The sequence below is a fragment of the Ferruginivarius sediminum genome (genome assembly GCF_003344765.1).
Taxonomy (GTDB): Bacteria; Pseudomonadota; Alphaproteobacteria; order Kiloniellales; family Rhodovibrionaceae; genus Ferruginivarius; species Ferruginivarius sediminum.
This window is the reverse complement of sequence record NZ_QPMH01000009.1, coordinates 1-112775: the sequence shown is the minus strand read 5'-3', so window position 1 is coordinate 112775 and position 112775 is coordinate 1. Positions and strand designations below refer to the sequence as shown.

Sequence of the window (112775 nt, the reverse complement as noted above, 5' to 3'; positions counted from 1 at the left end):
CGGCAGTACGCGGACGTCGGCGTGATCCCGACGCCGGCGTTCTTCTACAGCCCGAATCCAGGCGAGGAGATCAACATCGAGATCGAACCCGGCAAGCGCCTCATCGTCACCTATCAGGCGCTAAGCGAGCCGGACGACGAGGGTCGCCGCACCATCTTCTTCGAGCTGAACGGCCAGCCGCGCACCGTCACCGTGCAGGATCATGCCCTGGCCGTGAAGGGCAAGGCGCACCGCAAGGCCGACGAGGTCGATCCCGGCCAGATCGGCGCGCCGATGCCGGGCATGATCGTCGGCGTCGCCGTGCAGCCCGGCGATACCGTAAAGCCGGGCGACCGCCTGTTCACCATCGAGGCGATGAAGATGGAAACCGCCGTCTACGCCCAGACCGCCGGCAAGGTGCAAGATATCGTCCTCCACCCCGGCACGCGGGTGGAGCAGCACGACCTCGTCATCGAGATGGAGGCGGCGGAGGAAGCTGTCGCCTGAACCACGCCGGACAAAGCGCCGCCGCCGTCTCACCCTCCCGGCGTCGAGACACGGCGGCTCCAGTCCTCGACGGCGTGGCGTTCCAGGCGGCGAGCGGCCAGGGTTCGCCAGGACTCGGCCAGTTCGGGAAGCGCGCTCATCGCGGCCAGCGCCTCGCGGTTCAGCGTATCGCGGTAGAGCACGTCCACAATGCGGCTGAGCGGCCATTCCGGGCAAGGCCGCTCACTCAGCCTGAGAAAGTCGCCGGCAACGACCTCCCCTGCCTCCAGCACGCGGTAGTACCAGCCGGTGCGGCCGCTCTGCTGCACCCAGCGCGCCATCTTGGGCGCCTCGAAACGGACGTTGAGCCGCCAGCACGGCTGGCGCCCCTGGGAGACCTGCACAAGCGCGGTGCCCAGGCGGAACACGTCGCCGACACAGACGTCCGCCTCGCCGACGCCCTCCGTCGAGATGTTCTCGCCGAACGCACCCGGCGCCGAAAGGCGCGGTGCAAGCTGTGGATATTCCGCCCGCCATAGTGGATAATGGTCGCGCGGATAGTGGTGGACGGCCTTCTCCGGCCCGCCGTGATGCTTCGTATCGCCCTGCGCGTCGCCGGCAAGACCATCCGGCATAAGGCTGACGGGACCGTCCGCGCACTGCTTGTCGATACCGCTGGGCTCGCCGTTGGGGCCGAAGGGAATGGTACGTCCGGTCAGGACGTGGTCGACGCGCACCTGGATCATCGCCGCTGAATGCTCTCCTGAAAACATGGGCCGGGCGAACTCCTTGTCCCGGATGGCAAGGGAGTGGGGTGAGCCATCCAGGGACAAGGAGCCGGCCCTATGCGCCGCAGCCTACTCCACCTTGCCCGGCAGGCTAAGGTCGCCCGAGGCCACGTCGAAGACGTTCTCCACGCACAGGAGCGGTTCGTGCACGCTCTCGTTGACACGAAGCCCGGAGGTCACGCCGTCAAAGGCCACGCCCTTCAGCTCCGGCGCGTTGCGGAACGGCACCCGCACTTTTACGTCGCCGCCATTCATCAGCGGCGTGTAGCCCGGACTGTCGATCAGCAGCGGCAGCCCCGGCCAGGTCGCGGGCAGGCCGGGCGTCGCTCCCTCGGGGATGTCCCGCACCTTCAAACCGCCGGCGCAGGCGTCTTCCGCCGGGACCAGGACGACCCAATGGCTGTGCCAGAGCCGGCCGTCGTTCTCGGTGTTCCCGTCGCCATCCTCGTCGAACAGCGGCGTATCGTCGAAGTCGGGATGCGCGGTGACGGCAAACGCCAGGATACCCTGGTCGGCGTCGAAACCGACGGCCTCGCTGTTCAGCTTGGTCGGCCAGACATAGGAGAACACCCGCGAGCCGGCCAGCTTCCCGGCGGGCGTCGGCTCGCTGGCCCCGGCCTGGCCGCTGACGCGCATTTGAAAGTTCAGCCAGTTCTTTTCGGCCGTTACCTTGGCCTGCACGACATCGAAGGCCGCGTCGGCGTTGCCGGACTTCGCGGTGACCTCGTGCGCCGACGCCGGTGTCGCGGCAAGTGCACCGACCAGCGTGGCGGCGGAAACGATACTTCCCAGGGCCAGTCTCATTTTTCATTCTCCTGACTGCGGTGGGGGGAGAGGAATTGCCGCCAGTTGGCGGCACTTATCGCGGCATCCGCGGCCTCGAAATCGCCGCAGTCGAGACGCAGATGCCGGTTACCGAACGCCGCGTTCACGAAGGCGCAGTGGTGCGGTGTGTCGGCGTCGTCATGCACATTCGGCCGGAAGTGCCGGCAGCCCGCGCACATCCGCTGCACCGGGATCGCCCCCTGCACCTGCAGGGTCCGGATCATCTTTGTCAGCATCTTCAGAAGAAGCGCCTGCTCGTCCGGCGACAGATCCTCGATCGCGGCGCGCAGCACGTCGGGCCATTCGGTGAGGCCGCTCGCCGCCTCGATCCCCGACGGCGTGAGCGAGATCGCCACGGCCCGGCGGTCCTCCGCCGCGCGCCGCTTCTCCACAAGCGCCTTGCGCCGCAGGGCCGCGACCGCATCGCTGGCCGTGGGCGCGGTGATCGCAAGCTCGTCCGCGATGGCGGAAAGCCGCAGCGCCCCCCGCCCCCGCAGCAGCGTCAGCACCTGCGCCTGCGTGGGCGTCAGGCCGTGCGCCCCGCCCTGGGCCCATGCCTGGTGCCGCATCACCATGGCGATCTTCGCCAGCCCACCGCCAACGCGGCGGGCGAGCGGCTCGCCGATATCGTCAAAGAGCGTGTTCATAATGATAAGGAGTCCTAAATGATTTTCCGGACGTGTCAAGCACGCATTTGCCTTCCCGCGAGAGACAGCCGGACAAGAAATCCCGGCCGCCTGCTCGACCCCTCTCGACGCGGACCGCCAAGGTCATGTACACGCAGAGAATACAGAGACCTCCCGGCAACTTTCGTCCGGGGCAATTCTCCATCGCGTCAGGCAGTGTCCGGGCTGCGGCCTGGTATCGTTGGGAGATTCGGGGATGAACGTCGATTTCGGGCCGCGGCATCGGCGCAAGATCGATCCTACCCGCCGCGCGGCGACGCGGCCCGACGGCACACCGGACGACAACGACCGGGTGGAGATCGGTCCGACCGCGCTGGCGTTTCAGGAATGGGCGGCGCGCGGCCTGACCCCGCCTGACATGGCAAAGCTGCGCGCGTATCGCCTCGGACGTATCCGGGAGCAGCTTTGCGCGCGCGACTACGCCGGCCTGCTGCTGTTCGACCCGCTGAACATCCGCTATGCCACCGATACCTCGAACATGCAGATCTGGGTGACGCACAACGCGGCGCGCGCCTGCTTCATCGCCACCGACGGGCCGGTCATCCTCTTCGACTTCCATAACTGCAACCACCTGTCGGAGCATCTGCCGCTGGTGGACGAGGTGCGGCCCGTCACCTCCTTCTTCTTTTTCGAGGCCGCCGAGCGCAGCGACGAACTCGCCGGGCGATTCGCGGCGGAGATCGATTCTCTGCTGCGCCAGCACGGCGGCGGCAATCGGCGTCTGGCGGTCGACAAGCTTGAACTGCCGGGGGTGCGCGCCTTCGACCGGCTGGGGATCGACCTGTGCAACGGCCAGGAGGTGACGGAGTACGCGCGCGCCAACAAGGACGCGAACGAGGTGAACGCCATGCGCTGCGCCATCGCGGCCTGCGAGGCCTCGGTCGCGGAGATGGAGAAGGCGCTGCGCCCCGGCATGACCGAAGCCGACCTCTGGGCCGTCCTGCACGCCGAGAACATCCGCCGCGGCGGCGAGTGGATCGAGACCCGCCTGCTCGCCTCCGGCCCGCGCACCAATCCCTGGTTCCAGGAGTGCGGCCCCCGGGTGATCCAGGACGGCGACCTTGTCGGCTTCGATACCGATCTGGTCGGCCCCTATGGCTATTGCGCCGACATCTCGCGCACTTGGCTGTGCGGCGACGGCCGGCCCAGCGAGGAGCAGCGGCAGCTCCACCGCATCGCGCGCGAGATGGTGACCCACGACATGGAGATCCTGAAGCCGGGCGTGAGCTTCATGGAGTTGATGGAGCGCGGCTATCGCCTGCCGGAGGAATACCGTGCGCAACGCTATTCGGTGATGTACCACGGCATCGGGCTGTGCGACGAATATCCGGCCATCCGCTATCCCGAGGATTGCGAGCACGTCGGCTACGACGGCGTGCTGATGCCGGGCATGACGCTGTGCGTCGAGGCCTATGTCGGCGCGGTGGGCGGACACGAGGGCGTCAAGCTGGAGGATCAGGTGCTGATCACCGAAACCGGCTACGAGAACCTGACGTCCTATCCCTTCGACGCACGGCTGTCCGAATAACGAGGGATCGCACCCACGTTTCACGCAATCGTGAGCGAATCGGTCGCGGCGCGCGCACTTGCGACTGTGTATGCGCTACCCAATTATACACTTGCGGAAAATGGATTAAATTGAATTGCCCTGCGAGTGTGTGAAATGTCCAAGATCCACGTCCTGCACGAGAACGACGCCTGGACACGGCCGCTGTTCGACGCCCTGAACGTCCGCGGCCTGCGTTACGAATCATGGCATCTTGCCGAGGGCGTGATCGAACCCGCCGGCAGGCCGCCCGAGGGCGTTTTCTATAATCGCATGAGCGCATCGGCCCACACGCGCGGCCATCGCTTCGCGCCGGAACTCACCCGGCACGTGCTGACCTGGCTGGAAACGGCGGGCCGGCGCGTCGTGAACAACAGCAGCGCCCTGTCGCTGGAGGTCAGCAAGCTGGGCCAGTACGCGGCGCTGGAAGCCGCCGGTGTGCGCACGCCCAGGACCATCGGCGCCGTCGGGCGCGAGAGCGTCCTGCACGCCGCCCGGCAGCTTGACGAAGCGCCCTTCATCCTGAAGCCCAACCGTGGCGGCACCGGGGCCGGCGTGCAGTTGATGGAAAACGTCGACCAGCTTGCCGCTATCCTGGACGATCCGGCCACGGAGCAGCCGCTGGACGGAACTTGGCTGGTGCAGCAGTACATCCGCGCGGCGGAGCCGACGATCACCCGCTGCGAATTCATCGGCGGGCAGTTCTTCTATGCCGTTCGCGTCGACACGAGCCAGGGCTTCGACCTCTGCCCCGCCGATGTCTGCGAGGTCCCCGCGCAGCGAGAGAAGTTCGAGATCATCGACGGCTTCGACGATCCGGTGCTGACGAAGTACGCAAGCTTCCTGGCGAACAACGGGATCGAGGTGGCGGGCATCGAATTCATCCGCGACCGCGCGGGCACGGTGTTCACCTACGACGTCAACACGAACACCAATTACAACAGCCGCGCCGAAGCGGTCGCCGGCGTTTCCGGCATGGAAAGGCTGGCGGATTTCCTTGGCCGGGAGCTTGAGCGCGTGCAATCCGCCAGGGCCGCCTAGGCTTCCGTCCAGACCATCGGCCTGGAACCGAACGGCGACAGGACTTCGGTGGCGGATGACCTGCCGGACCACGCGGGCCAGCTTTCCCGACGCCCTATTCCTTATCCACCGCCGTGATGTCCACGCGGTCGTAGGGCTGTTCGTCGGTGGAGCTGCCCAGCGCGCGGACGTCCATCCGCGTCGAGCGAACCCCGCGCGATGCCAGGAACGAGCGGACCTCCAGGGCCCGCTTCAGCGAAAGGCGCCGGGCCGCGCTGCCGCTATCGTCGGTGGGCGCGGCGAAGGCGCGGATCTGCACCCGGCTCTCGGGGTCGGCCGCCAGGCGTTCGGCCAGCCCTGCAAGCTGTTCGCGGGCTTTCGCCGACAATTCGGCGGCATCGCCCTCGAAGCTCACGCGCAGAGCGTCCGCTGTTTCCCCGGCCGGTGGCAAGGCGGCGGTCTGCGTCTCCTCCAGGGTCGACCGAGCGCCGGTATCGGAGGCCTGCGTGTCCGGTTGCGCCGACTCGGCAACGCCAGAGCCGGCCTGTTCGCTCTCGGCAGCTTCCGCGCCGGCATCCGCGCCGTCGTCCGGCTTGCGCGGGGCCGTGCGCGGCTCGGTCGCGGATTGAGCCTTCGTTGACAGTTCCTGGCCCGACGGCGCCTCCGGCATCGGGGGCCCGGCCGGGGCCTCGCTTATGATGACGGGCCGTTCCGGCGGCAATCCCGGCTCGTCCGGTCCAAGCGCGGTCTGCACCTCGCCGGCCGGCCGGGCAGACGTCGCCCGCCCCTCCGCCCGCAGGGGCTCGTCGCTGTAGACGGCGCTGCCGCGATCGGCGATTAGCCCTTCCTTCAGCGCCTCGCGCTCCGCCGAGCGGCTGGGCCTGCGCGGCGGCTCCATGGGGACGCTCGACAAGTTCGGGTATTCGCCATCGCCTTCGGGGGGACTTTCAACCCTTTCCGGCCGGGGCACCTCATCGCCGCCCAGAAGACCGGTCGGGTCCGCTTCCTGCAGACTGGAGCACGCCGGCAGCGTCATCGCCAGCACGACCCCCGTCGCGGCCGCGCGGCGACGGACAAGGCTCAAAAACGCCAATGCAAGATGCTTCATTCGGATGCCGTGTACCCTTCGCGCAGCGTTCAATTCAGTGTCGATCATTGTGAATGAAACGCGTCACGTCCCGTGTCGTTCGCTTGAGCATCGCGTGACGGCGGGTTGCAGACGAGCACGGCGTCGTCCAGCACCGCCGCGACCACGATGCGCTCGCCGAATGCCGCCGCCACGGTCGCCATGTTCAGCTTCCGGCCTTCCGGATCCTCCAGAAGCGGCGCCACCGTCCCGTCGTCCGGATCGATCGCCACCACACGGCTGCCGGCGCGGCGCGCCCCCAGCCAGCGGTTGCGCGCCATTCCTGCCTTCAGCATCGACGGGTGCACGGCGGCCAGCACCTTGCCGCCGGGCGTCCAGCTCAGGTTGTCCGGCCCGCCGTCCAGCCTGACGCTCGACAGCGGCGCCGCCTCGCCGCGCTTCAACGCGGGCACGTCGAAGAAATGCACCCGCCCTTCCCGCGTCGCCGCCACCGCCAGCCGCCGCTTGTCGGGACTCAGCGCAAGGCCGTTGGCGAAGCCGAGACCGTCGACCAGAGTCCTCACCCGCGCAGCACCGCCTTCCTCTAATCTGGCGAGTAACACCTTGGCGTGGCTGAGGCCGAGGGCATCCTCGCTCCATCGCCGCAGGCCGCGGCATGCCCCGTGATCGCGGCTCACCAATACGTCCGACGGTGACAGCGCCACAAGGTCGTTGGCCTGGCACAGCGCCTCGTCGCGCAGGCTGCTCGCCGCTTGCAGGCTATCCCCGGCAAGATCGAAAACATCGATGCGGGTGGCGCGCCGCCGCTCTCCGTCTCGCCGCGAGTACGCGTGGTTGATGGCGAACAGGCGGAGCGGATCGGCCTCCCGATAGAGCGCGATACCGTGGGGATGAAAGTCGCCCGCAACATCCGAGGTCAGCCGCCGCACCGAAAGCCGCGCCTCCGCCGCCGCCACCTCTGACAGGGGTGCCGCGTAAATGCCGCCCTGCGGCAGCCGCTCCGCGTCGGCGGCAAGCGCATCCTCCAGCGCCCAGCGGTCATAAGCCGAGAGGTACAGCCGGCCGCCATCGGCATCGACCGCGATATCCTCGGCCCCACGCACCGGCGCGCCGCTCTCCGCGTCGATCAGGGCCACGCGCTGGCAGTACGCAGCTTCCCGCGCGGGCGCGGCCTGCGATGAAGCTGTCAGGGCGAACAGCGCCAGCATCACCACTCCTCCCGCCCGTCTTGGCGGGCCGGTCCCAACGCGAAAGAACGCGGCGACAAGGCGGGGGATGGCGTGTGCGCGCACGGCTAGGGGCAACGGCCGCCGCCAGCGCTCAGATACACAGGCCGGTGAGGTTCAGGCAAACGCCGACGCCCAAACCCCATTCGGCCCAAAGCGCCCAGCCAAGAACGGAGGCTGCCGCCAGCGCCATCCCGCCCAATGTCTTTCCCAGGAAACCCGCCATTCGCTCCGGCCCTCGGTGCCCGTTGCCCTGCCGGGCACGAATGCCGCACCCGGTTTACGCCGGGCGTCCGCGCGGTTAGACGTTCACCGGCATCTTGCACTTTATCACACGGGACAGCGGAAACGCGATCATGATGGATATGACGCTCGCGCTTGCCTTGCATGCCCTGGCCGCGGTTGTCTGGGTCGGCGGCATGGCCTTCGCCTACTGGTTCGTGCGCCCGGCCGCCGGCGTGCTGGAGGGGCCGGACCGGCAGCGGCTGTGGCGCGGTATCTTCGCGCGCTTCTTTCCGCTGGTCTGGCTGTCGATCCTCATTCTGCTGGCAAGCGGCTACCACATGCTCTTCGCCGGTTATGGCGGCTTCGCCGGCGCCGGTCTGCATATCCATGTCATGCAGGGGCTTGGCATCCTGATGGTGCTGATCTTCGCGCACGTCTACTTCGCGCCCTGGCGCCGGTTCAGGCAGGCGGTGGACGCGGGCGAGCGCGAGACCGGCGCCCGCAACCTGGAGCAAATTCGCCGTTTTGTCGGAATTAACCTTGGACTCGGGCTAGTTTTGGTCGCGATTGCGTCAAGCGGACGGTACTGGCCCTGAAGACTTTGCAAATTTGCCATTAAACAACACGATCAGCGGCATTTTCTCGCCTGGTGATTCGCGATAGCCTTCCCTTTCGGCGCTGTATGCGGGCAGTGCCCAACGAAAACGGTTCGTGGCGGGGGAGGCTGAAGCGATGACCGTAGGTGCGGAACAGCTCAAGAGCGACCTGATAGACCGCGTTGCCGATCGCGTGCGCCAGCGCCTGGAGAGCGGTCGCGCCGATATCGTCGAGGCCTTCGTGCGGCAGTTCTACGCCCACGTCCCGCCCGACGACCTGCTGGGCGACGACCCCGACAACCTCTACGGCGAGGCGCTGGCGATGTTCTGGTTTGCCCAGAAGCGCCAGCCGGACACACCGATGGTCCGGGTCTACAGCCCGCATCTGGAGGAGCACGGCTACCGTTCCTCGCACACCGTCGTCGAGATCGTGAACGACGACATGCCGTTTCTGGTCGACTCGGTCACCGCCAAGCTGACCGCACTGGACGCACAGGTGCTGCTGGTGATCCACCCGATCCTGGAGGTGGAGCGCGACGCCAGCGGTCAACTGGTGACTGCCCAGGCGTGCCGGCGCGAGGGCGGCGGCAAGGGCAAGGCGGCCAAGGGCACGCTGCGCGAATCCTTCATGCACATCGAGATCAGCGAGCAGCCGCGCGACAAGCACGACGAGATCCGCAAGGAGCTTGAGCGGGTGCTGCGCGACGTGCGCTTCGCCGTCAACGACTGGGCCGCGATGCGCGAGAAGGCGCGAGCGATCACCGCCAACCTCGAAAGCTCGCCGCCGCCGCTGGACAAGGCCGAGATCGACGAGGGAATCGCCTTCCTGAAGTGGGTCACCGACGACCACTTCACCTTCCTGGGCTATCGCGAGTACGTCTTCGAGGGCTCGGGCCGGGACGCCGTGGCAAAGGTGCAGGACGAGGCGGGCCTGGGCATCCTGGCCGATCCGGACTACCGCGTGTTCGACGGCCTGCGCAACCTGGGCAAACTGCCCCCGGACGTGCGCGAATTCCTGCAACAGCCCGACCTGCTGCGCATCACCAAGGCGAACCACCGCTCCACCGTGCACCGCGCCGTGCACATGGACACCATCGCCATCAAGTTCTTCGACAAGAAAGGCAACGTCCTGGGCGAGCAGCTCTTCGCCGGGCTGTTCACTTCCGTCGCCTATTCGCGCAGTCCGCGCGACATCCCGCTGCTGCGGCGCAAGGTCGACCGTGTGATGGAGCGCTCGGGCTTCCGCCCCGACAGCCACGACGGCAAGGCGCTGATGCATATTCTGGAAAGCTATCCGCGCGACGAGCTGTTCCAGATATCCGAAGGCGAACTCTACAACATCTCGCTCAGCATCCTGCACCTGCAAGAGCGCCAGCGCATCGCGCTGTTCACCCGCCGCGACCCATTCGAGCGCTTCGTCTCCTGCCTCGTCTACGTGCCGCGCGACCGCTACAACACCGACCTGCGCGAGCGCTTCCAGAAGCTGCTGGCCCAGGCCTTCGACGGCGATGTGACGGCCTTCTACACGCACCTGAGCGAAGCGGCGCTGGCGCGCGTCCACATCATCGTGCGCACCACGCCGGGCAGGATTCCCGAGGTCGACCAGAACGCCGTGGAGCAGCGGCTGGCCGATGCCGCGCGCTCATGGGTGGACCACCTGCAGGAAGCGCTGATCGAGGATCGCGGCGAGGAGCCGGGGCTGGCGGCCACGCGCCGCTTCGGCAAGGCGTTCCCGGCCAGCTACGAGGAGCATTTCCACGCCCACGCCGCCGTCTTCGACATCCACAGGATCGAGCGCGCGCTGGAGACGGGCGAACTGGCAATGAACCTCTACCGCCCGATCGAGGCGGCGGAGGACGAGGTTCGTTTCAAGATCTACCATCCGGGCCGCCCGATCCCGCTGTCGGACATCCTCCCGATGCTGGAGAACATGGGCATCAAGGTGATCTCCGAGCATCCCTACGAAGTCCATCCGCGGGACCTGGAGACCACCGTCTATATCCACGACTTCACCATGCGTGCCTTCGGCGGCCGGGCCATCGACCTGTCCGAGGTAAAGGACAAGTTCCACGAGGCCTTCGCCCGCATCTGGCGCGACGAGATGGAGAACGACGGCTTCAACAGGCTGGTGCTGCTGGGCGGGCTGACGGCGCGCGACATCATCGTCCTGCGCGCCTACTGCAAGTACCTGCGGCAGGCCGCGATCCCGTTCAGCCAGGCGTACATGGAAGACACGCTGGCCGAAAATCCGGGCCTGGCCCGCAATCTGGTGAAGCTGTTCCACCTGCGCTTCGATCCGCATCACAAGGGCAACCGCGACAAGCAGGCCGCGGCGGTCGTCGAGGAGATCAACGCCGGGCTGGAGAACGTGGAGGTGCTGGACCAGGACCGCATCATCCGCCGCTTCCTGAATGCCATTGAATCGACGCTGCGCACCAACTTCTTCCAGGGCGCCGCGGCCGGCCGCGAGAAGTCCTACCTGTCGTTCAAGCTGGACAGCCAGAACATCGACGAGCTGCCGCTGCCCCGGCCGTTCCGGGAAATCTTCGTCTATTCGCCCCGCGTCGAAGGCGTGCACCTCCGCTTCGGCATGGTGGCGCGCGGCGGCCTGCGCTGGTCCGACCGGCGCGAGGACTTCCGCACCGAAGTGCTGGGCCTCGTGAAGGCGCAGCAGGTGAAGAACGCCGTCATCGTCCCGGTCGGCTCGAAGGGCGGTTTCGTCCTGAAGCGCCCGCCGGGTCCCGGCGCCAGCCGCAAGGACGTCCAGGAGGAAGGCGTTGCCTGCTACAAGACCTTCATCCGGGCCATGCTGGACCTGACCGACAACTACGTCGCCGGCGAGGTGCAGCCGCCGCAGGAGGTGGTTCGCTGGGACAGCGACGACCCCTATCTGGTCGTCGCCGCCGACAAGGGCACGGCCACCTTCTCCGACTACGCCAACGGCGTCTCGCAGGAATACGGTTTCTGGCTGGACGACGCCTTCGCCTCCGGCGGCTCGGCGGGCTACGACCACAAGGCGATGGGAATCACCGCGCGCGGCGGCTGGGAATCGGTGAAGCGCCATTTCCGCGAGCTGGGCAAGGACATCCAGAACGAGGACTTCACCGCCATCGGCTGCGGCGACATGTCGGGCGACGTCTTCGGCAACGGCATGCTGCTGTCCAAGCACATCCGGCTGCTGGCGGCGTTCAATCACCTGCACATCTTCATCGACCCCGCCCCTGATTCGGCGAAATCGTGGAAGGAGCGCAAGCGCCTGTTCGACGAGGCGAAGGGCTGGGATGCCTATGACAGCAAGCTGATCTCCAAGGGCGGCGGCGTCTTCGACCGCAAGGCGAAATCGATCAAACTGACGCCGGAGATCAAGAAGCTGGCCAAGCTTGGCAAGGATAGCTGCACGCCGAACGAGTTGATCCACGCGCTGTTGAAGGCGGACACCGAATTGCTGTGGTTCGGTGGCATCGGCACCTATGTCAAGGCCGCCGACGAGAGCCATGCCGAAGTCGGCGACCGGGGCAACGACGGCCTGCGCGTCGATGCGAGGAATGTCGGAGCGAAGGTCATCGGCGAGGGCGCGAACCTCGGCATGACGCAACGCGCGCGCATCGAGTACGCGCTGGCCGGCGGCCACTGCAACACCGATTCCATCGACAACTCGGCGGGCGTCGACTGCTCCGATCACGAGGTCAACATCAAGATCCTCCTGGGCGACGTGGAGCAGTCCGGCGACATGACGCGCAAGCAGCGCAACGAGATGCTGGAGCGCATGACCGACGAGGTCGCGGGCCTGGTGCTGCGGGACAACTACCTGCAAACACAGGCGATCTCGGTGACGGAGCAGCTTGGCGCCCACCTGCTGGACCGCAACGCGCGCTTCATGCGCACGCTGGAACGCGCCGGCAAACTGAACCGGGCCATCGAGTTCCTGCCCGACGACGAGATCATCCTGGAGCGGCGCAAGGCCGGCACCGGCATGACCCGGCCGGAAACCGCCGTCCTGATGAACTACGCCAAGCTGACGCTCTATGAAGAGCTGCTGGCATCGGGGCTGCCGGACGATCCCTACATGGAAGCCGACCTGGAGGCCTATTTCCCGAAGGAACTACAAAAAACCTACGCCAAACGTATCGGCCAGCACCGGCTGCGCCGCGAGATCGTGGCGACGGTGGTCAGCAACTCGGTGATCAACCGCGGCGGCCTCGCCTTCGTCCACGAGGTCCGGGAGAAGACGGGCATGCCGGCGGAGGACATCTGCCGCGCCTACGCCATCGCCCGCGAGGTGTTCGGCCTGCGCAAGCTGTGGGCGGGGATCGAGGCACTGGACACCAAGGTCCCGGCGACGACGCAGTACGCCATGTTGATCGAGTGCGGCCGCCTGATCGAGCGGACCACCACCTGGTTCCTGCGCAACTGCGAGCACCCGATCGACGCCGCCAAGGGCATCGAGACCTATGGCAAGGGTGTCGCCACCGTCTCGGACAAGCTGGACGAGCTGTTGGACAAGGCCGACAGCGACGCGCTGAACAGGCAGGTGAGAAGTTACACCGACAAGGGCGTGCCGAAGGAACTGGCGCGCGGCGTGGTGGCCCTGCGCCTGCTGCCGCCGGCGCTCGACATCGTGCGCATTGCCCAGCGGGTGGGAATGAAGGTGATCGACGTGGCGAAGACCTACTTCACCGTCGGCCACCGCTTCGGCTTCGACTGGCTGCGCTCGGCCGCCGGACAGCTTCCCACCGACGATGCCTGGGACAAGCTGGCGGTGACGGCCATCATCGACGACTTCTACAGCCATCAGACGGCGGTGACGCTCGACGTCCTCGACCGTGGCGACGGCGGCGGTGCCGGCGACGGGGCCATCCAGACCTGGGCCGACAAGCGCCAGGCGATGGTGAACCGGACCGAGCAGCTGCTGACGGAACTGAAATCCGCCGGCACGCCGGACCTGGCAATGCTGGCCGTGGCGAACCGGCAGCTCAAGTCGATGGTCGGCGAGTAGGGCGGCTGGGGTTGGCGAGAAGCCCCGATACCCGCGTACGCCGAGGCGTCGGTCCGCCGTCCAACGGACGCTGGAGCAGGATTCACGGATCAGGTTGAAACATTATGTTTCAACCTGATCCGATTACGCTCTAAAGCTGTGGAGCCGTCCGCTTGGCGCTCTCCCGCTCCGCCAGCTTCGCATGCAGGGCCTTCACGCGCGGCACCTCCGCCAGCAGCTCGCCGCCCTCGGGCGTCATCGACAGATAGTCCAGGACCGGCAGAAGCTGCAGGTCCGCCAGCGAAAGGTGGCTACCCGCGGCATAGGCGTTCTCGCCGATCAGGCGCTCCAGTTCCGCCAGCACCTTACGCGCATCCGGCAGGGCCTCGGCAATGGCCTGCTCGTCCGGCGTCTCGTTCAGCTTCGGCATGACGAGGCGTTGGATCACCAGCTTGCCGACGATCGGCGGATAGGCATAGGCGTTGACGATGCCGATGATCTGGGTCATCCGCGCCTGCCCCCTGGCATCCTGCGGCTGCAGCGAGGGCCCCTCGAACGTCATGTCGACATAGCGGGTGATGGCGTCGGTTTCGTAAAGCTGGAAGCCGTCATGCTCGAATGCCGGGACCTTGCCGAAAGGCTGCCGGGCCAGGAAGTCCGGGTTCTGGTTCTCGCCCGAGAAGATGTCCACTTCGTGCAGCTTGTAGGCGGCGCCCTTCTCTTCCAGCGCCATGCGCACGCTGCGCACGTAGGTGCTGTAGTTCGGTCCAAAAATGATCGGATCGGCCATCGCATTGTCCCCTTGGCTTCGAATTCGAACTTGCCTCGCTTAGACCATCTTCGCCAGCGCGTCGAGGGTTGCGTCCGGGGCCTCGGTCATCATCATGTGGCCGCAGCCGGCAAGTTCCACGACGCGCGCGTCGTCCATCGCCTCGGCCAGCTTCCGGCCCGCCTTCGCCGGGGTCATCCTATCCTCCGCCGCCAACAGCAGAAGTGTCGGACAGCGCACCTGTCCCGCCGCCTCGGCGCCGTGAGTGTAGGCATCGCAGGCCGCCAGATCGGTGTACAGAACACCCGGTTGCGCACGCTCCAGCAGGCGTCGGGCGACGCCCGTGGTCCAGACGCCCGGCACCGCATCGCCGCCAAGCTGCGCCCGCGCGCCGTGGCCCCAGCCCACGATCATCGCCGCCGCGGCGGGATCGTTCGCCTCTGCCGCCTTCAGCAGGTCAGGGTGAACCGGCATCTTCGCCGCGACGCCCATCAGGGCCAGCGCCCGCCAGCGGTCGGGGTGGCGCGCCGCCGATTCCAGCGCGGCAAGCGCCCCCATCGAGTGGCCGGCAAGCGCCGCCTGTTCCACGCCCACGGCATCCAGCAACCGGACCAGCCAGTCGGCGATGGCCTTCGGGCTGTCCAGCGGATCGCCACCGGAGCGGCCGTGCCCCGGAAGGTCGACCGCCAGGACCGCGCGGCCATGATGCGCCAGATAGCGGCTTTGCAGCGCCCAGACGCTGTGATCCATGCCGGCGCCGTGCACCAGCACCACGACCGGCCGCGCCGGGTCGAAGGCCGTCCCGCCGGTTGCGGCGAAGACCGGCGCGCCATCCACCTCCAGCCGCATCAGCCCGACACCTTCGCGGCGGCGCGCAGGCCGCGTTTCAGATCGGCCAGGATGTCGTCGACATCCTCCACGCCCACGGACAGGCGCACCATGTCCTCGCCGATGCCGGCAGCCTCCAGTTCCGCCGCCGACATCTGCTGATGGGTCGTGCTGGCCGGGTGGATCACCAGGGTCTTGGCATCCCCGACGTTTGCAAGGTGAGAGGCAAGCTGGCACCCCTCGATGAACGCCCGGCCCGCCTCGCGTCCGCCACGAATGCCGAAGCTGACGATTGAGCCCGTGCCGCGCGGCAGCAGACGCTTCGCCAGTTCGTGGTCCGGGTGATCGCGAAGGCTGGGATGGCGCACCCAACCCACCTGCTCGTGCGCGGCCAGCATCTCGACCACTCGCTCGGTGTTGGCGACGTGACGTTCCATCCGCAGGCCCAGCGTCTCGATCCCCTGCAATAGATAGAAGGCAACCTGCGCGCTCATCGACGCGCCGAAGTCGCGCAGCCCCTCCATCCTGGCCCGCATCGCAAAGGCCTGCGGGCCGAACTCCTCGGCGAAGACCACGCCGTGGTAGCCGGCGTAAGGCTGGCTCAGCGTGGGAAACTTATCATTCGCGGACCAGTCGAATCGGCCGCCGTCCACCAGCACGCCGCCCACGGCAATCCCGTGCCCGCCCAGCCATTTAGTGACCGAATGGACGACGAGATCCGCCCCCATCTCGATGGGGCGGGCCAGATACGGCGTGGTGAAGGTGCTGTCGATCAGAAGCGGCACGCCGGCGTCGTGCGCGACCTGGGCAACGGCGGGCACGTCCATCACCTCCAGGTTCGGGTTGCCCACCACCTCGCCGAACAGAAGGCGCGTTTCCGGCCGGATGGCCGCACGGAACGCCGGCGGGTCGCGCGGATCGACGAAGGTCGTCTCGATGCCGAAGCGCGGCAGCGTGTGGGTCAGGATATTGATGCTGCCGCCGTAAAGCGCGCGAGAGGCCACGATGTGCCCGCCCTGGCCCATCAGCGTCGTGATCGCCAGATGCAGCGCCGCCTGTCCCGAGGCCGTCGCCACCGCCGCCACGCCGGACTCCAGCGCCGCCATACGCTCTTCCAGCACCGCCACCGTGGGATTGGAAATCCGCGAGTAGACGTGGCCGGCGCGTTCCATGTTGAACAGGGCGGCGGCATGGTCGGTATCCTGAAAGACGTAGGACGTCGTCTGATAGATCGGCACCGCGCGGGCGCCAAACACGGGATCGGGGTGCTGCCCGGCGTGCAAGGCCTGCGTGTCGAGCTTGAAGGTCATGGCTGGCCCCGGGTCATTCCTGAAACATTGAAATGTCCGCCGAACGCCGCGCGACGCGGTAAGGACGGCTGTTATGGGTGCGGTGACGATACTGGCGACAGCACAAAAAAAGAAGGACCTTCGGCCCTGGCCGCGGTCCTTCTTCTTTTTGTTTTCGGAAGCCTACCCTGTCAACTTGCCTTCCGGCGCGTACCTTATGGCCACCTACATCGTTGGTCAAGGCGGCATTCGGTAGCCCCTTTCCTACCCCCTCCGATGGGAGATGTCACAAAAAAGCCGCCGGAGGTGAATCCGGCGGCAAGTCGACAGGGGGCTTCCTCCAGGGATAAAAGCAACCAAACCCCCAGGAGGCCAGCCATTCGGACCAAACACCCCTGAGTCGAGGGGAGGGATAACCCAGGGCTAGTAGGCACACTAAGCGTGACAACTGAATAAATGGTTAACGGAATCGGCAAAATTTGCAAGCATATTAAGAGTTTCGATTTAAATTTATAAGTTACCTTGACATTCGTGTCGGGGGAAGGCGCAGCATGCCTTCGTCCGACCCGATGTCGGACACCGGCCAACAGGAAGGGAGAGACGTCACCCATGCTTCGAATAGCAGCGCTCGCCGCAACGCTCTGGCTCGCCATCGCGGGCTCCGCCGGCGCACATACGCAGCAGCAGGGCGACCTGCAGATCGTCCATCCCTGGGTAACACCCGCGCAAAGCAGTGAAACGGCGACGGCACACCCCACGCTGGCCAATACCGGCGAAGCGCCCATCCTGATCGAACGGGCGGCTTCCCCCGTCGCGGCGTCGGTGCGGATGATATTCAACGGCAAAACCGTCGATGCCGTGGAGATTCCGGTCGGCGCGACCGTGACGCCCGAGGAGTTGAAGCTTGTGTTGACGGATCTCAAGGTCGACTTGCCGGAGGGCAAGGCCGCCCCTGTCGTTCTCCATCTGAAAGGGATGGAGGCGATGGAAGTGCACATGGCCATCGGCCAGGACACCATGAACCCGCAGGAGGTCGTCACCGCTTCCCACGCCAGCGGGCACGGACACTCGGACTGAGATCCGCGACAGTCTATAGCGGCGTTGACGGCTGCCGCTTCGGCTGGGTCGCCGTCACCTGGTCCGACGGCGGCCTGGACGTGGCGATCGCGCGGAGCTGGGCGGAGGTCGATATCGACGCGGCGGGGATCGTAGCAGTCGATATGCCGATAGGGCTCCCCGACAGCGGCCTGCGCGCATGCGATCGGGCCGCCCGTGCGCTGCTTCCAGGGGCGAGGAAATCCAGCGTGTTCTCCGCCCCGCGCCGCTACATGCTGGGCAAGTCGTGGGCGGACGCGAACAGCCTGGGCAAGGCGCGGGAGGGCGTAGGCCTGTCGAAGCAGTCCTGGCAGATCGGCCACAAGATCGCCGAACTGGACGAGGCCCTGTCGCCGGCGGACCAGGACCGCATCCTGGAAGCCCACCCCGAGGTCATCTTCCACCGGCTGAACGGCTGGGCGCCGCTTGCCCGCAAGGTCGGGCGCGACGGCCGCGCGGCGCGTATCGAATTGCTCCGCGCGGCCGGATTGCCCGATCCGACCCCGCTTCTGGACCGCTACCCGCGCAAGGACGTCGAGGCGGACGACATCGTCGATGCCGCCGCCTGCGCCCTGCTGGCGCGAGAAATCGCGGAGGGCCGCGGACGGCGCGTCCCCGACGGCGATATCCCGCGCGACAGCAGGGACCTGCGCATGGAGATCTGGTACTGACGCGCCGAACGTGGCCGCACCGGGCGGCCTACTGCGCCGTCCAGCCGCCGTCGATCTGCACTTGCGCGCCGGTCACGGTGCGTGCCGCGTCGCTACATAGGAAAGCGGCATAGGCACCAAGCTGTTCCGGCGTGACGAACTCCAGCGCCGGCTGCTTCTCGGCCAGAAGCTCGCGCTCGGCCTGCTCGATCGCGATGCCCTTGTCCCTGGCCTTCGCCTCGATCTGCTTGACCACCAGCGGCGTCTTCACCCAGCCGGGACAGATCGCGTTGCAGGTGATGCCGGTTCCCGCCGTGTCCAGTGCCGTCGTCTTTGTCAGCCCGATCACGCCATGCTTCGCGGCCACGTAGCCGGCCTTGCCGGCCGAGGCCACGAGACCGTGGGCGGAGGCGATATTGATGATGCGCCCCCAGCCCCGCTCGCGCATTTTCGGCAGTGCGTGGTGAGTGGTGTAGAAGACGTGGCTGAGGTTGATCGCGATGATCTGCTCCCACTTCTCCGGCGGGAACTCGTCGACCGGGGCGACATGCTGGATGCCGGCGTTGTTCACCAGGATGTCGATGGCGCCGAAGCGGCCTTCCGCCTCGCGGATCATGTCGCGGATCTCGTCCGGCTTCGACATGTCGGCGGCGGAGTAGGCCACCTCCACGCCATTGGCGTCGGCGATGCCCTGCCGCAGCGTTTCGATCTCGTCAGCATCGCCGAAGCCGTTGAGGACGATGTTGCAGCCCTCGGCAGCCAGGCGCTCGGCGATTCCCTGGCCGATGCCGCTGGTCGAGCCGGTGACCAGCGCCGTCTTGCCTTTCAGCATGCTCTTCCTCCGTCAGGAAAAACCAAGGTGATTTCAGCCGTTCCCGCAAGGAAACGGCGGATCGCCGCAGCCGGCTCTTGGCGCGGGCCGGACGCGGCGCCATTGTTGGCGGCATGACACTAGATCAGTGGGTCGCCTGGACGATACTCATTTTGGGATTCCTGTGCCCGCTCGGCCACGTCCTGTGGTCGTCACGCAGCGGGTCCTGGCGACCCCACGCCGGGGGCACCTGCCCGTTCGGGCCGCGCGTGGGCTGGGCCATCATGGTCCTGCTGCTGGGGCCGGTGGGCTGGCTGCTTTACATGCGCGCAAGAAGGCTGCGCACAAGGGAAAGCCGCCGCCGGGCCATCAGCTCTTGAACAGCGACTCCGCCCCGGAAAGGTAGGCGCGCTTACCCTTCAGCGTCGCCCGCACCTGCTCAAGCTCGCGTTCCAGCGCTTCGCCATAGGCTTCCAGCTCCTCGACGGAATACTCCTCCAGCGGCTTGTCGGCCGCCAGGCGCGCCCGGGGCTGCAGGTCCTCGTCCTCCATTGCCGCCTCCGCTCGGATGGCCGAACCCTGGCACCGCCGCCACGGCCGACTTGCTTCCACTGGCCGGATCATACTAGACGAACGGGGTCCTTCGCCACGCCGCAACACCACCAACCCCGGGACGACGGAGCACGCTCATGGCCGACACCGCGCCGCAGACGATGACCGCGATCGAGATCCGTGGAGAGGGCGGGCCCGAGGTCCTGCAGCCGGGCGAGCGGCCGGTGCCACGACCGGGCGCGGGCGAAGTGCTGATCGAGGTGGCCGCCGCCGGCGTCAACCGCCCCGACGTGATGCAGCGCCAGGGCGGCTACCCGCCGCCGCCGGGCGCATCGGACATTCCGGGGCTGGAGATCGCGGGGCGCGTCGTGGCGCTGGGTGAGGGCGTCAGCGAGCCGGCCATCGGGACGGAGGTGACGGCGCTGGTCACCGGCGGCGGCTATGCGCAGTACTGCGTGGCGCCGGCGGCGCAGTGCCTGCCCTACCCCAAGGGCTTCGACGCCGTGCACGCCGCGGCGATTCCCGAAACCTACTTCACGGTCTACTCCAACGTCTTCGACCGCGCCGGCCTGAAGAAAGGGGAGCGCTTCCTGGTGCACGGCGGCTCAAGCGGCATCGGCACCACCGCGATCCAGCTTGCCCGTGCCTTCGGAGCGGAGGTCTACACCACCGCCGGCACGCCGGAGAAATGCCGGACCTGCGAGGAACTGGGCGCGGCGCGGGCCATCAACTACCGCGAAGAGGACTTCGTCGCCGTCGTCAAGGAAGCGACCGGCGACCACGGCGGCGTCGACGTCATCCTCGACATGGTGGGCGGCGACTACATCGCGCGCGACCTGAAGGCGCTGGCCCCTGACGGACGGCTGGTGTTCATCGCCTTCCTCGGCGGCCCGAAGGCCGAGGTGAACTTCCTGCCGGTGATGTTGAAGCGATTGACGATCACGGGCTCGACGCTGCGCGCGCGGGACGTCGCCTTCAAGGCCGATATCGCCGGCAAGCTGCGCCGGCACGTCTGGCCGCTTCTGGAATCGGGCGAGTTGAAGGTGCTGGTTCATCGCACCTTCAAGCTGAGCGAGGCGGCCGACGCCCACGCGCTCATGGAGTCCTCGACACACATCGGCAAGATCGTGCTCGTGCCGTAGGACGGGCTTGAAAAAGTCGGCGAGAATGCGGGGGAAGGGCTTTCGTCACAAGCGTGCGACCCCTATATTGCGCTCGGTACCCGAACAATTCGCAGTCCCCGCGCCCGGCCGGTCGCCGGACCCGCCGCGGCGACGGCGCCGCACTTGCCGGCGCCAGGGAAAGGAGACGTTATGACGAAACCGCTTATGCCGAAGGCCACCGCCGTGTGGCTGGTGGAGAACACCTCGCTCACCTTCGAGCAGATCGCCCGGTTCTGCGAGTTGCACCCGCTTGAGGTGCAGGGCATCGCCGACGGCGAAGTGGCCAGCGGCATGCAGGGAATGGACCCGGTCGCCAACGGACAGCTTACGCAGGAAGAGATCGAGCGCTGCCAGAACAACCCGAAGGCGCGCCTGATGCCGGCCAAGACCGACCTGCCGAAGCCGGTCGAGCGGACCAAGGGCCCCAAGTACACCCCGATCGCCAAGCGCCAGGACAAGCCCGACGGCATCGCCTGGATCCTGCGCAATCATCCGGAAGTGCGGGATTCCCAGATCTGCAAGCTGATCGGAACGACAAAGACCACGATCCAGGCGATCCGCGACCGCACCCACTGGAACACCCAGAATATCCGCCCGCGCGATCCCGTGCTGCTGGGCCTGTGTTCGCAGTCCGAGCTGAACAGCGTCATCGCCGCGGCGGAGAAGCACAAGCCGCGCGAGCCGGAGGCTTCCGAGGGCGAGGACCCGGCGGCGGCCGAGAGCTTCGGTATCGGCGCCGACGCCCCTGCGGACTATCCGGAGGAGCGCTGATACTGGACGCGCACACGACCCTTACCGGGAGCCAAGCTTTTGGCTTAATGCCCCGTCGCGTTGCTTCAGGCGCCGCCAGACATCGCGGCGGCTGAAAGCTGCGGCAAACGTCGGAAATCGTCTCGCCAGCCCGTACCCCACCCCATTCCGATCACATGACCTTGATATTTGGCTCATATGGCCTCATAATTATGGAAAGCCTTGGGAACGGGACCGATGGAAACCGCGCTTCGAGAACGCTCGACAGACGACGTGAAGGCGGTCGCCCTGAAAGCTTTCGCGAACATCGCGGATCGCTGGGACCTCAGCTTGCGCGAAGCCGCGGCTCTGGCCGACATGTCCGAATCCACCTGGAAGCGGGCCCGGAAGCCAGGTTTTTCGGGTCAGTTGACGCACGATCAGTTACTGCGATTGAGCGCGATCACGGGCATCTACAAGGCGCTGGAAATCTATTTCAGTGACCCCATCGCACGGCGTTGGATCAAGCTGCCGAACAAGGGGCCGGAGTTCGAAGGCGCGCGGCCGATAGACGTCATGGTCGAAGGCGGCCTGCCGAAGATTCTGCGCGTGCGCTCCTATCTCGACGCGCTGCGGGGCGGCGCTTGAGGATCACCTCGATCAGCGACCGCGGTCTCATCCGCCTGATTTCGGAAAGCCACCACAAGCCGCCGCTCCTGCGGGGTCTGGTCGATACCGACGACGAGATGGAGATCCTCGCCGAACTGGAGGGAAAGACCAGCGCGCGGCTGATGGCTGAGCGCGAAGGCGCTCCGGGAATCGACCGGCGCGAGCTGGCTTTCGCACGGCGCTACAGCGACCTGCGGGTCTATGGCCGCAGCCACATCAACGCGGCGTTCACGTACACGCGTCCCAGCGGAAACCGCTTCAACGGCGGAGAGCGAGGAGCCTGGTACTGCGCCTACGACCTCTTCACGGCCGCCGAGGAGGTCGGCTACCATCGCACCCGCGAACTCGGCTACATCGGCATCTACGAGGATGAGGCGCGCTACGTCGAGTTGCTCGCGGACTTTATCGGCGACTTCCCCGATCTCGGTGACGAAAGCGGCCATCCGGCGCTCTATCCGGATCCGGAGGTTGGCTATCCCGAAGGCCAGAAACTCGCCCTTCGCCTGCGGCAGAGCGGTCACCAAGGGCTGCTTTATCCCTCCGTACGGCGCCTTGCGGGCCAATGCTTCGCCGCGTTCGATCCCGGCATAGTCCAGAACGTCCGGCCTGGAGCGAGCTGGAAGCTTGTCTGGCAAGGCTCACCGGAATACACGCTGCAGCCACTGTCGGGCTGATTCGTCGAAGGTGCTGTCGCCGAAATACGATACCCTTATCCGCCGCGGCGCGTCGGGATCCCCTATTCCTTCACGGGCACCGTGTAATTCAACGCAAGGCGGCCGCCGTCCGGGTAGATGCACTGGCCGGTGAGGTAGCTGGAATCGTCGCTGGCCAGGAACAGTGCCACCTTCGCGACCTCCTCGGGCTCACCCAGGCGCCCCATGGGCGTGCGGCTCATCAGCGCGCGCCATTTCTGCGGGTCGTCATTCACCTGCCGCACCATCTCCGTGCCGATGGAGCCGGGGCCGATGGCATTGGCACGGATTCCGTGGTCGGCCAGGGCCAGCGCCTCCACCTTGGTGAGCTGGTTGATGCCGCCCTTGGCGACGACGTAGGGCGCGATGGTCGGGATCGCCATGACGGCGTTCACCGAGGACATGTTGATGATCGTCCCGCCGGTGCCCTGCTTCACCATCTGCCGGGCAGCCGCCTGACCGGTCAGGAACACACCCTTCAGGTTGACGCGGATGACCTTGTCGAAGTCCGCCTCGCTCAATTCCAGGAAATCGCTCGCGACAACGATAGCGGCATTGGCCACGACGCAGTCGACGCGGCCATAGGCGGCGACCGCCCGCTCGATCAGCGCGTCGACCTGGGCCTTGTCGCCCACATCGCAGGGGACGAACACCGCCTCGCCGCCGGCGGCCTGGATCTCCTCGACCGCGCGCTCGCCCTGTGTTTCCTCGACATCGGCCAGGACGACCTTGGCGCCCTCGCCCGCGAAGCACTGCGCGATGGCCTGGCCGATTCCCCGCGCGGCGCCCGTGATCACCGCGACCTTGTTCTCCAGGCGCATGAACCCTCCCCTTTCCTTGCCCGATGTAACTGGCGGCAAGCTGCCACGGCCTTTGCGGCGCGGCAAGCAGTCGCTCAGCCGTCCAACGGCGGCACCGTGTAATTGAGCGCCATGCGCCCGCCGTCGATGGTGACGCACTGCCCGGTCATGTAGCTGGAATCGTCGCTGGCCAGGAACAGCGTCGCCGCCGCGATCTCCGCCGGCGTTCCGACCCGGCGCAGCGGCGTGCGAGACAGCATCTCGCCCCAGTTGTCCGGCTGGCCGGAGACATCGTAGACCATGCCCGCATCGACCGAGCCGGGCGCCAGCGCGTTGACCCGGATGCCGCGGTCCGCCAGCGCAAGCCCGGCGGCCTTGGCAAGCTGGTTCATGCCGCCCTTGCTGACGCAGTTCGCCGCGACGTGCGGCATCGCCAGGATACCGTTGATCGACGACATCAGCACGATGGACCCGCCGTCCCGCATGCGCCGCGCGGCGGCCTGGACGGTCAGGAAGGAACCGCGGAGGTTGGTGCGCAGCACGCGGTCGAATTCGGCCTCCTCGAACGCCAGGAAATCGCATGCGACGGCGATTCCGGCGTTCGCGACGGCGCAGTCCAGCCGGCCGAATGTCTCCACCGCCCGCTGGCACAGGGCCGCCACCTCGTCCCCATCGCCGACATCGCAATGCTGAAAGACCGCCTCGCCGCCCGTCGCGCGGATCGCTTCGGCCACGGCCTTCCCATCCTCGTCGCGGATATCGCCGATGACGACGCGCGCGCCCTCGGCGGCGAAGCGTTCAGCCACCGCGCGCCCGATACCGCGCGCAGCGCCCGTGACCACGGTGGTCTTGCCCTGCATTCTGCCATCACTCATCGCCAGCGGGTTCTGGCATGCGCTTCCAGCAACGGCAAGCGCATATTCGCTTGTGTTGGACTTGCTGGTGTTCCAGGCGATACGGCGCTAAGCTTTCCAGCCATTGGGCGTGAATTGGACGGGGGCGTGATGCCGTCGGCGCACGATCGCCTGGAAGCTATGCTGGGTCGGCTGTTCGGCTATGCGCTGGCCCTCACGCAGGACCGCGAGCAGGCGCGGGACCTCGTCCAGGATTGTGTCGTGCGGGCGCTTCAGGCCCGGCGCCTGCCGCAGGACGAGCCGGCGTTCCGGGCGTGGCTGTTCACGATCCTGCGCAACCTGCATATCGACGGCGGCCGCCGCAAAGGCCTCACCCCCGTGGGCACGCCCCAGGATGCCGAGGCGCCGGCGGAAAGCTGGATCGTCTGGCGCGCCGACGAGACCCTTGTGGACCGGGTCACCGTGCGCCTTGCCTTCAGCAAGCTGCCAAGCGAAAAACGGGAGGTCATCGCACTGGTGGATCTGGCCGGTTTCAGCTATGCCGAGGCCGCGACGATCATGCAGGTGCCGCGCGGCACCGTGATGAGCCGGCTGTCGCGGGCGCGGCTGGCCTTGCTGGACGTGCTTCAGGACAGCAACGTGCGCGCGCTGCCGGTACGAAGGAAGCGAGGAACGGCGTGACGGGCCGGGATCCGGACTGGGAACTGCTGAACGCCTACGTTGACGGCGAACTCGACGCCGCCGAGCGCGCGCGTGTGGCGGATGCCGTCGCCCGGGACCAGGAACTGGCCCACGCCGTCGCGGTGCTGAGCCGGCTGAAACAGGCTGCTCAGGACGCGGCATGGGACGAGATCGGCGAGGTGCCGGCCGTCGAGCTGCCACGGAAAGGCCGGCGCCCGGCGTGGGCCGCCGCGGCGGCGGCCTTGCTGCTGGCCGTGGGCCTTGGACTCGCGGCGGGCATCTGGCCGGGCAAGACGGCGCCGCAATGGCTGGATCAGGCGCGCGCCGTGCACGCCCGCTGGGCGCAGGGGGCATCCGGCGAACCGGCGGGCACGGCTTCGACCACCAGCGCCCTCATCCTGGCGGCCGTGGAAGACTTCCGCCGCGTCCCCTTCGTCCCGGACTTCTCGGCCGGAAAGCTGACGCTGACCAGCATAGATGCCGCCCGTATCGCGGAAAGCCCCGCCCTGCGCCTCGGCTATCGCGGCACGCGCGGCTGCCGGGTCAGCCTGCTGATCCTGGCCGATCCGGGCGAACTCTCCGCCGAACTCGCGCAATTCGATACAGAGGCCGGGCCCGCCTATCTGTGGCGCGCCGGTGGGCTGGGCTATGCCATGCTGGCCAGCAGCATGGACCGCGCACGCTTCCAGCTTCTGGCCGAAACGGCGCACCGCACGACGCACGCCCACAGCCAGCCCGACGACCGCACACGCATGGCGCTGGCCGAAAGCCGGGCCAAGAGCGAACCCTGCCGGGCCTGAGCGGAATTTTTCACCCGCCCTGGAATACCCGGCCCCCCTCGTTCGTTTCCTCTATAGCGGCGACGATTTGTCGCGGCCGTAAAACAGGCGAACGGGAGCGAACGTCATGGGTGATAAACGCCACGAACGCGGCATCTGCGAGCTTTATGCCGAGGACCCGGAACGTGCCGACTATCTGATCTTCGGCCGGCGCGCCAACCCCGACCGGCGCGGTTTCATGCAAGGTGCGGGCCTGGCAACAATGGGCGCGCTCCTCGGCGCCGCCATTCCATTCCACCGCAACATGCCCGCCGGGTTGATCCCCGCGGCGCTTGCGGAGGAGACCGACTCTTTCATGCTCGAAGGCAAGGACGGGCTGAGCGTGCTCAACGATCGGCCGGTCAACGCCGAGACGCCGGCGCACCTGCTGGACGACGACGTGACGCCGACGGCCCGTCACTTCATCCGCAACAACGGTATCGCGCCCGAAAGTACGAGCCCGGACGGCTGGACGCTGAAGATCGACGGGCTTGCCGACAACCCGATGGAACTCTCCATCGACGACCTGAAGGACCGCTTCGAGGTGGTCAGCTACAAGCTGCAGCTTGAGTGCGGCGGCAACGGCCGCGCGGCCTTCAACCCACCGGCAAGTGGCAACCAATGGACGGTCGGTGCGGTCGGCAATTCCGAATGGACGGGCGTGCGCTTGGCCGACGTGCTGCAAGCTGCGGGCGTCAAGCCGGAAGCGATCTATACCGCGCACTACGGCGCGGATTCGCACCTTTCCGGCGACCCTGGGAAGGACGCGATCTCGCGCGGCATGCCGATCTGGAAGGCGATGAACCCGCACACCCTGATCGCTTTCGAGCAGAACGGTGCCCCCATCCACCCGATGAACGGCGCGCCGCTGCGCATCGTGGCGCCGGGCTGGCCGGGCTCCACCTCGCAGAAGTGGCTGACCCGGATCTGGCTGCGCGACCGGGTGCACGACGGCCAGAAGATGGGCCCGACCTCCTACCGCGTGCCGCGCTATCCGGTGGCGCCGGGCGAGGAGGTGCCGCACGAGGCGATGCGGATCATCGAGTCGATGCCGGTGAAATCGCTCATCACCTATCCGAAGAGCGGCCACACCTTGCCGGTCGACCACCGCACCGTCGAGGTGCGCGGCCATGCCTGGGCCGGCGACGAGCATGTGATCGCGATGCACGTTTCCACCGATTTTGGCGCGACCTGGCAGCGGGCCGAATTGATGTCCCCGCCGAACCCCTATTCCTGGCAGCGCTGGCGGGCCGAGCTCAACTTCCCGACCAAGGGCTACTACGAAGTCTGGGCGCGGGCGACCGACAGCAAGGGCCGGATGCAGCCCTTCACGGTGAACTGGAACCCAAAGGGCTACTTGAACAACTCGATGCACCGCATCGCCGTGCGCGTCGAGGCATGAGGACCATGCGGCGCAAGCTTTTCCGACTTCTGCTTGCCTGTGCACTGGGCGGGGGCTTCGCAGCCCCCGCCGCCGCGCAGGACAACGCCGACAGCAGCCTGCCGCCCGGCGAGGGGCGGGAACTGGTCGCGGGCCTCTGCGGCGCCTGCCACTCCCTCCGGCTCGTCAAGCAACAGGGGATGAGCCGCGAGCGCTGGGACTACACGCTCGACTGGATGGTCGAAAAGCAGGGCATGCCCGAACTCCAGCCAGAGATGCGGACCACCATCCTGGACTATCTCGCCGAACACTACGGCGAAAAAAGCCGCCAGGACGGCGGCGTCAGCCCGTTCAACCGCGTGCAGCCGCTACAGCCGGTGGAGTGAGGGGGATGCGGGTGGCGCAGAACACCAATCCGCCCGTGGCGTTAGAAATATTTGAAAATAGCGAGAAGCGCGGCCATCGAAGGGATCATGAAGCATACAATCTGTAGCCTTGCGTTCGCGAGCCCCGTCTTCAGCTCGTGGCGCAGCCCTTGCATATCACCCTTAAACTCATGACGCAGGCCGTCGATGTCACTCTTAAACTCATGGCGCAGGCCGTCGATGTCACTCTTAAACTCATGGCGCAGGCCGTCGACATCGCCCTTCAGATCATGGCGCAGGCCATCGATGTCACCCTTCAGCTCATGACGCAGGGCTTCCATCTCACTCCTTAGTTCGTGGCCCAGCCTCTCCGTGTCGCCCTTAAGCTCGTGGCGCAGGCCATCCATATCGGATTTGATCTCCTGACGCAGGCCGACCAGATCGCCCTTCGTCGCCATGTCGGCGGGACGCTGGGCCACGGCATCCGCCAGGGCCTCGGCGGCGGCTTCCGACATGCCGGCGGCCGTCAGTTTCTTGAAGAGCCTGTGCGTGTCCATCGCAGGCTGTGCCATGTCCCTCGCGCTACCCCGATATTGTCGGTCGAAGGGTTACATTGACGCAACCCCCATGTCGGCTATCCGCCCCGAATCAGTGGCGGCGCCGATAGCGCGAGCGTATACACCAAATCGTATGTCGTTTGGAAGACGCTACACCGGATAACTGCATCCATCCGGTCTGCGCCGAGGCGGGCGGGCCCGGCCCGCGTCTCCACGGGCCGGGCACTGCATAAGGCTCACGAAGACGGGACCAGCCCGATCTCCCGCAGCGATTCCTTGATCTCGTCCAGGATCGCCGGGTCGTCGATGGTGGCGGGCGGTTCCCAGGGTTCGCCGTCAGCGATCTTGCGCATGGTGGCGCGCAGGATCTTGCCGGAGCGGGTCTTGGGCAGGCGCTTCACCACCGCGACGTGCTTGAAGGCGGCGACGGGCCCGATCTCCTCGCGCACGCGGGCGATGCACTCCTTCTGCACCTCGCTGCGCGGCCGCTCGACCCCGGCGGCCAGCACGACGAGGCCGACCGGGATCTGGCCCTTCAATTCGTCGTGGATACCCATCACCGCACACTCGGCGACGTCGGGATGCTCGGCCAGCACCTCCTCGATGGCACCCGTCGAAAGCCGGTGCCCGGCGACGTTGATGACATCGTCGGTGCGCGCCATCACGAAGATGTAGCCGTCCTGGTCCATGTAGCCCGCGTCGCCGGTCTTGTAGAAGCCCGGATAGTCCGCGAGGTACGCTTGGTGGTAGCGCTCGTCCGCCTGCCACAAGGTCGGCAGCGTGCCCGGCGGCAGCGGCAGTTTGCACGCGATGGCGCCGATCTGGCCGCGCTCCAGGTCCTTGCCCTCGTTGTCCAGCACGCGGACGTCCCACCCCGGCGCCGGCTTGGTGGGCGAGCCCGGCTTGATCGGCATCGCCTCGATGCCCATCGGGTTGGTGGCAATGGCCCAGCCCGTCTCGGTCTGCCACCAGTGGTCGACCACCGGCACCTTCAGCTTGTCCTGCGCCCAGAGCAGCGTATCGGGGTCGCAGCGCTCGCCCGCCAGGAACAGCGTGCGGAACTGTGGCATGTCGTATTTCGCGATGTGGCTGCCTTCGGGATCCTGCTGGCGGATCGCGCGAAAGGCCGTCGGCGCGGTGAACAGCGCCACCGGCTTGTGTTCCGCGATCACCCGCCAGAAAGCGCCGGCGTCGGGCGTGCCCACCGGCTTGCCCTCGTACATGATGGTGGTGCAGCCATAGAGCAGCGGGGCATAGACGATGTAGCTGTGGCCCACGACCCAGCCCACGTCCGAGGCAGTCCACCACACCTCCCCCGGCTCCAGGCCGTAGACGCCCTTCATGGTCCAGTACAGCGCCACCGCATGGCCGCCGTTGTCGCGAACGATGCCCTTCGGCTGCCCCGTCGTGCCCGAGGTGTAAAGGATATAAAGCGGATCGGTCGCGGCCACCGGCACGCAATCCGCCGGCTCGGCCTTCGCCATCGCCTCGTCCCAGTCGACGTCGCGTCCGGCCACCAGATCGCACCCAGCGGCCTCGCGCTGCTTGACGATGAGGACGTCGGGGGTGTGCGTCGCCTCCTGGAAAGCATGATCGAACAGCGGCTTGTAGGGCACGACGCGGCCCGGCTCGACCCCGCAGGAGGCCGTCACCATCGCCTTCGGCTTGGCGTCGTTCAGGCGCTTGGCCAGCTCGTGCCCGGCGAAGCCGCCGAAAACGACCGAGTGCACCGCGCCGATACGCGCGCAAGCCAGCATGGCGATGGCCGCCTCGGGAATCATTGGCATGTAGACGATGACGCGATCGCCCTTCGCCACGCCCTGCGCGCGCAGCACGCCGGCGAAACGGGCGACCTTGTCGCGCAGCTCGCTGTAGGTGAAGGTCGCCTGGCTGCCGGTCACCGGGCTGTCGTAGATCAGCGCCGCCTGATCGCCGCGTCCGCCGTCGGCATGGCGGTCCAGGCAGTTGTAACAGGTGTTCAGGACGCCGCCGGTGAACCAGCGGTAGTACGGCGCGTTGCTGTCATCCAGGACCTTGTCCCAGCGCGTCTCCCAGTCGATCTTCTCGGCCGCCTCGCCCCAGAAGCCCTCGGGGTCTTCCAGCGAGCGGCGATGGATCTCGTCGTATCGACCCATTTGTTCTTCCTTCCCGATATCCTCGCGGCCACGCCCGAATCCCGCGCGGCCGTTGCTTCGAATCCCACACACACGACAGCATGCGCGAAGCCGTCATCGCCTGCAATCCACGCGCGTTCGCTGCCGAACAAACCGTAGCCAGCGAGGGAAACCGGAACGTTGACGCAGGTCAAGCACCCCTCGCGCGCGGCAATTGCATCAGGGGCGCGGAGTGTGACATATCCTTGCGGCGCAGGAATGGAGAGCCGCCATGACCGCTTCGAACATCTTCGAAGAACATCTGGACAAAAACCCCGCCAATTACGTGCCGCTGACGCCGCTGTCGTTCCTGCGGCGCGCGGCCGTGGTGTATTCCCAACACACGGCGGTGATCCACGGCTCCCGGCGCTACGACTGGGCGGAGTGCTACCGCCGCTGCCGGCGACTGGCCTCGGCGTTGCATCAGCGCGGCATCGGCCCTGGCGACACCGTTGCCGTGATGGCGCCGAACATCCCGCCGACGTACGAGGCGCACTTCGGGGTGCCGATGACCGGCGCCGTGCTGAACGCGCTCAATACCCGGCTGGATGCGGAGACCATCGCCTTCATCCTGCAGCACGGCGAGGCGAAGATCCTGCTGACCGACACTGAGTTCGCGCCCACCATTCGCAGCGCGCTGCAGCGCCTCGACCGCAAGATCCCGGTGGTCGATATCGACGACCCGGAAGGCCCCGGCGGCGAGCGCCTGGGCGAGATCGAGTACGAGGACTTCCTGGCAGGCGGCGACCCTGATTTCGACTGGCGCATGCCGGAGGACGAGTGGGAGGCAATCAGCCTCAACTACACCTCTGGCACGACAGGCAACCCCAAGGGCGTCGTCTACCATCACCGCGGCGCCTACCTGAACGCGGTGGGGGAGATCGTCGTCTGGTCGATGGGCGGGCAGCCGACCTACCTGTGGACGCTGCCGATGTTCCACTGCAACGGCTGGTGCTTCCCCTGGACGCTGGCGGCGATGGCGGGCACCAACGTCTGCCTGCGGCGGATCAGCTCCAAGACGATCTACGACGCCATCGCCGACCACGGCGTGACGCACCTTTCGGGCGCGCCGATCATCATGCAGATGCTGCTGAACGCCACTGACGAGGAGCGGCGCGACTTCCCGCAGACGGTGCAGATGATGACCGCCGCCGCGCCGCCACCGGCCAGCGTGCTCGCCCGGATGCAGGAACAGGGGATCGAGGTGACGCACGTCTACGGCCTCACCGAGGTCTATGGCCCGGCCACCGTCTGCGCCTGGCACGAGGACTGGGACGACCTGCCGATCGAGGAGCAGGCCGAGAAGAAGTCGCGCCAGGGCGTGACCTATCCCGTGCAGGAAGCCGTCACCGTCGTCGATTCCGACACTCTCGCGGAAGTCCCCTGGGATGGCGAGACGCTCGGCGAGGTCGTGATGCGGGGCAACATCACGATGAAGGGCTATCTCAAGAATCCGACCGAAACCGACAAGGCCTTCAGGGGCGGCTGGTACCACACCGGCGACCTGGGCGTGATCCACCCCGACGGCTACATCCAGCTCAAGGACCGCTCGAAGGACATCATCATCTCCGGCGGCGAGAACATCTCGTCCATCGAGATCGAGAACGTCCTCTACCGCCATCCGGCGGTCGCCGCCTGCGGCGTCGTCGCCATTCCCGACGAGAAATGGGGCGAAACGCCGGGCGCCTTCGTGGAACTGAACGCCGGCTACGAAAAGACGACGGCGCAGGACCTGATCCGGCACTGCCGCGAGAGCATGGCGCACTATAAATGCCCGCGGCACATCCTGTTCGAGGCGATCCCCAAGACCTCGACCGGCAAGATCCAGAAGTTCCAGCTCCGCGAGCGGGCGAAGGAGATCGTCCGCGAACAAGGGGCAAAGTAGGCGGCCGATTCACGTTTTTCGTCGACCGCCTAGACACTCCGCGTCAGCAGCGTGCAACCGGATACATGGTTAACATCATGGGCCGGTTGGATGGGTAACAGTGTTCCTGTTTTGGCCTGTTTTGGTCCGCCCGTCTCCGTGGCCGTGCGCGCCAAGGGCTCCCCTCGGTACCTGGAATCCCGTTACCGAAGGGGGGCATGCCGGCTTCGCAGCTTCCCCCTTAGGACATCAGCGCCATCATCCGCCCTGGACCGCCGGTGGCGCCAGCGATCTTCGGGCCGCCGGCGATCAGCGTCGCGCCCTTGGCGGGAAGCTGGTCCAGGTTCGCCAGGCATTCGATACCCCAGCGGTTGGTCGGCAGCCAGGCGTAGTGCGTGGCAAAGTCCTTCGATCGGCCGAAGTCGAGCGACAGCGTGTCGACGGCCATGCCGAGCGCCGAGGTTTCCTCCAGCAGGTACTGCGTCGCCTCGATATGAAAGCCGGGGAAGTGCATCGTGCCCTCATCGTCGGCATTGCGGAACTTCTCGCTGTCCGCGAAGCGCCCCCAGCCGCTGTTCATCGCCACGCAGGCACCGTCCGGAATCGGCCCGTGGTCGGCCACCCAGGCCTTGAGGTCGTCCGGCGTCACCTGGGCATCCGGGTTGCTGTCCGCCTTCTCGCGGATATCGACGACGACAAGCGGCACCACGAGATGCTCGATGGGGACCTCGTCGGCCGTCCGCCCATCCTCGGAGAAGTGGATCGGCGCGTCCATGTGGGTGCCCGTGTGCTCCACCAGACTCCAGCGGTTCATGTTAAAGCCGTCGTCGCCAAGCCGCGCCATGGTATCCAGCCCCAATCCCGGCTTGCCGAAATAGGTCGGAAAATCCGGGTGCAGGGTGTGAGTCATATCGACGACCTTGGTAAAGCTCGCGGGCTCGGCACGCACCGGTCCCGCCGGCGCCATCGCACCGGCCGCACCGGCCAGCGCCGCCGCCCCGGCGCCCCTGAAGAAGTTTCGCCGAGAGAGGCGGTTCATCACGGTTTCACGGCATCCTGGAACGCACATGTTTCGATCCTCCCCAATTCGTGCTTGTTCGCGTCATCCCTTATACGCGCAAAACGGAGGGATGATAATGAGGGGCCTTAACAATCGGCGAAGCCGGTGGAAGTTGCGCACTCCAACTTTATGCCCGCACCACCCGACTAAATTACCGGAATCGCGGAACAGTGCATACAAGCTTCACACAAAGCCGCGCCTCGACCGGCGTCGGGGCGCGGCTGGCGATCCCCAGAAAAACTTAAGGCCGAGAGCCCTTTAGGCCTCGACCCGATGCGTCATGCGTTCGATTTCATCCTTGATCCGCAGCTTCTGGCGCTTAAGCTCGGCAATCCGCCAGTCGTCCGGATGCGGTCGGTTGCTTTCGTCAAAGATTTGAGTTTCCAGGCTCGCGTGGCGCTCCCTCAAAGCACTGATACGGTCCTGAAGGGACATTGGCACCTCCCTCCATCTATAAAGTGCCACGAAAGGGTAACCCCGATGCGATCATCTTGCCAAGGCAAATGGTATCCACAGGCGAGGGAATCGGCGTGAGCCGGAACGGTGGAGAACGCCCCGACCGGCTTGTCGTCGGGATCAGCGGCGCCAGCGGCGCGGTCTATGGCGTCAGGCTGCTTGAAATGCTGCGCGGTCTGCCGGTCGAAAGCCATCTGGTGATGAGCCGCTCGGCCGAGGTGACGCTGGCGCACGAGACGGACCTCAAGGTCGCCGATGTCCAAGCCCTGGCCGATGTGGTCCACGCCGCCGGCGACATTGGCGCGGCGCTGTCCAGCGGCTCGTTCCGCACGCGCGGCATGGTGATCGCCCCCTGCTCGGTGCGTTCGCTGGCGGAGATCGCGAACGGCACCACCTCGTCCCTGCTCACGCGCGCCGCCGATGTGGTGCTGAAGGAGCGCCGCCGTCTTGTCCTGATGGTGCGGGAGACGCCGCTGCATACCGGCCACCTGCGCAATATGCTGGCCGTCTCCGAGATGGGCGCCATCGTGGCGCCGCCGGTGCCGGCGTTCTACGCCCAGCCGCAGGGTATCGAGGAGATGGTGGACCAATCGCTTGGACGGATCCTCGACCTGTTCGACCTGGAGGCGCCGGCCGTGCGCCGCTGGGGCGAGGACACCGGCGACGGCCGCCCGCCCCTGCGCGCCGTTAAGCGCCCGCGCGGATAGCCGGCGCGGCTAACCGGCGAAACGCTCGTCCAGCAGCCGTACCGCGTCCAGCGGGTGCAGCGTGTCCTCGCCGAACATCGCCACCAGCATCGCCGACAGCCCGGCAACCGCCGCCACGCCGGGCGTGCAGCCCATGCGCGTCAGATAGGCGGCCAGGTTCGCCACGGCCGCCGCCGGCGAAGGGTCGCCCGCGTCAAGGGGCAGGGCGTCATGCAGCGCGGCTTGCTCCAGCCGCTCCGCCTCCAGCTCCTGCCGTTTGATCTCTTGCCGCAAGGCTTCGGCCTGGTCCGCTGGCAGCATGTCCTGCGTCTTCATCCAGCAGCGCACGCCGCGAAGCGGGCGCACCACCTCCCGGTGCCAGGGCGCCACGGTAGCGAGTAGCAGATCGACCTGCCCGGGTTGCAGCCGCTGCCCGCGCCAGCCGGCCCAGCAGCAGAATAGCAGCACGTTGACGTCCAGGCCGTGCGCATCCTGCAGCATCAGGCAAGCCTCCGCGACCCCCGGCTTGCCGTAGAGGCCGCAGGAGAAGTCCCAGAAAGGGTTGTCGCCGTCCGCCATCAGCCGTCTCCGAACGAGATGCCCAGCCCGCGCGCCGTGCGCACCAGCGCGCCGTCCGGCTCCACCGCCTTGAAATGCTCGATCGCCTGCTCCAGCGGAACGTCCACCGCCTGCCGGTGCTGCCAGGCGACCATGCGATCGAAGCTTCCCTGTGCGATCAGGTCGACCGCGTGGACACCGAACACCGAGGCCATCAGGCGGTCGCGGGAAACCGGCATGCCGCCGCGCTGGACATGGCCAAGCACGGTGACGCGCACCTCCGATTCCGTGGTGGCCGCGATGCGGTCGCCGATGTAGTGGCCGATCCCGCCATAGGAGGTGCCGCCGCTGGCGTGACGCTGGCGCACCGGCTCGCCGCTTTCGGTCAACACCGCCTCGGCCACGACCACCAGGGCGAAGTTGCGGCCGCCCTGGCGCACGCGCTCGATGTGCCGGGCCACCGCCTCGATCCGGTAGGGTATCTCCGGGATCAGGATCACGTCGGCGCCACCGGCGATGCCGGAGGACAGCGCGATATGGCCGGCGTCGCGGCCCATCACTTCCAGCACCATGACGCGGTTGTGGCTGGCCGCCGTCGGCTGCAGATGGTCCAGCGCGTTCACGGCCACGTTGACGGCACTGGCATGGCCGATGGAGATCTCGGTGCTGCCGACGTCGTTGTCGATGGTCTTGGGAATGCCGACGAAGTTCCAGCCGCCCTTCTTCGCCAGTTTGCGCAGGATGCCCATGCTGCCGTCGCCGCCGATGCCGATCAGGGCGTCCAGCTTCAACTCGCGATAACCGGCCACGACATCGTCCGAGCGGTCGATGGTGCCCCCCGCGCCATCGGGATAGGCGAAGGGATCGTTCTTGTTCGTGGTGCCCAGGATCGTCCCGCCCATGCGCAGGATGGTTCCGTCGAAGATGCCGCTGGACATCTCCTCGGCGCGCACCGGGCGGTCCAGCAGGCCCGCCGTGCCTTCGCGGATGCCGACGACCTGCCAGCCGTAGCCTTCGGCGCGGCGCACCACGGCGCGGATTATGGCATTCAGGCCGGCGCAGTCACCGCCGCTGGTCAGAAGCCCGATCCGCTTGCTCATGTTCACCCTCGCCGGCCGTGCTGACACTTTCAGTGTTGGCCAAACAAGTCAGCTATTCAACGGGCGTGGGAGACTCCCCACATAAAAAAAATCGGCATATACTGCGCTAAAGAGCGTGAAACACGTCACACACGGGACATAATTCGGGCCATGACCGACGAGGAGAAGGAGGAGATCCGCCGGCGTCTCGAACTCATGAAAAGCGAGCACCGCGATCTGGACGATGTGATCGCGCGGATCTCCGACGCCGCGCCCTATGACCAGCTTCAGATGAAACGTTTGAAAAAGCGCAAGCTCGTGCTCAAGGATACGATAGAGCACCTCCAAAGCAAGCTGGTCCCCGACATCATCGCCTGAGTGGCCGTCACTCGCCCGCCCCCTTGCCCGGCACCCGCGCTTTCCCAATAATGCGCGGCTTCTGAGCGGGGCAATCACGGGCTAGGACCGAAAGAGGGGACAGGCGATGGCCAAAGGCAGGCCGGTGGTGGGTATCATCATGGGCAGTCAATCCGACTGGCCCACGATGCGCAACGCGGCGGAAACACTGGAACAACTGGGAATCGCCCACGAAACGCGGATCGTGTCGGCGCACCGCACGCCCGACCGGCTGGTCGATTATGCCAAGACGGCGCGCGAGCGGGGCCTCAAGGTCATCGTTGCAGGGGCCGGCGGGGCCGCGCACCTGCCCGGCATGGTGGCCTCGATGACGCCGGTGCCGGTCTTCGGCGTGCCGATCCGGAGCAAGGCGCTTTCCGGTCTGGACAGCCTGCTGTCCATCGTGCAGATGCCCGGCGGCGTGCCGGTCGGCACGCTGGCCATCGGCCGATCCGGCGCGATCAACGCGGCGCTGCTGGCCGCCGCAGTGGTCGCGAACGGGGACGATGCGGCCGCGCGCGCCCTTGATGAATACCGCGCCCAACAGACGGCCGGCGTGGGCGAAACGCCATTGGACGAGGATTGACGCGGATGGCGGCATCGAACGCCAAGACACAGGCAATTCCACCTAGCGCGACCATCGGCATCCTCGGCGGCGGGCAGCTTGGCCGCATGACGGCGCTGGCGGCCGCGCCGCTGGGCTACCGCGTGCACATCTTCTGCCCCGATGCCGGCAGCCCGGCGACGCAGGTCTGCGACCGCCACACCATCGCCCCCTATGACGATGCCGAGGCGCTGGCCGCCTTCGCCGCATCCGTCGACGTCGTCACCTACGAGTTCGAGAACGTACCCGCCGCCACCGCCGATGCCCTGGCCGGGAAGGTTCCGCTGCGCCCGAAGCCGGAAATCCTGGCGATCTGCCAGGACCGTCTGAAGGAGAAGAATTTCCTCAACGGCATCGGCGTTCCCACGGCCCCCTTTGCCGAGGCGCGCGACGCGGAAGCGCTGGACCGCGCACTGCGCGAGATCGGCCGGCCGGCGGTGCTGAAATCGGTACGCATGGGCTATGACGGCAAGGGACAGGTGGGCATCGCCCCCGACACCGATCCGGCCGCCGCCTGGGCCGAGATGGCCGGATCGATCCCCGATGCGACCGGCGTGGTCGAGGGCTGGGTCGACTTCGACCTGGAAATTTCGGTCATTGTCGCCCGTGGCGTGGACGGCGAGATGGCGACCTACGTTCCCGGCGAGAACCACCACACGAATCATATCCTGCACCGCACCTACGCGCCGGCCCGCGTCGCCGACCCCGTCGCGGAGCATGCGGAGTCGCTGGCCCGCCGGATCGCCGAGCGGATCGACCTCGTCGGCGTGATGGGCGTGGAGATGTTCGTGACGCCGGAAGGCGACGTGCTGGTGAACGAACTGGCGCCGCGGCCGCACAACTCCGGGCACTGGACCATCGACGCCTGCGTCGCCTCTCAGTTCGAGCAGCACGCCCGTTCCGTCGCCGGACTGCCGCTGGCCTCCACCGACCGGCTGGCGAACGCGGTGATGCAGAACCTGTTGGGGGACGAGGTGAATGGCTGGCCCGGGATCGTGCGGGAGCCGCATGCCAAGCTGCACCTCTATGGCAAGGCCGAGGTGAAACCCGGCCGCAAGATGGGGCACGTCACCCGGCTTTACCCGCACGGCCCCTGGTAAGGTCGGAACCCGGCGGGACGATTCAGCGCCGGCGGGCGAACGACCCGCGCGGCCCCCTTGGGCGCAGCCCCTTCACGCCCCGGCGAACCTCGCCCAGCCGGCCGACGGTGCGGCCGAGACGCCCGCCGACGCGCACCACGTCCTCGACCCGGCGGCGCAGGAAGTCCCAGGTGTCCTCGTGTTCCTCCGAGCGGTCCTCCAGCCAGTACAGCAAGGTGGAGGAGTAGACCCCCGCCAGCAGAATGCGCTTGGTATAGAAGTTATAGTCGCTCGAGGCATCGCCCGCCGCCACCCAGACGGCGTCCACCGTACGGTAAAGCAGCTTCGACGCCAGACCGGCATGCTGCGGCATGGCAAGGAACGACAGGCCGCGGCGAATCGCCTCCTGATGCCGCTCGTTCTGCTCAAGGCGGGTGCGCACCGCCAGGACCACGCGCTCGCGCACGCCCATCGAGGCGAGGTCGTGCTCTTCCATCGCGGCCAGCATGGCGTAGTCAGCCTCGGTGCTGAACAGCTCCAGCACCTCCGCCGGTCCGCCGGGGAAGGCGTTCTCCGCGTCCACGCGGTCGAGGCCCAGGTCCTCGGCCGCAAGGTGGATAGCGGCCCACGACCAGCCGTCGAAGGCGACGTGACCCAGCGTCGCCTGCATCAGGTCGCGGCGCAGCGACTCGATGTCCTCATACTCTGCCATCAGGAGGCGGCCCGGGGACGGCTGGCGGCGGCGCGGGCCTCGCCCTCGGCGTAGCGGTCCATCTCGCTGGTGAAGATCAGGGTGCTCATGTCGGTCATACGCTGGGGAAAGAGCACGCCGTCGAGATGGTCGCATTCGTGCTGCACGACGCGGGCGTGGAAGCCCGTCGCCTCGCGCTCGATCGCGTTGCCCTCCAGGTCGGTGCCCCAGTAGCGGATGTGCCAATAGCGCGGCACGCGGCCAGCGAGGCCGGGGATGGAGAGGCAAGCCTCCCACGACTCGTCCTTCTCCTCGCTCAATGCCTCGTAGTCCGGGTTGACCAGGACGGTCAGCGGCGCGCCCTCGCCCTTACCCTCGTCGTCCGGGCCGCCGCCGTGGGCGTGCGCCCGCGCGCGCCCGGCATCGACGAAGAACACGAGCAGCCGTTTCGACTGGTGGACCTGTGGCGCCGCGAGGCCCGTGCCTTCCGCATCGCGCATCGTGGCGATCATATCGTCGGCAAGCTGGCGCAGCGCCGGATCGCGTGGATCCTCCACGGCGGCGGCAGGTCGGCCCAGCACCGGATGGCCCATCCGGGCGATCTTCAAGATGGCCATTTCGGCTCCCATTTCGTCAGGTGACGCTGTTACTATGGCGTCCAGCCGGGCCTCGGACAAGGCGGCGCGGCGAGGTGAAAAATCGGTATTGAATCACGCGCGCCGGCTTCACAGCGCGCGGCGCTTGTGATACCTAGGCTTCCCCGACGCGGCAAGCCGTGCCGCGCGGCAATCGTGTTTATCCAGACGCCGGGTCCTTGTGGCTCGGAACATGCCGTACCCTGAAAGGAGTGTGGTCACACCGTGCAGGTTCACGTTCGCGACAACAACGTCGATCAGGCCCTTCGCGCGCTGAAGAAGAAGATGCAGCGCGAGGGTGTCTTCCGCGAGATGAAGCTTCGCCGTCACTACGAGAAGCCCTCCGAGAAAAAGGCCCGCGAAAAGGCGGAGGCCGTGCGCCGCTGGCGTAAGCTGCAGCGCAAGCGCAAGGAGCGCGAGGGCTTCTAGGCCGGCGTCGGGCACCTGCACCCGGTTTCTCCGCCGGGCTCGACCGCTTTCCGAATTCAGATGCCTTGAAGGGCCGCTGGCATATGTTGCCTGCGGCCTTTTGGCGTGCCGCAGTCAGCTACGCCAGCGTGGCCGGTTGTTGGGAACGGTCAGCCGCGCCAGAACTGCGGCAGGAACAGCACGTAGACGGTGAAGAGCTCCAGGCGGCCGAGCAGCATGGCCGCCGAAAGGATCCATTTGCCGATGTCCGGCAGATTCGCGAAGTTGCCGGACGGGCCGATTTCACTGCCCAGTCCCGGCCCCACGTTCGCCAGGGCGGTCGCCGCACCGCTGACCGCGCTGATGAAGTCCAGCCCCACGGCGCCCAGCAGGATGGCGACCACGCCGAAAGTGGTTACGAACAGCGCAAAGAAGGCCACCACCGAAAGCTGCGCGTCGTCTGCCAGGGGCCGGCCGTTATAGCGGCGCGGAAAGACGCCATTCGGGCTGAAAAGCCGGTTCAACTGCCATCGCAGGATCACCGCCAGAACCTGGAAACGGAAGATCTTGATGGCCCCCGAGGTACTGCCGCTGCATCCGCCAAGGAAGGTGACAATGAGAATCATCATGACGGCGAAACCGCCCCACGCCCCGTAATCGGCGCTTGCATAGCCCGTCGTCGTGACGATGGATACGACGTTGAACGCAGCCAGCCGCAGGGCAGTTGCCGGATCGTACAGTCCCACGCTCCATAGCCAGAGCGTCAACAATCCGACGATTATCAGGAGGCTGGTGAGGAATACCCGCACCTGGCTGTCACCCCAGAACATCCAGACCCGCCCCTGAATGGCCCGGACGTAAAGAACGAACGGCAACGCGCCGGCAATCATGAAGACGGTGCCCACCCACTCGATGCCGGGGCTGTTGAAGTAGCTGATCGACCCATCCTTCGTGCTGTAACCGCCTGTCGCCAGCGTGGTCATGGCATGCGCGAGGGCGTCGAAACCCGTCATTCCGAAAGCGGCGTAAAGGACCGCGCACGCCACCGTCAACGCAATGTAGACGGACAGGATCGCGCTCGCGATCTGTCCCGGGCGCGGCAGGATCTTGTCCGAGCGATCCGACGATTCGGTCTGGAAAAGCTGCATGCCGCCAACGCGCAGGAACGGCAGGATCGCCACCGCCATGACGATGATCCCGATGCCTCCCATCCATTGCAGCAACGCCCGCCAGAGCAGCAGGCCGGGCGGCATCGTGTCGAGCCCGACCAGGACCGTGGAGCCGGTGGTGGTCAGGCCGGATATGGCCTCGAAGAATGCATCCGTATAGTCGATTCCCAGCGTGGAAAAAACGAAAGGCAAAGCCGCGAATGCGGAGAGAGCAACCCACGCCGCCGTCGTCAGCAGGAAGGCCTCCCGCAGGTTCAGTTCGATGTCCCCGCCGATACTCTGCAAGGCCAGCATGCCGCCGATCGCCAGGGTGACACCGGCGGACACCAGGAAAACGAGCCAGTCCGGGTTTCCGGCCAGGCCGTCGGCGAGCGCAGGCAGCAACATCGCGGCGGAAAGTGCGATCAGCAGCAGGCTGATGATGAAGCAGATAGGCCGATATTTGAACACGCCGCGACGAATCCCCCGGCGGCCCCCAAACTTATGTCAAGCCAAGGGGAACGCCTGTGCATACCCAGGGCGCAATAAATCCTGTTCGGGCAGCCACCGCAACAATCCTTGCCGCGGACGTCTCGGCCGTGGCGCGGGTGGCGCGAGCCGCCTTGAGCCGCTTATTGCTCTTCCAGCGCCTTCACGATGCTTTCGCACATCGCCTTGGCATCGCCGAACAGCATCATGGTGTTGTCGCGATAGAACAGCGGGTTGTCGATACCCGCGTAGCCGGGCGACAGCGAGCGCTTGACGAACAGCACCGTCTTCGCATCGTCCACCTTCAACACCGGCATGCCATAGATGGGCGAGGAGGGATCGTCCTCGGCGGAGGGATTGGTGATGTCGTTGGCGCCGATGACGAAGGCGACGTCCGTGGTCTGGAAGTCCCGGTTGATCTCCTCCATCTCCAGGACATCCTCGTAGGGGACGTTCGCCTCGGCCAGCAGCACGTTCATGTGGCCCGGCATGCGCCCGGCGACCGGGTGGATCCCATAGCGCACCTTGACGCCCATCGACTTGAGCTGGTCCGCCATTTCCCGCAGCGCGTGCTGCGCCTGGCCGACGGCCATGCCATAGCCCGGCACGATGATGACCGAGCCGGCATTGCCCAGGATGAAGCCGGCATCCTCCGACGAGCCGCTGTTGACCGACTTGTCGCCCGTCTCCGCCGCGGCCGCGGCCGCCTCGCCACCAAAGCCGCCGAGGATGACGTTGACGAACGAGCGGTTCATCCCCTTGCACATGATGTAGCTGAGGATGGCGCCGGACGAGCCGACCAGCGCGCCGGTGACGATCAGCAGGTTGTTGCCCAGCGTGAAGCCGATGCCGGCCGCCGCCCAGCCGGAGTAGGAGTTGAGCATCGACACCACGACCGGCATGTCCGCACCGCCGATGGGCAGGATCAGCAGCAGGCCGATCAGCAGCGACAGCGCCACGATCAGCCAGAACGCCCAGGCCGGCTGGCCGATGGTGAACCAGACGATCAGCAGCACGATCAGGATGCCGATGCCCAGGTTCAGCATGTGCTGGCCGGGGAACACCAGCGGCTTGCCGGTGACCAGTCCCTGCAGCTTGCCGAACGCCACGACCGAGCCGGTGAAGGTGATGGCGCCGATGCCGGCACCCAGCGACATCTCGATCAGGCTGGATGCCTTGATGTCGCCCGGCATGCCGATGCCGTAATACTGCGGCGCATGGAACGCCGCCGCCGCCACGAACACCGCCGCCAGGCCGACCAGCGAGTGGAACGCGGCGACGAGCTGCGGCAGCGCCGTCATCTGGATCTTGAGCGCGATGCCCGTGCCCACGGCACCGCCGATCAGGATCGCCGCGATGATGGTGGCAAAATTCTCGACGCCCGGCGTGGCGAGCGTGGCCAGGATGGCCAGCGCCATGCCGACCATGCCGAACATGTTGCCCTGCCGGCTGGACCTCGGATGCGACAGGCCGCGCAGGGCCAGGATGAAGCACACCGAGGCGATCAGGTAGACGAACGCCGTCCAGTCCTGCGACATATGCCTCTCGCCCCCTCGGCTACTTTTTCTTGGTGAACATGGACAGCATGCGCTGTGTCACGATGAAACCGCCGAAGATGTTCACCGAGGCCAGCGCGATCGCGATGAGGCCCATCGCCTGCGAAAAGCTGAAATCGCCGGGCCCCGCCGCGATCAGCGCGCCCACGATGATGACCGACGAAACCGCGTTCGTGACCGCCATCAGCGGGGAGTGCAGCGCCGGCGTCACCCGCCAGACCACGTGATACCCGACGAAGATCGCCAGCACGAAGACCGTCAGGCCGATGACGAGGTTGTGCCCGTCGCCCGCCGCCTGACCCGCTTCGGCGGCCCTGGCCGGCAGATCGCCCAGCGAGCGGGCCAGCGCCTCGGCCTGCTCCGCCAGTCCGCGCGCCGAATCGGCAACGTCGCCCGCGCGCTCCTTCAGCGTGTCGACATTTGTCGCCATGCTCTCAGCTCCCGTTGCCTTGACCGCCGGCATCGCTACCGCCGGTATCGCCGCCGGTCTTGCTCCGCGACGTCTTCGCGCCCGATGACTTCGTGGATTTCGTACCTGTCGCCTTGCCCGCCGAGGTCTTGGCCCCCGAGGTCTTGCTCTCCGGGGTTTTGCCGGCCGACGATTTCCGCACTGCCGCACCGGCGTTGGCGGCCTTGGCCGACCCACTGCCGCCCTTGGATGGCGTACTCGCGCTCACACCCTCAAGGTTGGGGTGTACGACCTTGCCCTCGCGCGTCAGGCAGGTGGCCTTCATGATCTCGTCTTCCATGTCGACGGTCAGGGTCTTGTTCTCCTTGTCGACCATCAACTGCAGGAAGTTCAGCAGATTGCGCGCGTACATCTGGCTGGCGCTGACCGCGATGCGGCTGGGCCAGTTCGTGTGCCCGATAATCGTCACACCGCCGTGCTCGACGACCTTGTCGGGCTCCGACAGCTCGACGTTCCCGCCCTGCGTCACGGCCAGATCGACGAGGATCGAGCCCGGTTTCATGGACTTCACCATGTCGGCCGTGACCAGCTTGGGCGCGGGCTTGCCGGGGATGAGCGCCGTCGTGACGACCAGATCCATCTTGGTGATGGTCTCGGCGATCAGCTCGGCCTGCTTCTTCCTGTACGCCTCGCTCATCTCCTTGGCGTAGCCGCCCGCGGCCTCGGCCTCCTTGAACTCCTCGTCCTCGACCGCGACGAAGGAGGCGCCAAGGCTTTCCACCTGCTCCTTCGCGGCCGGGCGTACGTCCGTGGCCGAGACCACCGCGCCCAGCCGCCGGGCCGTCGCGATGGCCTGCAAACCCGCCACGCCGGCACCCATGATCAGCGCCTTGGCCGGCGGGACCGTGCCGGCCGCCGTCATCATCATCGGGAACGCCCGGCGGAACTGCGCAGCCGCGTCGATCACGGCGCGGTAGCCAGCCAAGTTCGCCTGGCTGGACAGAACGTCCATCGCCTGCGCGCGCGTGATGCGCGGCATGAATTCCATCGAGAAGGCGTCGACCCCTGCCCCGGCAAGGGCGCCGATCCCCTCCGTCGCCTGCCAGGGATCCATCAGGGCGATCAGCTTGCAGCCCTTCTTCAGGCCCGCCAGCTCGTCGGTCTTGCCGCCCTCGTCCGAGGTGATCGGCCGGCGCACCTTCAGGACGACGTCGGCATCCTTGACCGTTTCGGCATAATCCTTGGCGATGCTCGCGCCGGCGGCCTTGAATGCGTCGTTGGTCATGGCCGCGCCATCGCCGGCGCCGGATTCCACGACGACCTCGACACTATCGAGAGAAAGCCCCAGCAGCTTCTTAACCGTGTCCGGGGATGCCGCGACACGTGCTTCGTGTTCGCGCCGCTCTTTCGGAATGGCGATTTTCATGTCGGCTTTATGCCCCCAGATTGGCGCCACGGCCCGCCTGTATACCGTGGATTGGTCGCTACCATTGCAATTATCGTCGCATTTGCCAAGGCTTGAAGCGTACGCATACCCACAGCCCGCGTGCGTACGGCATTTTGGCATACGATTCCTCTTATGTGTACGGGGAAGATCGCCAAGGCGGCGACGAATGCTGATTTTGTGTTTCGGGCCGCACTGTTGCAAATCCGCAACAGTTACCTTTCAATTCAACCGGCCCCGTAAATGTGACAGCAACGTCACGCGGTCTGGGGGAAAGTGCAGATTAACGTATGCATCCCGAACCTGGTGAAGGAGTGGGGATGGAGCATGTAAAATCAGCAGGTCCCAGCCGCCCAGCAGCCCGGGCGGTGTGGACGGCCATTGTCGCGGCGGCATTTCTGCTGGTCTCGGCCTATCCCGGCAATGCCGCCTCCCCGGCGCAAGCGCAGGCGGACGAGGCGGCGCAGGCCGTGGAGAAGATCGCGAATCGGACCCTGAAGGTCCTGGAGAACGCCAATCTGGATACGCCTTCCAGGCAAGGGTGCCTGGAGCGGGTGTTGAGCGAAAGCCTCGACCTCAAGGCCATCTCGAACTTTACCCTGGGCCATCACCGAAGCGCCTTGAGCGAGGAGCAGCGCCGGACCTTCGAGGAGACCTTCGGATCCTACGTTGTCGCCAGCTACGCCAGGCGGATCAGCAGGCGCGCGCCGGAATCCGTCGACGTGATCGCATCCCGGCAGGTGACGCCACAGACAGCAGCCGTATCGACACGGGCGAAGAAGGCGGATGGCGGCAACGTGGTGTGGACATGGCGGCTGCTGAAACGCGATGGCCGTTATCGCATCGTCGACCTGCAGATGGCCGGCGTGAGCCTCGCCGTCACCTACCGCTCCAAGATCGGTGCCACGCTTGCCAGCGAAGGATTCGATTCTGTCCTGTCCGAGCTTCGCATGCACCTCGACGACGGTACCGCCATGCGCGTCGAGCAGATCGCGTTGTTCCAGCTTCTTGGCCTCAATCCCGGCACGATCGCCGAACGGGTCGCATTGTCCAAGGACTGAATTGACCTGCGACTGACTGGCGGGCCGGCGTTCCGCTCTTCCCGCAAGCAATGGATTCGCCGCCCGGCTCGCGTGGTGGCGGGTCCACGTTTGTCGCCAAACCGGTCATGTCGAAGGCGGCATGTCTTGTGCGCGCCCTGCCGGTGCGTTCGTTTTCTCCGGTTTTTCCCTGTTTGACGCTCCGGCGTCGGCCGGATCCTATCTCACACGTTGCGCATACATTGTTATATCAATCTATACGGGTATTCTCACTAAAATCTTCTAGAAATTGGATATATTATTTACGGACTAGAAACATTTCCATGCGTATTTGATCCACAAGTCGAAACTTTGATGTGCCAAACGCCGCCGTGCCGCTGCTTCGGGCACGTGCCGGAAAAACCAACGGAGACCCCCGTTATGCCGAAGCTTAGACTGACCATTCGCGCCAGCCTGCTCAGCATCTCCGCCGTGCTCTGCGTGGCCGTCGTCGTCCTGGCCGGCCTCCAGACGCTGGACGCCTGGAACGCCATGACGAAGGCCCAGGAGATCGGCGAAAGCGACACCACCTCCACCCTGCTGCTGGAAAGCGCGGCGGACTGGGCGGTGGAGCGCGGGACGACCGTCGCCGCGCTGGCGTCGCGGGAGCCGATCGATTCCGCAAGGCGCGCCAGGATCTATAAGCAGCGGCAAGCGGCGGACGAGAAATTCGCGGCCGCGCTCGACAGGATCGCGGAGAGGGGCGCCTTCAGGGGTCGCGACAACCTGGTGGCCGACGCGAAGGCCGCGCACGCGGATCTTCAAGAGACGCGCGCGAAGCTGGACCGCGAACTGGCGAAGTCGAAAGCGGCGCGGTCCTACGCCCTGGATAAGGAGTGGGTTCCGGTCGTCACGAAAACCATCCATACATCCCAGCGGCTGCGCCGGGCGGCGGCTTATGTGCCCGAGACGGTCCTGAGCCGGCAGATGCTTCTGCGCGACTTCAAGGACGCAATCTGGGTGATGAGCGAGTACGCCGGCCGCGAGCGCGCGGTCATCGGCGCCGCAATCACTGCGGAAGAACAACTCGATACCGAGAAAATCGGAACGCTGTCGCGCTTCCGCGGCCGGGCGGAGCAGGCCTGGGGGCAGGTCGAGTCCTATCTCGATAAGGATGGGGTCTCGCCGCGCATCCGCGGCGCCGTGGACAAGGTGGAGCAATCCTTCTTCGGCACCTTCGAGGATGCGCGTCAGGAGGTCTATGAGGCCGGCATCGCCGGGGAGCCGTATCCCATCGACACCGAGGAATGGGTCGGCCGCGCCACCCAGGGCATCGACAACCTGCTGGCCCTGGCCGACGCGGCAAGCGGCGTTAGCCAGGAGATTGCGGAAGTTACCGCCGGCGAGGCCCGCAACGCCGTGATCGCGAACGCCATTGTCCTGCTGATCGGGATCGCGCTGGCGGTTCTCGCGGTTTGGGTGGTGCTTGGCCGCGTGGTGCGGCCGATCCGCGGCATCACCGACGGCATGCGCGCGCTGGCCGACGGCAACCTGGAGGTCGAGCTGCCGAACGCCGACCGGGGCGACGAGGTGGCCGAGATGTCGCAGGCGGTCGAGGTGTTCCGCCAGAACGCGCTGGAGGTGCGCCGCCTGGAGGAGGAGCAGAAGGAGCAGGCCAAGCGCGCCGAGGAGGAGAAGCGCCGCGCGATGCACGAACTGGCCGACAGCTTCGAATCAAGCGTGAAGGGTATCGTCGACCACGTCGCCTCCGCCGCGACCGAGATGGAGAGCACGGCTGGCAGCATGTCCACCATCGCCGAGCAGTCGCAGCGTCAGGCGGCGGCCGTCGCCTCCGCCGCCGAGCAGGCCTCGGGCAACGTCCAGACTGTGGCGTCCGCCAGCGAGGAGCTTGGCACCTCCATCGGCGAAATCGGCCGGCAGGCCGGCAACTCCACCAAGGTCGCCAAGGGTGCCGTGGAGAAGGCCGATGCCACCACGCGTCAGGTGGAGAACCTGGTTTCCGCCGCCGGCGAGATCGGCAAGGTGGTGACGCTGATTCAAGATATCGCCGAGCAGACCAACCTGCTGGCCCTCAACGCCACTATCGAGGCGGCGCGTGCCGGCGATGCCGGCAAGGGCTTCGCCGTTGTGGCCAACGAGGTGAAGTCGCTCGCCAATCAGACGGCGAAGGCGACCGAGGAGATCTCCAGCCAGATTTCCACCATCCAGGACGCCACCGGCGAGGCGGCATCCTCCATCAAGGCGATCAGCCAGACGATTCACGAGATCGACGAATCGTCCAGCTCGATCGCTGGCGCGGTGGAGCAGCAGAATGCCGCCACCGGCGAGATCTCCCGCAACGCGCAGGAGGCCGCCACGGGCACCAACGACGTCTCGCAGAACGCGGAGGGTCTGAACGCCGCCTCCCAGGAAACCGGGACCGCCGCCACGCAGGTGCTCAATGCCTCGCGCGACCTGGCCGAGCAGTCGCAGAACCTGGGCAAGGAGGTCGCGAACTTCCTGCAGCGTATCCGGGCGGCTTGAGAAAAAGCCGGCGTGTGTGGGGGAGCTTGCGGCTCCCTCACACCACCTGGAAGCCTTTGACGTAGGGATCGCGCGGGTCCAGGAAGAGCGTGTTGAAGCCGGTGATGACGGCCCAGCCCTCGATCGAGGGCACAATGGCAGGGTGGTTGCCGACCTCGGTACAGGCCTCGACCCGGCCGGTGAAGAGAGAGCCGATAATGCTCTCGTGGACGAAGCTGTCGCCCACCATCAAGTCGCCGCGCGCGGCAAGCTGAGCCATGCGTGCCGAGGTGCCGGTGCCGCACGGGCTGCGGTCGATGGCGCGGTCGCCGTAGAACACGGCGTTGCGGGCATTGACCCCCGGCTGTGTCGGCGTACCGGTCCACATGACGTGGCTACAGCCGCGAATCGTCGGATCCTCCGGGTGCACGAGGTCCACCGCCTCGTTCACGGCGCGGCGCACCAGTGGCGACAGGCGCAGGATATCCCCGGCCGAGATCGACTCCAGGCCGCCGTAGGCCTCCTGCGGTTCGATGATGGCGTAGAAGTTGCCGCCATAGGCGACATCCAGGCGCAGGCGGCCCAGCGTCTCCACTTCCACCTCGACGCCGCTTTCCGCGAGGTAGGCGCCGACGTTGGTGATCTTCACCGCCTCCACCCGGCCCTGGCTGGCGCGGTACTGCGCCGTCACCCGGCCCGCCGGCGTATCGAGGCGCACCTCGCCCTCACGGCGCGGCGCCACCAGCCCGCGCTCCAAGGCGAAGGTGACGGTGCCGATGGTGCCGTGACCGCACATCGGCAGGCAGCCCGATGTCTCGATATAGAGGACCCCGGTATCGCCGTCCTGCGTCGTCGGCGGGTAGAGGATGGCGCCCGACATCATGTCGTGGCCGCGCGGCTCGAACATCAGGCCGGTCCTGATCCAATCGTAGCGCGACAGGAAATCCTGCCGCCGCGCGCTCATCGTTTCCCCCTGAAGCGCCGGCCCGCCACCGGCAACGAGACGCACCGGATTACCGCAGGTGTGGCCGTCGATGCAGAAGAAGGTGTTGGGGGTGATGGTTGTCATGTCCTTTGTCTTTCGCCTTCCTCGCTTCGGGCACCGCCGTGCCCTCAGACCGGCCGAAAGGTTGCACCCGCTTCCCGCCCGGCTATGATCGCGCCGCCATGAACGATGTCAAAACAGCCGCCGGGACGACCGGAACCGGCCTGCTCGCCGCCGACGAGCCGGCACCCTACCACGTCTACAACCCACGGGGCAGCGCCCCGGTGCTGCTGCTGTGCGACCACGCGGACAACTTCATCCCGCGCGCGCTGGACCGGCTGGGGCTGAACGACGAGCATCTGGAGCGGCACATCGCCTATGATATCGGCATCGCGCCGGTGACGGAAATGATGGCCGACGCACTGGATGCACCGGCGGTGTTTTCGCACTTCTCGCGGCTGATCGTCGATCCGAACCGGCAGCTCGACGATCCGACGCTGATGCCGCAGGTCGCGGATGGGACCGTGGTGCCGGGCAACGAGGACCTGGGCGGCGATGCGGTTGAGGCGCGGCTGGCCGCCTTTTTCCGGCCCTATCACGACGCGGTGGAGCGCCAGCTCGATTCCATGCAGACGGCCGCGCGACGGCCCGCCGTGATCTCCATGCACTCCTTCACGCCGGTGATGCGCGGGCGCGAGCGGCCCTGGCACGTCGGCGTGCTGTGGGACAGCGACGAGCGCCTTCCGGTGCCGCTGATGCGGCGGCTGGCGGCGCAAGGCTACTGCGTCGGCGACAACGAGCCGTACTCCGGGCGCGACGGCCACGGCTACACCCAGCACGTCCACGCCGACCGGCGGGGGCTGGCGAACGCGCTGATCGAGCTGCGCCAGGATCTGATCGACACGCGCCACGGCCAGCGCGAATGGGCGGACATCATGATCGACGCCCTTCGCCCGCTTCTCGACGATCCGGCGCTTTACCGCCCGAGCGGTTCCTGATTTCCGCCTTTGCAAGTTTCCCTGGCGAACGGCAAACTCGAAGGAACGGCAACGCACGCGGGACATGCCGGCATGGCGCGAATCACGCCCTCTTTCACCCTCGGCGTGGAGGAGGAATACCTGCTGGTCGAGCAGGAGACGCGCGACCTCGTCACCGAGGTGCCCGACGACCTGATGGAGGCCTGCGAGGCCCGGATGAAGGGCCGCGTCAGCCCCGAATTCCTGCGCAGCCAGATCGAGGTCGGCACCGGCGTCTGCAAGACCGTGCAGGACGTCCGCGCCGAGCTTGCCGGCCTGCGCGGCAACGTGGCGGAGGTGGTGCACGGATATGGCCTGGCGCCCATCGCGGCCTCCACCCATCCCTATGCCGCCTGGACCAGCCAGAAGCACACCGACAAAGCGCGCTATCATATCCTGGCCCGCGACATGCAGGCGGTGGCCCGGCGGCTCATCATCTGCGCCATGCACGTCCACGTCGGCATCGAGGACGACGACCTGCGCATGGACCTGATGAGCCAGGCCGCGTACTTCCTGCCGCACCTGCTGGCACTGTCGACGTCGTCGCCGTTCTGGCGCGGGGAGAGCACGGGGCTGAAGTCCTATCGACTGGCGGTGTTCGACGAACTGCCGCGCACCGGCCTGCCCGAGGATTTCCAGTCCTGGGGCGAATACCAGCGCCATCTCGACATCCTGATCGCCGCCGGCCTGATCGAGGACGGCACGAAGATCTGGTGGGACATCCGCCCTTCCGCGCGCTTTCCGACGCTGGAGATGCGCATCACCGACATCTGCACGCGCCTGGAGGACGGCATCTGCATCGCGGCGATGTTCGCCTGCATTCTGCGCATGCTCCACCGCCTGAAGCGCAATAACCAGCGCTGGCGACGCTATGCCAACATGCTGGTGCAGGAAAACCGCTGGCGCGCGCAGCGCTATGGCTTCGACGAGGGGCTGGTGGATTTCGGGCGCGGCGAGATCCTGCCCTACGGCGAGCTGCTGGAGGAGTTGCTGGAGTTCATCCGCCCGGACGCGGAAGAGATGGGCTGCGTCGCGGAGGTGCTGCACACCCGCGAGATCCTGCGCCGCGGCACCTCAGCCCACCGCCAACTCGCGGTCTATCATGCGGCAATGCAGGACGGCTGCGACAAGGACGAGGCGCTCAAGCGCGTGGTCGACGTGCTGGCGGAGGAAACCGTCGCCGACCTTTAGCCCGCCTGGATGCTCTTCGCCGCGACGGCCTTTTACCAGGGCAGTTAAGCCATTACCCTGCCGGCCAACAGAGACCCCAGAAGGAGGACCGCCGCGATGGCGCAGCTTGAGGTTGAGCTCGTTCCCGCGCTTTCCGACAATTATATCTATCTTGCCCACGAGCCCGAGAGCGGCGAGACCGCCGTGGTCGATCCGGCCGTGGCAGAGCCGGTGCTGAAGGCGGCGGAAAAGAAAGGCTGGACCATCAGCCACATCCTGAACACGCACCACCACGGCGACCATACCGGCGGCAACCTGGAGATCCAGCGGGCCACCGGCGCCCCCATCGTTGGCCCGAAGTACGACGAGGCCCGGATTCCCGGCCTGCAGGTGGCGCTTGAGGAAGGCGACACCTACAAGGTCGGCAACGCCGAGGCGAAGGTCTTCTTCACCCCCGGCCACACGCGCGGACACATCTGCTTCTGGTTCCACAACGCCGATGTGATCTTCACCGGGGATACCCTGTTCGCGCTGGGCTGCGGCCGGCTGTTCGAGGGCGACGCGGCGCAGATGTGGAACTCCCTGCAAAAGCTGCGCGACCTGCCGCCGCAAACGCGAATCTACTGCGGCCACGAGTACACGCAGACCAACGCCCGCTGCGCGCTCAGCGTCGACCCCGACAATGCAAAGCTGAAGGAGCGGGCGAAGCGGATCGACGAGCTGCGCGCCAAGGGTCAGCCAACCATCCCCTCGACCCTGGGCGAAGAACTGGAGACCAATCCTTTCCTGCGCGCCGACGATCCCGGCCTTGCGCAGGCGCTGGGCATGGGCGGCGCCGACCCGGTCGCGGTCTTCGCCGAGGTGCGCCAGCGCCGCAACAACTTCTGACCCGGCTGCGTGCCCGATACAGTCCACAAGGGAGTGCCCTCGTATGCTGCTGCGCCATTCGCCCACCTCGCCCTTCGTGCGGAAGGTCACGGTGACCGCCGCCGAGCTTGGCCTTGCCGAGCGCATCGCCTGGAAGCCCACCAACCCCTGGGACCCGAACGACGACCTGCCGGACGACAATCCGATGGGCAAGGTCCCCGCGCTGGTGCTGGACGACGGCGAAACGCTCTTTGATTCAGGTGTGATCTGCGAATATCTGGACAGCCTGCACGACGGCGAGAAGCTGTTCCCCGCCGAGGGCGAGCGCCGCTGGCAGGCATTGCGCCTGCACGCGCTGGCGGACGGTATACTGGAAGCGGCCGTGGCGCGCCTCGTCGAACGGAGCCGCCGGCCGTCAGAGCTGTACTGGGCCGAGTGGGACACCCGGCAGGCGGAGAAGGTGCGCCGCGCCCTCGACATGCTTGAGCGTAATGAGGGCGTGCTGGAAGAGCGCCTGACCATCGCCCAGATCACGGTCGGCTGCGCGCTTGGCTATCTGGATTTCCGCTTCCCGGACGAGGACTGGCGCGCGGCCCGGCCCAGGCTGGCGGCCTGGTTCGAAACCTTTGCCCAGCGCCCTTCGATGCAGGCGAGCGTTCCGAAAGCGGCCTGAGCGCGACGGCGGCGGGGAGAAAGAAATGCGATTAAGCGAGTTCGACGCCCTGACCTTCGATGTCTACGGCACGCTGATCGACTGGGAGACCGGGATCGCGGAGGCGCTGACGCCCTGGGCCGAATCCGCCGGCCTCGCGGTAACGCGGGCGGATCTCGTGGCGGCTTTCGGCCGCTTCGAATCCAAGCGCCAGCAGGAGAACCCGGAAACCCGCTATCCCGAGGTTCTGGAGCTGGTGTTCGAGGACATTGCCCGCTCCTTCGGCGTCGAGCCGCGCCCCGCCGACGCGGCGGAGTTCGGGGAATCGGTCGGAAACTGGCCGGCGTTCCCGGACAGCGCCGAGGCGCTGGCGTATCTCGCCCGGCACTATCGCCTCGGCGTGATCTCGAACGTGGACCGCGCGTCCTTCGTTGCCTCCAACCGCAAGCTGGGCGTCGATTTCGACATCATCGTCACCGCCGAGGATGCCGGGGCCTACAAGCCGAACCTGAAGCCCTTCCACATGGCCCTGGAACGGCTGAGCGAGATCGGCGTCGGCTTCGACCGGCTGTTGCACACCGCGCAGTCGCTGTTCCACGACCATGCACCGGGCAAGGAATTGGGGCTCACCACCTGCTGGATCGACCGGCAGGGCCAGGCCGGCGGCAATGGCGATTGGGGTGCCACCCCACCGCCGCCGGGTGCCCCGAAACCGGACATCGTTTTCCCCTCGATGGCCGCGCTGGTCGAGGCGCACAAGAAGGAGATGGCCGGCTGACTACAGCCAGCCGCGGCGCTTGAAGAAGACGTACGGCAGGATCGCCGAGATCACCATCGCCAGGAGCGCCAGCGGGTAGCCGAAGGGCCAGTCCAGTTCGGGCATGTAACGGAAGTTCATACCGTAGATGCTGGCGATCAGCGTCGGCGGCAGGAACACCACGGCGACGACCGAGAAGATCTTGATCGTGGCGTTCTGCTCGATGCTGATCATGCCGAGCGTGGCGTCGAGTAGCAGGCTGACCTTGGTGTTCAGGAACGACGCATGATCGGACAGCGAGGAGACGTCCTGCTGCAGCGTCTTGATCTGCGCCTGCGTCGTCTTGTGCCGACGCAGGCTTTCCAGCGGCTGCGCGAAGGCGCCGATTCGCGCGATGCTCACCAGGCTCTCGCGCGCTTTCGAAATCAGGTCGCCGTTGCGGCCGATACGCTTCAGCACGTCTTGGTAGTCCGGCTTGGCCTTGCCCTGCCTGTTCGCGAAGATCTCGCGCGAAATGTCGTCGAGCTGCGCCTGCGCCGACTCCAGGATATCGGCAAGCCGGTCCACCACGGCCTCCAGCAGGCCCAGGAGAACCGCATCGTGGCGGGTATATTCGTCGGGATGGCGCTGGGCGTGCGCGGTGAACGTGCGGAACGGCAGCGGGTCGGCGTCGCGCACCGTGATCAGCAGCGACTCGGTCACGATGAAGGTGACGACGCTGCTTTCCGGGTTCGTCGTGTCCGCGTTGGTCACCAGCGTCGCCGTCATGAAACTGGCGTTCGTCGTGTGATAGAGGCGACTGGAGGCCTCGATTTCCGCCATCTCCTCCCGCGTCGGGATATCCAAACCGAAGTGCTGTTCGACGGCCTTTTCCTCTGCCGTATCCAGCTGCAGCAGGTCGATCCACACCAGATCCGCCGGCCACGGGCCCCCGACGGCGACCTCGCGCACGGAAATTCGGCCCTGTTCGATGCTGTAGACGCGGATCACGCGGCCCTCCCGGGCTGAAATCCCATAACGGAGTCGGAATGCATCGCGAGCTTGCCCTGCAACACCGTTTGGCCGCAAGCTCCGGCGCATGAGGGGGTTTCTGGACGCCTTGTACAAGGCGAGCGGCGGCCTGGCGGCGATGTTCCTGTGCGCCATCGCGCTGGCGGTGCTGGCGCAGGTCGGCGCCAATGTCGTCGACGCGCTGGTGAAGTGGATCACCGGCACACCCTTCGGGCTCGTCATTCCCTCCTATGCCGAGTTCGCGGGCTTTTTCCTGGCGGCGGCGACCTTCTTCGCGCTGGCCTACACATTGCGCCACGGGGCGCACATCCGGGTTACGCTGGTGCTGCAGATGCTGCCGCCGCGCCTGCGCCACGCGGCGGAGGTATGGTGCCTGCTGGCGGCGGGACTGCTGTCCGGCTACTTCACGGTCTACATGGTGCTGCTGTGCCTGGAGAGCTGGCGCTACGGCGACATGTCCACCGGCATGGTGGCGATCCCGATCTGGATTCCGCAAAGCACGATGGCGCTGGGCCTGATCGTGCTGACAACGGCGCTGCTGGATGAGCTCGTCTCGGTGCTGCGCGGGCGGGTGCCAATGTACGAGCGGGAGACGGTGTACGAGCGGGAGACGGAGTGAGCGATGGATCACCTCGGCCTCACCGTCGTCCTGGTGCTGGTGCTCTTCGCGCTGCTGGGCAGCGGCGTCTGGGTGGCCTTCTCGCTGCTGGGCGTGGGCGTGGTGGCGATGGAGCTGTTCACCGGCGCGCCGGTCGGCCGGGTGATGGCGACGACGATCTGGGGCGCCAGCAACTCCTGGGCGCTGGCGGCGCTGCCGCTGTTCATCTGGATGGGGGAGATCCTGTTCCGCTCGCGCTTGTCGGAGGATCTGTTCAGCGGCCTGGCGCCCTGGATGGGCCGCCTGCCCGGCCGGCTGATGCACGTGAACATCCTGGGCTGCGGCATCTTCGCGGCCGTCTCCGGCTCCTCGGCCGCGACGGCGGCGACCATCGGCAAGATGGCGATACCCGAGCTGACGCGGCGCGGCTACGACGAGACCATGACCATCGGCACGCTGGCGGGCTCAGGCACGCTGGGCCTGCTGATCCCGCCGTCGATCATTCTGATCGTCTATGGCGTCGCCATCGAGGAATCCATCGCCCGGCTGTTCGTCGCCGGCATCGTGCCGGGCGCAATGCTGGTCCTGATGTTCATGGGCTATGTGGCGCTGTGGTCGGTGCTGAACCCCGCCCGCACCCCGCCACGCGAGCCGGCGATGGCGTTCGGCCGGAAAGTCTGGCAGTCGCGCCGGCTGATCCCCGTGGTGCTGCTGATCGTCGGCGTGATCGGCTCGATCTACCTTGGCATCGCAAGCCCCACCGACGCCGCTGCGGTGGGCGTGGCGCTGGCGCTGTTGCTGTCGTGGCTGTCGGGCACCCTGGACTGGCGCAGCTTCCGCGACGGGCTGATGGGGGCGACGCGGACGTCGTGCATGATCGCCTTCATCCTGGCGGGGGCGGCCTTCCTGACCTCGGCGATGGGCTTCACCGGCATTCCCCGGACGCTGGCGCAGTGGATCGGCACGCTGGACCTGTCGCCCGCCATGCTGCTGGTGGCGCTGACCCTGTTCTTCATCGTACTGGGCTGCTTCCTGGACGGGATCTCGGTCGTCGTGCTGACCACCGCCGTCATCCTGCCGATGGTGGAGGCGGCGGGCATCGACCGGATCTGGTTCGGCATCTACCTGGTCATCGTGGTCGAGATGTCGCAGATCACACCGCCGGTGGGCTTCAACCTCTTCGTGCTGCAGGGCCTGACCGGCCGCAACATCCTGCAGATCGCCCGCGCCGCCATCCCCTTCTTCGGTCTGCTGCTGCTGGCCGTGGTCCTGCTGGTCGCCTTTCCCGAACTTGCGCTGTGGCTGCCAGACCAGATGGCGCGGATGCAATAGCGCGCCCCCTCTTCCGCTTGCGGGACGGCGCCGGGGCAGCCACATTCCAGTGGGATTATATCATTGCGAAGCTGGAGGAAGGACATGGCGGGCGAGACCGCGCTTGAAGCCAACTGGCTGGACGAACTCGGCGCGCTGCTGGGGGATCGACTCAGCACCTCGCAGGCGCTGCGCGAGCAGCACGGGCGCGACGAATCGTACCACCCCGCCCACGCGCCGGACGCCGTCGTCTTCGCCACCTCGACCGAGGAGGTGGCGGAGATCGTGCGTATCTGCGCCCGGCACCGCAAGCCGGTGATCCCCTTCGGCACCGGCACCTCGCTGGAGGGGCACGTCGCCGCGCTGTCGGGTGGGGTCAGCCTGGACCTGTCGCGGATGAACGAGGTGCTGGAGGTCAACGCCGAGGACCTGGACTGCAAGGTGCAGGCCGGCGTGACGCGCAAGCAGCTTAACGACTACATCCGCGACACCGGGCTGTTTTTCCCCATCGATCCAGGCGCCGACGCCTCGCTGGGCGGCATGGCGGCGACCGGGGCGTCCGGCACGAACGCGGTACGCTATGGCACGATGCGGGAGAACGTGCTGGGCCTGACGGTGGTGATGGCCGACGGCTCGGTGGTGCATACCGGCGGCCGGGCGCGGAAGTCCAGCGCCGGCTACGACCTGACGCGGCTGATGGTGGGCTCGGAAGGCACGCTTGGCGTGATCACCGAGGTTCGCCTGCGCCTGCACGGCATTCCCGAGGCCGTCAGCTCCGCCGTTTGCGCCTTTCCAACGCTGGAGGGCGCGGTCGATACGGCGATGATGGTGATCCAGTCCGGCATCCCGGTGGCGCGCATGGAGTTGCTGGACGAGGTGCAGATGGACGCCGTGAATCGCAACTCCAAGCTGGACTACCCAGTCCAGCCGACAATCTTCTTCGAATTCCACGGCACCGAGGCTTCGGCGCGCGAGCAGGCGGAGATGACCGGCGAGATCGCCCGCGACAACGGCGGCACCGACTTCCGCTGGGCCACCCGCCCGGAGGAGCGCGGCAAGCTCTGGCAGGCCCGCCACGATGCCTTCTATGCCGCGATCGGCCTGCGTCCGGGGGCCAAGGGCTGGCCGACCGACGTCTGCGTGCCGATCTCGCGTCTGGCGGAATGCGTGCTGGAGACCAAGCGCGATATCGAGGAGACGGGTTTGCTGGCGCCCATCGTCGGCCACGTCGGCGACGGCAATTTCCACCTCGTCTTCGTGGTCGATCCCGACGACAAGGCGGAGATGGAGAAGGCGGCCGCCCTCAACGACCGGCTGGTGGAACGGGCGCTGAGGATGGAAGGCACTTGCACCGGCGAGCACGGCATCGGCTATGGCAAGATGCACCTGTTGGAGCAGGAGCACGGCGACCTGCTGCCGGCCATGGCGGCCATCAAGCGGGCGCTTGACCCGCTCAACATCATGAATCCCGGAAAGATCGTGCGCGTGGACGCCAATTGAGCCCTGCCAGCGTTCCACCACGGCGCAGCCGCGGGGCTCCGTCCAGGCCTTGAGCTTCCACTACAAACTTATCCGCCCCGACAGAAAACAGGGGCGGGTGTCGTTATGGATTTTGACCCGCCCCTGAGGTTACAGGGAGAACTCTCACGCAGAGATCGGCCGGAGGGCTGGAGGGTCCGTCCCCCTCCACGGAACGCCATTCGTCTCCGGCCCATTGCCACCCGGTCCCGGGTGGCGTCACCGCGGGGCGTGTGCGGGCGCCCCGCGATTCCTTCGGCCGGCCAGCGCGGCGCCGCGGTGCGGAGCCGCTGTCCCCCAGTGCCCAGGCGTCGCCGCGCCCGGCCGGTCGTCTCTCTCCGCGTCTCCCACTCTCACCTGTTCGAGACGCGGAGGCCGTCAGCTACACCCGCTGGTGCTGCCGCAGGTGGTGCACTTCATGCACGTGCCGTTGCGCACCAGGGTGAAGTTGCCGCAGTCGCCGCAAGGGTCGCCCTCGTAGCCCTTCATTCGGGCTTCGCGGGCGCGCTCGCGGCGGGTGTCCGCCTGCTGCGTCACGCTGGTCTCGACGGCAAAGGCCTCGTAGCTGGTCTCGCGCGCGACGGTCTGCACACCGCTTGCCTCGACGGCGCCGCCTGCCGCGGCGGCTTGCTGCACAACACCGCCCGCTTCGGCCGTTCCGGCACCGCGGCCGCCGTCATAGACCTTCAGCGAATTGCGGACGTAGCCGGTGGAGGCCACCTTGCGCATCTGCGCCACGACCGCGTCCTGCTGGGGAAGGCCGCTCTGCCGCTCGCCCTCGCCCATCGCGTCCGGCTGGGTGTCGTCGGTATCGACGTGCGACAGGTCGTTGCGGCCGAGGTAGCTGATCGCCAGCTCGCGGAAGATGTAGTCCAGCAGCGAGGTCGACATCTTGATGCGGTCGTTGCCCTGCACCATGCCCGCGGGCTCGAAGCGAGTGAAGGTGTAGGCGTCCACGAACTCCTCCAGCGGCACGCCGTACTGCAGGCCGATCGAGATGGCGATGGCGAAGTTGTTCATCAGCGAGCGGAAGGCCGCGCCCTCCTTGTGCATGTCGATGAACACCTCGCCCAGCCGGCCGTCGTCGTACTCGCCGGTGTGGAGATAGACCTTGTGTCCGCCGACCACGGCCTTCTGGATATAGCCCTTGCGCCGGTCGGGCAGGCGCCGGCGCTCGGCGGCGCGCTCGCGCTCGATGACGCGCTCGACGACGCGTTCGGCCACCATGCCCGCGCGCTCCTGCGCCGGCGCCTCGGCGATGGCCTCCACCGCCTCCTCGGCCTCGTCCTGGTCCTCCTCGTCGAGGCCGAGGCTGGTGGCCGATAGCGGCTGCGACAGCTTGGAGCCGTCGCGGTAAAGCGCGTTCGCCTTCAGGCCAAGCTGCCAGGACAGCATGTAGGCGTCCTTGCAGTCCTCGACGCTGGCGGCGTTAGGCATGTTGATGGTCTTCGAGATGGCGCCCGAGATGAACGGCTGCGCCGCCGCCATCATGCGGATGTGGCTTTCCACCGACAGGAAGCGCTGACCCTTGCGGCCGCAGGGGTTGGCGCAGTCGAACACCGGCAGGTGCTCCTCGCGCAGGTACGGCGCGCCCTCCAGCGTCATCGCCCCGCAGCAGTAGGTGTTCGCCGCCTCGATCTCGGCGCGGGTAAAGCCCAGCTCGCTGAGCATGTCGAAGCCGAAATCGTCGAGCTGCGCCGGCGTGAAACCCAGCACCTTGGTGCAGAACTCGCTGCCCAGAGTCCACTTGTTGAAGGCGAACTTGATGTCGAAGGCGCTGGCCAGCGCGCTTTCCACCGCCTCGATCGCGGCGGAGGTGAAGCCCTTCGCCCGCAGCGCCTCGTGGTCGATGGCCGGCGAATCCTTCAGCGTGCCGTGGCCGACGGCATAGCGGACGATCTCCTCGACCTCCACCTCGCCGTAGCCCAGCTTGGCCAGCGCCTCGGGCACCGTGCGGTTGATGATCTTGAAGTAGCCGCCGCCGGCCAGCTTCTTGAACTTCACCAGCGCGAAGTCCGGCTCGATGCCCGTCGTATCGCAGTCCATCACCAGACCGATGGTGCCGGTCGGTGCGATCACCGTGGCCTGGGCGTTGCGGTAGCCGCTCTCCTCGCCCAGCGACAGCGCCCGGTCCCAGGCCTTCGCCGCCGCGCGGCCAATCTCCGGCTGCGACAGGCTGGCGTGGTCGAGCGCCACCGGCGCCACGGACAGCGCCTCGTAGCCCTTGTCCTCGCCATGCGCGGCGCGGCGGTGGTTGCGGATCACCCGCAGCATCTCGTCCCGGTTGGCGTCATAGCCCGGGAAGGCGCCCAGCTCACCCGCCATCTCGGCCGAGGTGGCATAGGCCACGCCGGTCATCAGCGCCGAGATCGCCCCGCAGACCGCGCGGCCCTCATCGCTGTCATAGGACAGGCCCTGCGCCATCAGCAGACCGCCCAGGTTGGCGTAGCCCAGCCCCAGGGTGCGGTAACGGTACGACAGCTCGGCAATCGCCTCCGAGGGGAACTGCGCCATCAGGACAGAGATCTCGAGCGTGATCGTCCACAGCCGCGTGGCATGCTCGAAGGCCGCCACGTCGAACTCGCCGTCCGCGCCGCGGAAGGTCATCAGGTTCATCGAGGCCAGGTTGCACGCCGTGTCATCGAGGAACATGTACTCCGAACACGGGTTCGAGGCGTTGATCCGCCCCGAGTTCGGGCAGGTGTGCCACTCGTTGATGGTGGTGTCGAACTGCAGGCCCGGATCGGCGCAGGCCCACGCCGAGTAGCCGATCTTCTCCCACAGGTCGCGGGCACGCACGGTATTGGCGATCTTGCCGTCGGTACGCCGGCGCAATTCCCACGTGCCGTCGGCGTCCACCGCCTTTAGGAAATCGTTCGTCACCCGGACCGAGTTGTTGGAGTTCTGGCCCGAGACGGTCAGGTACGCCTCGCTGTCCCAGTCGGTGTCGTAGGCGCGGAACTCGATCGCGGTATAGCCGTGGCGGGCGAACTGGATGACGCGCTGGACATAGTTCTCGGGCACATGCGCGCGGCGCGCCTCGCGGATCGCGGCCTTCAGCGCCTTGTTCCTCTTCGGATCGAAGGCGTCCTCGCCGGCCTCGCGCATGGCGTTGCAGGCCTGCATGATCACCGACATGTGGTAACGCGCGGTCTTGGAGCCGGCGACCAGCGCCGCGACCTTCTGCTCCTCGGTCACCTTCCAGTCGATGAAGGTCTCGATGTCGGGATGATCGATGTCGACCGTCACCATCTTCGCCGCGCGCCGCGTGGTGCCGCCGGACTTGATGGCGCCGGCCGCGCGGTCGCCGATCTTCAGGAACGACATCAGGCCGGACGAACGCCCGCCGCCGGCCAGCGACTCGCCCTCGCCGCGCACCGCCGAGAAGTTGGTGCCGGTGCCCGAGCCGTACTTGAACAGCCGCGCTTCGCGCACCCACAGGTCCATGATGCCGTTCTCGTTCACCAGGTCGTCATTGACCGACTGGATGAAGCAGGCATGCGGCTGGGGGTGCTCATAGGCACTTTCGGCGCGCGTCAACTTGCCGGTCTTGTAGTCGACATAGTGATGGCCCTGGCTGGGACCGTCGATGCCATAGGCCCAGTGCAGGCCGGTGTTGAACCACTGCGGCGAGTTCGGTGCGGCCATCTGCGCGGCCAGCATGTAGCGCATCTCGTCGTAGTAGGCGCGGGCGTCCTCCTCGGAATCGAAGTAGCCGCCCTTCCACCCCCAGTACGTCCAGGTCCCGGCCAGCCGGTCGAACACCTGCTTCGCGCTGGCTTCGCCCGTGTAACGGCCGTCCTCCGGCAGGGCCGCCAGCTTGGCCTCGTCCGGCACCGAGCGCCAGAGCCAGGAAGGGACGTCGTTCTCCTCCACGCGCTTCAGGCTGCGGGCCACGCCGCGCTTGCGGAAATACTTCTGCGCCAGGATGTCGCTGGCCACCTGGCTCCAGTCCGCCGGAACCTCGATCTGCTCCTGCTGGAACACGACCGAGCCGTCGGGATTGCGGATCTCGCTCGATGTGAAGCGGAACGGAATATCTTCGTAAACGTCTTTGCCGGCTTCGGTGAATCGGCGCTCGATCCGCATCTCTGTCGGTCCCCCTGAACTTCCTCGTCGTGACGCGCAAATTTCCTGCGCGGCTCTCGTTTCGACCGCTGCCGGGCTGGCGAGCCTACCAATAGTGCGCGCAGCCCCCGTGACCACAAGATATTGCCGTCATAGCCCGGATCCTGGCAAGGCCAAAATTCCATATCTTGGGATTGGGCCGCGTCGAAGCCCCTAGATCAAGCGTGAAACGCCTGTGAATCATGGGGATCGCGGGGGAAAGAAAATCCGCCCTGTGTATAGGCCGGTGAGCGGATAGTGAATCATCGCTGGACGGCAACCGGTGAAACCGCACGTCAGCTTGCCGTGCGCGCGCCAATCTTCGACCGACCGAGTTATCCACAACCCGGCGGTCCCCGCCGTTCGACTATCGGCGCGAGCCGTAGCGCGCTTTTAAACCCATAACGCGCTTGCCACCCAACCTCGAGAATCGGCATTATCGGCGTAATCACAAAAACGTGAAAGATAAACATAAAGACGTGAGCCGGCAGCTTGTCAGCAAAGCCGGACGAGAGGGGGCAATGTTTAAATCACTGGTCGTCGTGGACGACTTCTATCCGAACCCGCATGCGGTTCGGAAAACCGCATTGCAGGCCGACTATCCAGAGCCGGAAGGCGAAAAACGCTACCCCGGCCGGAATTCCGCCCGCAAGTTTCCCGTCCAGGGGATGGATTCCATTGTCTCGCAGGTGGCCGGCGAGCGGGTCGAGGGCATCAAGCATCCGGGCAGCCCGCACACCCGCTTCCGCATCACTCTCGCGGGAGAAGAGGGGCGCTACATGGCACATGTGGACCCGACGCCGCCGCTGATCGTGGTGGGCATCGTCTATCTGACGCTGCCGGAACACTGCCAGGGCGGGACAGCCTTCTTCCGGCACCGCGGCCTCGACTCCGACACGGCCCCGCAAACCAAGGAAGAGCTGGAAAACGCCTGCGGCGTCGAGGACATCCCCTCGCTGCTCAAGAAGGACGGGCGGGATCCCGAGCAGTGGGAGCATCTGATGACCGTCCCGATGCGATTCAACCGCGCGATATTCTACCGGCCATGGCTCTGGCACTCCGCCGGCCCACCCTTCGGCGACAGCATCGAGAACGGCCGCCTGGTACAGCTTTTAAACTTCGTGCCGGAAGGGCACCCACAGTAAAGCCGCGGCTACCGTGCGCTTGCAGCCGATCGGAGTTAGGTGCGCGGCGATGCGGGGGCTTGGCCCGGACCGGTCTCTCGCGCTAGGAGAGTAGCAAGCGCGTTCAGCGCGACCGGCCACCCCCCCGGCCAACCCATTGCAACCGCACGGCACCTTTCAATGACCGCACCGACCTATTCGCCCAGGGAGATGATCGCCAAGCTGGTGTCCTTCGACACGGTTTCCGACAAGTCGAACCTGCCGCTGATCGATTTCGTCGAGGATTACCTGAAGGTCCACGGCCTGAACCCCACGCGCGTCTACAACGAGGATCGGACCAAGTCGAACCTCTACGCCACCGTCGGGCCGAACCGGGAGGGCGGAGTCGTGCTGTCGGGACATACCGACGTCGTGCCGACAGCGCACCAGACATGGTCGCACGATCCCTTCGACATGGTGGAAAAGGACGGCCGCCTTTACGGGCGCGGCACCTGTGACATGAAAGGTTTCGTCGCCATGTGCCTGGCGATGGTGCCGGAGTTCGCGAACGCCGACCTGCGGGTGCCGATCCACCTCGCCCTCTCCTACGACGAGGAGGTGGGCTGCACCGGCTGCGTCGGCATGGTCGAGGCGATGGCGAATGGCGCGATCGCCAAGCCGCGCGCCGTGCTGGTGGGCGAGCCGACGGACATGAAGCTCGTCGTCGCCCACAAGGGCGTTAACAGCTTCCACACCACCGTCACCGGCCGGGAAGCGCATTCCAGCCAACCCCACCGCGGGGCCAACGCGAACATCGCCGCCGGCAAGCTGGTCGCCTACATCGCCCGCATGGCCGAGGAGGCCGCCGCGCGCGCGCCCGCCGACAGCCCCTTCGAGCCGCCACAGACCAGCTTCCAGGTGGGGCTGCTTCACGGCGGCAACGCGGCCAATATCATTCCCGGCCATTGCGAGATCGGCTGGGAGTTCCGGACCATCCCGAGCGACGACGCCAATGCCCTGCAGGCACAGTTCGAGGCCTATGCCGCGAACGAGGTCCTGCCCGCCCTGCGCGCCACCGCGCCCGAGGCCGACATCGTCACCGAGAAGCTGTGCGGGGTGATCCCGCTGGCCCCGGAGCAGGGCGACGCCGCCCAGGCCGAGGCGCTGGTGCGCGAGCTTACCGGCCAGAACCAGAGCGGCGTGGTCTCCTACGGGACCGAGGGCGGCGTATTCCAGGCGCACGGCTTCTCGACGGTGGTCGTCGGCCCCGGCTCCATCGATCAGGCGCACCAGCCGGACGAGTACCTGGAGGTCGAGCAGCTGGACGCCTGCATCGCCTTCCTGCGCAAGCTGCGCGACTGGGCAAGCCAGCCCACCGCCTAGGCGCGGGGAGGCCGCCCGCGCCGCCGTCCCTGCGACCTTCGGCCACCCCGGCCTTGGCCGGGCGCGCGCGGCGGCTTATGTTCCGCCGCATCCACGCCACGGAACTCAGGGAGACATCGACAGACATGGCCGAGCTTGCCATCGCGCGGCGCAGGGAGGTGACGCGGACCGACGACCGTGCCGTCGGGCTGTGGCTCCTCGGCGTCTCAGCGATGATCTTCGCCATGGCGGTCATTGGCGCCATCACGCGCCTGACCGAGTCGGGCCTGTCGATCATGGAGTGGGCGCCTGTTTCCGGCGTGCTGCCGCCGACGAGCGAGGCGGAGTGGCAGCGCCTGTTCGCGCTCTACAAGACCACGCCGGAGTACGAGAAGGTGAACTTCGGCATGTCCCTGTCGAACTTCCGGGGCATCTTCTGGTGGGAGTGGATCCACCGCTTCTGGGGCCGATTGATCGGCGTGGTGTTCCTCGCCGGCTTCCTGTGGTTCCTGCTGCGCGGCCGGCTGCGGCGAGGGCTGGCCCCGCATCTGGCGGCGCTGTTCGCGCTGGGCGGGCTGCAGGGCGCGGTGGGCTGGTTCATGGTCGCCAGCGGCTTCGCCGATCGGGTGGACGTCAGCCAATACCGCCTGATGCTGCACCTGGGCCTGGCGCTGGCCATTTACGCCTACGCGCTCTGGATCGCCATCGGCCTGCTGGCGCCCACGCCGGCCGGCGGCGCCGATGCGCGTGCCCTGCGCCGCGGCCTTTGGGCCTTCGCCGGCCTGGTGGCAGCGACGATCCTGGCCGGCGCGCTGGTCGCCGGGCTGAACGCGGGGCTGGCCTATAACACCTTCCCGCTGATGGAGGGGCGCTTCGTACCCGCGGGCTATGGCATCCGCTCGCCGTGGATCGCCAACCTGTTCGAGAACCCCACCGCGGTGCAGTTCAACCACCGCCTGCTGGCCGAGCTGACGGTGCTGGCGGCGCTGGGCCTTTGGCTGTGGTCGCGGCGGGCGGCGATCGCGCCGGCGGCGCGGCGGGCTTTCGACCTGCTGGCGCTTGGTGCGCTGGGGCAGCTTGGCCTTGGCATCGCGACGCTGCTGCTGATCGTGCCGGTGTGGCTGGGCGCGCTGCATCAGGCGGGCGCCGTGGTCGTGCTGTCGCTCACGGTCTGGGCGTTGACGCGGCTTGGCCTGTCGCGCGACAAGGCAAAACCATGAGCCACGAAGTCCCCGTTTCGATCCTGACCGGCTTCCTGGGTGCCGGGAAGACCACGCTTCTCCGTCACCTGCTGGCGCATCCGGAGATGGGCCAGACCGCCGTCGTCATCAACGAGTTCGGCGAGGTCGGGCTGGATCACAATCTGGTCGAGAAGTCCTCCGAGGACACCGTGCTGCTGAGCAGCGGCTGCCTGTGCTGCACAGTGCGCGGCGACCTGGTGAAGACGCTGCAAAGCCTGTCGATCCGGCGCATCCGGGGCGAGGTGCCGGAGTTCGAGCGGCTGGTCGTGGAGACGACGGGCCTGGCCGATCCGGCGCCGATCCTGCACACGCTGATGAACGACGAGATCCTGACGCGCGACTATCGCCTCGACGGCGTGATCTCGGTCGTCGACGCGGCAAACGGCCCGGATACCCTGGATACGCACCGGGAATCGGTGAAGCAGGCGGCCGTGGCCGACCGCCTCGTGCTGACCAAGACCGATCTTGTCGGCGCGCGCGAGCTTGACGAGCTGGAAGCGCGGCTGGTCGCGCTGAACCCGGCGGCGCCCCGGATCGGTGCGGACCATGGCCGGGTGGAGCCGGGCGCCCTGTTCGGCGCGGGCCTGTACGACCCGGCCACGAAAAGCGCCGATGTGCGCCGCTGGCTGAAGGCCGAAGCCTACGCCGACGCAAGCGCGGACGGTACGCCTCACAGCGGCGCGCATAGGCATCATCACGATGACACGCATCGCCATCAGCATCATCAACACGATGTTAACCGTCACGGTGACGGTATCCGCGCCTTCAGCCTGGGTTGGGACCGTCCGGTCGATTGGGACCACCTTGCCGACTGGATAGAGATGCTGGTCACGCTCTATGGCGGACAGATCCTTCGCCTGAAGGGCGTCGTGGATGTCGAGGGCGAGGAGAAACCCGTCGTCGTCCACGGTGTGCAGCACGTTTTCCACCCTCCCGCACGCCTGCCGGAATGGCCCGCCGACATGGATCGACGCACCCGACTGGTCTTCATCGTGAAGGACCTGGATCCGGAGATGTTCGATCATACGATGCAGGCTTTCCTCGACAGATAGGCCGGTTCTCGCCCTCCTCTAAGGCCACCGATTGGACGCGCCATCGTCACACGCGGATGTGTACCCAGGAGGTCCGCCGCCGACGGCGTGGGGTGTCTTGCAGTGTCGCCCGTCGGCCGCGGTTCCGTCCGCCGGCTTTCCTGTGCCGGCACGCAACATGCAGTGGGGACTAATAATGTTGCCAAGAAGTATCAGGCGCGGCCTTCTGGCCGGCGTCGTCACGTTGGCTGCGGCGAGCAGTGCGCATGCAGCCGGTTTCGGACTCGGGCGAAACGGCCACGACCTTGCCGATGCCAGCCCGGCCCAGGTAAGCGCCAGCGCACTCTACAGCCTGGCGGCCCTGCCCGACGAGGAAGTGCTGGAGCGCGGCCAGTCGACGCTGGCCCGCACCCGCGAGGGCGTCGCCCTCACCATCAACGCCGCCAATCTGGAGCCGAATGCCGCCTATACCGTCTGGTGGGTGATCTGGAACAAGCCAGAGCAGTGCCTGGACCGCTTCGAGTGCGGCCCGGCCGACCTCGGCGCGGACGGCAACGCCGTGTTCTACGCCAACGGCCGCGTCACCGACGACTTCGGCCAGGCCACCTTCATCGCCAGCCTGAACTATGGCGAGGGCAGCGAGGGCCTCGCCGCGGACCAGGTCATGCTGCCGGGTGCGCTGGAAACCCGCCGCGCGCAGGTGAGCGCCATCGTCCGTACGCACAAGGACGTCGATTCGCTCAGCGAGAACGGCGACCTGGCCGATGCGCTCAACAGCCTGATCGGCGGCTGCGCCGACGACCCGCGAACCCCGACGCCCGACGACGGGCCGGGCGCGGCGGCCTGCGAGGACCAGTACATCGTGGTGCATCGCCGGTAGCCGTCGACACCGGATCGGCCGAACAAGTTGGAGCGGCTCCGTCCCATACGCGGGCGGGGCCGTTTCATATCTGCTGTCATCGGAACCCGGGAACACCCTGGAAAAGGCGGCTGGAGCGGGTGATGGGAATTGAACCCACGACACACGGCTTGGGAAGCCGTTGCTCTACCACTGAGCTACACCCGCATGCGCCGAAACGTGCCCTGACTATATAGGCGAGACGGCACCTCTTTCGCAAGCGCCCCGTCGCCGGAGCCTTTGGGCGCATCATCGTTCGCGGCACGGATTTGCGCCAATAAAGGCAAAAGAAGGACGCCCCCTCCGAAAACGTCACATTGACGTCACTTTAGGGTTATTTTCGTATCCAATAAATTCAATTAAATATGTGTTGTGAAAGCCCGAGCGGAGCAGGCGATCAATGCGCGCCTGGCCGTCGCCGACGGTGCCTGCGCGCAGCTTCGCATTGGAGCACAGATGACAGGGGATCCAAGGAGGAATCGATGCAAGTCCTGAAATCGCTCGGGGTGGTGCTTGCAACCACTCTGCTGGCGGCTTGCGCCGGCCAGAATATCGACGCCGTGAAATCGGTCCAGCCCACCGGCAGCGCATTCACCCGTGCGGCCACCGACGAGTACCGCGAGATTGCCGCCTACGAGGCGGACGAGATGTACGACTGGCGCGACGCCGACTACTTCGCCCGCAAGGGCCTGCGCTCTGCCGAGGGCGAGGTCGTCGCGCCCGAGCAGCTTGGCGACTGGGACTTGCCGGAAGACAAGGTCGACGAGCTGGCCAGCGCCCGTAACCGCCTTGTCGGCGTGCTCGACAAGAACGCACGGCGCGAGTATCCGAAACTGGCGGCTCGCGCCCAGGCCCGCTTCGACTGCTGGGTGGAACAGCAGGAGGAGAACCATCAGCCTGACCACATCGCCCGCTGCCGCGACGGCTTCTACGCCGCCATCTCGGAGATCGAGGAAGCGATGAAGCCGGCCCCGCAGGTCACCGAACCGGCCCCCGAGCCCGAGCCGGAGCCGATGATGGAGCCGGAGCGCTACACGGTCTACTTCAACTTCGACGCCGCGGCGGTGCGGCCGGGCGAGGCGCCGAAGATCGACGAGGCCGTGCGCCTAGCGATGGAATCGCCTGAACTGTCGTTCTCGGTAACCGGCCACGCCGACCGAGCCGGCCCGGCCGAGTACAACCGCGAACTCTCGCTCCAGCGCGCGCAGAACGTGCGCGAGGCCCTGGTGGCCCAGGGAATCGACCGCGACCGCATCTCCATCGCCGCGCGCGGCGAGTCGGAGCCGGCCGTGGCAACCCCGGACGGCGTGCGTGAGCAGGCCAACCGCCGTGTCGAGATCGTGGTGCAGTAAGCCCGGCCCCGACAACAGGGCGGCCTCGGGCCGATCATGAAGGGCGGCGCCGCTCCCCTCGCGGGGGTCGGCGCCGCTTTTTCATGTTTGCACAACCGGGCGGCGGCGTGCCATCACGCGCCGTCGGTCTTGGACAAGCACCCATGGCGGCTTTATATATGAGGTTATGAGCGTAAGGAGGGCAGCTTGCAGCAACCCCAGGTGGTAGACGCCATGTACACGCATACGACGCGGGATATCCGCATCTCGGTCGAGCCGTACTATCTGGACGACCAGTCGTCGCCAAGCGACGACCATTACGTGTGGGCCTACCATGTCAAGATCGAGAACGTCGGTCAGGTGACGGTGCAGCTTCTCAATCGGCACTGGCGCATCACCGACGCGATGGGGCGCGTGCAGGAGGTCCGCGGCGCCGGCGTGGTGGGCGAGCAGCCTGTCCTCGACCCGGGCGAGTCCTTCGAGTACACCAGCGGCACGCCGCTGGCCACGCCCTCGGGCATCATGGTCGGGACTTATGAGATGCAGACCGACGGCGGCGAACGCTTCGACGTGGATATTCCCGCCTTTTCGCTGGACAGTCCGCACCAGCCCGTGCAACTCCACTAGTCGCGCGGCGGACGGGCCCGCAGGAGAAGGACCCAATCGGTGAGCAGCAGGAACCAGACATCGCCGGCGGCCAATTCCCAGCCGGCACCCGGCGGCGCGAGCGCCGACGGTCAGGCGCGCCCAAGCCGGGACGAGGCCGAGCGCGCGGTCGAGACGCTACTGCGCTGGGCCGGGGACGACCCGGCGCGCGAGGGCCTGCTTGATACCCCCGCACGCGTGGCCAGGGCGTTCGAGGATTGGTTCTCAGGCTATGACGAGGATCCGGTCGAGATTTTACAGCGCACCTTCGAGGAGGTCGAAGGCTATGACGAGATGGTGGTGCTGCGCGACGTCCGCGTGGAATCGCATTGCGAACATCATCTGGCGCCGATCCTGGGACGCGCGCACGTTGCCTACATGCCGGACAAGCGCGTCGTCGGCATCTCGAAGCTGGCCCGCGTCGTGGAGATTTATGCCCGCCGCCTGCAGATCCAGGAGAAGCTGACCGCGCAAGTCGCCAACTGCATCCAGGACGTCCTGCAGCCGCGCGGCGTGGCCGTCGTCATCGAGGCCGAGCATCAGTGCATGACCACGCGCGGCGTGCACAAGCCCGGCGTTTCGCTGGTGACCAGCCGTATGCTTGGCCTGTTCCGCCGCAACGACGGCACGCGCCGCGAGTTCCTGGCCCTGGTCGGCAATCCCGGCGGTGGCGGCGGCCACAGCTTCGGCTAGGCACACCGCGCCGGCCACCGCCATTTCCGCTCCAGGATGCTTTCTGCTACAGTTCCTCGCCAGCCCCGCCGCGCCCTCCGTCCGGCGGGGCGATTTGGGGGAGGCCGGGCCATGCCAGGCGCGGCCGCACTGTTATGGGGGAGCCCGACGCGGTTCGCCGGTTCATGGCCCTTGTCGCGATGATCGTCGCTGTCCCGCCCGCCCATGATTGACCTGCGTCCGGTTCTCTTCGTGATCGGCGTCCTGCTGTCGGTGCTGGCGGTCGCGATGATCGTACCTGCCCTGGTCGACATCGTACTCGGACATATCGACTGGCAGGTATTCCTGGCCAGCGCCGCGGTCACGCTGTTCGTGGGCGTTTCGTTGATCCTCTCGACACGCACCGGGTGGGGCGGCTTCAACCTGCGCCAGGCATTCCTGATGACGACCTTCGCCTGGGCTACCATCGCCCTGTTCGGCGCCCTGCCCTTCGCCTTTTCCGAGCTTCAGCTCGACTTCACCGACGCCTTCTTCGAAGCGATGTCGGGTGTCACCACCACGGGCGCCACGGTGATCGTCGGACTGGACAACGCCCCGCCGGGCATACTGCTCTGGCGCGCCGCGCTGCAGTGGCTGGGCGGCATCGGCATCATCGTGATGGCGATCTCGATCCTGCCGATCCTGCAGGTGGGCGGCATGCAGCTTTTCCGCGTCGAGGCTTTCGAGGCCGACAAGGTCCTGCCCCGCGCCGCTCAGGTGGCCGCGGGCATCACCGGCATCTATGTCGCCCTGACCACGCTGGGCGCCATCGTCTACTGGATGTTGGGGATGACCGGCTTCGACGCCATCTCGCACGCCATGACATCCATCGCCACCGGCGGCTACTCCACACACGACGCATCCTTCGGCTTCTGGCACGAGACGCCGGCGATCCATTGGGCGACCAGCGTGGTGATGGTGGCGGGATCCGTCCCCTTCGTGTTGTATCTGCGCGCGGTGCGCGGGGACATCCTCTCGCTGCTGCGCGACAGCCAGGTGCAATGGATGCTGAGCATCCTGGCCGGGGCCACGCTGATCGTCGCCGCATATCTGGTGGCACGTGAGGTGCTGACGCCGGAGGCGGCGCTGCGCCACGGCACGTTCAACGTGATCTCGGTGATGACCGGGACGGGCTATGCCTCCACCGACTTCGGCGCCTGGGGCGGTTTCGCGGTGGTGCTGATGCTGATCCTGATGTTCATCGGCGGCTGCGCCGGCTCCACCACCTGCGGCATCAAGATCTTCCGCTTTCAGATCGTCTATGCCGAGGCACGGGTCCAGCTTCGCCGCCTGATGCAGCCGAATGGCGTCTTCATCCCGTATTACAATCACCGCCCCATCCCCGATAAGGTGGCGCAGGCGGTGATGGGCTTCTTCTTCGTCTACACGCTGTCGTGGGCCGTGCTGGCGCTGGGCCTGGGGCTGATGGGCCTCGACTTCATCACCGCCATTTCCGGCGCGGCGACCGCAATCTCCAACGTCGGGCCCGGCCTGGGCCCGGTGATCGGCCCATCCGGCACCTTCACCTCGCTGCCGGCCGAGGCGAAATGGCTGCTGTCCTTCGGCATGCTGCTGGGCCGGCTGGAGCTGTTCACGGTGCTCGTGATGTTCTCGCCCGCGTTCTGGCGGGGGTAGAGACCCTCCGGCGCTCCTGAGGGAGCAGATTAAGGTTTCGAATCGATAAGCGGGTGTGGTTTAAATTGCTGCCCGGAATGTTTTCGCACGAGTACCGCTCGCAGGTGGTTTGCGGCTCCCGAACATCACGAACGGAACAAGGGATGAATGCGTGGAGCCGTGGATGGACAGTAAATGTAGAGGACGATGAGCCAAGCCGAACTTCAGGCGAGCGACGATCACGCCGGTGTGGCCGCGCTCGTCGCCGCTGCCACCATGTGGGGTTGCTTTCCGGCGTATTGGAGCCTTCTCAGCTTCACTGACCCTTTGGACATCCTCAGCAACAGGATCATCTGGTCGTTTCTCGTCGGCGTCGTGGCGCTGCGGGCGGTGGACGGGATCTATCTGCCACGGCCTGCGCCAGCCAAGCAACTCGTCCTGCTCTTCGTGGCGGCCACACTGCTGAGCTTCAATTGGGGAGTGAGCATCTATGCCGTGCAGATCAACCGTGTAGTCGAGGGTGGCATTGGAATGTATTTCGCGCCGGTGTTCCAGATGGCCATCGGCTGCGTCTTGTTCCACGAGCCGTACAACAGCACAAAACGGGCGGTTTCCGTCCTATCTGTCACCAGTATCGCGCTGCTAATCTATGATCTAGGGGAATTTCCCTTCATTGCCTTCGGGATGGGGCTGTCTTTCGCCTTTTACGCGACAACCAAGAAACTGATCGACGTCTCATCACGGCAGAGCTTCATCTACGAAACGAGCATGATGCTCATTCCGTCCCTGATCTACATGTACACCTTCGGCAGCCGCCTCACCAGCGGCGGCTTTGACAACACCAGCGAGATGCTGCTTTTGATCGGCGCCGGGTTCATCGCCGCACCGCCACTGATTCTCTACGGGTTTGGCGCGCAGCGGACAACGCTCACGACTTCGGGCATGATTCTTAATTTCATCCCGATTCTGAACATCATCGTTGGCATTGTCCTGCTGCGTGAAACGTTCTCGCCCCTGCGCGCCGTCGCGACGGTCCTGATCTCTGTCGCGGTCTTTTATTATACCTTGCAGCGAGGCCGTTAAGGAGCCGGAGGAGCTGAATGACCGCTTAGGCTCACAGCCAGTCGTACTGACGTGAGCCACTTATGGCCGTCTTGATAGGATTTCGGAAAACCGGAAAAGAAACCGAGGGGGCAACGTGACGAAAAGTCACTGCTACTCTGCAAACGCTCGAAAGCCCCGCCCCCGGCCGCGCGCTCCCCCCTTGCACGCGACCGGGTCCCGGCGCGGCTTAGATCGCCAGGTACTCCTGGCGCAATTGCGGGTTGTCGAGAACGTCCTTGGCGCTGCCGCGGAAGGCCACCTGACCCATGTCGAGGATGATGGCGGAATCGGCGAGTTCCAGTGCGGCGATGGCGTTCTGCTCGACGATGATGGTGGTGATGCCCAGCTTCTTCACCTCCATCATGATCCGCTCGATCTCGCGGACGATCTGCGGGGCCAGACCCTCGTACGGCTCGTCGAGGAGAAGCAGCTTCAGGTCGCGGGCCAGCGCGCGGGCGACCGCCAGCATCTGCTGCTCGCCGCCGGACATGGTGCTGGCCTCCTGCCGGCGCCGCTCCGCGAGGCGCGGGAAGGCCTCGTAGATGCGCTCCAGCGACCAGCCCTTCGGCTCCGAGACCTGGGCCAGGATCAGGTTCTCCTCGACGGTGACGCCGGGAATGATCCGCCGGTCCTCGGGGACGAGTTGGATTCCCGTGCGCGCCGCTTCGTGCGCCTTGCGGGTATGGATCGCCTGCCCGTCCAGCCAGATCTCGCCGCTGGTGACGTGCGGCTCCGACGCGCGGGCAATGGTGCGCAGCGTCGAGGTCTTGCCGGCGCCATTGCGACCCAGCAGGGCGACGATCTCGTTCTCCTTCACCTCGAAGGAGACGCCCTGGACGATATAGCTCTCGCCGTAATAGGCGTGGACGTCGCGGCACTCGAAATAGGCCGGGGCGTCCTGCGGCTTGGCGCTTTCGCGCGCGGCGGCTTCGGCTGTCGTCACGCTCATAGGTGCGCGCCTCCCAGATAGGCTTCCTCGACCTTCGGATCGCCGCGAACCTCGTCGGGCGCGCCGTCGGCGATGATCTGGCCCTGCGCCAGCACGGAAATCCGCTCGGCCAGGCTGAAGACGACGTGCATGTCGTGTTCGATGACCACCTTGGTGGTGCCGCGCTCGGCCAGCTTCTTCAACAGGTCGATGGTCTGGTTGGTGTCGTGCCGGGACATCCCGGCGGTCGGCTCGTCCAGCAGCAGCAGGCGCGGCTCCGCGGCCAGGCAGATGGCCAGTTCCAGCCGCCGCTTGTCGCCGCGCGAAAGATGCTGCGCCTCCTCGTGGACCAGGTCCTTGAGGCCCATGTCCTCCAGGAGGTCCTCGGCGGCGTCGTAGACCTCGGCCGTGCGGCGCGGCGACTGCAGGGCGTTCATCTTGAACTTGCCGTCGCGGCGGGCGAGGCCCGCGATGGCCACGTTCTCCCGCAGGCTCAGCTCGGGAAAGATCTGCGGCGTCTGGAACACGCGGGCGATGCCGCGCTGGATGATGTCGTGCGGGCTGACGTTCGACAGCGAGCGGCCGTCGAACTCGACCGTGCCGCTGTCGGCTTCGATCAAGCCGATCATCACGTTCAGCAGCGTCGACTTGCCCGCGCCGTTCGGCCCGATGATGGCGTGAACCGTGCCTTCGTCCACCGACAGGTTGATGTTCGAGAGGGCGGCCAGTCCGCCGAAGCTCTTGTTGACGTCTTTGACTTCAAGGAGCGACATGACTTGTTCCCCTGGCGCGATCGCGATGTGCCCTCACTCGGCCGGCTGCCGGGCCGAGGCGGTCGAATCCGCCCCCGCGCCGGACGCTCCGCCGGGTGTTACCGCGCCGCGCAGGCGCCGCAGCCCCTCCATGAAGCCGCCGGGCATGAAGATCACCACCAGCATGAAGATGATGCCGAGCACGAGTTTCCACTGCTCGCCGATGAAGGCCTGCACCACGTTCTGGAAGTACAGCATGAAGGTCGCGCCCAGCATCGGGCCGATCAGCGTTCCCACGCCGCCGATCACGGACATGATCACGATCTCGCCCGAGGTGGACCAGTGCAGGAACTTCGTGGCCACGTAGGGCTCGTAGATCACCATCAGCGAACCGGCCACGCCGGCGTAGACCGCGCTGATCATGAAGCCGATCTGCTTGTAGGCCCGCACGTAGACGCCGGTGTATTCCAGGCGCATCGCGTTCGACTTGATGGACCGCAGCATCAGGCCGAACGGCGAGTTGCGGATGCGCAGCGCGATATAGAAGCCGACGATCGCGATGGCGGCGGCGAAGTAGAAGACGTTGAGGCCGGTCATCGGGATGCCGAGAAGCTCCGGCCGCGTCGACATGGTCAGGCCGTTGTCGCCGCCGGTCCAGCCCTGGAAGATCGACAGCGCGGCGACGTGGAACATCTGCGCGAACGCCAGCGTCAGGATGGCGAAGTAGATGCCCGCCCGTCGCAGCGTGATGACGCCAAGCAGGAAGGCCAGGAACACCGTGACCAGGATGCTGGCGCCCATCGCCGGCAGCACGTCCGCGGACACATGCTTCAGCATCAGGCCGGTGGTGTAGGCCGAGGTGCCGAAGAAGGCCGCGTGCCCGAACGACAGATAGCCGGTGAAGCCAAGCAGAATGTCGAAGCCGACGGCGAAGATGGCCCAGATGACGATCTTCGTCGCCAGCGCTTCGTAGCCGCCGATAAGCGGCAGCCAGAACGGCATCGACAGCACGACCGCCGCGAACACCGCGATGGTCAGGCCGTTGCGCGCCGACGCCGGCGCCTTCGACCGCGCGCTCATTCCATAACCCCTTTCTTGCCAAGCAGGCCGCGCGGCCGGCCCAACAGGACCACCACGGCAATCAAATAGATGATGATCTGTTGCAGCGAGGCGATCTCGGCCGTGAAGGCCAGCGCCATGCCAAGCATCAGCGCCGCGATCAACGCCCCGGCAAGCGAGCCCATGCCGCCGATCACGACGACCAGGAACGAGGGCACCAGCAGGTTCATGCCGACCCCCGGGCTGACCTGCGTGATCGGCCCGCCGAAGACGCCCGCGATGCCCGCGATCAGCGCGCCAAGCCCAAAGACGATGGCGAAGCGCTTGGTGATGTCGACGCCCAGGAAGCGCAGCATTTCAGGCTCGCGCATGCCTGCGCGCACGATGAGGCCGAATCGCGTGAACTGCAGCAGTGCAAAGAGCGCGAAAACGGTGAGCAACGAAACCGCGACCAGGATCAGCCGCCATTTCGGGAAAACCACGAAGCCTTCGAGAAAGGGGATGTATTCGTGCAGGAAAGCGACGCCGTTCCCCCAGGCGGGAAGCTTGAAGGGGATGTTGTTGGCACCGAAGATCCACTTCACCACCTCTTCCACGACGATGGCCAGACCAAAGGTCACCAGGATCTGGTCCACATGCGGACGGTTGTAGAAGTACCGGATCAGGCCGCGTTCCAGCGCGATTCCGACCACGAAAAGCATGATCGGAACCAGAACGATCGCCGCCAGAAACCCCATCTTGCCGGCAATGATCACGGCGCAGTACGCCGCCAGCATGTAAAGCGCGCCGTGAGCGAAGTTCACCACGCCCAGCGTGCCGAAAATCAATGTGAGGCCCAGCGCGATCAGGGCGTAGATCGCCCCGAGCTGCAGCCCCGTCAGTAGCTGTAAGAAAACGCTGTTGATCGTCATCCACGGCCCCTTCCCGCACCCAACGTCCCTTGCCCGCCCGCGAGACCCGGCCTCCGACCGCGGCCGGGTTCAGAGCAGAAAAGTGCGGCCGTGACGCGGTCCCCGCGGGGACCGCGTCACGGCGCGCAAAGGCGGCGTCAAGCCGGCTTGTACGGGCCAAGCTCGCCGGCGAAGGTGTCGACCGGATAAATGATGTCGTCGCGCTTCACGTGGCTGACGATATCGAGCAGGTCGTACTCGCCGGACTTCTTGTCCGGGCCCTTGCCCTGCACCACCAGGATGTCCTTGAAGCACTGGTGGTCCTCGGCGCGGTAAAGCGCCTTGCCGGGGCCCATGCCCTCGAACTCGAAGCCTTCAAGCGCCTTGATGACCTCGGGCGGATAGAAGGTGCCCGCAACCTCGCAGGCATTGGCATAGAGCAGCGTCTGCGCGTAGCACGTCTGCGCGGCCTGCGACGGCGGGAAGCCGTACTCGGCCTCGAAGGACTTCACGAAGGCCTGCGAGCCGGCGTCCTGCAGGACCCAGTTCCAGTTCGTGGTGCCATAGACGCCGTCGATGTTGGACGCACCCGCGCCCTGGGCCATCAGGCGGCTGTAAAGCGGCACGACGACCTGCATGTCCTTGCCGTTCTTCTGCATGTCGCGCATGCCGAACTGGACCGCCTGGGTCAGCGAGTTGTTCATGTCCTTGCCGTAGTGGTTCAGCACCAGGACATCGGCATCGGAGTTCAGCACCGCCGTCAGGAACTGCGAGTAGTCGGTCGTTCCCAACGGGGTCATGATGTTGTCGACGGTGGACCAGCCCTGCTGCTCGGTGAAGTCCTTGATCGACTGGTACTGCGTGTGACCCCAGGTGTAGTCGGCGGTCAGGTGGAAAGCGCGGCGGTCCTTGCCGTACTCGTTCGCCAGGATCGGGCCCAGCGCCTTGCCGCTCATGTAGGCGTTGAAGAAGTGGCGGAAGCCGTAGCGCCGCTTGTCCTTGCCGGTCGTGTCATTGGAGTGCGTCAGGCCGCACATGAACACGATACCCATTTCCTGCGCCAGGTACTGCTGGGCAATGGCCACGGCGCTGGACGAGCCGCCGCCGTACATGATGACGCCGTCACGCTCGACCATGCGCCGGGCGGAGGTGCGGGCGGCATCCGGGTCGGTCTGCGTGTCGCCCTCGACGTAGTCGACCTTCTTGCCAAGGACGCCCTGGCCGGACAGCGAGCTCGGCTTGAGCGTCTCCAGCATGCCGCCGCCCTCGTTCAGGTGCTTCACGGCAAGCTTGTAGGCGCGCAGCTCGTCGGCGCCCTCGTCCGCGTACGCGCCGGTCTGCGGCACGTTGAAACCGAAAACGACGCTCTTGCCCTTCACCGGGAAGTTGCCGATGGCCTCTTCCGCCCAGGCGTTACGCACGAAATGGAAGGGCGCCTTGCCGTTGAGCGCGAGTGCGCCGAGGCCCGCCGTGCCCGCCGCGCTCGCCTTGAGCAGCCGGCGGCGCGACCAACCGTTGTTGCCGGTATGATCCGTCATTTGCCTCTCCAGAAGCGGTTGACCTTACCCCATGGTGTGGCGGGTGGGTTGCCCGTCTTTTTGCTTTTCGGCTCCCCCACCGACCCACAGACCGTATGCACGGCCTGTTAACTCATTCAATAACTTTCTGAAAATTAACAAATAGTTTGTAAAATTATTGCAAACGCATTCGTCAATTTGTAAATCTAGTCAAGCTGGACAAGGACAGGGAATACGGGGGTATGGCAGAGGTTCCGGTCGGTCACCGCATCCGCGCACGCCGCCACGAGCTGGCCATCACGCAGGTGGACCTGGCCCGGCGCGTCGGTGTCTCACCCAGCTATCTGAACCTGATCGAGCACGACCGCCGGCGGGTCGGCGGCGGTCTGCTGCGCCGGCTGGCCGAGGCGCTGCGGATGGACCAGCACACACTCTCCGGTGCCGAGGACGCCCGCATCGTCGCCGAGCTGGCCGAGATCGGCACCGATTCCGTCTTCGAGGACGTGCGTTTCGACAGCGAGGACGCGGCGCAGCTTCTGGCCGCGTCGCCGCGTCTGACGCGCGCCGTCCTGACGCTCTACCGCGCCTACCGCACGACCCTGAACCAGGTCGACGAGTTGAGCGAGCGGGTCAGCCGCGACCCCTTCCTGGCCGATGCGAACCACCAGATCCTGACGCTGATCACCACCATCCGCTCGTTCTCGGAAATCCTGCGCGACTACGGCGATCTGGACGATGCGCAGCGGCGGCGGTTCCTGGCCACGGTCGTGGACAACAGCGAGAACCTCAGCGACCTGGCGCAGCAGGTTTTCGATTTCCTGGGCGGCCAGGGCGCGCGGCGCCCCTTCGCCTCGCCGGCGCAGGAGGTGGACGACGTCCTTCACGATCACGGCAACTTCTTCCCCGACCTTGAACGCCCGGCCCAAATTCTTCGCAGCCGCATCGGGCGGCGATCGGGCACGCTTTACGCCGCCCTGATCGCGCACCTGGACGCGCATCACGGCATCCATGTCACCTTCCGGCAGGCAGGGGAGTTGCCGCCGGGCGGGGTCCGCTTCGACCCGGAGGCGCGGTGCATCGAGCTGTCCGAGGCACTGCCGGACGCCACCTGCCGGTTCCAGCTTGCCCGGCTGCTGGGACGCCTTGAGGCGTCCGAGGCCGTAGCGGGAATATGCGAGGACGAGCGACTGACCAGCGACACCGCCCGCGAACGGTGCCGGGAGGCGATGCTGAGCTATTTCGCGGGCGCCCTGCTTTACCCCTACGACACCTTCCTGGAAGTCGCCGAGGGGGAGCGCTACGACATCGCCGTCCTGGCCCAGCGTTTCGGCGGCAGCTTCGAACAGGTGGCCCATCGCCTGACCACCCTGCGCCGGCCCGGCCGCGAGGGCGTGCCGTTCCATTTCATGCGCACCGATATCGCCGGCAACATCTCCAAGCGGTTCAGCGCGTCCGGCCTGCGGCTGCCGCGCTATGGCGGCGCCTGCCCCAGATGGGCCATCCACCAGGCGTTTTTGACGCCGGGCCGGCTGGTGCGCCAGCTTGCCGAGATGCCCGACGGCAGCCGCTATCTCTTCGTGGCACGAACGGTGGAGAGGCCGGCGCCGGGCTTCGGCCAGCCGCAAAGCATCCACGCCATCATGATCGGCTGCGATGCCGCCTTCGCGGCCAGACTGGTCTACGCGGACGGGATCGGCCCGCACCTTGCCGGCGGGACCCCGGTGGGAACGAGCTGCCCGCAATGCCCGCGCGAGGACTGCGCCCAGCGCGCATTTCCAAGGGCGATGGCGGGCACGTCGCCGGAAGCGCAAGCGGCCGCGCGAAGCGCCGAGAGTGACATTGCCGATCCGACGAAGTAACATCCGCCCTCATAACAAGAGCCCGGCAATTTTGACGAAACATGCCGGTGCCGCGTGAAAGACGGGGAGGTAAAGGGGTGCCGCAATCGGTCCTCGTGGCGGAGGATGAGCAAAGTATCGCGGAGTCCCTCGCATTCTTGATGGAGAAAGCGGGCCTTGAGGTCCGTATCGCCTACGACGGCACGACAGCGCTGCAAATGGTGGCGGACAGCCGGCCCGATCTTGTCCTTCTGGACCTGATGCTGCCGGGGCAGGACGGGTTCGAGGTCCTGAAGGCCGTCCGGGCGAACCCGCGCTGGCGCGACGTCCGGGTACTGATCCTCACGGCCAAGGGCAGGGAGATCGACCGCCGCAAGGCGATGGAGCTTGGCGTGGACGACTACGTCACCAAGCCCTTCTCGACGCGCGAGGTGGTCGACCGTGTGAAGGCGCTGCTGCCGCCCGCCGAAGACTGATCCTTGCGACCGGCACGGGCACGGCGCAAAACGGGGTTGCCATGCAACGTCTGGAACGTCTGAGCGAACGGGCGCTGGTCGTCCCGATCGCGGCTTTCCTGCTGCTGATGCCGCCGCTGTTGACGCTGTTCGAGGGCGAGGGACGGTTCCTTGGCATCCCACTGCTCTATCTCTACCTGTTCGGCGTCTGGACGCTGTTCATCGTCGTCGGCCGGATCGCGGCACGGCGGCTGCTGGCGGGGCAGCAGGCCGCCGGGCGCGGCACCGCGGTCCAGCCACGGGAGCGATAGCCCGTGCTGAGCGTGCCTGTCGTCCTTGCCGTCGCGCTGGCCTACCTGGGGCTGCTTTTCGCCGTCGCCTTCTACGCCGACCGGCGGGCGATGGAGGGGCGCAGCCTGATCCGCAATCCCTACGTCTATACGCTGTCCATCGCCGTCTACTGCACCTCCTGGACCTTCTACGGCGCCGTCGGCTCGGCTGCGCGGGGCGGATTGGAGTTCGCGACGATCTATCTGGGTCCCACCATCGTGTTCCTGGGCTGGTGGTTCCTGCTGCGCAAGATGGTGCGGATCAGCAAGGCGCACCGGATCACCTCCATCGCCGACTTCATCTCCTCCCGCTATGGCAAGAGCACGCGCCTGGGCGTGCTGGTCACGCTGATCGCGGTCGCCGGCACCATGCCCTATGTCGCCCTGCAGCTTAAGGCCGTGGCGACCAGCTTTAGCGTCCTCGTCGGCTCGCATGGGCTGGACGGCAGCGCGCCGGCGCCCCCGACGTCCGGCCTGATCGGCGATACCGCATTCTGGATCGCGGTCGGCATGGCGCTGTTCGTCATCCTGTTCGGCACCCGCAATATCGACGCCGACGAGCATCACGAGGGCGTCGTGGCGGCCGTCGCCTTCGAATCGTTCGTGAAGCTGTTCGCGCTGCTGGCCGTCGGGCTTTTCGTCGCCTACGGCCTGCACGGCGGCTTCGGCGATCTCTTCGCGAAGGCAGGCGAGTTGCCGGGCCTTCAGGAGTTGTACGGCATCGACAGCGGTCGCTGGGTCACGCTCACCCTGCTTTCGATGGCGGCGGCGGTGTGCCTGCCGCGGCAGTTCCAGATCATCGTCGTGGAGAACGTCGACGAACGGCATCTGGCGACCGCCTCCTGGCTGTTCCCGCTTTACATGCTGGGAATCAGCCTGTTCGCCCTGCCCATCGCGCTGGCGGGGCTGCGCCTGCTGCCGGCGGACGCCGACCCCGATTTCTTCGTCCTCACGCTGCCTATGGTGGCGGGCGAGGATGCGCTTGCGCTGATCGCCTTCATTGGCGGGCTTTCATCGGCGACCAGCATGGTGATCGTCGCCGCCATCGCGCTGTCGACGATGGTCTGCAACGACCTGGTGATGCCGGCGCTGCTGCGGCTTCGTTGGCTGCGGCTGACCGCGCGCGGCGACCTGACGCGCCTCTTGCTGGCGATCCGCCGCGTCAGCATCGTCGCGGTGTTCCTGCTGGGCTTCGCCTACTACCGGCTCATCGGGGAATCCGGCGCGCTTGCGGCGATCGGCCTGATCTCCTTCTCGGCGGCGGCGCAGTTCGTGCCGGTCATCGTCGGCGGCCTGTTCTGGAAGGGCGGCACCAAGATGGGGGCGCAAAGCGGCCTGCTGGCCGGCTTTGCCGTCTGGATATACACGCTCCTGCTGCCATCGTTCGCGCAGTCCGGCTGGCTCGACCCCGCCTTTGTCGAAAGCGGCCCGCTTGGCATCGCGCTGCTGGAGCCGCAGGCACTGTTCGGCCTCAATGGCTGGGACCCGCTCTCGCATGCCCTGTTCTGGAGCATGCTGGCCAACGCCGGGACCTACATCGGCGTATCGCTGTTCTCGCGCGAGGACACGCTGGAGCGCCTTCAGGGCGCGCTTTTCGTCGACGTCTTCCGCCACCCGGCCGGCGAGCGGCCCGGCGTGTGGAAGCGCTCGGCGGCGGTGCAGGACCTCTACGACCTGGCGCAGCGCTTTCTGGGCGGCGAGCGCGTCAGCCGCGCGTTCAGACAGTATATGCAGGAGCGCGGGCTGGGCTGGCGACTGCCGCGCGAAGCCGATGCGCACCTGATCGCCTTCGTGGAGCGCCTGCTGGCCGGCAGCCTGGGCGCCGCCTCGGCCCGCGTCGTTGTCGGCAGTGTCGCCAAAGGCGAGATGCCGCGCATCGGCGAGGTGATGGAGATCCTGGAGGAAACCCATCAGGCCATCGTCTACAGCCAGCGCCTGGAGGAGAAATCGACCCAGCTCGAGGCGACGGCGGCGGAGCTGCGCCGCGCCAACGAGCGGCTGCAGGAGCTGGACAAGCTGAAGGACGACTTCCTCTCCACCGTCAGCCACGAACTGCGCACGCCGCTGACCTCGATCCGCTCGTTCTCGGAGATCCTGGTGGATAACCCCGACCTGGGCCGCGAGCAGGGCGAGCGCTACCTCTCCATCATCGCCAGCGAAAGCCAGCGCCTGACCCGGCTCATCGACGAGATACTGGATCTCGCCCGCCTGGAACAGGGCCGCAGCGAGTGGCACATGACCACGCTGGACCCGGCCGCCGTGCTGGACGACGCCATCGCCGCCGCCGGCGGGCTGCTGCGCGAGAAAAGCGTGCGCCTGGACAGCACGCTCGAAGCCTGCCCGCAGGGCGTGCAGGCGGACCGGGACAGGCTCATGCAGGTGTTCGTGAACCTGCTTTCAAACGCTGTTAAATACTGCGACGCCAAAGACGCCTGGGTGGGAATCGAAGGATCGCCCACCGCCGAGGGCTATCGCGTCTCGATCGCCGACAACGGCCCCGGCGTGCCGCCACAGGATCGCGAGAAGATCTTCGACAAGTTCGCGAAGGCTGCGGAAAACGCCGCCGACCGGCCGCCGGGCAGCGGCCTGGGCCTGGCGATCTCGCGCCAGATCGTGGAACACTTGTCGGGCCGTATCTGGCTGGAAACGCCCGATAGCGGCGGGGCGCGCTTCACCGTCCTGCTGCCGTTCGCGCAGGCCGCCGGCCATCATATGCCGCAGGGCGCGGCGGCGTCGGAGACCTGAGCCCCTATTTATCGACCCAGGCGATGCGCAGCACGTTGGTCGCCCCCGGCGTGCCGAAGGGAACGCCTGCGGTAATGACGAGCTTCTCGCCGGGACTGGCAAAGCCTTCGTCCACCGCCACGCGGCAGGCCTTGACCACCATCTCCTGGAAGTCGCGCACGTCGGCGGTGTGAACCGTGTGCGCGCCCCACAGCAGGGCCAGGCGCCGCGCTGTTCCGCGCTTCGACGTCAGCACCAGGATCGGCACCGTCGGCCGCTCCCGCGCGGCGCGCAAGGCGGTGGAGCCGGAGGTCGTGTAACTCACGATCGCGGCGGCGGCGATGGTGCTGGCCACCTGCGAGGCGGCGGCGGAGATCGCGTCCGGCGCGGTCGCTTCCGGCTGCGGATGCAGGGCCTCGACGATAGGGCGGTAGAAAGCGTCGCGCTCGGTGCGGGCGATGATGCGGTTCATGAAGGCGACCGCCTCGCACGGATAGTGGCCGGCGGCGGTTTCCGCCGACAGCATCACCGCGTCGGCGCCATCGTAGACGGCGGTGGCGACGTCCGACGCCTCCGCCCGCGTCGGCGCCGGCGACTGCACCATCGAATCCAGCATCTGTGTCGCCACGACCACCGGCTTGCCGGCCAGCCGGCAGGCGCGAATGATGTTCTTCTGATGGCCCGGAACCTCTTCCGGCGCCACCTCCACGCCGAGGTCGCCGCGCGCAATCATCACCGCATCGGCCAGTTCCACGAGCTGGTCCAGGCATTGCAGCGCGGCGGGCTTTTCCACCTTGACCATCACACCCGCGCGCCCCGCGATCAGCTTGCGCGCCTCGGCCACGTCCTCGGGCCGCTGCACGAACGACAGCGCCACCCAGTCGACGCCGAGATCCAGCCCGAATCGAAGGTCCTCGCGGTCCTTCTTGGTCAACGGCGAGATCGGCATGACCACGCCGGGAACATTGACACCCTTGCGGTCGGAGAGCACGCCGCCGGTCACGACCTCGCAATCGGCGTAGTCCTTGCCGGCGTCCTTGACCTTGATCCGCAGCTTGCCATCGTCCAGCAGGACCGGCGCGCCCGGCTCCAGCACCTCGAACACCTCGGGGTGCGGCAGCGGCGCTCGCTTGTCATCGCCCTCGCTCTCGTCAAGATCCAGGCGGAACGCCTGCCCGCGCTCCAGCCGGACGCTGCCGTCCTTGAACTTGCCGATTCGCAGCTTCGGCCCCTGCAGATCCTGCAGGATGCCGACGGGGCGGCCGTAGTCTTCCTCGATAGCCCGGATCGCCGCGTGCGTATTGCGGTGATCCTCATGACTGCCGTGGCTGAAGTTCAGGCGGAAGACGTCGGCGCCCGCCTGGAACAGCGAGCGGATGGTTTCCGGCTCCCGGCTGGCTGGGCCAAGTGTTGCCAGGACCTTGGCGTTGCGGATGCGGCGCATGCGACAAACCTTTTCCACTGAGGCCGTGATGACCGGAAGACTCGCGTGATTCTCACACAGAGCGTTCCGCCACGTAAATCGCCCGGAGATCGTTGACGTTGGTCCGTGTCGGGCCGGTCACGATCAGGTCATCGAGCTTCGCGAAAAATCCATAGCCGTCGTTGTCCGCCAACGTCGCCTTTGGATCGAGTCCCGCCGCGCGGGCACGTTCCAGGCTGTCCGGCGCCGCGATCGCACCGGCGTTGTCCTCGCTGCCGTCGATGCCGTCGCTGTCGCAAGCCACCGCATAGGTCGCCGGCGCCCCGTCGAGCGCGACCGTGAGCGCCAGCAGGAATTCCGCGTTGCGGCCGCCGCGCCCCTGACCGCGCACCGTCACCGTCGTTTCCCCGCCGGAGAGCAGCACGCATGGCGGCGTCGCCGGCTGCCCGTGAATCCGGGCCTGGCGGGCGATCCCGGACATGACGCGCGCCACCTCGCGCGCCTCGCCCTCGATGGAATCGCCGAGGATGAGCGGAGTGACGCCCACCTCCCTGGCTTTCGCGGCCATTGCCTCCAGCGAATCCTGGGGACGCGCGACGACCACGTTCCCGACCTTCGCCAGCCGTGGATCGCCGGGCTTCGGCGTCTCGTCGGCAGCCGCCTCAAGGTGCCGGCGAACGGCCTCCGGCGGCTCGATGCCGTATTTGTCGAGGATCGCCCGCGCATCGGCGAAGGTGGTCGGGTCGGCGACCGTGGGGCCGGAGGCGATGGTCGAAGGCTCGTCGCCGGGCACATCGGAGATCAGCAGCGCCGCAACGCGGGCGGGATGCGCCGCCGCGGCAAGGCGCCCGCCCTTCACCGCCGACAGGTGCTTGCGCACGCAGTTCATCTCGGCAATGTCGGCGCCGCTGCGCAGCAGGGCCTTGGAGACCGCCTGCTTGTCCTCCAGGCTCAGCCCCTCCGCGGGGAGGGCCAGCAGCGCCGAGCCGCCGCCCGAGATCAGGCAGATCAGCAGATCCCCCTCGCCGAGGCCGCGGGCCATGTCCAGCATGCGCTGCGCCGCCTCGCGCCCCGCGGCGTCGGGGACCGGGTGCGAGGCTTCCACGCACTCGATATGGCGCAGCGGAACGCCGTGCTCGTAGCGGGTGACGACCAGCCCTTCCGGCGGCGGCGCGTCGGGGGGCCAGGCATCCTCCACCGCCCTGGCCATCGCGGCCGCCGCCTTGCCCGCCCCGACGACGAGCGTGCGTCCGTCGCGGGGCGGTGTCGGCAGGTGCGGCGGCACGGCGCGCGCCGGATCGGCGGCGGCAAGGCCGGCATCGACCAGGGCGCGCAGGAAGTCTCGGGGAGCAGGTATCGGCATACCGGGGTCCGTCCTTGGCGAGGGAATCTGGCGCCAAAGACGTACCGGCTCAGCCCGCTTGCTGCAACGCCTCTTCGCTGACGGGCCCGCCGGGGATATTGGCGTAGTGCGCCAGCATGTCGTTCAGATGCTCGTGCATTGCGGTGGCCGCACCTTCCGGGTCCCTGGCGCTGATCGCCTCGAATATGCGGCGATGCTGGGCCAGCAGGCGCGCGTCGTCGTCCGGCCCGGCGCACAGTGTGGAGCGGTGATAGTCGATGTTGCGCTCCAGCACGTTGCTCAGCATCTCCATCAGGTGCATGTAGACAGCGCTGTTCGAGGCCTTGGCGATGGCCAGGTGAAAGGCATGGTCGTCGCCGGTCTTATGTCCGTTCCCGCGTGCGGGGTCGGCCATCGCCTTCAACTGGCGGCCGATCTCGGCGATCTGTTCCGGCGTCGCCTGCCCGGCCGCGCGCCTGGCGGCCCAAACCTCGACGCCGGCGCGGATCTCGGCCAGCTCGTAGTAGTTCTTGGCATCGGCGCTGACCAGACGCATCAGCGGCGAATCGGCACTCTCCGGTGCGGCGGTGACGCGGGTTCCGCCGCCCTGGACAGCGCTGATGAATCCCTGCGCCTTCAAGTGCTGCAAGGCCGCGCGCACGGACACGCGGCTGACGTTCATCATCTCCGCCAACTGCCGTTCGCCCGGCAGCCTCTCCCCCGGCGCCAGGGTGCCGGCGGCGATCAGCTTCATGATTTCCTGTGCGACCCGTTCCGAGACACGCTCGCGTGGGATCTCGCGAAAACGGGGATCCTGTTGTTCGTGTGTCAAAGTCTATGCTCCCCCAAGCTTCGCAGGGCCGGCCTATTCCGGCGGCCCACCTTCCGGGGTGCGGTCGGCCGACCGAACCCTCTGTTTATAGATAGATCATCGCGACCCGTTCAGACGCATCCGCCCGAAAATAGAATCGCGTTCTAGTGGCGTGTTGGTAACACCACTTGGGGGCCCCTTGTCCATAACATCCGTAAAGTTCGCGAATGCAGGGACATTCGACCAAGCGGCCAGCATCACTGTTACAGTGTACCCGACAGCGCAAGATGTCGGTCTGTCGCGGCCGGGGCCATGGCATTGTGCGCGATCCTGAACAAGTTAACATGAACGAAAAATACATGTTTATACTGCCTGGGGCGACGATCCGCCGCAAGCCATGTCGCTGTCGTTTGGCCCGGCGTGCTATCCGCCGCTTTCCCGCCTGCCCTCGCCGGCGCGAAGGATCGCCATCCGCGTCAGGGCCGGCCCCAGCAGCTCGAACACCACCGTGGAGCCGATGACGAGCGGCAGCAGCGTATCCCGCAACTCGGGAAAGCTGTTGCCCGCGACAAGCGCCATGCCCAGCGCGACGCCGGCCTGCGGCATGATCGCCAGCCCCATCCAGCGCCGGACGCGGGGCTCGGCCCCACTGACGCTGCCACCGGCGAAGGCGCCCAGCACCAAGCCGACGGCACGCAGGAAGATGTAGGCGACACCGATCAGGCCGACATGCATGAGCTGCTCGACATGCAGGGACGCGCCGGCAAGGATGAAGAACAGCACCATGAACGGCCATTCGATGTTCTCGATCTCCACGAACGGGCGGTCATGATGACGGGCCAGATTGACGATGGTCGCCCCCACCACCATGGCGGTCAGCAGGAACGACACCTCAAGCCAGATCGCGGCACCACCAGCCAGCAGAACGACGCCCAGCGCCTCCGCCTGCGTCGGCTCGCCCGGTTGCAGGCGGCCGGTCAGCAGGGCCGCGGGGACACCGACGACAAGGCCCAGCAGGATGGCGCCGCCAAGCTCCCTCCCGCCGCGCAGCAGCGCCTCGACGGCGCCACCGTCCGCGCCGCCGGCGACCACCTGCACGCTGGCCAGCAGGACGGAGAACACGATCAGGCCCCAGGCGTCGTCGATGGCCACGATACCCAGCAGCGTGTCGGTATAGCGCCCGCGCGCCTTAAGCTCCTGCACCACGTTGGTCACCGCCGCCGGCGCGGAGGCGGGCGCGATCCCGGCGAGCAGCAGCGCTATCTCCACTTTTACGCCGGCGGCCAGCAGGCCGAAAAGCACGCACAGGCAAACCCCGGCGACCTCGAACAGCGAGATCACGACGACATGCCGGCCGACCTCGCGCAGCGTCTTGCGCGACAGCTTGCCGCCCAGCAGGAATCCCACCATCAGGAGCGCCAGGTCGCTGACGAAGGGATACCAGTCCTCCGCCTGCTCCGGCATCGCCCCCAGGATCGGGCCGATCACGACGCCGAAGACGATCAGCAGGGTGACGCGCGGCACCGGCAGCCGGCGCGAGGCGAGATCGCCAACGAGCCCCACCAGCAGAAGCGCGCCCAGTGTGGTGATGATCAGACCGAGATTGTCCATGGTGGCGGACGGTTCCCCCGCTCACTCCTGAGAAGAAAGTCCCGCGCTTGCTCAAACGGCGCCCAGACTATATGAACGGCCCACCCTGAGCGAAGAGTTGCATGATTTCTTGACATGATGGACAGGCGTCGCGCCGAGGGCATCGGCTTCCTGATCGGTTTCATGGCCTGCGTCCCGGCCGCCAACTGGCTGGTCGCCAACGCGGGCACGGCCTGCATGCCGCAGGGCCCTTGCCTGATTCCTGTCGCACCGGGCGTGATGGCGCCAAGCGGCGTGCTGATGATCGGCGTCGCGCTGGTCCTGCGCGACATGGTGCAGCGACGGCTGGGCAAGCTGTGGACCCTGGCGGCGATAGCGGGCGGCGCCGTGCTGTCGGCCTGGGTCTCGCCGGGGGCGCTGGTGGTCGCGTCGACGGCGGCCTTCCTGTTCTCCGAACTGGCGGACTTCGCGGTCTACACGCCGCTGCAGCGCCGGCGCCTCGTCCTTGCCGTGCTGGCCAGCGGGCTGGTCGGCCTGACGGTGGACAGCATCGTGTTCCTGCAACTCGCTTTCGGCAGCCTGGATTTCCTGGCCGGACAAGTGGTCGGCAAGCTGTGGATGACGCTGCTGGCCCTGCCGGCAATCGCCTGGCTGCGCCAGCGCGACGCGCGCCTGGGGCTGGAGCCCGCGTGAAGCGCACCCTGGTCATCTGCTCCGGCGGCCTTGATTCCGTGACCCTGGCGCACCGGATCGCGGCCGGGGATGGCGGTATTGCCGGCCTCTTGACCTTCGACTACGGGCAGCGCCACCGCAAGGAGATCGATTTCGCCCGCGCCTGCGCCATGCGCCTCGACGTGCCGCACGAGGTCGTGGACATGTCCGACGTCGGCGCGCGCCTGAAGTCCTCCGCGCTGACGGGCAACAAGGAGGTGCCGGAGGGGCACTACGCGGCCGAGACCATGCAGGTCACCGTCGTCCCGAACCGCAACGCCATCATGCTGACCATCGCCTTCGCCATCGCCGCGGCGAACGGGATCGAGCGCGTCGCAGCCGCCATGCACGGCGGCGACCACTTCATTTATCCCGACTGCCGCCCGGCGTTCACGCAGGCGTTCCAGGACATGCAGGACCGCGCGCTTGAGGACGTCGCCCGCGTCGAATTGCATGTCCCCTTCATCGACTGGAGCAAGACCGACATCGCCGCCGAGGCCGGACGCCTTGGCGTGCCCGTTGCCGAGACCTGGTCGTGCTACAAGGGCGAAGCGCGCCACTGCGGGCGCTGCGGCACCTGCGTCGAGCGCCTGGAAGCCCTGCACGAGGCCGCGCTCCCCGATCCGACGGAATACGAGGATACGACCTACTGGCGCCAAGCGGTCAGCGACAGATAGAACGCGGATTAAGCACGAGGTAGACCCCCAGCGCGTTGTTTCGCGTGATGAAGCCCTGCGGCTACCGGCCGAAAGGTCGCGGCTTTACGCTGACGCTGTCACAGGTCGTAGGCGTTGCCCTTCTTCAGGGTCACGGTATCGTTGTCGCCGGACCCGCTTACAACAATGAAGCTTACCTGATTTCCGTCCTTGTAGACTTTCTGGCAAATTTCCCGGCCGCCACCCCACTTGTCGGGGTTCCATCTTTCGCACCATAGGTTCCCATCGATCCGCCAGCGGCCCGTTCCCTCCTGCTGGCCGCCGGACCACCACGCGCGGCCCCGTGCCTGGCCTCCTTCCATAAAATACGCGGCAAACTGATACCTTCCCCCACTGGAGTGTCCGGTTTCGTGGGTACTGTTGCCAACAAGCGTTTTCCGGATTTCCTCGCCGGATAGCGGGTCATTGCCTTGCCCGGCCATTTGTTCCTCGGTCGGGCCCTGTTGACAGGCAACGAGAAATACGGCCGTGACAACGGCGGTAAGCGCCCTCGCTCTCATAAAGCCCTCCCAGATAAAATTAGCAGAAAACTGGCCTTCCCAGTAATAACTATTAAAGCAAAATACATAAATGAAGTCTATGTATATTTCCTTACCACTCACGTAGTATTCTTTTATTTATATTTAAAATTAAAATCTATATCGAATATATAAATACTATTGTTGCGTAAAAATGGGATGGCAACACATCGCCGCCGTGCCGTGGTAGCGGCAATTCGGACGGCATATATGGACCGCAAAAAAGGGCCGGACGGCCATGCCGCCCGACCCCTTGTCTCCGTCTATGCGTATGACGGTTACTCCGCCCCCGCCTCGCCGCGCAGGTGCTCGCCGACGTCGATGCGCTCCGGCCGGAAAGCCTCGCGGAACACCTCGATGGCCTTGTGGGGCTCGCTGTCGCCGCACATGAAGACGTCGAGGGCGGCGTAGTCGCGCTCTGGCCAGCTATGGATCGAGATGTGCGATTCCGCCAGCACCGCCACGCCGGAAACGCCGCCGTTCGGCGTGAAATGGTGCAGGTGGATGTGCAGCAGGGTCGCCCCCGCCTTCTCGACCGCGTCGCGCAGGGTTGCGCGGATATGCTCGATCTCGTCCAGGCGGCTGGCGCCCCAGAGGTCGATGATCAGGTGCGTGCCCGCGAAGCACTTGCCGTCGCGGACGATGAAGTGGTCCATGTTCTCGTCGGACTGCGTGTCGCCAGCCGCCGGAAACTCGTAGATTTTCGCCTGGGCGTCGCTCGGAACCGCTTCCGAGTCCATCCCCAATTCGCGGGCGGTGTAGGTCTGCATTCGGACCCCCGAAACCAGCAGATGAACCAGAAGTCCGGGCCAACCGGGGACCCGGGGCTTATCGCCGGCAGCCCCGTGCCGCAACATGGGACCCCCGGAAAAACTTAGCGGACGCGGTGGAGGACCCTTATCGGTCCGGACACCAAGCGTCCGCTCGATCGACGCCACAGCTCGCCACGACCGTGTTTTGCCCGGTTACGCCCTCCTCCCCCGTTGCCGGAGCAGGAATGCGCGTCGCGGCGACGGGCCGCATCCGACCCGACGTCTTGGCACGCTATATGATGTGATCGAAGGCGGGGGTCAAGCGTATTCTGGGATCGTGATGAATCTCATCAAAATCGGCGCGCAAGGCGCTAGCCCGATGGCATGTTGGTCGGTAGGTTCAACGCGACGAGCCAAGGAGCCGCGCCAATGCTGACCCTCTACGACTACCTCGATTCCGGAAACGGCTACAAGGTGCGGCTGCTGCTGGCGCTGCTCGGGCGCGACTATCGGCTGGTGGCGCTGGATATCGACAAGGGCGAGACGCGCACGGCCGAGTTCCTGGCGAAGAACCCGAATGGCAGGGTGCCGGCGCTGGAGCTTGAGGATGGGACCGTCCTGCCGGAATCGAACGCCATCCTGTACTACCTGGCCCAGGGCTCGCCCTACTGGCCGTCGGACGCGCTGGATCAGGCGCAAGTGCTGCGCTGGATGTTCTTCGAGCAATACAGCCACGAGCCGAACGTGGCCACGCCGCGCTACTGGCTGCGCCACGGCCTGGCGACAGAGGCGCGGAAGCCGCAGCTTGAGGAAAAGCAGGCCCAGGGCCGGGCTGCGCTACAGGTCGTGGAGGACCATCTGGCGAGCCGCGAGTTCATGGTCGCGGGGCGGTACACGATCGCCGACATCGCGCTCTATGCGTACACGCATGTCGCCGACCAGGGCGGCATCCCGCTGAAGCCCTATCCGGCTATCGCTGCATGGCTGGAACGCGTACGCGCACAGCCGGGGCACATCGCCATGGACGCGGTTGCGGACACGCCGGTCTGACGTTCGCCGCGCCGCAATCCTACTCGAACATCAGGCCTACTCGAACATCAGGCCTACTCGAACATCAGGAAATAGCCGTACGCCACCAGGATGGCCGGAACGGCGGAGTACAGCGTCGCCACCACGGCCGCGCGCGGTGCCATGGCAATGGCGGGGAACAGCGCGTCGCCGTCGTTGGAGATCGCATTGCCGAGCTGTCCCGACAGCGGCATGGCGCCGGAGATATAGAGCGTCGTCACCACGATCTGCGGCCCGCAACCCGGCAGGAAGCCGACAAGCACCGCCAGCAGCGGGATCAACGGCGCCCAGGTATTGAACACCGCGGCAAGGTCGATGCCGGAGAAATGGGTGCCCAGCTCGTAGACCAGGAAGCCCACGATCACCCAGACAGTGACGAAGTTTGTGGCGTCGACCGTCCGCACGAACGGCCCGCCCGCGCGGCATATACCGGGGTCGAACTTCTGCTCGGGATCCAGCGTCCACATGCCGAACGCCAGCAACGCACCAGCGACGCCCAGAATGAGCGTAGGCTCATAAACGGCAAGCGGACCGAACAGCGCATCGGTATCGACCTGCATCAAATCCAGCGCGCCCAGGATGAACCCGGGCACGATCAGGACCGCCCAGATCGGGCGCAGCGGATTCACCCTTGGCGCATCGCCCAGCGGCAGCGATTCGGGGGCGTCCGGGCGCGCAACCCGCATGAAGTTGGTGCCGTGCGTCCAGTCGATGATGTAGCCGCTCGTGGTGCCGACGATCGCGCCCAACGCGAAAATGGCAATGCCGGTGCCGGGCTCGGCCGCCAGCAGCAGGAAGGCGGCATCTCCCATCGTGGCCGTGAGGACCGCCACGACGGAGCCGAAGGTCAGTGTGCCGCGCACGTACTGCGTGACCACCGCGACCGCGCCGCCGCAGCCCGGCAGCGCCCCCAGCAGCGCGGCGATCGGCACCTGCCAGGCGCGGTAGCGGTCGAGAACCACCGCGAGGTCGGTCTTCATCCGCGATTCAAACGTGTAGATCACGCCCAGCGTCGCGGCGACGAAGACGGATACTTGAAGATAGGCATCCGCGATCGCGGCCGCGATGACGCCGCGCGCCTCGGGCCCCACCAGCGTCAGGGCGACCAGCGCGAACAGCAGCACCAGCTTCCACGGCCCCAGCGCCCGGGCGTAGTTCGCCGAAGTGATCAGCCCGGTGCGTGCGCCCACCACCAGTGCGGTCATCCGTCCTCTCCTGCCCGCGGTTCCGACGCACGCCGCGTCGACGATGCAGTTGCCGCCAACAAACTTAGCCTAGACTTAATTTTTTCGCCCCACCTGTCAATGCCCTCGTCCGCTAACGGCCGTCTTACATGCAAACTTTCGCCGATTGCCGCCGACACACGGGACTGTGAGGAATCAGTGACGGTGATCCGCGAAACCTATCGTTAACCATGACTCCCGGCCGTGGCGGTGTGGACAGCCTGTGACCCCTCTGGACTCCGTGACCTTGCGCCTCCTCATCATTGAGGTGGAAGCCGCGTAACGAGCGGGACAACAAGGCGCGGCGGATCGAACAGAGACGGGGAGAACAACTGGATGCTTGCGCGGATCCTGGCCGTGTCGGCCGTTCTGGCTGCACTGGCAGGTCTCGCGAAGGCCGAAGACCGCCCCCTGCAAATCGTCGGATGGATGGAGAAGGTGCGCATTCCCGCATATGGCGTGACGTTGACGGCGAAGAACGACACCGGCGCGGACACGGCTTCGCTGCACGCCGAGAACATCGAGGCGTTCGAGAAGGACGGCGAGGACTGGGTGCGCTTCGACCTCGTCGTGCAGGAAGAGCGCGACCGAGACGACGGGGAGGACCAGGAGCGGCGCACGATCGACGCCTCGGCGATGGTGGTGGATGACGTGCTTATCAAGGACCTTCATGGTCCTTCCAAGCGCCGCTACGTCATCAAGCTCGGCCTTTGCATGGATCATATCTACCGCGAGGTCGAGGTGAATCTCGCCGACCGCAGCGGCTACTCCACCCGCCTCCTGCTGGGACGGAACTTCCTGGCAGGTCAGGTGCTCGTCGACAGCAGCCTCGAGTTCACACGGGATCCGGCATGCGATCCGGACGATGAGTAATGCGTAACCTGCATGTTTTCGTCCTCGCCGCGGCGTTGACGGCGGTGGGCCTTGGTGTCTTTGCCTACAAGGTGATCGACCTGGGCTTTCCGCTGCACCGCGAGGCCCGCGCCCACGTCTGGAACGTGGAACTGAAGCTGCACTTCAACGCCCAGGACGGCCCGACGAAGGCGGCCATTGTCCTGCCCAACGACAGCGGACACTTCATCGTCCGGCGGCAGACCTATGTCGCCAGCAGCTATGGCATCACCCTGGACGGCGACGCCGAGGGCAATCGCCTGGCGGTGTTCTCAAAGCGCAAGGCGGAGGGCGAGCAGACCATCTACTACCGTGCCAGTGTGCAGGCCTACCCCGGCCTGGACCAGCGCACGCCGGGACCGGAGCCACGCATCATCGCCCCCGACTGGAACGAGTCCGAGCGCGCGGCGGTGCACGCCGTGCTGGACCGCGTGCGGGCGAACGCCGCGGATACCGAGACGATGGCGCTCAACCTGCTGGACGAGTTGAGCCACCCGCGCCCGAGGGAGGAGGTCCGCGCGGTCCTGCCCGCGAACGCCAGCCAGCGCGAGTTGGCCGACATCGCGGCGAACATCCTGCGAACCGCCGGCATCGGCGCGCGGACCGTGCACGGCATCGACCTGTCGCGCGAAGGCCGATACAGCCACTTCAAGCACTGGATCGAGGTGTACCTGGACGGCTTCTGGCAGCCTTACGCCATCTCGCAGGGCAGCAAGGCATTGCCGGCCGGCTATCTGCCCTGGTGGCGCGGCGACCGCCAGGTGGCGGCCGTCGACGGCGCCCGCGCGCAAGCCACCACGCTCTCCGTGGCGCAAGCTCCGCAGGACGCCATCGAAAGCGCGATCGAGCGGGGCCGGGCGATGCAGGAGCCGCTGATCAGCTTCTCGCTGTTCACGCTGCCGCTGGAAAGCCAGCTCGTCTACCAGACACTGCTGCTGATCCCGATCGGCGCCATCGTGCTCGTCCTGATGCGCCAGATCGTCGGGATCGAGACCTTCGGGACCTTCATGCCGGTCCTCATCGCCCTGGCCTTCCGCGAAACCCGGCTGGTGAACGGCATCCTGATGTTCGTCATGGTCGTCGCGCTGGGCCTGATGGTGCGTTTCTACCTGGAACGCCTGAAGCTGCTGCTGGTGCCGCGCCTGTCGGCCGTGCTGGTGGTCGTCGTGCTGATGATGGCGGCGCTCAGCGTGCTGTTGCAGAAAGTGGGCGCGGGCGCGGGGCTGTCCCTGGCGCTGTTCCCGATGGTGATCCTGACCATGACCATCGAGCGCATGTCGATCGTGTGGGAGGAGTACGGCCCCGCCGACGCCATGAAACAGGGCCTGGGCAGCATGATCGTCGCCATCCTTGCCTATCTCGCGATGTTCGCCGAGCCGGTTCAGTACCTGACCTTCACGTTCCCCGAGCTGCTGCTCGTGGTTCTGGCGGTCACCTTGCTGATCGGCCGCTACACCGGCTTCCGCCTCGTCGAGCTTTGGCGGTTCCGCGATCTGGCCAGGGAGGGCCCATGATGCTGCTGCGCCATCTCCGACGCCTCCGTGAAGCCGGCGTGCTGGGCGTCAACGCCCGCAACGCCGATTACGTCCTGGCCCACAATGAACGGGCGAGGCTGCCGCAGGTGAACTGCAAGCTGGCGACGAAGAAACTGGCGGAGCAGCACGGCATCCCCGTGCCCGCCCTGTTCGGCACCATCGCCATGAACGGCGAGATCCGCCGCCTCGCCCGCTTCGTGGAAAAGCGCGAATCCTTCGTGGTGAAGCCCGCGCAGGGCGCCGGGGGCGACGGCATCCTGGTGGTGACGGGGCGCGTCAACGGCCACTGGCGGCGGCACGACGGCCTGCGCCTGGATAGCGGCGAGCTGGACTTCCACCTGTCGAACATCCTGTCCGGCATGTACAGCCTGGGCGGTCGCCCGGACCGGGCGTTCGTCGAGGCGTGCGTCAAGTTCGATCCCGTCTTCGACGAGCTCACCACCGGCGGCGTGCCGGACGTCCGCGTGCTGGTCTATCGCGGCGTGCCGGCGATGGCGATGGTCCGGCTGCCCACGCGGGAGTCGGACGGCAAGGCAAACCTTCACAAGGGCGGTGTGGGCCTGGGCATCGACCTTGCCACGGGACGCACCCGCAACGGCGTCTGCCACGACCAGGCCGTCGAGGAACACCCGGACAGCGGCGCGCCGCTGAACGGCGTGCTGGTGCCATGCTGGGAGGATCTGCTGCACATGGCCGCGCGCTGCTACGACATCACGGGACTGGGCTACCTGGGCGTTGACATGGTGCTGGACCGCGAGCACGGGCCGCTGCTGCTGGAGCTGAACGCGCGGCCGGGCCTGGCCATCCAGATCGCCAACGGCATCGGCCTGCGCTCGGCACTGGCGCGCATCGACCGGCATGCCGAAGAACTGAAGAACCCGGCGGCCCGCGTCGATTTCGCCCTGGACCGCCTCCCCAGGCTCGAACCCGCGGCACCAATCCGCCTGGAACCGCGCCAGGCTGCCTGACGTTGGCGTGTCGGGACCGTTGCGCGCGGCGCACGGATCGGCAGACCAGGGAGGCCGGCGATGACGCTTACCCTCACAAGCGACGCATTCAAGGACGGCGAGGCGATTCCGCAAGCCTATAGCTGCGAGGGGGCCGGCACCTCGGTGCCGCTGTCATGGTCGGGCGCGCCCGACGGTACGCAGGCCTTCGCGCTGATCTGCGACGACCCCGACGCGCCGGGCGGGACGTTCAGCCACTGGGCGATCTGGAACATCCCGCCAGACCTGAGCGGCCTGCCGGAGGGACTGGCGACCGAAGCCACGGTCGACGGCATGCACCAGGGCATCAACGACTTCGGCAAGCTGGGCTATGGGCCGCCCTGCCCGCCACACGGCCATGGGACGCACCGCTATATCTTCCGGCTTTACGCCCTGAATACGGATGCGCTTGGCCTGCCCGCCAATGCAAAGGTGCCCCAGGTGGAAAATGCCGCGCGGGAATATGCCATGGCAGAGGCTCGATTGACCGGAACCTACAAACGCTAGAGCATTTTCGCGTTCAGTGGAATCGCTCAAACGCTCTAGCTCTTTGATTTGACGCATTTTCAGACGGCGAACCGGTTCCCACTTCGCCTGAAAATGCTCTAGCGCCGGAAGAACCCGCCCAGCCAGCCGCGCGAAACCGTGTCGTCCAGGCGGCGAGAACGGAGCTGGCGCAGCGCGTCGGTGAACGCCCCGTTGCGGCCAAGCGCCTCGTCGGCAAGCTGGACCATCCGCGCATTCGGCCACGCGATGGGCCGCAGGCGCACGATCTCGCGCATCACCTCCCGCTCCCGGCCGGGCGCGTGCTGGCCCAGCAGGATCGCCGCGGCGGCGGTGGAGCGGGAGACGCCGGCATGACAGTGGATCAGCAGGTTGGCGCCGCTCTCCAGCGCCTGTAGTTCCATGCCGAAGGACAACAGCTCCGCCACGTCCTCGGCCTCGGGCACGCGGGCATCGCCGATGCGCTGGCTGACGTCGTGAAAACGCAGCACGCGATGCGCCCGCAGGTCCGGGTATCCAATCACGGCCGAAGGAACCGGCGTCTCCGGGTCGAGGATCGAGACGACGTGGCTCACGCCGGCGCGCGAATGATCGCCAAGCTCATCCAGCCCGCAAATGATCAAGCGATGGCGCGTCAGCGGCGCGGCACTTTCACTTTCGGACGTCACGCGGCTGCACCCCTTTGTTGGCGACGCTCGTCAGATGGGGGCGATTCGCCTTCCCGACCAGTCCCAACCGGCGCGTGCCCTGCAATCTTTGCCGGGACGCGGCTGCGATTTGCCGCCCCCGCCCGGCAAGACCATCCGGCATTCCACCTGCAAGGCACGGCGCTGCCGCCCTAAAGGCTGGCACGGAACTTGCGTCTGCATGGACACACGAAAGGAGGTGTCCCCATGGCAGTGGCGACCCTGTTCGACAACGAGAAGTCGACCTCACCGGCCCAGGGACGGCGCGGCACGTTGCTGTCCCTGCTCACCGGCGGCTTCGGCGCGGCCGAGGATGCGCCGGACGTCCAGGAGGCGCCGGCCTACCGGCCTTACGAGCTTGGCCTGCGCGATTATCTTCGAGGCCTCGAACTGATGATCCAGCGAACCGAGCGCGCCCAGATCAGCCGAACCCTGGTCACGGTCACACCCAAGGAAATCCAGACCCTGGTCGAGAAGACCGCGAAGGCAAAGGCGCGTTACCTGGCCGCCACGCTGGAGATTGGCGACGGCGAGGCGATGCCCGATTCCACCTCGATCAAGGCGATGGAAGCCGCGCGCGAGCGGCACGAGGCGCTGGAGGCCGGGCTTCGCACCTTGCTGGGCGAGCTGCGCGCGGGCAACATCCAGGTCGACGGCGTCGTCGACGACCCGCCGGAAGAGCCGGCCAACCCGCAGCAGTAGACGATACCCGTGACTTGCAGCGCGATTGCCTGGACCGGGACTTCGGTCCGGGCAGTCGCGGGCGCCTAACTCTTACCGGCCCGACGCAGGATCCGGGTCGCCTCCAGGGCAAGCTGCCCCAGCAGCAGCGGCGCAAGGCTGCCGGCCGCGACCAGAAGCCATCCCGCCAGACCGGGATCGCGGGTGTCCAGGATAGCACTCAACCCCGGCACGTAGACGGCGGCGGCCAGCAGCAGGCCGCACAGCAGAATCGCGCCCCACACGGCGGGATTGCGCGTCACCTCGTTGGAGAGAAGGGGACTACCGGGAGAGCGCATGTTGAAGACGTGCCCCAGGCGGGCGAAGCCGAACGCCAGGAAGGACACGCTGACCGCCTGCGCCGTCTCCATGTTCAGCCACAGGTGCGCGGCGGCGAACACGGCCAGGACCGACAGCGCGATCATCGCGCCATAGCCACCGATGGCCGCCCACAACGAACCCGTCAGGATCGGTTCCTTCGGGTCGCGGGGCGGGCGGCGCATGGTGTCGCGCGCACCGGGCCCGATGCCCAGGGCCAAAGCCGGGAAGACATCCAGCAGCAGGTTGATGAACAGGATCTGCAGCGGCAACAGCGGCAGCGGCATCCCCATCAGCGAGGTCAGCGCGACCGCCAGGACCTCCCCCAGGTTCCCGGACAGCAGGAACACGATGAAGCGGCGGATGTTGGCGAAGATGGCACGGCCCTGCTCGATCGCCGCGACGATGGTCTCGAAGGCGTCGTCCTTGAGCACGATGTCGCCGGCCTCGCGCGCCACCTCGGTCCCGCGTCCGCCCATGGCGATGCCGATGTCCGCCTTCTTCAGGGCGGGGGCGTCGTTCACGCCGTCGCCGGTCATCGCGACCACGCCGCCCGCCTTCTGGTGGATCTCGACCAGGTGCAGCTTCGTCTCGGGACTGATGCGCGCGAAGACGTCCGCCTTCAGCGCCGCGTCCGCCTCGTCGTCGGAGGTGTCGCCGGTGAGCACGTGGGGCTCCCGCTCGCGCACCAGCCCCGTCTGCCGGGCGATGCTGGCCGCCGTGGCGGCCTGGTCGCCGGTGACCATGACGACGCGGATACCGGCCTGCCGGCAGGCCTCGACCGCGTCCTCGACGGCGGGGCGCGGCGGGTCGTGCAGCCCGGCGAGGCCCAGCAGCGTCAGCCCCTCGTAGACCGGCGCATCCGGGTCTTTCGCAGTCTTCTCCGCCAGCGCCAGCACCCGCAGTCCTTGCGAGGCCATCTCGCCGGCCCGCGCGTCCCAGGCCCGGCGCGCGTCGTCGTCGAACGGAGCCGCATCGTCCCCCTCGGCGACCCGCGTGCAGGCGTCGAGCACGGCTTCCGGCGCCCCCTTCACGGCCACGCGGTAGCCGCCGTCCGCGTCATGCACCGTTGCCATCATGGAGGTTTCGCGGCTGAAGCTCTCTTCGCGCACTTCCGGCTCGGCTTCCAGCAGTGCCGCCCGTTCCTGCCCTGTTTCGGCGGCCGCGGCGAGAAGCGCAAGCTCCATCGGGTCGCCGTGGTGGCGGTCCTCGTCCTCGGTCATCGTCGCGTTGTTGCACAGTGCGGCGACACGCAGCGCGCGTCGAAGCTCCGCATCGGCGCGCTCTTGCAGTCCATCGCCGCCGCCGGTCCACTGGCCGCTTTCCCCCCGCGCAACCTGGCCCGAGGGCAGGCCGAAGGCGCGGAGGGTCATGCGGTTTTCCGTCAGCGTGCCGGTCTTGTCGGCCAGGATCACCGTGGCCGAGCCCAGTGTCTCCACCGATGACAGCCGCTTGACGACGGCGTTGCGCCGCGCCATCCGCCACATCCCGCGCGCAAGCGCGATGGTGGCGACGATGGGCAGGCCTTCCGGCACCGCCGCCACCGCCAGGGCGATGCCGGTCTCGATCATCAGCAGCAGGTCGCGGCCGGCCAGGATTCCCGAGACGCTGACCGCCAGGGCCACCGCGACCACCACCCAGACGAGGCGTTGGCCCAACCGGTCCAGGCGCCGCTCCAGCGGCGTCGCCTCGGCCTCCGCGCTGTAGGTGAGTTCGGCGATGCGGCCGACCTGGGTGTGGGCGCCGATGGCGGCGACGACGCCGGTCGCCTGGCCGCTGGTCACCGCCGTGCCGCGGAAAGCCATGTTGAAGCGGCGTGCCAGCGGCGATTCGGCTTCGTCCAGCGGCGCCTCGTCCTTGGCAACGGGTTCGGATTCGCCGGTCAGTGCCGATTCGTCGCAGGCCAGGTTGCTGGTCTCGACCAGGCGGATGTCGGCGGGAACGATGTCGCCCTCGCCCAGCAGGACGACGTCGCCGGGCACCAGGGCGTCGGCGACGATACTCTGTTCCCGCCCGTCGCGGCGGACACGGGCCTTCGTCCGCCCCATGCGGCGCAGGGCTTCCATGGAGCGCGTCGCCCGCAGCTCGGTGACGAAGCCGATCTGCGTATTGATCAGCAGCGCGCCGGCAATGGCCACGGCCTCGATCCACTGGCCGAAAACGGCGGCGGCGAGCGCGGCGACAGCCAGCAGGCCGACGACAAGGCTGCGCCACTGGTCGACAAAGATACCCCAGGTGCCGCGCGGCCGCGCCGCCGGCATGCGGTTCGCGCCGTACCGCCGCCGGCGGCGGCGAACCTCGCGGCCCGACAGCCCGCTGTCGAGATCGGTTTCCAGACGCCGGACGGCATCGGCGCCGCTCAACGCGGTCAGTTCGTCCGATTTGTCCCCCTGGGACCGCGCTTCCGCCATGCCGGCCAGCATCCCCGCCGCAAAGAACGGCGCCAAGAAAAAACCAACAGCCACCGCAGGCTCGAACGTCCGGCGGCCTGCGTCCGTTCCCGGCCATGGCGAAAGCCGGTCCGGTGCGGCGGGGTGGGCGGGGCGGGTCTAAAACGCCAAAGCGCCGCCCGGTGAGCCGGGCGGCGCGATGCCAACCGTTATGGTCGTTGCGAGATAGCCTAGGGCGCGATCACACGGACCTGCCCTGCTGACCCTGGCGGATCTCCTGACGAATCGACTCGGACGCCGCCCCGATCAGGCGCGCGGCCAGGGACTGGTCCAGACGACGCAACTCCCCATACAAGTAATCCAGGCAACTTGAGATCGCCTGCAACTCCTCGGCCTTATCGACCGGCCCGGCGCCCTCGTCGGCTTCCTGCCGCAATAAGGCAAAATCCAATATATTCGACGAATTCCTGCCCATGTCGTTACCTCGTGCCCTACCCCATATCACCCCAGACGACAAAGTCGCTCCAAAGCTTTCGCCTTGGAATAGGCGGCCAGTATCATCGTTCGTGATGACACTCGCAACCCAAATCTGCATACCCCCTATGCTACCGCGCGTGGCCGCATCAGCATCCCGAAACGCGGGCGGAGCGTGATCATAGGCTCCGGTTCGACCGCGTGTCCGTCCACCAAATCCAGATCAAACCGCTGTAACGTTTTCGCGAGGATGATGGTCGCCTCGGTCATCGCGAAGCGGTTGCCAATACAACTGCGCGGCCCTCCCCCGAAGGGCAGGTAGTTATAATTTGTTCTGTTTTGCCCTTCATTGTTGAGGAACCGTTGCGGCATAAACGTCTCAGGAGATTCCCAAAGACGCGGATGGCGGTGCAGGGAATACGCGCAGACCATGACCGTATCGCCCTTGCGCAGTTCGACATTGCCCAACCGCTCGGGACTGAGGGCATCCCGGGAGAAAGTCCACACGGGCGGGTACAACCGCATCGCCTCCTCGAATACGGCACGCGTGACCCGCAGCCCACGCAAAGCCTGAATGTCAGGCGTATCGCTGCCCAGAACCTCGTTCGCCTCACTGCGAACCGCCTCCGCCCATTCGGGATTGCGCGAGAGTAGGTAGAACGCCCAGGCCAGGCTGACGGCGGTCGTTTCATGGCCGGTGACCAGCATCGAGACAACCATGTCACGCAGTTGCGGGCGGTCATCGTCGAACGCATCGATCAGCAGGTCCAGCAGATCGCCCGGCCTCTCCCCGCTCGACTTCCGCGCGGAGATGATGTCCTCGAACACCTCATCAAGCTGTGTAATTGCGCGGGCGAATGCCCGGTTGCCCGGCGTCGGCACCCATAGGGGCGGGCTTGCAACCGACCAGATGCGCTCCTCGGCATGACGAAGAGCCACGGCGAGCGCGTCCGAAACCTTGCTGGCGGTATCCTCGCGCAGGGGGCTGCCGAACAGCGTGCGCATCGCGATGCGAAGGGCAAGACGCATCATCTCCCGGGCAACGTCCAGCGGCTCGTCCGCCTGCCCTCGCGCCGCCCAGCCGGCGAGCGTGGTGTCCGCCTCATCGGCCATTGCGGCGCATATCTTGCCCATCTCCGAGCCCTTGAAGGCCGGAGCCGCCGCTTTGCGCTGCTCGACCCACTGCTCGCCTTCGCTGGTCAGCAAGCCAGTGCCAATTGGCTTCAGCGGCCCATAGAACTTGCTCTTGCGGTAATTGCCGGCATTCGCCTGAAGTACCTGGCGGATCAGCGTCGGCTCATTCGCCAGGACCATTCGCTTGCCCGCGACATTGAGGTCCACGACGTCACCGTATTCGCGTGCCATCTTGACGAAGAAGCCAAGCGGGTCGCGCCTGATTTGCGGCGCGACCCCAAGAAGCGGATAACCGGGCGGACTCGCCGGACGCCCGCTCGCTTCCCCGATTACCTCATCGGCCGTATCGACAGCCATGTCAGCCATCCTCATCGGAACGGGGCAGATTCTGACGCAGCGATTCCGCGGCAGCACCCACGAGGTGTGCTGTCATCTTCTCGTCCAGCTTCAACAGCTCGCCGTACAGGTAATCGAGACAGGTAGCGATCGCCCGGACGTCGCCGCTGCGGTCAAGCCGACGGGGCATGCCTTCCGGAATGGCGCGGCGAAAACGCTCAAGCTCGAGAATATTGGAGTGATCATGCGGCATGCTGAACCTCCAGCGGATCGCGGTTGTAAAGGACGGTTTCGCCCAATCCGCTGCGGTCCCGGACAGCTTTCAGCACGGCATCCGAAACGTCGTAGCGCCCGGCAACGGCCACCGTCTTGCCAATCTGGCGCGGCTCGCTGACCCACTTCGGATAAAGGCCCAGCAGATTGACGAGCCGTCCGATGCGCACGTCATAAACGCAACAGATTTCCTTGATGCCGAACATAAGCGCCCACTCGACAAGCCCGGCGAACACCTCTCCGGTTACCCGGTTGACGGATTTGCGCTGCTCGGCCCCCTCGCCGCTGCCCTCAACGGCAAGCCGGCTGATCTCCCAGATCTGGGGATGTGTCGGCGCGGCCTGGCCTTCGAGCAGCTCGGGGAAGACGTCACGGAGCATGTAGGGTCCGGTGGTGGGCAGGACCCTCAGGGATCCGTTCACCCGGCCGACTTCATCTGTCGCAAGAAGATAGATCGGGCGGAGAAGGTCATAGACATCCCGCTCCTTGCCGTCGCGGGAATTTACGTCCCAGTCCATCCGTTCCTTGAACACCCGATGCCGAAGACGGTGCATGGCATCGAGCTTGTCTCGATATAAAAAGGCGATATCCGGCGTTACGACCTCGATCATGGCAGCCTCCACGCTTTGCGGTGGCTGCCATTCGACTAGGAATAGCAGGAGGTCGGTAGCTCCCTATCTTAGGAGGTTTACAACATTCCCCTGTGCGCTTTTTGCTTTGATGCTGGGCGTTTCAGGCACGATCAAACCCAGCATGATCGCCTTGACCACGGCATGATGCTTGGAATAGACGCCGACTTTCCGCATCACGTTTTTCAGGTGGAAGTTCACGGTTTCCTGGGAGATTTTCATGATCTCGGAGGTCTCCCACGAGGTCTTTCCGTGGGCCGTCCAAAGAAGCGCCTCGCGCTCACGGTCCGTGAGATGGGTGCTCGGCGCGGTCTCGGCGTTGAGGAGCTTCTGCTCGACGCTCGAGTGATAATAGAGGGTGGTCAAGTGCAGGTCCGACTGATGCGCACGCCAGACGTCATCGAAGTGCTTGCGGTTGTTCGAGGTCACGCACGACATCATCGCGAAGCCGCCGCGCGGGGCGTGAACCGGGATGCCCGCACCGAAACGCAAACCGCAATCGCTGGCTTCGAGCATCACCTTCTGCTGCTTGGTCGTCATCGAGGGCTGCGAGGCGACGCTTGCCCAGTCGAAAGGCATCAAACTGCTTGTGGCATGATGTAGGATGGGATCGTATTCGATGTAGTCGCTATTGGCGTAATGCGTTATCCATTCCAACGGATAAGTTGTAACGAAGAATGGCGTCTTGCCGCTGTCCGGCACTCGCAGCGCCGCGTAGGAGAAGCTATCGAAACCCATCTTCCGCAGGTGTTCCTGCATGGCCCGCTCGAATTCCTCGACCTCGTTCAGGTCGCGCAGGCGTTCGATGAATTCCTGTAACATCGGTGATCTCCTCTCACCCCGGTCCCGCCAGACATAATCAGTATATTTTTTTCAAATCTACGACAATAACCTCATCAAGAATAATAACCTCGCGATAAGACTTAAATTATCCCCGCAATCAAGGCTCAATTAAACGATTCGCAACTGCTTGCACGACAGCGTGTTGACGCGAACATACCCCAAGTTTTTTCATCGCACTTCGAAGATGCCGTTCGACCTGCACACGTGGAATGTGCAATATTTCAGATATAGTCCATTCGTCTCGCTCCGAGGCACTGTGTACGAGCACCTCACGTTCCATCATCGTGAGCGTTTGGCAACTCACGTCGCCTCGTTCGATGGCGGTTGACAGTGCCACATGGTAATGAAGCGCCATCGCATGCACGGTCATGGCATGAGTCGCCGAAAGCTCTTCGAATGCCTTTCGTGACATCCGGGCCGAGACTGACAGAATTGCCATTCCGCCATCCGGCTTGTGAATGGGGATAGCCATTCCCTCGCAAAGCCCGAAATCTCCCCCCTCATCCATGACGCGCGTCTGCTGCTCGCTCATTTGGCCCCGATCGCGAAGTCCCACCCAATTGAATGCTTCAAGCGTCCATGTCGCTTCATCCAGAATGGGATCGAACCGATAATAGTCCTGCTCCGCATAGCGCCTGATCCATTCGAACGGATAATTCAGAATGACGCGAGCGCTCTTTTGTGGATAAGGGGTATCGAATGACAGATATGCGAAATAGTCAAAGCCGAGCTTACCCAGTTCCTCGGCCATGAAGTGCTGATACTCGGTCACGGTCTGGAGGGTTTTCACACGTTCTGCGAAGGTATCTAGCATAATCGGTTACGGATCCTACCGTGTAAGATGTATCGGGTGATCTTTCCACACCAAGCACACCATAGGTTGCACCATCCGCCGCCAAGAATCGAGATTTTTGGTGACAATTCCCCCTACATGCTTGTTAAGCATAGATCTTTTGATTAATTTTATTTATATATGAGAATATACACCTTAATATGTGTGATTTTTCTCATCTAACAATCCAGCAAATACCCTATCCCCCATTTCCCAAATGGACCGCCGTTCCGCGTCGTGCTGCGGCGTGATAATATCGCCAACACAATAGGTTAACCACGACGGAGCGGGGATTTGGCGGCGAACGTGACGGGTGAGGCGGAATTGGGGCCTTTGCGGATGCAATTCGACCGCTCGGTGAAGCTCGCATTTCAAGGCTCTTCGATCAGTTCCGATGGTGGTTTGCTGCTGCACCGCGAGTTGGATGACGCCCTCAACCTGACGGATATTGCAGCGGAGCTGATCGCCGATCCGCGCACTGGCCGGAACGGTCGGCATCGCCTCGCGGGTCTGCTGCGCCAGTCTCTTTTCTCGCGTCTCGCCGGTTATGAGGACGTCAATGACGCCGACCGGCTGTGCCGTGACCCGGTGATGCGCCAGCTCGTCGGTGGTCGGGCGGTGAAGGACCGCGCGGGCTCGGCGAGCGCCATGGGCCGTTTCGAGACGCAGATGCTGACGCGGCCCGAGAACCTCGCCGCCCTCACTGAACTGCCCGGCCGCTGGATCGACGCGGTGCACGACCGGCGGCCGCCGAAGAGCATCACCCTCGACATGGACAGCTCCGAGAGCCCGGTGCACGGCGACCAGGAAGGCTCGGCCTGGAACGGGCACTTCCAGTCGAAGTGCCTGCACCCGCTCTTCGTGTTCAACCAGTTTGGTGACTTGGAGCGGTGCGCCCTGCGCCCCGGCAACGTGCACAGCGCCGACGGCTGGGAGGATGAGCTGCGGCCGGTGCTGGCGCGGTATTCAGCCGAGGTGCGACCCTCGATCACGCGGCGGCGGTTCCGCGCCGACGCCGCCTTCGCCATTCCGACCCTGTTCGACCTGCTGGAAGCCGAGGGCTGGGACTACGCCATCCGCATCAAGGGCAATCGCAAGCTCCACGATCAGATTGCCTGGTTGACCCGGCGTCGCCCCGGCCGGCCGCCGAACCACGTGGTGCGCCACTACACCAGCTTCCACTACCGGGCGAAGAACTGGTCGAGGCCGCGCCGTGTGGTGGCCAAGGTCGAGTTCCATCCGGGCGAGCTGTTCCCCCGTGTCGGCTTCATCGTCACCAACCGGAGCCTGCCGAACGAGCGGGTGCTGGCCTTCTACAACGACCGGGGCACGGCCGAGCAGCACATCAAGGAGGGCAAGCATGCAATCAGGTGGACGCGGCTCTCTTGCACGCGCTTCGCGGCGAACGCCGTCCGGCTCCACTTGCACGCGCTCGCCTACAACCTGGCGAACTTCCTGCGGACGCTGGCGACGCCGGAGGCGATCGAGACGTGGTCGCTGACCTCGCTTCGCGAACGGCTGATCAAGACCGGCGCACGGCTCGTGCGCCACGCCCGCTACGCCGCGTTCCAGTTCGCCGAGGCGGCGTTGCCGCGGCAGGTGTTTGTCGGCATCCTCGCGCTGATCAATGGCCTGCGGGCGCCGCCCGCAGCAACGGTGTTCGTATGATCGGCGACCAGTCTGGAACCGCGAGGCCCATCGCTCCCGGCTGGACAGGCGCGCCCAAAAGCGCGCGGAATGACGTCGAAAGTGGTGGCAGTGGCTTGCCTGACCTCTCCTCGCGGCCAACGTCACGCAAAGCAGAACATTCGAAGGCGGAAATCGCTTGGCGATTTGACATCAGTGCCCGTAACTTAGGTGCACGCAAGGCATATGGGAAATGCCGGTTTACAAACGGCCGCATCATCGTGCGCGGCAAGCTGGTAAGCCGCGGCAGGCCGAAGCGGGCCGATTACGTCCTCTATTACAAGCCCAACATTCCGATCGCGCTCATTGAGGCCAAGGACAACACGCACAGCGTCGGCGACGGTATGCAGCAGGCGCTGGAGTATGCGGAGACGCTCAAGGTCCCGTCGAACGACCGGGGCGGCGCTTCCACGCCTCGACACTGTATGGGGGAGAGGGAATATGCTTGGTAGCTGGCCGCGGCGCCTGCGTCTCTTCAGCAGACACCTCTGGGTCAGAGTTTCCATCTTCTCCGGCCTGGCTGTCGTGGCCTCGCTGGCATCAATCTACCTCGCGCCTCTCGTGCCCGACGATTTCTCCGACCTTCTGGGTACAGACGCCGTTGACAGCATTCTGACCATTCTTGCTTCGAGCATGCTGACCGTCACCACGTTTTCGTTGACAGTCATGGTGGTGGCTCATTCCGCAGCCACCGCGAACACCACGCCGCGCGCACTCACATTGCTGATCGAGGACAGCACCACTCAGAACGCACTCGCGACCTTTCTAGGATCGTTTCTCTTCAGCTTGGTCGGCATCATCGCGCTCAGCACCGACCTCTACGGTGAAAAGGGCCGCGTAATCCTGTTCTGGGCAACCGTCCTGGTCGTGGTTTACATCGTGATCACCTTCGTCAGCTGGATCGACCACCTGTCGACCTTGGGTCGGATCGAAGAGACGATCGGGCGAGTGGAAAAGGCGGCAACCCGCGCTTTCGCTGACCGGATCGAGAACCAAAATCTCGGCGGAGCGCGACTGCTGCAGTCCTCGGAGCCTCCTCCAGGCACGGCGGTTCCGCTTCGCTCCGAGGTGGCCGGTTACGTGCAACACATCGATATTCCCGGGATTTCTGAACGCGCGGGAGAGGAGCACCTCGTCTATCTGACCGTGCTCCCCGGCCAGTTCGTCGGGCCCTCGGAGATTCTGGCCTGGTTCGATTGCGGCGTCGACGAGAGGGATGTGGAGCGCGCTCGGCAAATGTTCACAATCAAGGACGAGAGATCATTCGACCAGGATCCGCGTTTCGGGCTGATCGCTCTTTCAGAGATTGCCTCCAAGGCTCTTTCACCCGGGGTGAATGACCCTGGAACAGCCGTCGACATCATCGGGCGGGCCGTCCGGGTGCTTTCGCTCTGGATCAGGGGCAAGGGATCCACCGACAGCAAGGTCCTGTATCCGAACGTTCTTGTGCCCTCGTTGAAAATGGATGATCTGTTCGATGACCTGTTCACCCCGATTTCCCGAGATGGCGCCGCAAATTCAGAAGTTCAGATCCGGCTCATCAAGGCGCTGGGGATGCTCGCCGCCTTAGACGATCCCGATGCGAGAAAGGCAGCTCGTCATCACGTTCGGATAGTCGTGAGGCGAGCCGAAGCCAACATGATGATTTCGGAAGATGTCCAGGCCATCCGCAGCGTGGCCGAGTCAGCCTTTCCGGGTATCGGGCTCGACGAGGACGAACCGCCTATCAGCTCTGAACTGGCTCCTCAATCATCGCCGAAAAGGAAGAAGCCCTCTGAGGGGTAGCAGCTTACTGAACCCGGAGGTGCGTAGAATAAGCTGGTGCAAATTTGGTGCATATCCAACCCTATACCCGCTTAAGGTCCCGGCTGGTGATCACGATCTCGGGCGCCTGCGCGCTCACCTTGCGTGCCACGGCGGTGGCGACCTCCGTCTCGAAGTCGCGGAGCAGGCGGAGCGGGTCGGCGGGGCTTGGGGTGGTGACGCGGGATTCCAGGGCTTCCAGCGAGACCGCGCAGGGAACGTAGCGCGGCGCGCCCTCGCCGGCGACAAGAGCGGTCACCACCACGCATTCGCGCTCCGCGTCCCAGCGCGCGTCCTCAAGCAGCGTCACCTCCGGTTGTGCAGCCATAGCGCCTCCTTGCGGCCAGCCGCCGCCCCTGCCGCCTCCTGCTTTCGGATCAGCCGCGCGCGGGCGCGGGTTCGAGGCGCAGGGCCTCGTCGACCTGCTCCGGCCCGGAAATCCGGCAATCCAGATCGCGCAGTAGGCCGTCGCGAAGGCCATAGATCAGGCCGTGAACCGACAGCGTCTGCCCGCGCCGCCAGGCGTCCTGCACGATCGTCGTGGCGGCGACGTTGTTCACCTGCGCGCGGACGTTCAATTCGCAAAGCCTGTCGACGCGCTCGCTCATGTCGTCAAGCGCCTGCAGTTCCTCGCGATGCTCCAGGTACGTCCGCTTGATCGGGTGCAGCCAGTTGTCCACCAGCCCCAGCGGCACGCGCTCCAGGGCCGCGCGGACACCGCCGCAGCCATAGTGGCCGCCGACGATGACGTGGCGCACGCGCAGGATCTCCACCGCGAACTGCAGCACCGCCAGCAGGTTCAGGTCCGAGGCCACGACGAGGTTGGCCACGTTGCGGTGCACGAACAGCTCGCCCGGGTCCAGGTCGACGATGTCGTTCGCCGGCACCCGGCTGTCCGAACAGCCGATCCAGAGGTATTCCGGCGCCTGCTGGCGCGCCAGCCGCTGGAAGAAGTCGGGGTCGTTCTCGCTTTTCCGCGCGGCCCAGCGGCGGTTGTTCGCGAGCAGGTCGGAAATCGGCATGCGCTCCCTCCGAAATGCGGCCTTCGTGGCCCGATAACTTGCTAGACGCCGTCGGCTTCGACCCGCGCCCGTTCCAGGAACGCGTCAAGCAGCTCGCGCGCGGCCGCGGCGGCGGGAATGCGGCCCTCGGTGACCGCACGCTCCAGGTCCGGCAGGCGACGCGCCACGCCCGGATGGTCCTTGAACGCGCGCAGAAGCGTCTCCTCCACCTCGTTCCACATCCAGCTCCGCGCCTGCTCGGCCCGGCGACGGGCCAGGTCACCGCTGTCGCCCAGCTTCTGGCGATAGTCGGAAATCGCCGCCCAGACCTTGTCGATGCCGCGATGCTCCAGCGCCGAGCAGGTCAGCACCGGCGGCTTCCACGCCTCGTTCGCCGGGCGCAGCATGCGCAGCGCGCTCTTGTACTCCGCCGCCGCCGCGCGCGCGGCGTCCTTCATGCCGGCGTCGGCCTTGTTGACGACCAGCAGGTCGGCGATCTCGGATATCCCCTTCTTGATGCCCTGCAACTCATCGCCGCCGCCCGGCAGCAGCAGCAGCAGGAACATGTCCACCATGTCCGCCACCGCGATCTCCGACTGGCCGACGCCGACCGTCTCCACCACCACGACGTCGAAGCCCGCCGCCTCGCAGACCAGCATCGCCTCGCGCGTGCGCCGGGCCACGCCGCCCAGGGTGCCGCCGGTGGGCGACGGGCGGATGAAGGCGTCGGCGTTGCGCGACAGCTCCTGCATGCGCGTCTTGTCGCCCAGAATGGAGCCGCCGGTGCGCGAGGACGTCGGATCGACGGCCAGCACCGCCACGCGATGCCCCTCGCCGATTACGTGCAGGCCGAAGGCCTCGATGAAGGTGGACTTGCCCACGCCCGGCACGCCCGAGATGCCGAGGCGCACGGCGCCGCCGGTATCGGCCAGCAGCTCGGCCAGCAGCGCCTCCGCCGCGTCGCGATGGTCGCGCCGGGTGGATTCGACCAGCGTGATGGCGCGGGCCAGCGCGCGGCGGTCGCGCGCGCGCACCTTCTTGGCAAGGCTGACAGGGTCCAGGTGACTCATCCGATCGTATCCGCGTCGTGCTCTTCGGCGCCCGGCCCCAACGGCTGGCCGTAGGAAAACTCCACGATGTTGCCGTCCGGGTCCTCCAGGCAGCAGAAGTACCCCACCGGATAACCCTCGTCGATGGGCGAGAGCAACAGGCAACCGCCCGCGCGCCCCTGCTCGGCCTTGGCGTCCACCTCGGCCCGGCTGCCCACGGCGAATCCCAGATGTGACACGTCCCCCTCGGCCCGCTCCCGTCCCGGACCGCCGGGAAGCAGCACGAAAACGAACTCCTTCTCCCGCCCCGGCTCGCTCATCCACACGATCCGCTCGCCAAGCTCGTGACCGGGGCGCTCATGGACGACGCGCATGTCGCAGTATTCGCGATAGAACGCGACGCAAGCCTCGAAGTCGCGCACGTGCAGGGCGAGATGGGTCAGGCGCGGTTTCATCCCGCCCACGGTAGCGCGCGGGCGCGGTGGAGGGGAAGAGAAGGGGTGAGCAACTGTCTTTCATCATGCCGCTTTTGGCTGCCAGGGCGTGTTGTCGCGAAGCATGGCGTTGAGGATGGTGATCATCTTGCGCATGACGGCGACAATGGCGAC

107 protein-coding genes, 1 tRNA gene and 1 pseudogene (1 of these 109 running past the window's edge) are annotated in these 112775 nt (G+C 66.4%); 56 read left to right on the top strand and 53 right to left on the bottom strand.

Annotated features, from left to right (window positions below; genetic code table 11):
• Positions 1-486: the 3' portion of a pyruvate carboxylase gene (locus tag DRB17_RS11445; RefSeq protein WP_114582343.1), read on the top strand. Its footprint begins 3000 nt before the window's first position; the window shows 486 of its 3486 coding nt (coding positions 3001-3486); the start codon falls outside the window, past its left edge; it ends in the stop codon at positions 484-486.
• 29 nt (positions 487-515) lie between these two features.
• Here the strand turns inward: DRB17_RS11445 and DRB17_RS11440 are convergent, their stop codons facing one another.
• From DRB17_RS11440 to DRB17_RS11430, 3 genes are all read right to left on the bottom strand, one after another.
• Positions 516-1238: an MOSC domain-containing protein gene (locus DRB17_RS11440; protein ID WP_241503818.1), complete on the bottom strand. Its 723-nt coding sequence runs from the start codon at positions 1236-1238 to the stop codon at positions 516-518.
• Between the two features lie 84 nt (positions 1239-1322).
• Positions 1323-2057: a hypothetical protein gene (locus DRB17_RS11435; RefSeq protein ID WP_114582341.1), complete on the bottom strand. Its 735-nt coding sequence runs from the start codon at positions 2055-2057 to the stop codon at positions 1323-1325.
• Positions 2054-2725, bottom strand: coding sequence for a MarR family winged helix-turn-helix transcriptional regulator (locus DRB17_RS11430; protein WP_114582340.1), 672 nt, complete (start codon positions 2723-2725; stop codon positions 2054-2056). The genes DRB17_RS11435 and DRB17_RS11430 overlap by 4 nt, the downstream gene beginning before the upstream one ends.
• A 235-nt stretch (positions 2726-2960) precedes the next feature.
• Between DRB17_RS11430 and dddP the strand changes: the two genes are divergently transcribed.
• Together dddP and DRB17_RS11420 are read left to right on the top strand one after the other, a co-directional pair.
• The gene (gene dddP, locus DRB17_RS11425; RefSeq protein WP_114582339.1) at positions 2961-4292 is read left to right on the top strand and encodes a dimethylsulfonioproprionate lyase DddP; all 1332 of its coding nucleotides are present in this window, start codon (positions 2961-2963) and stop codon (positions 4290-4292) included.
• A 135-nt stretch (positions 4293-4427) separates the two neighbouring features.
• Complete coding sequence (locus DRB17_RS11420) at positions 4428-5351, top strand: ATP-grasp domain-containing protein (RefSeq protein WP_114582338.1); 924 nt, start codon at positions 4428-4430, stop codon at positions 5349-5351.
• A 94-nt stretch (positions 5352-5445) separates the two neighbouring features.
• On the opposite strand, the gene DRB17_RS11415 is transcribed toward DRB17_RS11420, so the two are convergent.
• The 3 genes from DRB17_RS11415 to DRB17_RS20855 form a co-directional block, all read right to left on the bottom strand.
• Complete coding sequence (locus tag DRB17_RS11415) at positions 5446-6438, bottom strand: OmpA family protein (protein WP_161958792.1); 993 nt, start codon at positions 6436-6438, stop codon at positions 5446-5448.
• Between the two features lie 44 nt (positions 6439-6482).
• A complete protein-coding gene (locus DRB17_RS11410; protein WP_114582336.1) occupies positions 6483-7625 on the bottom strand; it encodes an SMP-30/gluconolactonase/LRE family protein in 1143 nt (380 codons plus the stop codon).
• Between the two features lie 112 nt (positions 7626-7737).
• Positions 7738-7869 (bottom strand): hypothetical protein, encoded by a 132-nt coding sequence (locus DRB17_RS20855; protein WP_277738575.1) that lies wholly within the window; start codon positions 7867-7869, stop codon positions 7738-7740.
• A 130-nt stretch (positions 7870-7999) separates the two neighbouring features.
• On the opposite strand from DRB17_RS20855, the gene DRB17_RS11405 reads away from it, so the two are divergent.
• Positions 8000-8464: a CopD family protein gene (locus tag DRB17_RS11405; protein ID WP_206607862.1), complete on the top strand. Its 465-nt coding sequence runs from the start codon at positions 8000-8002 to the stop codon at positions 8462-8464.
• A 136-nt stretch (positions 8465-8600) separates the two neighbouring features.
• Entirely contained in the window at positions 8601-13460 is a 4860-nt protein-coding gene (locus DRB17_RS11400; RefSeq protein ID WP_114582335.1) for an NAD-glutamate dehydrogenase, read from the top strand.
• 130 nt (positions 13461-13590) lie between these two features.
• Here DRB17_RS11400 and DRB17_RS11395 read toward each other — a convergent pair whose 3' ends face one another.
• Genes DRB17_RS11395 through DRB17_RS11385 form a run of 3 tightly spaced genes read right to left on the bottom strand, consistent with a single transcriptional unit; the run spans position 13591 to position 16346 of the window.
• Positions 13591-14229, bottom strand: a complete 639-nt coding sequence (locus DRB17_RS11395; protein ID WP_114582334.1) for a glutathione S-transferase family protein — start codon at positions 14227-14229, stop codon at positions 13591-13593.
• 39 nt (positions 14230-14268) lie between these two features.
• Positions 14269-15057, bottom strand: a complete 789-nt coding sequence (locus DRB17_RS11390; RefSeq protein ID WP_114582333.1) for an alpha/beta fold hydrolase — start codon at positions 15055-15057, stop codon at positions 14269-14271.
• Positions 15057-16346, bottom strand: coding sequence for an O-acetylhomoserine aminocarboxypropyltransferase (locus DRB17_RS11385; RefSeq protein ID WP_114582332.1), 1290 nt, complete (start codon positions 16344-16346; stop codon positions 15057-15059). Before DRB17_RS11385 ends, DRB17_RS11390 begins: the two co-directional genes overlap by 1 nt.
• A 588-nt stretch (positions 16347-16934) precedes the next feature.
• Here DRB17_RS11385 and DRB17_RS11380 point away from each other — a divergent pair.
• Both DRB17_RS11380 and DRB17_RS11375 read left to right on the top strand, forming a co-directional pair.
• Positions 16935-17402, top strand: coding sequence for a copper chaperone PCu(A)C (locus DRB17_RS11380; RefSeq protein WP_114582331.1), 468 nt, complete (start codon positions 16935-16937; stop codon positions 17400-17402).
• Entirely contained in the window at positions 17399-18091 is a 693-nt protein-coding gene (locus DRB17_RS11375) for a DUF429 domain-containing protein (protein WP_114582330.1), read from the top strand. Before DRB17_RS11380 ends, DRB17_RS11375 begins: the two co-directional genes overlap by 4 nt.
• 28 nt (positions 18092-18119) lie before the next feature.
• Here DRB17_RS11375 and DRB17_RS11370 read toward each other — a convergent pair whose 3' ends face one another.
• Positions 18120-18902 carry a 3-hydroxybutyrate dehydrogenase gene (locus DRB17_RS11370; RefSeq protein ID WP_114582329.1) on the bottom strand — a complete coding sequence of 261 codons (783 nt, stop codon included), beginning with the start codon at positions 18900-18902 and terminating at the stop codon, positions 18120-18122.
• A gap of 348 nt (positions 18903-19250) precedes the next feature.
• Positions 19251-19433 (bottom strand): DUF1192 family protein, encoded by a 183-nt coding sequence (locus tag DRB17_RS11360; RefSeq protein ID WP_161958791.1) that lies wholly within the window; start codon positions 19431-19433, stop codon positions 19251-19253.
• 137 nt (positions 19434-19570) lie between these two features.
• Between DRB17_RS11360 and DRB17_RS11355 the strand changes: the two genes are divergently transcribed.
• The 4 genes from DRB17_RS11355 (at position 19571) to DRB17_RS11340 (ending at position 22668) form a co-directional block, all read left to right on the top strand.
• Positions 19571-20575 (top strand): NAD(P)H-quinone oxidoreductase, encoded by a 1005-nt coding sequence (locus DRB17_RS11355; RefSeq protein WP_206607861.1) that lies wholly within the window; start codon positions 19571-19573, stop codon positions 20573-20575.
• Positions 20576-20746: 171 nt separating this feature from the next.
• The gene (locus DRB17_RS11350) at positions 20747-21367 is read left to right on the top strand and encodes a DUF1013 domain-containing protein (protein ID WP_114582327.1); all 621 of its coding nucleotides are present in this window, start codon (positions 20747-20749) and stop codon (positions 21365-21367) included.
• Positions 21368-21583: 216 nt separating this feature from the next.
• On the top strand, positions 21584-21973 hold the full coding sequence (locus DRB17_RS11345; RefSeq protein WP_114582326.1) for an MbcA/ParS/Xre antitoxin family protein: 390 nt from the start codon (positions 21584-21586) through the stop codon (positions 21971-21973).
• Complete coding sequence (locus DRB17_RS11340) at positions 21970-22668, top strand: RES family NAD+ phosphorylase (RefSeq protein WP_114582325.1); 699 nt, start codon at positions 21970-21972, stop codon at positions 22666-22668. Before DRB17_RS11345 ends, DRB17_RS11340 begins: the two co-directional genes overlap by 4 nt.
• Before the next feature lie 62 nt (positions 22669-22730).
• Here the strand turns inward: DRB17_RS11340 and DRB17_RS11335 are convergent, their stop codons facing one another.
• Entirely contained in the window at positions 22731-23507 is a 777-nt protein-coding gene (locus tag DRB17_RS11335) for an SDR family NAD(P)-dependent oxidoreductase (RefSeq protein ID WP_114582324.1), read from the bottom strand.
• 74 nt (positions 23508-23581) lie between these two features.
• Positions 23582-24361 carry an SDR family NAD(P)-dependent oxidoreductase gene (locus DRB17_RS11330; RefSeq protein WP_206607860.1) on the bottom strand — a complete coding sequence of 260 codons (780 nt, stop codon included), beginning with the start codon at positions 24359-24361 and terminating at the stop codon, positions 23582-23584.
• Between the two features lie 129 nt (positions 24362-24490).
• Between DRB17_RS11330 and DRB17_RS11325 the strand changes: the two genes are divergently transcribed.
• The 4 genes from DRB17_RS11325 (at position 24491) to DRB17_RS11310 (ending at position 27606) form a co-directional block, all read left to right on the top strand.
• Positions 24491-25021, top strand: coding sequence for an RNA polymerase sigma factor (locus DRB17_RS11325; protein WP_114582322.1), 531 nt, complete (start codon positions 24491-24493; stop codon positions 25019-25021).
• On the top strand, positions 25018-25821 hold the full coding sequence (locus DRB17_RS11320) for an anti-sigma factor family protein (RefSeq protein ID WP_114582321.1): 804 nt from the start codon (positions 25018-25020) through the stop codon (positions 25819-25821). Before DRB17_RS11325 ends, DRB17_RS11320 begins: the two co-directional genes overlap by 4 nt.
• 106 nt (positions 25822-25927) lie before the next feature.
• Positions 25928-27241 carry a sulfite oxidase gene (locus DRB17_RS11315; RefSeq protein ID WP_114582320.1) on the top strand — a complete coding sequence of 438 codons (1314 nt, stop codon included), beginning with the start codon at positions 25928-25930 and terminating at the stop codon, positions 27239-27241.
• Between the two features lie 5 nt (positions 27242-27246).
• Positions 27247-27606 (top strand): hypothetical protein, encoded by a 360-nt coding sequence (locus DRB17_RS11310; RefSeq protein ID WP_193725735.1) that lies wholly within the window; start codon positions 27247-27249, stop codon positions 27604-27606.
• A 41-nt stretch (positions 27607-27647) separates the two neighbouring features.
• On the opposite strand, the gene DRB17_RS11305 is transcribed toward DRB17_RS11310, so the two are convergent.
• Together DRB17_RS11305 and DRB17_RS11300 are read right to left on the bottom strand one after the other, a co-directional pair.
• Entirely contained in the window at positions 27648-28157 is a 510-nt protein-coding gene (locus tag DRB17_RS11305; RefSeq protein WP_114582319.1) for a coiled-coil domain-containing protein, read from the bottom strand.
• Between the two features lie 221 nt (positions 28158-28378).
• Positions 28379-30277, bottom strand: a complete 1899-nt coding sequence (locus DRB17_RS11300; RefSeq protein ID WP_114582318.1) for a propionyl-CoA synthetase — start codon at positions 30275-30277, stop codon at positions 28379-28381.
• Positions 30278-30527: 250 nt separating this feature from the next.
• Here DRB17_RS11300 and DRB17_RS11295 point away from each other — a divergent pair, with 250 nt between their 5' ends.
• Positions 30528-32180, top strand: coding sequence for an acyl-CoA synthetase (locus tag DRB17_RS11295; protein ID WP_114582317.1), 1653 nt, complete (start codon positions 30528-30530; stop codon positions 32178-32180).
• A gap of 220 nt (positions 32181-32400) precedes the next feature.
• Here the strand turns inward: DRB17_RS11295 and DRB17_RS11290 are convergent, their stop codons facing one another.
• Both DRB17_RS11290 and DRB17_RS11285 read right to left on the bottom strand, forming a co-directional pair.
• Positions 32401-33198, bottom strand: coding sequence for a cyclase family protein (locus DRB17_RS11290; RefSeq protein WP_206607859.1), 798 nt, complete (start codon positions 33196-33198; stop codon positions 32401-32403).
• 279 nt (positions 33199-33477) lie between these two features.
• Complete coding sequence (locus DRB17_RS11285) at positions 33478-33654, bottom strand: YdcH family protein (RefSeq protein ID WP_114582315.1); 177 nt, start codon at positions 33652-33654, stop codon at positions 33478-33480.
• A gap of 68 nt (positions 33655-33722) precedes the next feature.
• On the opposite strand from DRB17_RS11285, the gene DRB17_RS11280 reads away from it, so the two are divergent.
• Entirely contained in the window at positions 33723-34382 is a 660-nt protein-coding gene (locus DRB17_RS11280) for a UbiX family flavin prenyltransferase (protein WP_114582314.1), read from the top strand.
• A gap of 9 nt (positions 34383-34391) precedes the next feature.
• On the opposite strand, the gene DRB17_RS11275 is transcribed toward DRB17_RS11280, so the two are convergent.
• Both DRB17_RS11275 and DRB17_RS11270 read right to left on the bottom strand, forming a co-directional pair.
• Entirely contained in the window at positions 34392-34940 is a 549-nt protein-coding gene (locus tag DRB17_RS11275) for a TIGR02444 family protein (RefSeq protein ID WP_114582313.1), read from the bottom strand.
• Positions 34940-36019: an ATP-dependent 6-phosphofructokinase gene (locus tag DRB17_RS11270; RefSeq protein ID WP_114582312.1), complete on the bottom strand. Its 1080-nt coding sequence runs from the start codon at positions 36017-36019 to the stop codon at positions 34940-34942. Before DRB17_RS11270 ends, DRB17_RS11275 begins: the two co-directional genes overlap by 1 nt.
• Before the next feature lie 150 nt (positions 36020-36169).
• On the opposite strand from DRB17_RS11270, the gene DRB17_RS11265 reads away from it, so the two are divergent.
• The 3 genes from DRB17_RS11265 to DRB17_RS11255 all read left to right on the top strand — a co-directional run bounded on the left by DRB17_RS11265 (position 36170) and on the right by DRB17_RS11255 (position 38098).
• Positions 36170-36376: a YdcH family protein gene (locus tag DRB17_RS11265; protein ID WP_114582311.1), complete on the top strand. Its 207-nt coding sequence runs from the start codon at positions 36170-36172 to the stop codon at positions 36374-36376.
• Positions 36377-36482: 106 nt separating this feature from the next.
• Positions 36483-36980 (top strand): 5-(carboxyamino)imidazole ribonucleotide mutase, encoded by a 498-nt coding sequence (gene purE / locus DRB17_RS11260; RefSeq protein ID WP_114582310.1) that lies wholly within the window; start codon positions 36483-36485, stop codon positions 36978-36980.
• 5 nt (positions 36981-36985) lie between these two features.
• Entirely contained in the window at positions 36986-38098 is a 1113-nt protein-coding gene (locus tag DRB17_RS11255; protein ID WP_114582309.1) for a 5-(carboxyamino)imidazole ribonucleotide synthase, read from the top strand.
• Between the two features lie 22 nt (positions 38099-38120).
• Here DRB17_RS11255 and DRB17_RS11250 read toward each other — a convergent pair whose 3' ends face one another.
• Together DRB17_RS11250 and DRB17_RS11245 are read right to left on the bottom strand one after the other, a co-directional pair.
• Entirely contained in the window at positions 38121-38789 is a 669-nt protein-coding gene (locus DRB17_RS11250; protein ID WP_161958790.1) for a COQ9 family protein, read from the bottom strand.
• A complete protein-coding gene (locus tag DRB17_RS11245) occupies positions 38789-39385 on the bottom strand; it encodes a peptide deformylase (RefSeq protein WP_114582307.1) in 597 nt (198 codons plus the stop codon). The genes DRB17_RS11250 and DRB17_RS11245 overlap by 1 nt, the downstream gene beginning before the upstream one ends.
• Before the next feature lie 243 nt (positions 39386-39628).
• Here DRB17_RS11245 and rpsU point away from each other — a divergent pair, with 243 nt between their 5' ends.
• On the top strand, positions 39629-39832 hold the full coding sequence (rpsU, locus tag DRB17_RS11240) for a 30S ribosomal protein S21 (protein ID WP_114582306.1): 204 nt from the start codon (positions 39629-39631) through the stop codon (positions 39830-39832).
• A gap of 149 nt (positions 39833-39981) precedes the next feature.
• Here rpsU and DRB17_RS11235 read toward each other — a convergent pair whose 3' ends face one another.
• From DRB17_RS11235 to DRB17_RS11220, 4 genes and pseudogenes are all read right to left on the bottom strand, one after another.
• Complete coding sequence (locus DRB17_RS11235) at positions 39982-41430, bottom strand: TrkH family potassium uptake protein (RefSeq protein WP_114582305.1); 1449 nt, start codon at positions 41428-41430, stop codon at positions 39982-39984.
• A gap of 161 nt (positions 41431-41591) precedes the next feature.
• Positions 41592-42986 (bottom strand): NAD(P)(+) transhydrogenase (Re/Si-specific) subunit beta, encoded by a 1395-nt coding sequence (locus DRB17_RS11230; RefSeq protein WP_114582304.1) that lies wholly within the window; start codon positions 42984-42986, stop codon positions 41592-41594.
• Positions 42987-43005: 19 nt separating this feature from the next.
• Positions 43006-43434 (bottom strand): NAD(P) transhydrogenase subunit alpha part 2, encoded by a 429-nt coding sequence (locus DRB17_RS11225; protein ID WP_114582303.1) that lies wholly within the window; start codon positions 43432-43434, stop codon positions 43006-43008.
• Between the two features lie 184 nt (positions 43435-43618).
• A pseudogene (locus DRB17_RS11220) lies at positions 43619-44839 on the bottom strand (Re/Si-specific NAD(P)(+) transhydrogenase subunit alpha); the annotation flags it as partial.
• A 386-nt stretch (positions 44840-45225) separates the two neighbouring features.
• On the opposite strand from DRB17_RS11220, the gene DRB17_RS11215 reads away from it, so the two are divergent.
• A complete protein-coding gene (locus DRB17_RS11215; RefSeq protein ID WP_161958789.1) occupies positions 45226-45918 on the top strand; it encodes an MlaC/ttg2D family ABC transporter substrate-binding protein in 693 nt (230 codons plus the stop codon).
• A gap of 399 nt (positions 45919-46317) precedes the next feature.
• Positions 46318-48420, top strand: coding sequence for a methyl-accepting chemotaxis protein (locus DRB17_RS11210; protein WP_161958788.1), 2103 nt, complete (start codon positions 46318-46320; stop codon positions 48418-48420).
• Positions 48421-48457: 37 nt separating this feature from the next.
• Here DRB17_RS11210 and DRB17_RS11205 read toward each other — a convergent pair whose 3' ends face one another.
• The gene (locus tag DRB17_RS11205) at positions 48458-49468 is read right to left on the bottom strand and encodes a 4-hydroxyproline epimerase (protein WP_421778699.1); all 1011 of its coding nucleotides are present in this window, start codon (positions 49466-49468) and stop codon (positions 48458-48460) included.
• Positions 49469-49566: 98 nt separating this feature from the next.
• On the opposite strand from DRB17_RS11205, the gene DRB17_RS11200 reads away from it, so the two are divergent.
• The 5 genes from DRB17_RS11200 (at position 49567) to DRB17_RS11180 (ending at position 53867) form a co-directional block, all read left to right on the top strand.
• Positions 49567-50382, top strand: a complete 816-nt coding sequence (locus tag DRB17_RS11200; RefSeq protein WP_114582299.1) for an N-formylglutamate amidohydrolase — start codon at positions 49567-49569, stop codon at positions 50380-50382.
• A gap of 72 nt (positions 50383-50454) precedes the next feature.
• The gene (locus tag DRB17_RS11195; protein ID WP_114582298.1) at positions 50455-51591 is read left to right on the top strand and encodes a carboxylate-amine ligase; all 1137 of its coding nucleotides are present in this window, start codon (positions 50455-50457) and stop codon (positions 51589-51591) included.
• Positions 51592-51687: 96 nt separating this feature from the next.
• Positions 51688-52458 carry a hydroxyacylglutathione hydrolase gene (gene gloB / locus DRB17_RS11190; RefSeq protein WP_114582297.1) on the top strand — a complete coding sequence of 257 codons (771 nt, stop codon included), beginning with the start codon at positions 51688-51690 and terminating at the stop codon, positions 52456-52458.
• A gap of 43 nt (positions 52459-52501) precedes the next feature.
• Positions 52502-53110 carry a glutathione S-transferase family protein gene (locus tag DRB17_RS11185; RefSeq protein WP_114582296.1) on the top strand — a complete coding sequence of 203 codons (609 nt, stop codon included), beginning with the start codon at positions 52502-52504 and terminating at the stop codon, positions 53108-53110.
• A gap of 25 nt (positions 53111-53135) precedes the next feature.
• Entirely contained in the window at positions 53136-53867 is a 732-nt protein-coding gene (locus tag DRB17_RS11180; RefSeq protein ID WP_114582295.1) for an HAD-IA family hydrolase, read from the top strand.
• Here the strand turns inward: DRB17_RS11180 and DRB17_RS11175 are convergent, their stop codons facing one another.
• A complete protein-coding gene (locus tag DRB17_RS11175; RefSeq protein WP_241503815.1) occupies positions 53868-54836 on the bottom strand; it encodes a magnesium transporter CorA family protein in 969 nt (322 codons plus the stop codon).
• A gap of 88 nt (positions 54837-54924) precedes the next feature.
• Between DRB17_RS11175 and DRB17_RS11170 the strand changes: the two genes are divergently transcribed.
• From DRB17_RS11170 to DRB17_RS11160, 3 genes are all read left to right on the top strand, one after another.
• On the top strand, positions 54925-55476 hold the full coding sequence (locus DRB17_RS11170) for a TRAP transporter small permease (RefSeq protein WP_114582293.1): 552 nt from the start codon (positions 54925-54927) through the stop codon (positions 55474-55476).
• Between the two features lie 3 nt (positions 55477-55479).
• Positions 55480-56787: a TRAP transporter large permease gene (locus DRB17_RS11165; RefSeq protein WP_114582292.1), complete on the top strand. Its 1308-nt coding sequence runs from the start codon at positions 55480-55482 to the stop codon at positions 56785-56787.
• An 84-nt stretch (positions 56788-56871) separates the two neighbouring features.
• Entirely contained in the window at positions 56872-58266 is a 1395-nt protein-coding gene (locus DRB17_RS11160) for an FAD-binding oxidoreductase (protein ID WP_114582291.1), read from the top strand.
• A 396-nt stretch (positions 58267-58662) separates the two neighbouring features.
• Here the strand turns inward: DRB17_RS11160 and DRB17_RS11155 are convergent, their stop codons facing one another.
• Positions 58663-62373, bottom strand: a complete 3711-nt coding sequence (locus DRB17_RS11155) for a vitamin B12-dependent ribonucleotide reductase (RefSeq protein ID WP_114582290.1) — start codon at positions 62371-62373, stop codon at positions 58663-58665.
• Positions 62374-62912: 539 nt separating this feature from the next.
• Between DRB17_RS11155 and DRB17_RS11150 the strand changes: the two genes are divergently transcribed.
• The 5 genes from DRB17_RS11150 (at position 62913) to DRB17_RS11130 (ending at position 68008) form a co-directional block, all read left to right on the top strand.
• Positions 62913-63536, top strand: coding sequence for a DUF6445 family protein (locus DRB17_RS11150; RefSeq protein ID WP_114582289.1), 624 nt, complete (start codon positions 62913-62915; stop codon positions 63534-63536).
• Between the two features lie 159 nt (positions 63537-63695).
• A complete protein-coding gene (argE, locus tag DRB17_RS11145) occupies positions 63696-64877 on the top strand; it encodes an acetylornithine deacetylase (RefSeq protein ID WP_114582288.1) in 1182 nt (393 codons plus the stop codon).
• 125 nt (positions 64878-65002) lie between these two features.
• On the top strand, positions 65003-66076 hold the full coding sequence (locus DRB17_RS11140) for a COX15/CtaA family protein (protein WP_114582287.1): 1074 nt from the start codon (positions 65003-65005) through the stop codon (positions 66074-66076).
• Positions 66073-67149, top strand: a complete 1077-nt coding sequence (locus DRB17_RS11135; protein WP_114582286.1) for a CobW family GTP-binding protein — start codon at positions 66073-66075, stop codon at positions 67147-67149. The genes DRB17_RS11140 and DRB17_RS11135 overlap by 4 nt, the downstream gene beginning before the upstream one ends.
• A gap of 175 nt (positions 67150-67324) precedes the next feature.
• Positions 67325-68008 carry a hypothetical protein gene (locus DRB17_RS11130; RefSeq protein WP_114582285.1) on the top strand — a complete coding sequence of 228 codons (684 nt, stop codon included), beginning with the start codon at positions 67325-67327 and terminating at the stop codon, positions 68006-68008.
• A 111-nt stretch (positions 68009-68119) separates the two neighbouring features.
• Here the strand turns inward: DRB17_RS11130 and DRB17_RS11125 are convergent.
• Positions 68120-68194: transfer RNA gene (locus DRB17_RS11125), tRNA-Gly, on the bottom strand.
• A 314-nt stretch (positions 68195-68508) separates the two neighbouring features.
• Between DRB17_RS11125 and DRB17_RS11120 the strand changes: the two genes are divergently transcribed.
• From DRB17_RS11120 to DRB17_RS11100, 5 genes are all read left to right on the top strand, one after another.
• On the top strand, positions 68509-69378 hold the full coding sequence (locus DRB17_RS11120; protein ID WP_161958787.1) for an OmpA family protein: 870 nt from the start codon (positions 68509-68511) through the stop codon (positions 69376-69378).
• A gap of 213 nt (positions 69379-69591) precedes the next feature.
• Positions 69592-69984, top strand: a complete 393-nt coding sequence (gene apaG, locus DRB17_RS11115) for a Co2+/Mg2+ efflux protein ApaG (protein ID WP_114582283.1) — start codon at positions 69592-69594, stop codon at positions 69982-69984.
• A gap of 39 nt (positions 69985-70023) precedes the next feature.
• Positions 70024-70695 (top strand): GTP cyclohydrolase I FolE, encoded by a 672-nt coding sequence (gene folE / locus DRB17_RS11110; protein WP_114582282.1) that lies wholly within the window; start codon positions 70024-70026, stop codon positions 70693-70695.
• 204 nt (positions 70696-70899) lie between these two features.
• Positions 70900-72348, top strand: coding sequence for a TrkH family potassium uptake protein (locus tag DRB17_RS11105; protein WP_114582281.1), 1449 nt, complete (start codon positions 70900-70902; stop codon positions 72346-72348).
• Positions 72349-72534: 186 nt separating this feature from the next.
• Positions 72535-73410: an EamA family transporter gene (locus DRB17_RS11100; protein ID WP_114582280.1), complete on the top strand. Its 876-nt coding sequence runs from the start codon at positions 72535-72537 to the stop codon at positions 73408-73410.
• Positions 73411-73618: 208 nt separating this feature from the next.
• Here DRB17_RS11100 and DRB17_RS11095 read toward each other — a convergent pair whose 3' ends face one another.
• From DRB17_RS11095 to DRB17_RS11075, 5 genes are all read right to left on the bottom strand, one after another.
• Positions 73619-74380, bottom strand: a complete 762-nt coding sequence (locus tag DRB17_RS11095; protein ID WP_114582279.1) for an ABC transporter ATP-binding protein — start codon at positions 74378-74380, stop codon at positions 73619-73621.
• A complete protein-coding gene (locus DRB17_RS11090) occupies positions 74377-75132 on the bottom strand; it encodes an ABC transporter ATP-binding protein (RefSeq protein ID WP_114582278.1) in 756 nt (251 codons plus the stop codon). The genes DRB17_RS11095 and DRB17_RS11090 overlap by 4 nt, the downstream gene beginning before the upstream one ends.
• A 33-nt stretch (positions 75133-75165) precedes the next feature.
• Positions 75166-76191: a branched-chain amino acid ABC transporter permease gene (locus DRB17_RS11085; protein ID WP_114582277.1), complete on the bottom strand. Its 1026-nt coding sequence runs from the start codon at positions 76189-76191 to the stop codon at positions 75166-75168.
• Positions 76188-77081 (bottom strand): branched-chain amino acid ABC transporter permease, encoded by an 894-nt coding sequence (locus tag DRB17_RS11080; protein WP_338322695.1) that lies wholly within the window; start codon positions 77079-77081, stop codon positions 76188-76190. Before DRB17_RS11080 ends, DRB17_RS11085 begins: the two co-directional genes overlap by 4 nt.
• A gap of 137 nt (positions 77082-77218) precedes the next feature.
• Positions 77219-78598 (bottom strand): substrate-binding protein, encoded by a 1380-nt coding sequence (locus DRB17_RS11075; protein ID WP_114582276.1) that lies wholly within the window; start codon positions 78596-78598, stop codon positions 77219-77221.
• A gap of 221 nt (positions 78599-78819) precedes the next feature.
• Here DRB17_RS11075 and DRB17_RS11070 point away from each other — a divergent pair, with 221 nt between their 5' ends.
• From DRB17_RS11070 to DRB17_RS11055, 4 genes are all read left to right on the top strand, one after another.
• Complete coding sequence (locus tag DRB17_RS11070) at positions 78820-80436, top strand: helix-turn-helix domain-containing protein (RefSeq protein ID WP_114582275.1); 1617 nt, start codon at positions 78820-78822, stop codon at positions 80434-80436.
• Positions 80437-80513: 77 nt separating this feature from the next.
• Positions 80514-80891, top strand: a complete 378-nt coding sequence (locus DRB17_RS11065; protein ID WP_114582274.1) for a response regulator transcription factor — start codon at positions 80514-80516, stop codon at positions 80889-80891.
• Between the two features lie 41 nt (positions 80892-80932).
• On the top strand, positions 80933-81181 hold the full coding sequence (locus tag DRB17_RS20425) for a hypothetical protein (protein ID WP_114582273.1): 249 nt from the start codon (positions 80933-80935) through the stop codon (positions 81179-81181).
• A gap of 3 nt (positions 81182-81184) precedes the next feature.
• Positions 81185-83944, top strand: a complete 2760-nt coding sequence (locus DRB17_RS11055; RefSeq protein WP_114582272.1) for a sensor histidine kinase — start codon at positions 81185-81187, stop codon at positions 83942-83944.
• Between the two features lie 4 nt (positions 83945-83948).
• Here DRB17_RS11055 and pyk read toward each other — a convergent pair whose 3' ends face one another.
• From pyk to DRB17_RS11035, 4 genes are all read right to left on the bottom strand, one after another.
• Positions 83949-85367, bottom strand: coding sequence for a pyruvate kinase (gene pyk, locus DRB17_RS11050; RefSeq protein WP_114582271.1), 1419 nt, complete (start codon positions 85365-85367; stop codon positions 83949-83951).
• A 52-nt stretch (positions 85368-85419) separates the two neighbouring features.
• Positions 85420-86709 (bottom strand): glycerate kinase type-2 family protein, encoded by a 1290-nt coding sequence (locus DRB17_RS11045; RefSeq protein WP_114582270.1) that lies wholly within the window; start codon positions 86707-86709, stop codon positions 85420-85422.
• A 49-nt stretch (positions 86710-86758) separates the two neighbouring features.
• Positions 86759-87520, bottom strand: a complete 762-nt coding sequence (locus tag DRB17_RS11040; protein ID WP_241503814.1) for a FadR/GntR family transcriptional regulator — start codon at positions 87518-87520, stop codon at positions 86759-86761.
• 402 nt (positions 87521-87922) lie between these two features.
• The gene (locus DRB17_RS11035) at positions 87923-89110 is read right to left on the bottom strand and encodes a cation:proton antiporter (RefSeq protein WP_114582268.1); all 1188 of its coding nucleotides are present in this window, start codon (positions 89108-89110) and stop codon (positions 87923-87925) included.
• A 114-nt stretch (positions 89111-89224) separates the two neighbouring features.
• On the opposite strand from DRB17_RS11035, the gene DRB17_RS11030 reads away from it, so the two are divergent.
• Both DRB17_RS11030 and queC read left to right on the top strand, forming a co-directional pair.
• On the top strand, positions 89225-89782 hold the full coding sequence (locus tag DRB17_RS11030) for a VUT family protein (RefSeq protein ID WP_114582267.1): 558 nt from the start codon (positions 89225-89227) through the stop codon (positions 89780-89782).
• Positions 89779-90477, top strand: a complete 699-nt coding sequence (gene queC / locus DRB17_RS11025; protein WP_114582266.1) for a 7-cyano-7-deazaguanine synthase QueC — start codon at positions 89779-89781, stop codon at positions 90475-90477. Before DRB17_RS11030 ends, queC begins: the two co-directional genes overlap by 4 nt.
• A gap of 98 nt (positions 90478-90575) precedes the next feature.
• Here the strand turns inward: queC and DRB17_RS19945 are convergent, their stop codons facing one another.
• Entirely contained in the window at positions 90576-91118 is a 543-nt protein-coding gene (locus DRB17_RS19945) for a hypothetical protein (RefSeq protein ID WP_147274886.1), read from the bottom strand.
• Positions 91119-91312: 194 nt separating this feature from the next.
• Positions 91313-91804, bottom strand: a complete 492-nt coding sequence (speD, locus tag DRB17_RS11015) for an adenosylmethionine decarboxylase (protein ID WP_193725734.1) — start codon at positions 91802-91804, stop codon at positions 91313-91315.
• A 411-nt stretch (positions 91805-92215) separates the two neighbouring features.
• Here speD and DRB17_RS11010 point away from each other — a divergent pair, with 411 nt between their 5' ends.
• Positions 92216-92836 carry a glutathione S-transferase family protein gene (locus DRB17_RS11010; protein WP_114582264.1) on the top strand — a complete coding sequence of 207 codons (621 nt, stop codon included), beginning with the start codon at positions 92216-92218 and terminating at the stop codon, positions 92834-92836.
• A gap of 53 nt (positions 92837-92889) precedes the next feature.
• Here the strand turns inward: DRB17_RS11010 and DRB17_RS11005 are convergent, their stop codons facing one another.
• Positions 92890-94059 carry a putative manganese transporter gene (locus tag DRB17_RS11005; RefSeq protein ID WP_114582263.1) on the bottom strand — a complete coding sequence of 390 codons (1170 nt, stop codon included), beginning with the start codon at positions 94057-94059 and terminating at the stop codon, positions 92890-92892.
• A 354-nt stretch (positions 94060-94413) separates the two neighbouring features.
• On the opposite strand from DRB17_RS11005, the gene DRB17_RS11000 reads away from it, so the two are divergent.
• From DRB17_RS11000 to DRB17_RS10985, 4 genes are read left to right on the top strand one after another with little or no spacing between them, the layout of a single operon-like run.
• The gene (locus tag DRB17_RS11000) at positions 94414-94950 is read left to right on the top strand and encodes an ATP-dependent zinc protease family protein (protein ID WP_114582262.1); all 537 of its coding nucleotides are present in this window, start codon (positions 94414-94416) and stop codon (positions 94948-94950) included.
• Positions 94950-96482 carry a UUP1 family membrane protein gene (locus tag DRB17_RS10995; RefSeq protein ID WP_114582261.1) on the top strand — a complete coding sequence of 511 codons (1533 nt, stop codon included), beginning with the start codon at positions 94950-94952 and terminating at the stop codon, positions 96480-96482. Before DRB17_RS11000 ends, DRB17_RS10995 begins: the two co-directional genes overlap by 1 nt.
• Positions 96479-97471, top strand: coding sequence for an alpha-L-glutamate ligase-like protein (locus tag DRB17_RS10990; RefSeq protein ID WP_206607858.1), 993 nt, complete (start codon positions 96479-96481; stop codon positions 97469-97471). The genes DRB17_RS10995 and DRB17_RS10990 overlap by 4 nt, the downstream gene beginning before the upstream one ends.
• Positions 97472-97531: 60 nt before the next feature.
• Positions 97532-97996 (top strand): YbhB/YbcL family Raf kinase inhibitor-like protein, encoded by a 465-nt coding sequence (locus tag DRB17_RS10985; protein WP_114582260.1) that lies wholly within the window; start codon positions 97532-97534, stop codon positions 97994-97996.
• A 98-nt stretch (positions 97997-98094) separates the two neighbouring features.
• On the opposite strand, the gene DRB17_RS10980 is transcribed toward DRB17_RS10985, so the two are convergent.
• Positions 98095-98661, bottom strand: a complete 567-nt coding sequence (locus DRB17_RS10980; protein ID WP_114582259.1) for a tyrosine phosphatase family protein — start codon at positions 98659-98661, stop codon at positions 98095-98097.
• Positions 98662-98886: 225 nt separating this feature from the next.
• Between DRB17_RS10980 and DRB17_RS10975 the strand changes: the two genes are divergently transcribed.
• A complete protein-coding gene (locus DRB17_RS10975) occupies positions 98887-99381 on the top strand; it encodes a hypothetical protein (RefSeq protein WP_114582258.1) in 495 nt (164 codons plus the stop codon).
• Positions 99382-99446: 65 nt separating this feature from the next.
• Here DRB17_RS10975 and DRB17_RS10970 read toward each other — a convergent pair whose 3' ends face one another.
• From DRB17_RS10970 to DRB17_RS10940, 7 genes are all read right to left on the bottom strand, one after another.
• Complete coding sequence (locus DRB17_RS10970) at positions 99447-102128, bottom strand: cation-translocating P-type ATPase (RefSeq protein WP_114582368.1); 2682 nt, start codon at positions 102126-102128, stop codon at positions 99447-99449.
• 220 nt (positions 102129-102348) lie between these two features.
• Positions 102349-102582, bottom strand: a complete 234-nt coding sequence (locus tag DRB17_RS10965; protein WP_114582257.1) for a hypothetical protein — start codon at positions 102580-102582, stop codon at positions 102349-102351.
• Positions 102583-102707: 125 nt separating this feature from the next.
• Positions 102708-104129, bottom strand: coding sequence for a cytochrome P450 (locus tag DRB17_RS10960; protein WP_147274884.1), 1422 nt, complete (start codon positions 104127-104129; stop codon positions 102708-102710).
• Entirely contained in the window at positions 104074-104304 is a 231-nt protein-coding gene (locus DRB17_RS10955; protein WP_114582255.1) for a hypothetical protein, read from the bottom strand. The genes DRB17_RS10960 and DRB17_RS10955 overlap by 56 nt, the downstream gene beginning before the upstream one ends.
• Entirely contained in the window at positions 104294-104935 is a 642-nt protein-coding gene (locus DRB17_RS10950) for an acyl-homoserine-lactone synthase (RefSeq protein WP_114582254.1), read from the bottom strand. Before DRB17_RS10950 ends, DRB17_RS10955 begins: the two co-directional genes overlap by 11 nt.
• A gap of 63 nt (positions 104936-104998) precedes the next feature.
• Positions 104999-105775, bottom strand: a complete 777-nt coding sequence (locus DRB17_RS10945) for a helix-turn-helix transcriptional regulator (RefSeq protein ID WP_114582253.1) — start codon at positions 105773-105775, stop codon at positions 104999-105001.
• Positions 105776-105893: 118 nt separating this feature from the next.
• Positions 105894-106610 (bottom strand): helix-turn-helix transcriptional regulator, encoded by a 717-nt coding sequence (locus DRB17_RS10940; protein WP_114582252.1) that lies wholly within the window; start codon positions 106608-106610, stop codon positions 105894-105896.
• A 357-nt stretch (positions 106611-106967) separates the two neighbouring features.
• On the opposite strand from DRB17_RS10940, the gene DRB17_RS10935 reads away from it, so the two are divergent.
• The 3 genes from DRB17_RS10935 to DRB17_RS10925 are packed head-to-tail and all read left to right on the top strand — an operon-like array spanning position 106968 to position 110099.
• A complete protein-coding gene (locus tag DRB17_RS10935; protein WP_114582251.1) occupies positions 106968-108296 on the top strand; it encodes an IS1380 family transposase in 1329 nt (442 codons plus the stop codon).
• Positions 108293-108766, top strand: coding sequence for a type I restriction endonuclease (locus DRB17_RS21070; RefSeq protein ID WP_206607857.1), 474 nt, complete (start codon positions 108293-108295; stop codon positions 108764-108766). Before DRB17_RS10935 ends, DRB17_RS21070 begins: the two co-directional genes overlap by 4 nt.
• Positions 108756-110099 carry a DUF2254 domain-containing protein gene (locus tag DRB17_RS10925; protein ID WP_114582250.1) on the top strand — a complete coding sequence of 448 codons (1344 nt, stop codon included), beginning with the start codon at positions 108756-108758 and terminating at the stop codon, positions 110097-110099. Before DRB17_RS21070 ends, DRB17_RS10925 begins: the two co-directional genes overlap by 11 nt.
• A 61-nt stretch (positions 110100-110160) precedes the next feature.
• On the opposite strand, the gene DRB17_RS10920 is transcribed toward DRB17_RS10925, so the two are convergent.
• Genes DRB17_RS10920 through DRB17_RS10905 form a run of 4 tightly spaced genes read right to left on the bottom strand, consistent with a single transcriptional unit; the run spans position 110161 to position 112622 of the window.
• Positions 110161-110445 carry a DUF1488 family protein gene (locus DRB17_RS10920; RefSeq protein ID WP_161958786.1) on the bottom strand — a complete coding sequence of 95 codons (285 nt, stop codon included), beginning with the start codon at positions 110443-110445 and terminating at the stop codon, positions 110161-110163.
• A 49-nt stretch (positions 110446-110494) separates the two neighbouring features.
• A complete protein-coding gene (can, locus tag DRB17_RS10915; RefSeq protein ID WP_114582248.1) occupies positions 110495-111139 on the bottom strand; it encodes a carbonate dehydratase in 645 nt (214 codons plus the stop codon).
• Between the two features lie 41 nt (positions 111140-111180).
• A complete protein-coding gene (gene meaB / locus DRB17_RS10910; RefSeq protein WP_114582247.1) occupies positions 111181-112188 on the bottom strand; it encodes a methylmalonyl Co-A mutase-associated GTPase MeaB in 1008 nt (335 codons plus the stop codon).
• A complete protein-coding gene (locus DRB17_RS10905) occupies positions 112185-112622 on the bottom strand; it encodes a VOC family protein (RefSeq protein WP_114582246.1) in 438 nt (145 codons plus the stop codon). The genes meaB and DRB17_RS10905 overlap by 4 nt, the downstream gene beginning before the upstream one ends.
• Positions 112623-112775: the final 153 nt, after the last annotated feature.

Coding starts and splice junctions, on each gene's coding strand:
- DRB17_RS11070 (WP_114582275.1), top strand. CDS start 78,820: ATGGCAGAGGTTCCGGTCGGTCACCGCATCCGCGCACGCCGCCACGAG.
- DRB17_RS10905 (WP_114582246.1), bottom strand. CDS start 112,622: ATGAAACCGCGCCTGACCCATCTCGCCCTGCACGTGCGCGACTTCGAG.
- DRB17_RS11255 (WP_114582309.1), top strand. CDS start 36,986: ATGGCGGCATCGAACGCCAAGACACAGGCAATTCCACCTAGCGCGACC.
- DRB17_RS11265 (WP_114582311.1), top strand. CDS start 36,170: ATGACCGACGAGGAGAAGGAGGAGATCCGCCGGCGTCTCGAACTCATG.
- purE (WP_114582310.1), top strand. CDS start 36,483: ATGGCCAAAGGCAGGCCGGTGGTGGGTATCATCATGGGCAGTCAATCC.
- DRB17_RS20855 (WP_277738575.1), bottom strand. CDS start 7,869: ATGGCGGGTTTCCTGGGAAAGACATTGGGCGGGATGGCGCTGGCGGCA.
- argE (WP_114582288.1), top strand. CDS start 63,696: ATGACCGCACCGACCTATTCGCCCAGGGAGATGATCGCCAAGCTGGTG.
- DRB17_RS11435 (WP_114582341.1), bottom strand. CDS start 2,057: ATGAGACTGGCCCTGGGAAGTATCGTTTCCGCCGCCACGCTGGTCGGT.
- DRB17_RS11310 (WP_193725735.1), top strand. CDS start 27,247: ATGCGGCGCAAGCTTTTCCGACTTCTGCTTGCCTGTGCACTGGGCGGG.
- DRB17_RS11380 (WP_114582331.1), top strand. CDS start 16,935: ATGCTTCGAATAGCAGCGCTCGCCGCAACGCTCTGGCTCGCCATCGCG.
- DRB17_RS10970 (WP_114582368.1), bottom strand. CDS start 102,128: ATGGCGGAAGCGCGGTCCCAGGGGGACAAATCGGACGAACTGACCGCG.
- DRB17_RS11225 (WP_114582303.1), bottom strand. CDS start 43,434: ATGGCGACAAATGTCGACACGCTGAAGGAGCGCGCGGGCGACGTTGCC.
- DRB17_RS11010 (WP_114582264.1), top strand. CDS start 92,216: ATGCTGACCCTCTACGACTACCTCGATTCCGGAAACGGCTACAAGGTG.
- DRB17_RS10985 (WP_114582260.1), top strand. CDS start 97,532: ATGACGCTTACCCTCACAAGCGACGCATTCAAGGACGGCGAGGCGATT.
- DRB17_RS11245 (WP_114582307.1), bottom strand. CDS start 39,385: ATGGCCATCTTGAAGATCGCCCGGATGGGCCATCCGGTGCTGGGCCGA.
- DRB17_RS11290 (WP_206607859.1), bottom strand. CDS start 33,198: ATGAACCGCCTCTCTCGGCGAAACTTCTTCAGGGGCGCCGGGGCGGCG.
- DRB17_RS10955 (WP_114582255.1), bottom strand. CDS start 104,304: ATGCCGCATGATCACTCCAATATTCTCGAGCTTGAGCGTTTTCGCCGC.
- DRB17_RS11405 (WP_206607862.1), top strand. CDS start 8,000: ATGATGGATATGACGCTCGCGCTTGCCTTGCATGCCCTGGCCGCGGTT.
- DRB17_RS11325 (WP_114582322.1), top strand. CDS start 24,491: ATGCCGTCGGCGCACGATCGCCTGGAAGCTATGCTGGGTCGGCTGTTC.
- DRB17_RS11090 (WP_114582278.1), bottom strand. CDS start 75,132: ATGTCGCTCCTTGAAGTCAAAGACGTCAACAAGAGCTTCGGCGGACTG.
- DRB17_RS11420 (WP_114582338.1), top strand. CDS start 4,428: ATGTCCAAGATCCACGTCCTGCACGAGAACGACGCCTGGACACGGCCG.
- DRB17_RS11200 (WP_114582299.1), top strand. CDS start 49,567: ATGAACGATGTCAAAACAGCCGCCGGGACGACCGGAACCGGCCTGCTC.
- meaB (WP_114582247.1), bottom strand. CDS start 112,188: ATGAGTCACCTGGACCCTGTCAGCCTTGCCAAGAAGGTGCGCGCGCGC.
- DRB17_RS10950 (WP_114582254.1), bottom strand. CDS start 104,935: ATGATCGAGGTCGTAACGCCGGATATCGCCTTTTTATATCGAGACAAG.
- DRB17_RS11275 (WP_114582313.1), bottom strand. CDS start 34,940: ATGGCGGACGGCGACAACCCTTTCTGGGACTTCTCCTGCGGCCTCTAC.
- DRB17_RS10925 (WP_114582250.1), top strand. CDS start 108,756: ATGCTTGGTAGCTGGCCGCGGCGCCTGCGTCTCTTCAGCAGACACCTC.
- DRB17_RS11170 (WP_114582293.1), top strand. CDS start 54,925: ATGAGGGGGTTTCTGGACGCCTTGTACAAGGCGAGCGGCGGCCTGGCG.
- DRB17_RS11120 (WP_161958787.1), top strand. CDS start 68,509: ATGCAAGTCCTGAAATCGCTCGGGGTGGTGCTTGCAACCACTCTGCTG.
- DRB17_RS11430 (WP_114582340.1), bottom strand. CDS start 2,725: ATGAACACGCTCTTTGACGATATCGGCGAGCCGCTCGCCCGCCGCGTT.
- DRB17_RS11230 (WP_114582304.1), bottom strand. CDS start 42,986: ATGTCGCAGGACTGGACGGCGTTCGTCTACCTGATCGCCTCGGTGTGC.
- DRB17_RS11315 (WP_114582320.1), top strand. CDS start 25,928: ATGGGTGATAAACGCCACGAACGCGGCATCTGCGAGCTTTATGCCGAG.
- DRB17_RS11300 (WP_114582318.1), bottom strand. CDS start 30,277: ATGGGTCGATACGACGAGATCCATCGCCGCTCGCTGGAAGACCCCGAG.
- DRB17_RS10990 (WP_206607858.1), top strand. CDS start 96,479: ATGATGCTGCTGCGCCATCTCCGACGCCTCCGTGAAGCCGGCGTGCTG.
- DRB17_RS11335 (WP_114582324.1), bottom strand. CDS start 23,507: ATGCGCCTGGAGAACAAGGTCGCGGTGATCACGGGCGCCGCGCGGGGA.
- DRB17_RS11295 (WP_114582317.1), top strand. CDS start 30,528: ATGACCGCTTCGAACATCTTCGAAGAACATCTGGACAAAAACCCCGCC.
- can (WP_114582248.1), bottom strand. CDS start 111,139: ATGCCGATTTCCGACCTGCTCGCGAACAACCGCCGCTGGGCCGCGCGG.
- gloB (WP_114582297.1), top strand. CDS start 51,688: ATGGCGCAGCTTGAGGTTGAGCTCGTTCCCGCGCTTTCCGACAATTAT.
- DRB17_RS11385 (WP_114582332.1), bottom strand. CDS start 16,346: ATGACCTTCAAGCTCGACACGCAGGCCTTGCACGCCGGGCAGCACCCC.
- DRB17_RS11250 (WP_161958790.1), bottom strand. CDS start 38,789: ATGGCAGAGTATGAGGACATCGAGTCGCTGCGCCGCGACCTGATGCAG.
- DRB17_RS11305 (WP_114582319.1), bottom strand. CDS start 28,157: ATGGCACAGCCTGCGATGGACACGCACAGGCTCTTCAAGAAACTGACG.
- dddP (WP_114582339.1), top strand. CDS start 2,961: ATGAACGTCGATTTCGGGCCGCGGCATCGGCGCAAGATCGATCCTACC.
- DRB17_RS11165 (WP_114582292.1), top strand. CDS start 55,480: ATGGATCACCTCGGCCTCACCGTCGTCCTGGTGCTGGTGCTCTTCGCG.
- DRB17_RS11130 (WP_114582285.1), top strand. CDS start 67,325: ATGTTGCCAAGAAGTATCAGGCGCGGCCTTCTGGCCGGCGTCGTCACG.
- DRB17_RS11410 (WP_114582336.1), bottom strand. CDS start 7,625: ATGCTGGCGCTGTTCGCCCTGACAGCTTCATCGCAGGCCGCGCCCGCG.
- DRB17_RS11360 (WP_161958791.1), bottom strand. CDS start 19,433: ATGGAGGACGAGGACCTGCAGCCCCGGGCGCGCCTGGCGGCCGACAAG.
- DRB17_RS11400 (WP_114582335.1), top strand. CDS start 8,601: ATGACCGTAGGTGCGGAACAGCTCAAGAGCGACCTGATAGACCGCGTT.
- DRB17_RS10975 (WP_114582258.1), top strand. CDS start 98,887: ATGGCAGTGGCGACCCTGTTCGACAACGAGAAGTCGACCTCACCGGCC.
- DRB17_RS21070 (WP_206607857.1), top strand. CDS start 108,293: ATGATCGGCGACCAGTCTGGAACCGCGAGGCCCATCGCTCCCGGCTGG.
- DRB17_RS11030 (WP_114582267.1), top strand. CDS start 89,225: ATGATGGACAGGCGTCGCGCCGAGGGCATCGGCTTCCTGATCGGTTTC.
- DRB17_RS11100 (WP_114582280.1), top strand. CDS start 72,535: ATGAGCCAAGCCGAACTTCAGGCGAGCGACGATCACGCCGGTGTGGCC.
- DRB17_RS11185 (WP_114582296.1), top strand. CDS start 52,502: ATGCTGCTGCGCCATTCGCCCACCTCGCCCTTCGTGCGGAAGGTCACG.
- DRB17_RS11105 (WP_114582281.1), top strand. CDS start 70,900: ATGATTGACCTGCGTCCGGTTCTCTTCGTGATCGGCGTCCTGCTGTCG.
- DRB17_RS11140 (WP_114582287.1), top strand. CDS start 65,003: ATGGCCGAGCTTGCCATCGCGCGGCGCAGGGAGGTGACGCGGACCGAC.
- speD (WP_193725734.1), bottom strand. CDS start 91,804: ATGCAGACCTACACCGCCCGCGAATTGGGGATGGACTCGGAAGCGGTT.
- DRB17_RS10935 (WP_114582251.1), top strand. CDS start 106,968: ATGCAATTCGACCGCTCGGTGAAGCTCGCATTTCAAGGCTCTTCGATC.
- DRB17_RS11150 (WP_114582289.1), top strand. CDS start 62,913: ATGTTTAAATCACTGGTCGTCGTGGACGACTTCTATCCGAACCCGCAT.
- DRB17_RS20425 (WP_114582273.1), top strand. CDS start 80,933: ATGCAACGTCTGGAACGTCTGAGCGAACGGGCGCTGGTCGTCCCGATC.
- DRB17_RS11085 (WP_114582277.1), bottom strand. CDS start 76,191: ATGAGCGCGCGGTCGAAGGCGCCGGCGTCGGCGCGCAACGGCCTGACC.
- DRB17_RS10920 (WP_161958786.1), bottom strand. CDS start 110,445: ATGGCTGCACAACCGGAGGTGACGCTGCTTGAGGACGCGCGCTGGGAC.
- DRB17_RS10940 (WP_114582252.1), bottom strand. CDS start 106,610: ATGCTAGATACCTTCGCAGAACGTGTGAAAACCCTCCAGACCGTGACC.
- DRB17_RS11285 (WP_114582315.1), bottom strand. CDS start 33,654: ATGTCCCTTCAGGACCGTATCAGTGCTTTGAGGGAGCGCCACGCGAGC.
- DRB17_RS11095 (WP_114582279.1), bottom strand. CDS start 74,380: ATGAGCGTGACGACAGCCGAAGCCGCCGCGCGCGAAAGCGCCAAGCCG.
- DRB17_RS11160 (WP_114582291.1), top strand. CDS start 56,872: ATGGCGGGCGAGACCGCGCTTGAAGCCAACTGGCTGGACGAACTCGGC.
- DRB17_RS11270 (WP_114582312.1), bottom strand. CDS start 36,019: ATGAGCAAGCGGATCGGGCTTCTGACCAGCGGCGGTGACTGCGCCGGC.
- DRB17_RS11370 (WP_114582329.1), bottom strand. CDS start 18,902: ATGCTGAAAGGCAAGACGGCGCTGGTCACCGGCTCGACCAGCGGCATC.
- DRB17_RS11415 (WP_161958792.1), bottom strand. CDS start 6,438: ATGAAGCATCTTGCATTGGCGTTTTTGAGCCTTGTCCGTCGCCGCGCG.
- DRB17_RS11280 (WP_114582314.1), top strand. CDS start 33,723: ATGGTATCCACAGGCGAGGGAATCGGCGTGAGCCGGAACGGTGGAGAA.
- DRB17_RS10965 (WP_114582257.1), bottom strand. CDS start 102,582: ATGGGCAGGAATTCGTCGAATATATTGGATTTTGCCTTATTGCGGCAG.
- DRB17_RS11155 (WP_114582290.1), bottom strand. CDS start 62,373: ATGCGGATCGAGCGCCGATTCACCGAAGCCGGCAAAGACGTTTACGAA.
- apaG (WP_114582283.1), top strand. CDS start 69,592: ATGTACACGCATACGACGCGGGATATCCGCATCTCGGTCGAGCCGTAC.
- DRB17_RS11000 (WP_114582262.1), top strand. CDS start 94,414: ATGCTTGCGCGGATCCTGGCCGTGTCGGCCGTTCTGGCTGCACTGGCA.
- DRB17_RS11195 (WP_114582298.1), top strand. CDS start 50,455: ATGGCGCGAATCACGCCCTCTTTCACCCTCGGCGTGGAGGAGGAATAC.
- DRB17_RS11350 (WP_114582327.1), top strand. CDS start 20,747: ATGACGAAACCGCTTATGCCGAAGGCCACCGCCGTGTGGCTGGTGGAG.
- DRB17_RS11330 (WP_206607860.1), bottom strand. CDS start 24,361: ATGAGTGATGGCAGAATGCAGGGCAAGACCACCGTGGTCACGGGCGCT.
- DRB17_RS11135 (WP_114582286.1), top strand. CDS start 66,073: ATGAGCCACGAAGTCCCCGTTTCGATCCTGACCGGCTTCCTGGGTGCC.
- DRB17_RS11395 (WP_114582334.1), bottom strand. CDS start 14,229: ATGGCCGATCCGATCATTTTTGGACCGAACTACAGCACCTACGTGCGC.
- DRB17_RS11045 (WP_114582270.1), bottom strand. CDS start 86,709: ATGCCGATACCTGCTCCCCGAGACTTCCTGCGCGCCCTGGTCGATGCC.
- DRB17_RS10945 (WP_114582253.1), bottom strand. CDS start 105,775: ATGTTACAGGAATTCATCGAACGCCTGCGCGACCTGAACGAGGTCGAG.
- DRB17_RS11205 (WP_421778699.1), bottom strand. CDS start 49,468: ATGACAACCATCACCCCCAACACCTTCTTCTGCATCGACGGCCACACC.
- DRB17_RS11440 (WP_241503818.1), bottom strand. CDS start 1,238: ATGTTTTCAGGAGAGCATTCAGCGGCGATGATCCAGGTGCGCGTCGAC.
- DRB17_RS11080 (WP_338322695.1), bottom strand. CDS start 77,081: ATGACGATCAACAGCGTTTTCTTACAGCTACTGACGGGGCTGCAGCTC.
- pyk (WP_114582271.1), bottom strand. CDS start 85,367: ATGCGCCGCATCCGCAACGCCAAGGTCCTGGCAACACTTGGCCCAGCC.
- DRB17_RS11210 (WP_161958788.1), top strand. CDS start 46,318: ATGCCGAAGCTTAGACTGACCATTCGCGCCAGCCTGCTCAGCATCTCC.
- DRB17_RS11075 (WP_114582276.1), bottom strand. CDS start 78,598: ATGACGGATCATACCGGCAACAACGGTTGGTCGCGCCGCCGGCTGCTC.
- DRB17_RS11035 (WP_114582268.1), bottom strand. CDS start 89,110: ATGGACAATCTCGGTCTGATCATCACCACACTGGGCGCGCTTCTGCTG.
- DRB17_RS11390 (WP_114582333.1), bottom strand. CDS start 15,057: ATGCGGCTGGAGGTGGATGGCGCGCCGGTCTTCGCCGCAACCGGCGGG.
- DRB17_RS10995 (WP_114582261.1), top strand. CDS start 94,950: ATGCGTAACCTGCATGTTTTCGTCCTCGCCGCGGCGTTGACGGCGGTG.
- DRB17_RS11005 (WP_114582263.1), bottom strand. CDS start 94,059: ATGACCGCACTGGTGGTGGGCGCACGCACCGGGCTGATCACTTCGGCG.
- DRB17_RS11355 (WP_206607861.1), top strand. CDS start 19,571: ATGGCCGACACCGCGCCGCAGACGATGACCGCGATCGAGATCCGTGGA.
- DRB17_RS11345 (WP_114582326.1), top strand. CDS start 21,584: ATGGAAACCGCGCTTCGAGAACGCTCGACAGACGACGTGAAGGCGGTC.
- DRB17_RS11180 (WP_114582295.1), top strand. CDS start 53,136: ATGCGATTAAGCGAGTTCGACGCCCTGACCTTCGATGTCTACGGCACG.